The sequence below is a fragment of the Acidobacteriota bacterium genome, from assembly GCA_026707545.1.
Lineage (GTDB): Bacteria > Acidobacteriota > Thermoanaerobaculia > Multivoradales > Multivoraceae > Multivorans.
On sequence record JAPOWR010000002.1, the window covers coordinates 173,014 to 288,356 of the forward strand.

The window sequence follows — 115,343 nt, forward strand, 5'->3', positions numbered from 1 at the left end:
TGGGTCCAGGGCGTGGACGCCGCGACCCGGCGCGAGCGAGTGATGGCTCTGCTGGAACAGGTCGGGCTCAAGGGGATGGAAGACCGGCGGCCCTCGGAGCTCTCGGGCGGGCAGCAGCAGCGGGTCGCGATCGCCCGCGCGATCGCCAGCAACCCGGCCGTGGTGCTTGCCGACGAGCCGACCGCGAATGTGGACTCGGAGACGGCGGAGACGCTGCTCGGCCTGATGGAGGAGTTGAACGGGGAGCAGGGCGTGACCTTCCTCTTCTCGACTCACGATCCGCAGGTCATGGAACGGGCGCGTCGGGTGGTCCGGCTCGTGGATGGACAGATCGCGAACGACGACCGTCGGTGACCTGCTGCGGCTCGCCGCAGTCGGCTGGCTGCTGCTGCTCAGTACCGAGTCGCCGGCCGCCGCGCAGACGGTGGTGGGCGGCGATGTACGCGTCTTTGCCTTCCGGGTCCTGGAGGAGACGGACCTGGCTGGCGACGGCGAGCCGGCGGAAGAGAACGGCGCCGCGGCTGGGGCCGGCGGGGTCGAACTCGGGATCCTGCGGCTCAAGCTCGACTCCCGCTGGCAGGCCTCATCCCGAAATCGCTTCCGTTTCGAAGTGCACGGCCTTGCACAGGCCACGTCGCCGCCCGGAAGCGGCGCCGTCACCTCCATTGCGACCGGCGGTACGCGGAGATTCTTCGACCTGGAACGGGACTCCTTCAGTGGCGGCGATCTGGCCGGAACGACGGAGATCGACCGTCTGAACCTGCGCTGGGACCGGCCCGGGTTCCGGATGGTCCTGGGCCGCCAGGCGATCACCTGGGGGGTGAACTACTTCTGGCCGGTCCTCGACCTGTTCGCGCCGTTCGCGCCGCAGCGCATCGACCGGGACTACAAGCCCGGAGTCGACGCACTCCGCTTCACCGTTCCGGTGGGCGATCTTTCCGAGGTCGAGGTCATCGCCGCCGGCCAGGGAACGCGCACGCCGGACGACCTCAGCTTCGCCTCGCTCGGCCGTTTCCACAGCGAGCTGGGCGAGGGCCCATCGAGCGTCGACTTCGGCTACATGGTGGGCGGCTTCCACCGGGACTTCGTCCTCGGCGGTTTCTTCTCGGCGGATGTCCGCGGCACCGGCCTGCGCGGCGAAGTCTCCTGGACCAGTCCGGGCTGCGATGCGGAGAGCACCCACCCCGTGTTTGGCTGCGGCGATTTCTGGCGCGTCACGGTGGGCGTCGACCGCCTCCTGACGCCGCGACTGACCCTGATCGCCGAGGCGAGCTGGAACGGCTTCGGCGCCGGCGGGGCGGCGGACTATGCGAGGCTGGCCGAGGCGGACCGCGTGCGGCGGGGCGAAGTCGTGTCGCTCGGCCGGCGTTACGCCGGGATCTCCCTGGGATGGCAGGCCCTCCCGCTACTGACCGTCAGCGGTGCCGTGCTCTACAACCGGGAGGATTCCTCGGCCCTGTTCCAGCCCGGCATCACCTGGTCCGTGTCCGACCACGTGTCGTTTGGCGCGGGCTTGATCGCCTCGACGGGACGCGGTGTCCGCGACGGTGTCCTCGGCAGTGAGTACGGGGCGGTGCCGGTGGTGGCCTGGTCGTCCCTGACGGCTTACTTCTAGAGTCGCGGATCTTTACGGGTTGTTCACGAACCGTCGGCTACGCTCCGCGGGCGTGAAGAACCTGACAACGAGACCCGCCTTCGTCCCATGCACCCTGGCTCTCGCGGCCGCCCTGGTTGCCGCCTGCGGCGGCGGTAGCGGCTCCCGCAGCGTGATTCAGAACAAGGGCTCCGACACCCTGGTCAATGTCGCCCAGGCGTGGGCCGAGGAGTACGCCGCCTTGAGGCCCGGTACCGCGGTCGCGGTGACCGGCGGCGGGTCGGGGACCGGTATCGCCGCGATGATCAACGGCACGGTCGACATCGCGAACTCCAGCCGCAAGATGAAGGACTCCGAGCTCGAGTTGGCGCGCGGCAACGGCAACGAGCCGATCGAGTTCGTCGTCGGCTACGACGCACTGGCGATCTTCGTCCATCCCGACAACCCGCTGGACGAGATCTCGCTGGAGCAGTTGGCCGCGCTCTACGGCGAGGGCGGCGACATCGACACCTGGAGCCAGTACGGCGTCGAGGTGCCGGGCTGCGGCAGCGACGAGATCGTCCGCGTCAGCCGGCAGAACAACTCCGGCACCTACGTCTACTTCCGCGAGGCGGTGCTCGGCGACCGGCGCGACTTCCGGCTCGGCTCGCGCGACATGCACGGCTCGAAGGACGTGGTCGACCTGGTCGAGAACACGCCCTGCGCGATCGGTTACAGCGGCCTCGCCTATGCCAATGACCACGTGAAGATGCCCTGCGTCAGGCAAGGCGAGGACGGCGACTGCGTGTCTCCCACGGTCGAGACCGCGATCGACGGTTCCTATCCCATCGCGCGCCCGCTGTTCATGTACACCGCGGGCGAGCCCGAGGGCGCGATCGGCGAGTACATCGACTGGGTGCTCAGCGACGAGGGCCAGTGCATCATCTACGACAAGGGTTACGCGCCGCGCGGCGACGTGGACTGTTCCTGAGCGGGAACAGGCCGGGAATGACGCGGCGCCACTGGTTCCCCGGCGGCCGGCTTGCCTGAACTGGCGCACGCCGCGGACCGGCGGGATGCCGCCTGGTGGGTCGACCGCGCGGTCCAGATTCTCGTGCTGGCCGGTGGGTTGTCGGCGATCGTCTTCATCGCCGGGATCTTCGTGTTCATCACCCGCGAGGGCGCCGGCTTCGTCTTCGATCGCTTCGACTTCCGCGAGTTCTTCGGTTCACCGCGCTGGACGCCGACCTCGAGCCACAACCCGACGTACGGCGCGCTCGCCCTGATCGCGGGCACGGCCTCCGTGACCGGACTCGCCATGGTCGTCTCCGTGCCGTTCTCGCTCGGCGCCGCGATCTACATCGGCGAGTTCGCCACCGGCCGCGTGCGCGAGACGCTGAAGGTGCTCGTGGAGCTCCTGGCCGCGATCCCGTCCGTGGTCTGGGGGTTCATCGGGCTGTCGATCATGAACCCGCTGATCATCCAGGTCTTCGACGTGCCCGTCGGCCTGAACGTGCTGAACTCCGGGGTCATCCTGGGGCTGATGGCGGCTCCGATCATGACGACGATCGCCGAGGATGCGTTGAAGGCGGTGCCCGACACATACCGGGAGGCGGCCGAGGCGATGGGGGCGACCCGCTGGCAGGTGACCTTCAAGGTCGTGCTGCCCGCGGCCCGCAACGGTCTGGTCGCGGCGACGCTGCTCGGCGTCGGACGCGGGTTCGGCGAGACGATGGCGGTGCTGATGGCCAGCGGCCACTCGATCAACCTGCCGACGAGTCCCTTCGACTCGGTGCGGGCGCTGACCGCGACGATCGCCGCCGAACTCGGCGAGACCGCCGCCGGTTCCGATCACTACGGGGCGCTCTTCACGCTCGGCATCTTCCTGTTCCTGGTCACCTTCGCGATCAACTTCGCCGCCGACGTGTTCGTGCGGGGAGGCCAGCGCAAGCACCGCCGCCGGGGCCGCCGGCCGGCCGCGTCGGCGAACCCGTAGCGAGGCGCCATGTTCGAAGCGACGGCACAGAACCGCAACAACCGGAAGGTCGAGGGTCTCTTCCGGCTCCTCTTCCTGTGGATGACGTGCATGCTCATCCTGCCGGTCGCTCTGATCCTCGGCGTGCTCGTCTACCGGGGCGGTCCGGCCATCTCCTGGGAGTTCCTGTTCACCCAGCCGCTCAACAACATGACCGCGGGCGGCATCCTGCCGGCCCTGGTCGGCACGGTGTGGCTGGTCGTCGTCGCCCTGATCGCCTCGGTGCCGGTCGGCGTCGCGGCGGCGCTCTACCTGAGCGAGTACGCGCCGGACAACCGCCTCACCCGGGCGATCAACCTGGCGATCATCAACCTGGCCGGCGTGCCGTCGATCGTCCACGCCCTCTTCGGCCTCGGTGCCTTCGTCATCTTCTTCCGCTTCGGCACGAGCATCCTGGCCGCCAGCCTGACCCTGGCGGTCATGACCCTGCCGGTCGTCATCGTCGCCACTAGGGAGTCGCTCCAGACCGTGCCACTCGCCTTCCGTGAGGCCTGCTGGAACATGGGCGCGACGCGCTGGCAGACGATCCGCAAGATCGTGCTTCCGAACGCGATCAGCGGCATCCTGACCGGCGTCATCCTGGAAGTGTCCCGCACGTCGGGCGAGACGGCTCCGATCATGTTCACTGGCGCCGCGGCCTTCATCCCATTCCTGCCGCAGGGAGTGCTCGACCAGACGATGGCGATGTCGCTGCACCTGTTCGTCATCTCGACCCAGGTGCCGGACGTGCCGGAGCACATGCCCTTCGGCGTCGCCCTGGTCCTGATCTCCATGGTGCTGGCGATGAACGGGATCTCGATCGCCTTCCGCGTCTACCTGCGGGGTCGCAAGAAGTGGTGAGCGTTCCGGTCCAGGCGAGCGAGGCAGCAGGCTACGCGATCGAGGTCGAGGACCTGGCGATCGGCTACCACGGCAAGCCGGCGCTTTCCGGCGTCACGCTCCAGGTGCCGACGCACGAGATCTTCGGCATCATCGGACCGGCGAACAGCGGCAAGACCTCGTTTCTGCGCGCCATCAACCGGATGGACCTGATGACGGCGGGCATGGAGGTGTCCGGCAGCGTGCGGGTCGAGGGTCGGGACGTGCGTAGTTGGCGCAATCCCTACGCCCTGCGGCAGCGGATCGGCGTCGTTTTTCCGCTGCCGGTCGGCCTGCCGCTGACGATCTACGACAACGTCGCGCTGTCGTCCCGGTTGCGGGGCACGCGGAAGAAGGCAGAGCTGGATGTGATCGTCGAACGCTGCCTCCGCCGGGCGGCGCTCTGGGACGAGGTCAAGGACCGGCTCGATTCCCTGGGCAGCCTGCTCTCGGGCGGCCAGCAGCAGCGGCTGACGATCGCCCGCGCGCTGTCGCAGGACCCGTCGATCCTCCTGCTCGACGAGTTCTCGATCGCGGTCGATCCGGTGACGACGATGCGCATCGAAGAGGTGCTGGCGGAGCTCAAGTCCGAGATGACGATCGTGCTGGTCACGAATCTCGTCCAGCAGGCGCGGCGGCTGGCCTCGCGGACCGCCTTCTTCCTGACCGGCGAGCTGGTCGAGGTCACCGAAACGGAGGTGATGTTCGAGGGCGGCGCCCAGGATCCGCGCACGACCGCCTACGTCGAAGGGAAGTTCGGATGAGCGTGGCGGAACCGGCGACCCCGGGCGCCGCCGACGCCTCGGCGGCGATCCTGGTCGAGAAGCTGAACCTCTGGTACGGCGACTTCCAGGCCCTGCTCGACGTGGATCTTCGGGTGCGAGCCGGCGCGATCACCTCCCTGATCGGCCCTTCCGGCTGCGGCAAGACGACGCTGCTGCGGTCGATCAACCGGATTAACGAGCGTCTCGGCTACGTCCGCACGACCGGAAGCATCCGGCTCTGGGGCCTCGATGTGCTCGATCCTTCGGTCGAGCTGGCGCAGCTTCGCAAGCAGGTCGGCATGGTCTTCCAGCGCCCCAATCCGTTGCCGTTGTCCGTGCGGGACAACGTCCTGTTCGGAACCCGTGTCCACCTGCCCGACGGGCGACCGCCGAACAGGGTCGAGAGCGACCGGATCGTGGAGGAGGCGCTGCGCGAGGTGCTGCTTTGGGACGAACTGAAGGACTCGCTCGACCGCCGCGGCACCGAGCTCTCGCTCGAGCAGCAGCAGAAGCTGTGCATCGCCCGCCTGCTGCCGGTCAAGCCGAGACTGCTGCTGATGGACGAACCGTGCTCGGCGCTCGATCCCGCCGGCACCGAGGCCGTCGAGGAGCTGATCTGGAAGCTCCGCGGCGACTACACGATCCTGATCGTCACCCACAACATGGCGCAGGCCCGCCGGGCGAGCGAGGAATGCGTGTTCATGCTGCTCGGCGAGATCATCGAGCACAGCGACACGGCCTCGATGTTCCTGAATCCGGCGGACAGCCAGACCGCGGCCTACATCGAGGGGCGGTACGGCTGAGGACGCCGCGCCGTCGCCAAGGGCGCGGACGATTCCGGCGCCTGGCGCTCAGCTATCGGCGCCTTCGATGCGAGCCTTGAGCGCCTCGAAGTCGGCCTTGGTGCTTTCCTGGACGGGGGCCTTCATCAACTGGGGCAGCCACTTGCCGAGCAGGTTCTTGGGACGGATCTCCAGTCGGATCTCCACCTGCGTCCGGCCTTCGCCCACCGGGGTGAGGGTGTAGATCGAATGCCAGCGCGCTCCGGCGCCGTTGGACATGTACCGGACTCGCCGGTGGGGCTCGTACTCGATGCACGTGACGACGTTCTGGTGCAGCTTGGCGAACTTCGCGAACGCCACCTGGATCGGGGTCCAGTCCCGGATCTCCCGGAACTGCGCGCCGACTCCCATTTTATTGTCGGAAACGAACTCCACGCTCAGCATCTCGGGAATCGCCTCCCCGTGGCGGCCGCCGTGGGCGAGCGTCGCGAACACGGTTTCCTGGTCGGCGTTCCAGGTGTCGATCTCTCTCGCCACGAGGATCGGCTTCGAGTCTCCGACCTCGATCCCCGGGTCCGGCTGCCCCGAACCTGCATTTGAATCAGGCATGTTGCTCCCCTGCTTGGAGGCGGCTCGAGTCCTGCCTCTCGTGAACGTCCGCCGTCCACGGCCCGACGACGCCGACGGCCGTGTCGTTCCGGTTCGGTGGATCGGTGGACCGGGGCTCCAGCCGGAGCCGGTTGACCAGAGACGCCATACCGAACACGAAGATTCGGCGGGCGATGTCCATTCCCTGGCAGAAGTGGGGGCCCAGCCCGAACGGTATGTAGGCATGGGCCGGGCAGTGTGGCGGCGATTCCTCGAGCCAGCGCTCCGGCCGGAAGTCCGACGGCCGATCCCAGTGCTCGGATCCGTGGTGCAGAGCCCTCATCGCCACGTGAACGAGCGTGCCCCTGGGAATCAGGTAGCCGCCCAGCACGCGATCCTCGGTTGCCTCCTTGGGCAGCATGACGGCGGTCGGAGGATCGATCCGGAGCACTTCGTCGAGGACGGCGCCGGTGTACGGCAGCCGGTCGAAGTCGGCGGGCTGGACGCTGCCGCCGTTCAGGACCGCGTCCGCCTCCCGCTCCACCTTCAGACGGACGTCGGGATTCCTGGCCAGGTAGTGGACGCCGAAGGTGAGGGCGCTGGTCGGCGCGTCGATGAAGCCAGTCAGCAGGATGATCAGCTCGTCCCGGATCGCCTGATCGGAGTCCAGACCACCCGCGGCGCCCTCGAGGTCCAGGGCCCGCACGTACTGCGCGACGACGTCCCTGCCGGAGTAGCCGGAGTCACGGGCTCTCCGCATGGCGCCGTAGATCGCGGCGTCGACGAGCCCGACGCTCTTCCTGCCTCGTCGGAGGACCGGCAGCGGCAGGGACTTGAACAGTCTCGGCCCGGGCAGGATGTCCAGCAGCAGGTACGTCTTCTGGAGCGTGAGCGTGTCCTCTCCCAGTTGACGGGGCAGCTCGACGCCGCGGCCGAGCACGATCTCGACGATCGCGTCCCAGGCGAAGCGTTCGAACTCCTTGACGAGGTCGACGCCCTGGCCGGCAGCGAGTCGTTCTCTCAGGATCGTCGCCTGTTCGGCGATGACCTCCGCGTAGGCGCCCTCGGAGTCGCCGGCGAAGACCGATGTCATGAACTCGGCTCTTCGCCGGTGCTCCTCGCCCTGGTGCAGCGAGATCGAGCCGTACTTCCAGTCGTCCGACAGATCGCCCGGGAACCAGGGTCGGAAGTACTGCTGCTGTGTGACCAGGACCTCGCGAACGAGTTCGGCGTCGAAGACGACGCAGCACTTCATGAAGGGAAGCTCGAAGGAGACGACCTCTCCGTAATCGCGACGGAGTTCGTCCGCGAACGCGCCGAAGTTCTCCGTTCGCTGCCGGAGGTTGTGGAGCCGGCGACCTTTCGGCCCGGGGGGGTACTTCACTCTGGGCCGGAGTCTATGCCCTGTGCACCGTTACACTCTGCCCATGAACGACATGCGGCCTCAGCTTCCGCCGGGCCCGCCACGGAAGAAGCTCCAGACGATGCGCCGGCTGGCGGCCGACTACACCGGTTTCTTCCACTGGCTTCACGAACACTGGGGCGACATCGTCTACTTCGAAGTGCCCAACGGTGGGCACTGCGCGGTCTTCGACCCGGATATCGCCGAGGACTTGGTGCGGAAACCCGAGTTGTTCCAGAAGGACACTCCGGCTTTCGCCTTCGAGGTCATTCAGTCCCCCTGCCTGGCCAGGACGCCGTTCGGCGACGAGCACCGACGCCTCACGGACCTCACGGTCACCGCGTTCACCCCCGAGCGGACGGCGGCGTTCAGGCGGATCGCCGTCTTGGAGGCGTCGTCCTTCGCCGAGGAGCTCACGGAGGGAAGCACCGTCGACTTCCGGGCCGAGGTCGAGCGCTACACATGGAACGCGCTGACGACTTCGATGCTCGGCGCCGGGCGTGAACTGGGCCCGGGGCCGGGTCTGGCCATGATGAGAGCGGCCAAGCTCAGTTTCATCGTGTTCGCCATGCCCGGATACAGGCTGATCAGGAAACTGCCCCTGCCGCACGATCTGAAGGCGCGCAAGGCGATCAGACCGCTCGATGCGGCCGTGTACGACTCGATCCGGAAGGCCAGGGATCCCGACAGCCGGGAAACGAGCCTGATCGCGCACTTTGTCCAGGCGACGGAGCGGGGAGAGTCGGACTGGTCATTCAGCAGTGACTCGGAGATTCGCGACGAGGCGTACGCGGCCTTCGTCGGCGCCTGGGATCCGGCGGTCCATGCGATGGCCTACATTCCGCACTACCTGAGCGGCAATCCGGGGGTTCGGGCGCGGCTCGAGGAGGAAGTGGATCGCGTCGCCGGCGACCGGCCGCTGCGTGCTGAGGACCTCGAGCGGCTCCCCTACGCCGAGGCCGTCTTCAACGAGCTGCTTCGTCTTCAGCCTGCAGCCCCGCTACTGGTGCCCCGCAGGGCGGTGCGGGACACGTCGCTGGGCGGCTACTTCATACCGAGGGGCACTCTGGTCGAAGTCGTCACGCACGTGATGCACCGCCGGGTCGACTACTGGCGGGACGCCGAAGAGTTCAGGCCTGAGCGCTGGCTGGAGGGACAGGCATGCCCGCGGGGGGGCTACTTGCCGTTCGGCCTGGAGCCCAGGGGCTGCAGGGGCGTGCCCCTGGCCATGGCCGTCCTCGTGTCCGGACTGGCCGCTCTGGTTCGGAAGTGGCGACTGGAACCTGAGTCCGACGAGTTGCCGGCCGACGGCCTGGAGGTCGGGATCCTGAGCAGCCCCATCCGCACCAGGGTGGTGTCCCGAAAGGCCGCGTAGCGCAGCCGCTGTGGCATCATCGGCGGCTGTTCCCGAACAGCGGTCGAAGGAGACAAGGCATGGGCAGGTACGGTCTGACGGACGAGGTGGTCGAACTCCGCGAGCGGATGCGGGAGTTCATCGACGGTGAGGTGATTCCGGCCGAGCCGGAGCTGGAGTCGGAGTCGGGAGAGGACCGCACGCGCGGCCGGTTGGCCGAGCTCAAGGCGCTGGCCAAGCAGCGGGGCCTTTGGGCGCTGGGCCATCCGGCCGAGATCGGCGGCGGCGGGCTGCCGCTCATGCCCTTCGTCTACCTCAACGAGATCATCGGCCGGTCGCACTACGGGCAGATCGCCGTCGGCTCCGCGTCGATGCAGGACTCGATCATGCTCCACTTGTACGCCAGCGACGAGCAGAGGGAGCGTTGGCTCAAGCCGCTGGTGGCGGGCGACATCTACCCGTCGGTTGGCCTCACCGAGCCGGAGGTGGCGGGCTCCGATCCGACCCTGATGCAGACCCGGGCCGTGCTCGACGGCGACGACTGGGTGATCAACGGGCACAAGTGGTTCACCAGCGGCGCCAGCCGGGCCGCGTTCACGACCTGCTTCGCGCTGACCGAGCCGGAGGCCCAGGGGCACCGCAAGTTCTCATCGATCATCGTGCCGACGGACACGCCCGGCTACGAGATCGTGCGGGCGGTGCCGACGATGGGCACCACGTCCGGCCAGCACTGCGAGGTGCGCTACAACGACGTCCGGGTGCCGAAGGACAACCTGCTCGGCGGCCGCGGCGAGGGTTTCGTCATCGCCCAGAGGCGCTTGGGCCCGGGGCGGATCTTCCACTGCATGAGGTGGCTCGGTCAGGCCCAGCGGGCCTTCGAGCTGATGTGCGACCGCGCCAAGTCGCGCTGGGCGCACGGCTCCTACCTGTCGGAGAAGGGTGAGATCCAGCGCTACGTCGCCGAGTCGGCGGCCGAGATCCAGGCCGCCCGGCTGATGACCCTGGACGCGGCGGAGGCGATGGACCGGGGCGAACAGGCCCGGGTCGAGATTTCGCTGATCAAGTTCTGGGGCGCGCGTATGCTGCACAACGTGATCGACCGCGCGATCCAGGTCCACGGTGCCTTGGGAGTGACGGGCGACACGCCGCTCGAGAAGATGTACCGCGAGGCGCGCTATGCGCGGCTCTACGACGGCCCGGACGAGGTGCATCGGATGGTCGTGGCGCGGCGCATCCTGCGCGATCCGCTGGGCCGGGTGCCGTGGGGCACGATCAACGGTGGCGAGAACTAGCGGAATCCCGGCACTGGGGTCGCAGGCGTTTCTCGCGGCGGTGAGTCTTGCTGCTCTTGGAGCAGGTTGCGTGAATCCGCCGCCCATAGCGGCGCAACTGCACGCCGGCGCCGCCGCGGTCGAGATCACGCCGCCGGCCGGCTCCCTGCTTTACGGCTACGGCGCGCGCGGAACGAACCGGTCGCAGGGAGTTCACGACCCGCTCTACGCGCGGGCGCTCGTGCTCGAGGCGGACGGTGAGACCGTCGCGCTCGTGACGCTCGATCTCGGCTCGATCCGCAAGGAGAACACCTTGCCGATACGGCAGGCGGTCCTGGATGCCGCCGGCTTCGACCACGTCCTGCTGAACGCGTCCCACACGCACTCCGCGCCGCTGTTCGAGGAGGACTTCCCGAGCGCCGGGAGCCCGTGGATCGAGGATCTGGAGCGGAGGATCGCCGGCGTCATCCTTGAAGCCCACGCCGCTCTCCGCCCCGCCGGTGTCGCGGTCGGCTGGGGCCGGGCGAGCGAGGGGCACAACCGGCGCCGGGTTCTTCCGGACGGCAGCGTCGAGATGTTCTGGCGCAACCGCGAGCGCCTGCCGACCGGGCCGCTCGACGAGTCCGTCGGCGTGCTGGCGGTCGACGGCGCCGACGGTGAAGCGATCGCCACGGTGGTCAACTTCGCCGTTCACCCGGTCATCCTCGGGCCCGAGAACATGCTCGTCTCGGCCGACTATCCGGGCGCGATGGCGGCTCTCGTCGCCGAGCGCGGAGGCGGCGTGCCGATGCTCCTGCAAGGCGCCGCCGGCGACATCAACCCGTTCTGGGACAAGACGCCGCCCGCGGAAGGCGGCTTCGAGCAGGTCCGGATGGCGGGGGAGCGGCTGGGGCAGGAAGTCCTCCGCATCCGCGCCGACCTGGCCGCGGCGGAGGCGTTTCACGATCCGGCGACCCTGTCGGTGAAGCGCCACCTGGTGACGCTCGATCCACGCTGGGACCTTGACTCCCCGGTGGTCGAGGAGGGTTTCCGGCGCCACGGTCTGGAGGCGTCGCTTCGGAGGTACCGCGCGCGCTTCCCGCGCGAACGGGAGGCCGAAGTGAACACCGTGGTCCTCGGTACGCGCGGCGCGAGTCAGTTCGCCCTGGCCACGTTCCCGGGCGAGTTCTTCGTCGAGCACCAGCTCCGGCTGCGGGCCGAGGCCCAGGTGCCCCATGTCTTCTTCGCCGGCTACACGAACGGCGAACTCGCCTACTTCCCGACCATCGCGGCCGCCGCCCAGGGCGGCTACGGTGGCAGGGAAGCTACGATCGTCGAGGTCGGCGCCGGCGAGAAGCTGGTCGATCTTGCCGCGATCTCGATCCTCGAACAGGCCGGTTGGCTGCACGACGCGCCTCCTTGAGACCGGCCGCTCCAACCCGAACCGCCCCTCCAGGAGGCTTCGTCATGACATCTCTCGCTCGCCCTGCGGTCCGTGGGCCCCTTATGCGGTGCCGGCTCTCCCTGCCCTTGCCTGCAACGCTCGTCGCGTTCGCCGTCCTCGGCTGCGCCGCCGGCAGCGAGGCGCCCCCGCGCCAGCCGGCGGTCTACAGCGCCGCCGCGTTCCATAACACGACATCCTACGGCGGCGCCTCGTTCTCGGCCGACGAGAGCCGTCTGCTGATCTCGAGCGACATGACCGGCGTCTGGGCCGTCTACAGCCTGCCGGTCGCGGGCGGTGAGCCGAGGCAACTGACCGACAGCGCGGGGCCGGTGTTCGCACAGAGCTACTTCCCGAACGATGACCGCTTCCTCTACACCGGCGACGAAGGCGGCAACGAGTTGAACCACCTGTACGTGGGGTCCGACGGCGCCGGGGACGTCCCCGAAGGCGCAGTGGACCTGACGCCGGGAGCCAACGTACGCGCCTCGTTCGCCGGCTGGCGGAGCGATGGCGGGGCGTTCTTCGTTCAGACGAACGAGCGCACGCCCTTCGCGATGGACCTCTACCGCTACAGCGTGCCGCCGCCGGGAAGCTGGGACTTCGAGCGCGAGCTCGTGTTCGAGAACGACGGCACGTTCAGCCTCGGTGACGTCAGCGACGACGGCCGCTGGCTGGCGCTCGACAAGCTGACCAGCAACTACGACAGCGACGTCTACGCCTACGACCTGATGGCGGGTCACCTGGTGCACGTGACAGAGCACGAGGGCGAGGTCGAGCACTCCTCGGGCGGCTTCACGCCCGACAGCGCGCATCTCTACTACGGAACGAACGAGCACGGCGAGTTCCGCCAGGTGTGGTCCTACGACCTCGCCGGCGGCTCGCGTGAGCTCGTGCTCGCCGCCGACTGGGATGTCTTCGGCGTGTCCTTCTCCGATACGGGGCGGTACCGCGTCTCGGCGATCAACGAGGACGCTTCGACGGCGGTCGAGGTGTTCGACACGAAGACGGGCGCCCCGGTCGAGCTTCCGGATCTTCCCGCCGGCGACATCGCGCAGGTCGGCTTCTCAGCCAGCGACCGGCTGATGGCGTTCTACCTGAGCAGCGACCAGTCGCCGTCGGATCTCTACGTCTACGACCTGGAGCAGGGCGGCGAGGCGCTTCGGCTGACGCAAAGCCTGAACCCCGAGATCAACCCGGACGATCTCGTGACCACCGAGGTGATTCGGTACCCGAGCTTCGACGGGCTGGAGATCCCGGCCATCCTGTGGCGGCCGCACGGGGCGTCGGCCGACAACCCGGCGCCGGCGATGGTCTGGGTGCACGGCGGACCGGGCGGCCAGACCCGGCGCACCTACCGCGCCGACATCCAGCACCTGGTGAACCAGGGCTACGTCGTCCTGGGCGTGAACAACCGTGGTTCGTCGGGTTACGGCAAGACCTTCTTCCACATGGACGACAGGAAGCACGGCGAGGTCGACCTGCAGGACTGCGTGTGGGCCCGCACCTGGCTCGAGTCCCAGGACTGGGTGGACGGTTCGCGCGTAGGCATCATCGGCGGCAGCTATGGCGGCTACATGGTGGCGGCCGCGCTGGCCTTCGAGCCGGAGGTCTTCGACGTCGGCGTCAACATCTTCGGGGTGACGAACTGGATCCGGACACTCGAGAGCACGCCGCCCTGGTGGCAGGCGCAGAAGGTGGCCCTGCTGGGCGAGCTGGGCGATCCGGCGACCGAGCGCGAGCGCCTGGAGCGCATCTCACCGCTCTTCCATGCCTCGAACGTCGTCAAGCCGCTGCTCGTCGTCCAGGGCGCGAACGACCCCCGGGTGCTCCAGGTGGAGAGCGACGAGCTGGTGGAGGCGGTGCGCGCCAACGGCGTTCCGGTCGAGTACGTCCTGTTCCCGGACGAGGGCCACGGCTTCCGCAACCGGGTGAACCGGATCGAGGCGTCGGAGCGCTACGCGACGTTTCTCGCCGAGCACCTGGGTTCGTAGGCACCGAAGACAGGTCCCGCACGGTCCGCCGGTGTGGCGCCAGTGCCGCGCCTCAGAAGTCGAAGTGCATGAACAGGCCGACGTGCTCGACCGATCCGGCGCCGGCCGGGTCGGTCGACACGTAGTTCGCGAGCACCCGCAGGTTGTCGCGGAGGTACCAGTTGAGGGCCACGGAGAGGCTCTGCTGGCTTCCGCCGAGAACGGAACCGCCGCTCAGATCAATACGGTCCCAGCGCGCGGCGAGTTCCCAGGCGCCCCTGCCTTCGGGCACGGGCGCTTTCGGCCGCAGACGGGTGAAGGTGCGGGAGCTGCGGCTGTAGGGCTTTCTTTCTCCGGTGAGGAACCAGCCCGCCTCGACGTACTGGGCGTCGAACCGGGCGCTCCGGCCATCCGCCAGCAGGTCCACCTGGGCGGACATCAGCTCGCCCTGGAGCCAGAACGAACTTCGGGCAAGCACGAACTCGGCGCCAATCAGCCGCATGCCGTCGGCGGGCAGCCATCCAGTGTTCACCGTGCGCGGCGCGAGCCTGACGCCGGCGCGGCCGCGCAGACGCACGGCGTCCGCGGTGGGCTGACGGTGTGAGACGGCCACGCCGAGATGGAGCAGGAGATCGCTTCCTTCGTCTCCGTCCAGCGCGAGGCCGGTGAGGCGTCCACTCAGGCTCCAGTCCGCCCCGGGGCGTATGTCGTAGCCATCGCTGTCGCGGAAGGCGCCCACCGCCCAGGCGACGCGGTCGCCAACAAGTCGATCGTGCACCATGAAGCCGAGGTTGCGGCCCGGCGCCAGGGCGGTGACCGCGGCCGGGCGCGCGATGAAGGAGTGGTTGTTCGACGACTGCTGGATCGAGAGGCTGAACGGCTCCTTGAAGTGACCCGCGCGAAGGGTGGCCGCGCCGTCGGTGGCCGTGGCCTCGATGAAGACGTCCGTGGGCACGATGTCGCCGCTCGCGAAGTCGTGCTCGATCTTGAAGGTGAACCGGTCGAGAAACTCGCCGTTCAGCACGACGCGGGCGCGCCGCCAGTCGACGCCGTCCTCGAACTCGAACCGTTCTTCCAGGGCCGGGTCGGGAGAGGAGGTGCTGGCCTCGACGTGGACTCGCCCGCCGACGGAGATGTCGAAGGCTCCCTCTTCGGCCTGTGTTGTCGTGGCCGCGCTGACCAGAACCAGCGCAGCAGGAGCCAGGGAACGGAACATGCGCACTCCTCGCAGGGTCGGTATGGGTCCCGGTGGTCTTGGCGACAGCGGCCAGCCCGGCGGCCGTTCGCGTTTGCTACGTTCATAGCAAGGCGTGAAGAGTCCGTGAAGATGAGCCTTATCGCCCGTTCACGAAAGTCTGGCCAGCCTAGGAGCTTGCGCCGCAGAACGCTACGTGTGAGTTCGTGGCGCAAGCTCCTAGGCGAGGACGGGATGGGCCGAAACACCGAGCCTGCGAGGGGTTTTGGGGCGCTAGGCGCAGGTCGAACCGTGCTGAAGGCCCCGGACATTCCATGAGTGCCACCAAGGTCGTCGTCATCGAGGACGAACCGGACATCCTCGAGTTGATCGAGTACAACCTCCGGCGCGAGGGCTTCGAGGTCGTGACCGCGACCAGCGGTCGCAGCGGCCTGTCGGCGATAGGACGCGAGAATCCGGACATCGTGCTGCTCGACCTGCTGCTGCCGGGACTGGACGGTCTGGATGTCTGCCGGCGCCTTCGTTCCGTCGACTCGACCCGTGATCTGCCGATCATCATGGTGACGGCGCGCGGCGAGGAAAGCGACGTGGTGCTGGGCCTCGGGCTCGGCGCGGACGACTACATTCACAAACCGTTCAGTCCGCGCGAGCTGGTCGCGCGGGTGCGGGCGGTGCTCCGGCGCGGCCGCGTGCGAGAGCGCGACCCAGAGCGCAAGGTCGTTCGGGGCCCGCTCGCGATCAACCCGGTCAAGCACCGGATCAAGGTCGATGGCCGGCGGTTGGAGTTCACGCCCACCGAGTTCCGCCTCCTCCACTTCCTGGCCTCGCATCCGGGCCGCGTCTTCACCCGTGGCCAACTCCTGGATCGGGCGATCGGCGACCGGGCGGTCGTCATCGACCGGAACATCGATGTTCATGTCCGCGCCGTGCGCAAGAAACTCGGATCGCACCGCGGGCTGATCGAGACGGTACGCGGCATCGGCTACTGCTTCCGCACCGAAGAGGACCAGGAGGTGTAGGTTGTGGATACCCGGCGCGGCCGGTTGCCGGCCGCCGGGGAGTTCCATGGTTGGCTCACCTCTCTTCTGGCGCCTCTTTCTCGGCGGGATCGCGCTACTGGCTTCGGGCCTGTTGCTTGGTGGCGCGGTTGCCTCGGACCGGGTTCACGCGGTCCTCGTCGGGGCGCTGGCCTTTCTCGGAGCCGTTGGTGTGGGTCTTGCCGCCAGACGGTTGGCGGGGCGGGCGCGGAGGCTTCTGGTCAAGGCCGCGGCGTTGGGTTCGCACGTGCCGCCGCGAGACGTCGGCCGCGGCGACGAGTTCGCTCGTCTGGAGGACTGTCTCGAGGAGAACGAAGCGCGCTTCGTGGAACAGGTCGAACAGCTCAGGGTGGAGCGCAACCAGTTGACGGCGGTTCTCGGCGGCATGGTCGAGGGAGTGGTGGCGATTGACCTCGACCGGCGCGTGCTGCATCTGAACGCGGTGGCCGCGAAGTGGTTCAGACGCCCGGCGCCGGAGTCGGCGGTTGGACGTCCGATCTACGAACTGTCGCGCCAGCCGGAAATCTCGGGTGCCCTGATCGAGGCGATGGAAGGGCGCCGGCAGGTGAGTCGCACCTTCACCCTGGCGCGGTTTGCCGGTCAGGTGGACGGCCCGGGCAGGTTCGAGTTGAACGCGTCTCCCCTGGTCTCGTCCCGCCGGGACGACGAAGTGGTCGAAGGGGCGGTGGCCGTGATCCACGACATCACGGAGCTGGAGCGGCTGGAGAGCGTGCGGCGGGACTTCGTGTCGAACGTCTCGCACGAGCTGAAGACGCCGCTTACCGCGATTCACGGCTACGTGGAAACCCTGCTGGAGGCCGATCCGATCGATGGCCCGACACGCGGCCGCTTCCTGCGCAAGATCCGCCGGCAGAGCAACCGTCTGAGCGCGCTGGTTTCCGATCTGCTCACGCTGTCGCGGATCGAGTCCTCGACCGAGCCTCCGGAGAAGATCCTCGATCTACGGTCAGCGGCCGGCGAAGTGTTGAATCTGCTCGCTCCGGCGAGCGAAGAGCGCGGTCTCGAACTGGTCGCCGAGTTCCCGGAGGCGGCCGTGGAGGTCCTGGGTGAAGAGGAGGCGATCCGGCAGGCCCTGTCGAATCTGGTCGACAACGCGGTCAAGTACTCCTCGGCAGGCGGTCGTGTGATCGTGCGCCTGCAGGCGCAGAACGGGCGGGCGGTGCTCGAGGTCGAAGACGAGGGACCGGGCATCGCCAGCGAACACCTGGACCGGATCTTCGAGCGCTTCTACCGGGTCGACCGCGCCCGCTCCAGGGAACTCGGCGGTACCGGCCTGGGCCTGGCGATCGTCAAGAATGTCGCCAGACGCCACGGAGGGGGAGTGGAGGTCGAGAGCGAACGGGACCAGGGATCGACCTTCCGCCTCTGGTTGCCTGCGGCAGAATGAAGAGGCGGCTTCACGCCTTCTTCACACGGCTACGCGACATTCTCGGGGAGGATCAAGGGTTTGGGAATCCATCTGCAGCGAGACCTGGACGAAGTGACGCGGTCGCTCCTCGAGGTGGCGGCGATGGTCGAGGAGATGATCGCCAAGTCGTTGCAGGCGCTTCGGCAGCGGAGCGTCGATCTGGCCCACGAGGTCCAGCGGCAGGACCGTGTCATTGACGCCCGGGAGATCGAGGTCGAAGAGGAGTGCCTCAAGATCCTGGCCCTGCACTCGCCGGTGGCCTCGGACCTGCGAATGGTCGTGACCTACCTCAAGGTGAACAACGACCTGGAACGCGCCGGCGATCTGGCCCGGAACCTCGCCGAAAGGGCGGAGAGCCTCGCCGTGGCGGAGCCGGTCGAGGTTCCTCGGGAGATCTGGACGATGGCCGAGCGCATCCCGAAGATGCTGCGGGCGGCCCTGGACGCGGTCGTGAACGGTGACACGGAACTCGCCCGTTCGGTGATCGCGGAGGATGAGGTCGTCGACCGCAGCCACGAGGCGATGTACGGCGTGGTTCGGGCGATGATCGAGGAACGGCCCGAGAGCGCCGGCACCAGCATCCAGTTCCTGTCCATCTCGCGCTACCTCGAGCGGATGGCCGATCTGGCGACAAACATCGCGGAGGATGTCGTCTTCCTGGTCGATGGGGAGGTCGTGCGCCACCAGGCACTCTAGGGGGGTTTACGGCTGCCGCAGAAGCGGCTAGACTCCGCCCCTTCCCCGCGATGCACCGCGGAGCTTGGCTCCGGGGGCGGGTCCCATTGCGTGTCGAGGGTCGCCTTGGCTAGGGGAGATGAGGGTGTCCCGGAACACGGTTCAGAGACTTGGAGATGGGGAATCCTGAGACGGCTGCCCACGTGGCTCAGGGGTAGAGCACTTCCTTGGTAAGGAAGGGGTCACCGGTTCAAATCCGGTCGTGGGCTCCAGACGGGCGTCAAACGACAAAGCACGAAACAGTTGATCCGCTGAAGCGGGAGAGGCAACGAGTGTCATGGCGAAGGAGAAGTTCGAGCGTACGAAGCCGCACGTGAACGTGGGGACGATCGGTCACGTGGATCACGGCAAGACGACGCTGACGGCAGCGATCACGAACATTCTGGCGAAGGCCGGAGGTGCGGAGTACGTGCCGTTCGACGAGATCGACAAGGCCCCTGAGGAGCGGGAGCGCGGGATCACGATCGCGACGGCTCACGTGGAGTACGAGACGGAGAACCGTCACTACGCTCACGTGGACTGTCCTGGTCACGCGGACTACGTGAAGAACATGATCACGGGCGCCGCCCAGATGGACGGTGCGATCCTGGTGGTGTCGGCGGCAGACGGTCCGATGCCCCAGACGCGCGAGCACGTGCTGCTGGCTCGTCAGGTTGGCGTGCCGTACATCGTGGTGTTCATGAACAAGTGCGACATGGTGGACGACGAGGAGCTGTTGGACCTGGTGGAGCTGGAGCTTCAGGACCTGTTGTCGTCGTTCGAGTTTCCTGGCGACGAGATTCCGATCATTCGCGGTTCGGCGCTGGAGGCGCTGGAGAGCGGGGAACCGGGCAGCGAGTGGGGTTCGAAGGTGGTGGAGCTTCTGGAGGCTGTGGATTCGTACATACCGACTCCCGAGCGCGCGGTGGACCAGGACTTTCTGATGCCGATCGAGGACATTTTCACGATTTCTGGTCGCGGCACGGTGGTGACGGGGCGCGTGGAGCGCGGCCGGGTGACGGTCGGCGACACGGTGGAGATCGTGGGCATTCGGGAGACGAAGTCGACGGTGGTGACGGGCGTGGAGATGTTCCGGAAGCTGCTGGACTCTGGCGAGGCCGGGGACAACATCGGCGTGTTGCTTCGTGGCACGAAGAAGGACGAGGTGGAGCGTGGTCAGGTGCTTGCGGTGCCGAAGTCGATCACTCCTCACACGAAGTTCAAGGGCGAGGTGTACGTGTTGAACAAGGACGAGGGCGGTCGTCACACGCCGTTCTTCGACGGTTACCGTCCTCAGTTCTACTTCCGGACGACGGACGTGACGGGTGTGGCGAACCTGCCGGCGGGCACGGAGATGGTGATGCCGGGCGACAACGTGGCGCTGGACGTGGAGCTGATCGCTCCGATCGCGATGGAGAAGGGCGTGCGCTTCGCCATTCGCGAGGGCGGCCGTACGGTCGGCGCCGGCACCGTCACCGACATCGTCGAGTAGGAGATTGGTTTCTTTGACTGGACTCGAGGACTCAGGCCAGTAGCTCAATTGGTAGAGCATCGGTCTCCAAAACCGAAGGTTGGGGGTTCGAGACCCTCCTGGCCTGCCACCGAAAGGGGCAGGGTGAGATAGATGGCGGCAGTCGGCAGGCTCGGGGCGTTCCTTGGCGAGGTGCGCACGGAGATGAAGAAGGTCACGTTTCCTTCGCGGGAGGAGGTCGTGGGCACGACCGGCGTCGTGCTGGTGACGAGTGTGATCTTCGCCATCTTCCTGTGGATCGCCGATCTCGTCATCCAGCGTCTCTACCAGGGCCTTATTGACGCTTTCCTGCGACCGGTGGCATGAGCGGCGAGAGGAGAAAGCGATGAGCGAAGTCGAAACGGCAGCCGTGAGCGGCGTCGACACCGCGGCGGACGGCGGCGAGGACGCCTCCGCGCCGCAGCGGCAGTGGTACATCGTCCATACCTACTCGGGCTACGAGGAGCGTGTCCGGGAGACCTTGCGGCAGCGCGCCGAGGCCCACGGTCTTGGCGAGGCCTTCGGCGAAGTGCGCATCCCGACCGAGACGATCGTCGAACTCAAGGGCGGTAAGAAGCGGGAGACGCAGCGCAAGTTCTTCCCTGGCTACATCCTCGTCGAGATCGAGTGCCAGCGCCGCGGCGACGGACGGCTGAAGATTTCGGACGAGGCGTGGCACGTGGTCAAGAACACTCCGAAGGTGACCGGATTCGTCGGTACCGGGAAGGAGCCGACGCCTCTCGATCAGGGCGAAGTCGACGCGATCATCGAGAAGGTGGTCACGGCGAAGGAGAAGCCGAAGCCGAAGTACCTGTTCGAGAAGGGCGAGCTGGTCAAGATCGTCGACGGGCCCTTCAACAACTTCACCGGCACCGTGGAAGAGATCAACCTGGACCGGAGCACGTTGAAGGTGATGGTCACGATCTTCGGCCGCCAGACGCCGGTCGAACTCGAGTTTCTTCAGGTGCAGAAGACCTGAGGATCGGGTCCGACTCCAGGCGAAGAGAAAACAGGGGACCGCTTTCAGGCGGAAGCCAGGTAGGGAACGATGGCAAAGAGAACGACGGGAAAGAGAGTGGTCGGGCAGATCAAGTTGCAGATCCCCGCCGGCGCGGCGACGCCCGCGCCTCCGGTCGGTCCCGCCCTGGGGCAGGCCGGCCTGAACATCATGGACTTCTGCAAGGCGTTCAACGCCAGGACGCAGGGCGATGGGGGGTTGATCATCCCGGTCGTGATCACGGTCTACGCGGACCGGAGCTACTCGTTCATCACGAAGACGCCGCCGGCCGCCGTGCTGCTGCGCATAGCCGCCGCCGTGGACAAGGGATCTGCCGAGCCCAACCGCGAGAAGGTGGGCGTGGTGACACGCGCCCAGGTCGAGGAGATCGCACGAACCAAGATGCCCGACCTGAACGCGGTCGACCTCGATGGCGCGTGCCGGATCATCGCCGGCACCGCCCGGTCGATGGGTTTGGAGGTCGAGGCCTGATCGGGCCTGAGGGTCGAGGAACACAGGCTTCAGGGAACCAGAGGGCAAGGAGACAGCGCGTGGCGAAGGCAGGCAGGAAGTACAGGGAGGCGAAGGCCGGCATAGATGACCGTCCGCACGGGCTCGACGAGGCCCTGGAGCAGGTCAAGAACGGCAGCTTCGCGAAGTTCGACGAGACGGTTGAGATCGCGATTCGTCTGGGAGTGAACCCCAGGCACGCCGATCAGATGGTGCGCGGCACCGTCGTGCTGCCGCACGGCACCGGCCGAACCGTTCGGGTGCTGGTGTTCGCTTCCGGCGAGAAGCTCCAGGAGGCTGAGGCCGCCGGTGCCGACGAGGTCGGGGGCGAAGAGCTGGCGGCGCGAATCCAGGGCGGCTGGCTGGACTTCGACGCGGTGGTCGCGACGCCGGACATGATGCGGGTCGCCGGCCGGCTGGGTCGCATCCTTGGTCCCCGCGGCCTGATGCCCAACCCGAAGACCGGCACCGTCACGATGGACGTGGCGAAAGCGATCGAGGAGATCAAGGCGGGCAAGGTCAACTTCCGCGTCGACAAGGCCGGGGTTGTCCACGCGCCCCTGGGAAAGGTCTCGTTCGACAAGGAGCGGCTAAAGGAGAACGCCACGGCCTTCCTGGCCGAGGTGGTTCGGGCGCGGCCCAGCGCCGCCAAGGGCACGTACGTGCGCTCGGTCAACCTGAGTTCAACCATGGGCCCTGGCGTGCGCGTCGATGTGGCCGAAGCCTCCGCGGTGGAAGCGCCGTAGCGCGCGCGAAGGTCTGGAGGAGTCGAAATGGCACTGACACGGGAAACGAAGGCCGAGCTTCTGGCCAGCTACCAGAGCGACCTGGCCGGTGTGCCGCATGCCTTCCTGGTTGGTTTCTCCGGAATCACGGTAGGGCAGGTCGACGATCTGCGGCGCCGCGTGCGCACAGCCGGCGGCAGCTACTCGGTGATCAAGAACCGGATCGCCAAGCTCGCGTTCGAAGACAGCGACCTTGACGCTCTGTCGGAGCATCTGGCCGGACCGACCGCGATCGCCTACAGCGAGGACGATCCGGTGGGGTTGGCCAGGACGCTGACCGAGTTCGCGAAGGACGTACCGGTGCTCGAGTTCAAGGCCGGCCTCGTGGACGGCCAGGCCGTTTCGGCCGATGCGATCCAGGAGATCGCGAACCTGCCGAGCCGGGAGGTTCTGGTGGCGAAGCTCCTGTTCCTGCTCCAGTCGCCGATTGCGCGGTTCGTGCGGGGGTTGGGCGACGTGACGCCACAGTTCCTGCGCACCCTGAACGAAGTTGCAAGACAGAAGGAAGAGGGCTGACAGCGGCCCGCGTTAACGATGTTTGGAACCGCGGTGCCGGACGGTGCCGCTCATGAGGAAGGGGATCCAAGGAAATGGCAGTAGCAGCAGCGGATCTGATCAAGCAGATCGACGAGATGACCGTGCTGGAGCTCAACACGCTGGTCAAGGAGCTCGAGGAGCACTACGGCGTGTCGGCGGCGGCGGCGGCAGTTCCCGTGGCCGCGGCCGCGGGCGGCGGCGAGGCCGAAGAGGCCGAGGAACAGACCGAGTTCGACGTGCAGTTGACGTCGTTCGGCGACAAGAAGATCGCCGTGATCAAGGTCGTGCGCGAAGTCACGAGCCTCGGTTTGAAGGAGGCCAAGGACCTGGTCGAGTCGGCGCCGGTCGCCGTCAAGGAGGGTGTCTCGAAGGACGAGGCCGACGAGGTCAAGTCGAAGATCGAGGAGGCCGGCGGCCAGGCCGAGGTCAAATAGCCATTCCGGCTGGCGATCTTCCCGTGGGTCGGCGTAGAATCACGTCGGCCAACCTCGACCCGGCTCCCGGCGCCGGGGTGGCATTCGTGTGGTTGCCACGACGCTCCAGCGCTCTTACGTTCCCCGTACGCTCCGCCGCCGCGCGGCGGACCCCTCCAGCCTGTCGCCCAGGCTACAGCACCTTCCTTGCTCCCGGCTCGCGCAGAGGACCTGAAGTAGGAGAGATCGAAGCATGACGGACCACAGCAACGGCAACGGCAACGGTCGGATGGACTTCTCGACCATCGAGACGACCCTGGCGATTCCGAACCTGATCGGCGTTCAGCGCCGTTCCTACGACCGGTTCCTGCAGATGGACCAGTTGCCCGAGGAGCGGGCCAATCACGGCCTGCAGGCCGTCTTCACGGGCATCTTCCCGTTCTGGGACTTCCGGGAGACCTGCTCGCTCGACTTCGTCAGCTACTCCATCGGTGACTGGCACTGCCGCTGCGGCGAGCTGAAGGGACTCGAGTATCTGCGGATGTCCTGCACGAACTGCGGCGAGAAGATCGTGACCGACCACCCGCTCGAGGACAGCGTCGGCTGCCCGAGCTGCGGCGCGGTGAACGCGAACCGGGTGACCAAGTGCGACACCTGCGGCGGACCCGTGGAACTGCAGCACAAGTACTCGATCGCCGAGTGCCGGGAACGCGGCATGACCTACGCGGTGCCACTCAAGGTCACGTTCCGTCTCTTCGTCTACGACAAGGACCCGGAGACGGGAACGCGGATGATGCGCGATGCGAAGGAAGAGGAGGTCTACTTCGGCGAGATCCCGCTGATGACCGACACCGGCACCTTCATCATCAACGGGACCGAGCGGGTGATCGTCAGCCAGCTCCACCGCAGCCCGGGCGTGTTCTTCACCCGCGACAAGCGGGTCTACCTGGCGAAGATCATCCCCTACCGGGGCTCCTGGGTCGAGTTCGAGTACGACCAGAAGGACATCCTGTCGGTCCGGATCGATCGCAAGCGGAAGTTCTACGGCACCGTGTTCCTGCGTGCCCTCGGCCTGGAGACGAACGAGCTGATCCTGCGGCAGTTCTACACGGCGATGCCCCTTTCGCTGGTGGGAGGCGGCGTCTACCGTCTGGGTATCGGCCCGGAAGTGCTCGAGCGTGAGCGACTGCGCGACCGCTCCAGCCGGGGTATCCGGCATCGCTACAGCGTCTTCGCCGGTCTGACCCTGGACGAAACCGCGATCGAGCGTCTGGACGCAGGCGACAACATCGAAGCCGAGGTCGGTCCACAGGAACTGGAGCGCGCCTTCCTGATCGCCGACGTGATCGACGAGGACACGGGCGAAGTGCTGCTGGAGGCCAACGAGCCGATTCCGGAGGATCTCGACGAGCGGCTTGACGGACGCAACCACAGCGAGCTGGAGGTCTTTTTCCCGGATTGGGAACTCTGCGGCGCGACGATTTCGAACACCCTGGCCAAGGACACGACCAGGGACACGAAGGAGGCGCAGATCGAGATCTACCGGCGGATGCGTCCCGGCGACCCGCCGACGCACGAGAGTGCGCGTTCACTGTTCTACGGCATGTTCTTCGACTCCAAGCGCTACGACTTCTCGCGCGTCGGCCGGTTCAAGTTCAACATCAAGCTCGAGACCCAGGTGCCGGTCGACCGGAAGACTCTCTCGGCCGAGGACTTCTACCGGGTGATCGAGTACCTCCTGCAGCTGCAGAAGGACGTCGGCCGCGTCGACGACATCGACAACCTCGGGAACCGCCGCGTGCGCGCGGTTGGCGAGCTGCTCGAGAACCAGTTCCGGATCGGTCTTGTGCGCATGGAGAGGGCGATCAAGGAGAAGATGTCCGTGCATCAGGACATCGACTCGGCGATGCCGCACGACCTGATCAACTCGAAGCCGGTGATCGCGGCGATCAAGGAGTTCTTCGGTTCGTCGCAGCTCTCCCAGTTCATGGACCAGACGAACCCGTTGTCCGAGGTCACCCACAAGCGGCGGCTGTCGGCACTAGGTCCGGGCGGCCTGTCTCGGGAGCGCGCGGGCTTCGAAGTGAGAGACGTCCACGCTTCGCACTATGGCCGCATCTGCCCGATCGAGACCCCGGAGGGACCGAACATCGGCCTGATCTCCTCGCTCGCGACCTATGCGCGGATCAACGACTACGGCTTCATCCAGAGTCCGTACAAGAAGGTGGAGGGCGGCCGGGTCATCGACCACTTCAAGGTGATCAAGCCGGGCGACGGGACGTTCGCCCTGGGCCAGATCGTCGCCGGCGACGATCTGGCGGCGGAGAACCGGCGCCTCAAGCGGAACAAGAAGCGGCAGGTGCAGGCCGAGCCGCACGCCTTCTACCTGACCGCCTGGGAGGAGGAGAAGTACATCATCGCCCAGGCAAACGCCAAGATCGACGACCGGGGCTTCCTCGAGAACGAACGTCCGGTGGCGCGTGCCCGGGGGGACTTCGTCACGGTCGATCGCGAACGGGTCGACTACATGGACATCAGTCCGAAGCAGCTCGTCAGCGTGGCCGCGGCGCTGATTCCGTTCCTGGAGAACGACGACGCGAACCGGGCCCTGATGGGGTCGAACATGCAGCGGCAGGCGGTGCCTCTGCTGCGCTCCGATTCGCCGATCGTCGGCACGGGTCTCGAGGGGATCGTGGCCCGCAACTCGGGTGCGGTGGTGCTCTGCCAGCGGGCCGGGGTCGTCGACTCGGTGGACGCGGATCGGGTGATCGTCCGGGTAGAGGGCGCGGATCCGGAAACGGGTGCGGCGCGCGAGTTCGGGGCCGACATCTACCAGTTGACCAAGTTCCGCCGGTCGAACCAGAACACCTGCGTGCACCAGAAGCCGGTCGTCCGCGAGGGTCAGCGTGTGGTGCGTGGCGAGGTCCTGGCCGACGGAGCTTCCACCGAGTTGGGTGAGCTGGCGTTGGGCCGGAACGTGCTCGTCGCCTTCATGCCGTGGCGCGGCTACAACTTCGAGGACGCGATTCTGGTCTCGGAGCGCCTGGTGCGCGACGACTCCTACACCTCGATTCACATCGAAGAGTTCGAGATCGAGGCGCGGGACACCAAGCTGGGGCCCGAGGAGATCACGCGCGACATTCCCAATGTCGCCGAGGCGGCGCTCGCCGATCTCGACGACAGCGGCATCATTCGCATCGGCGCTTCGGTCAAGGCCGGTGACATCCTGGTGGGCAAGGTCACGCCGAAGGGCGAAACCCAGCTCACACCGGAGGAGAAGCTGCTGCGGGCCATCTTCGGCGAGAAGGCCGGAGACGTTCGCGACGCCAGCCTCAAGGCGCCTCCGGGAATCGACGGCACGGTCGTCGAAGTGAAGATCTTCTCCCGCAAGGGAGTCGACAAGGACGAGCGGGCACTGGAAATCGAGGAGCAGGAAGTCAGCCGGCTGGAGAAGAACATCCGTGATCAGGCGCGGATCATGCACGAGGAGCGGAACAAGAAGATCGCCGATCTTCTGGTAGGTCTGAAGCCGACCGCCCAGGTGCAGGACCGGGAGGGCAAGCGGCTCCTGAAGGCGAAGGAGGCCATCAAGTACCGGCATCTCGAGCAGTTGACGCGACAGGAAATCCTGGCCCTGCCGCTGGAGCAGGAAGACCTGCTGAAGGAAGTGGGCGTGATCTACGAGCGCACCGACTCCCATATCGAGGTCATGCACCGCGTCAACGAAGAGAAGATCAAGCTGCTGCAGAAGGGCGACGAGCTCCCTCCGGGCGTGATCAAGCTGGTCAAGGTCTTCGTGGCGATGAAGCGCAAGCTGCAGGTGGGCGACAAGATGGCCGGCCGCCACGGCAACAAGGGCGTCATTTCGCGCATTCTGCCCGAGGAGGACATGCCGTATCTGCCGGACGGCACACCGGTCGAGATCGTGCTGAATCCGCTCGGCGTGCCGAGCCGGATGAACGTCGGCCAGATTCTCGAGACCCACCTGGGATGGGCGGGGCGATCGCTCGGGATCAAGTTCGCGACACCGGTCTTCGACGGCATCCGGGAGTCGCGGCTCAAGGAACTGCTGACCGAGGCGGGACTTCCGACTTCGGGTAAGACCACCCTCCACGACGGGGTCACCGGCGAGCCCTTCGAGCAGAAGGTCACGGTCGGCTACATCTACATGCTGAAGCTGTCTCACCTGGTCGACGACAAGATCCACGCACGGTCGATCGGTCCGTACTCGCTGATCACCCAGCAGCCGCTGGGCGGCAAGGCCCAGTTCGGCGGCCAGCGTTTCGGCGAGATGGAGGTGTGGGCACTGCAGGCATACGGCGCCGCCTACACGCTGCAGGAGCTGTTGACCGTCAAGAGCGACGATGTCGAGGGTCGGAGCCGGGCCTACGAAGCTCTGGTCAAGAGCGACGTGCCTGAGGACCCCGGACTGCCGGAGTCGTTCAACGTGCTGGTGCGCGAGTTGCAGAGTCTGTGTCTGGACGTCGAGTTGATGAAGGTCTAGGGGAGGTCGCCTGGTGCAACCACTTTCGAGTTTCGAGAAGACGCAGTCGGTCAGGGACTTCAACGCGATCAAGATCGCGCTGGCTTCGCCGGAGAAGATCCGGTCCTGGAGCTACGGCGAAGTCACCAAGGCCGAGACGATCAACTACCGGACCTTCAAGCCGGAGCGGGACGGCCTGTTCTGCGCCAAGATCTTCGGGCCGATGACGGACTGGGAATGTCTGTGCGGCAAGTACAAGCGGATGAAGCACCGCGGCGTCGTATGCGACAAGTGCGGCGTCGAGGTCACGCGCTCCCGTGTGCGCCGCGAGCGGATGGGCCACATCGAGCTCGCCAGTCCGGCAAGCCACGTCTGGTTCTTCAAAGGCCTGCCCAGCCGCATCGGTCACCTGCTCGACCTCTCGCTGCGCAACCTGGAGCGCATCCTGTACTTCGAGAGCTACGTCGTCATCGATCCCGGTGACGCCGATCTCGAAGAGAACGAGCTGGTCTCCGAGGAGCGCTACCGCGAACTGCGGGACGAGTTCGGCCCGGATGGCTTCGATGCGCGGATGGGCGCCGAGGCGATCAAGGAACTTCTGGCCCGGATCGACATCGATGAGCTGGCCGAGGAACTCCGGATCGTGATGCGCACCGACACGAGCCAGATCCGCCGCCTGAAGGCGGCGAAGCGGCTGAAGGTGGTCAACGCCTTCCGGCGCAGCGGTCACCGGCCGGAGTGGATGATCCTGGACGTGATCCCGGTGATTCCGCCGGAGTTGCGGCCCCTGGTGCCGCTCGACGGCGGCCGGTTCGCGACCAGCGACCTGAACGATCTGTATCGCCGGGTCATCAACCGGAACAACCGGTTGAAGAAGCTGCTCGAACTGCGAGCGCCCGAGGTCATCGTCCGCAACGAGAAGCGCATGCTCCAGGAGGCGGTGGACGCCCTGTTCGACAACGGCCGGCGCGGCCGGGTCCTGAAGGGTTCGAACAACCGCCCGCTCAAGTCGCTCTCCGACACCCTGAAGGGCAAGCAGGGGCGGTTCCGCCAGAACCTGCTGGGCAAGCGCGTCGACTACTCGGGGCGTTCGGTGATCGTGGTTGGCCCCGATCTGAGGCTGAACGAGTGCGGTCTGCCGAAGAAGATGGCGCTCGAGCTGTTCAAGCCGTTCATCTACAGCTGGCTCGAGGAGCGTGAGTACGTCGGCACGATCAAGGCGGCCAAGGAAATGGTCGAGCGGGAGGAGGAGGTCGTCTGGGATGCGCTGGACGAGGTCATCCGTGATCATCCGGTGCTGCTGAACCGGGCGCCCACCCTGCACCGACTCGGCATCCAGGCGTTTCAGCCAGTGCTGATCGAGGGCAAGGCGATCCAGATCCATCCGCTGGTCTGCGCCGCTTTCAACGCGGACTTCGACGGGGACCAGATGGCGGTCCACGTGCCGCTGTCGCCCAAGGCCCAGATCGAAAGCCACGTGCTGATGCAGGCTTCGAACAACATCCTCAGCCCGGCGCACGGTCGGCCACTGGCCGTGCCCAGCCAGGATCTCGTGCTGGGCGGCTACTACCTGACCATGCCGCGCCAGGGCGCAAAGGGCGAGGGTCGGACCTTCGCCAGCACGGACGAGGTCTTCTTCGCGCTCGAGACCGGCCTTGTCGAAACCCAGACGCCGATCCGGCTGCGGCTGTTCGGCAACTACGTGGACCTGGACGTCCAGCACGACAGCCAGGACATCGTGCACGCCGAGGTTCAGGATCTCGACGGCGAAGTGGTTGAGACCACCGTCGGCCGCGTCATCCTGAACGAGCATCTCCCGAACGAACTGCCGTTCATCAACGGTCTGCTGCGCAAGCGCGGTCTACAGGATCTGGTGGGCTACTGCTACATCCGACACGGCAGCGACCTGGCGGTCAGGATGCTCGACGAGATCAAGGAGATCACCTTCCAGTACGCCACACGGGCCGGAATCTCCTTCGGCGTAGATGACATGGTCGTGCCGGAGGCGAAGGAGCAACTGATCGAGGAGGCGCGCGGCGAGGTCCTCGAGATCGAGAAGCAGCGCAGCGCCGGCGTGATCACCGCCGGTGAGCGCAAGAACAAGATCATCGACATCTGGCACCGCGTCACCGAGAACGTCTCTGCCGAGATGTTCCGCGAGATGAAGAAGGTGGAAGCCGAGCGCGGCGAGTTCAACCCGATCAACCTGATGGCGGATTCAGGCGCGCGGGGTTCCCGCGAGCAGGTGCGGCAGTTGGCGGGTATGCGAGGGCTGATGTCCAAGCCCTCGGGCGAGGTCATCGAGACGCCGATCCATGCGAACTTCCGCGAAGGGTTGAGCGTGTTGCAGTACTTCATCTCCACGCACGGCGCCCGCAAGGGTCTGGCCGACACGGCGCTCAAGACGGCCGATTCCGGCTACCTGACGCGCCGGCTCGTCGACGTGGCCCAGGACGTGATCGTCACCGAGCATGATTGCGGAACGATCGACGGCATCGTCGTCGGCGCGATCATGGAGGGCGGCGACATCCTGGAGCCGCTGCGGGACCGGCTGGTCGGGCGGGTCAGCCAGGAGGACATCTTCGACCCGATGACCGGCGACCAGCTCCTGACGGTCGGGGACTCGATCACCGAGAAGATGGCGAACGGCATCCAGGCCGCGGGTATCGAGCGGGTTCGCATCCGCTCCGTCCTGACCTGCGAGACGCGCCGCGGCGTCTGCGCGTCATGCTACGGACGGAACCTGGCGACCGGCCGCGCCGTCGACCTCGGTGAGGCGGTCGGTGTCATCGCGGCTCAGTCGATCGGTGAGCCGGGAACCCAGTTGACCATGCGCACCTTCCACTTCGGCGGCACCGCCAGCCGGGTTTCGGAGCAGTCCCGGCACGCGTCGAGGAACATCGGTTGGGTCAAGTTCATCAACGTCGCCACGGTCGACAGCCGCGAGGGCGATCTCGTCGTGGTCAACCGGAACGGTAAGCTCGTCCTGGTGGACGAGGCCGGGCGCGAGCTGGAGCGCCACCCGCTGACCTACGGTTCCCACCTGCTGGTGCACGAGAACCAGGAGGTCGAGCCGGGCACCGACCTGGTCGAGTGGGATCCCTTCACCTCCGCCATCCTCTCCGAGGTCGCGGGCCGGGTCGAGTTCCACGACATCGTGGAGGGCGAGAACGTCCGCGAGGAGACAGACAAGGTCACCGGCCGAGCAAGCCGCATCATCGTCGAGGCTTCCCAGAACGAGAAGCGGGCTCCGGCAGTCGTCGTGGTCGGCGCGGAGGACAAGCGGTACCTGCTGCCCAGCGGTTCCCACCTCTGGGTCAACGACGGCGACGATGTCCATCCCGGCGACACGCTGGCCAAGATCCCGCGCGAGACGACGAAGACCAAGGACATCACCGGCGGTCTGCCGCGCGTTCAGGAGCTGTTCGAGGCCCGGAGCCCGCGCGAGCCGGCCGTGATCACGGAGATCGACGGCACCGTCCGCCTCGGCAAGGAGATCGTCAAGGGCAACCGCGAGATCACGGTCGAGAACGAAGCCGGCGAGAGCCTGAGCTACCAGATTCCTCGTCACATCCACGTCAACGTGCAGGACGGCGAGTACGTCACGGCGGGCGACCCGCTGATCGGCGAGGCGATGAACATCAACCCGCACGACATCCTCCAGGTCAAGGGTGAGAAGGAACTCCAGCGCTACCTCGTGGACAAGATCCAGGAGGTCTACCGCTCGCAGAGCGTGGCGATCAACGACAAGCACATTGAAGTGATCGTCCGTCAGATGATGCGCTCGGTGAAGATCGAGGAAGTCGGCGACACGGACTTCCTGATCGACGAGCAGGTCGACCGATGGCGGTTCAAGGAGGAGAACGAGCGGGTCACGGCGGCTGGAGGCACTCCCGCCATCGGCCGGCCCCTGTTGCTGGGCATCACCAAGGCGTCACTCTCGACGGAGAGCTTCATCTCGGCAGCCAGCTTCCAGGAGACGACCCGGGTGCTCACCGAAGCCGCGATCAGCGGCAAGGTGGATCACCTCCGCGGCCTGAAGGAGAACGTGATCGTCGGTCGGGTGATCCCGGCCGGAACCGGCATGGACTACTACCACGACTTCCATATCGAGGACGTGACCTACCCGACGCCGGATCTGGTGGCCGACGATCTGTACAACTACGACTACCCGGAGGAGTTCATCCGCACGATGCCGCAGGTGCTCAGCGACGGCGAAAACTGAGTTGCCCCGGCTCTCGGGTTTCTGCTAGTGTTCGCGCCCTTGTGCGGCTCGCGCCGAGCGGGCCATAGAGACAGTCCATCACCACGTCTGCGCGCCAGGCCTTGAACCGGGAATCAACCCGGTGCTGCACGCAGCGTCAAGCGCTGCGCGTGGTCAGCTAGGTCGGTCGCTTCCGGCTTCGGGCTTCGCCCGGTGGCTGGTTCTTGCGCCGCTCTCGCGAGCCGATCGCTCCGCGATCGCTCGGTTCAGCGGCGCGAGTTGCGGAAAGCCGGGTTTTCGCAACGAAGTGTCGAGTTCGTTCGAGCAGGAGGTTCAATGCCCACCATTCGCCAACTGGTCCGCAAGGGCCGTCAGCGCCAGGTCGTCAAGACCAAGAGCCCGGCACTCCAGGGTTCGCCCCAGCGGCGCGGCGTGTGCGTGCGCGTGTACACGCAGACCCCGAAGAAGCCGAACTCGGCATTGCGCAAGGTGGCGCGGGTCCGGCTGACCAATGGGATCGAGGTCACGACCTACATTCCCGGGGTCGGGCACAACCTGCAGGAGCACTCGATCGTGCTGATCCGCGGAGGCCGGGTGAAGGACCTGCCCGGCGTCCGTTACCACGTGATTCGCGGCACGCTGGACGCTGTCGGCGTCGACGATCGTCGTCGGGGGCGCTCCAAGTACGGCGCCAAGCGCCCCAAGAGCTGAGTCGGAGGAAGCCTGAGATGCCCCGACGCCGCGAAGTCCCGAAGCGCCAGATCCTGCCCGACCCGCTGTATCACTCGCAGTTGGTCAGCAAGTTCGTCAACGTCCTGATGAAGGACGGCAAGAAGTCCGTCGCCGAACGCATCCTCTACGACGCTCTGAACACGATCAAGGAGCGAACCGGAGAGGAGGATCCGGTGGCCGTCTTCCAGAAGGCGATCGACAACGTGAAGCCCGCGGTGGAGGTCAAGTCGAGGCGTGTTGGCGGCTCGACCTACCAGGTACCGATCGAGGTGCGGCCCGCGCGCAAGCTGGCTCTGGCGATGCGATGGCTGATTCAGGCGGCGAAGGGCCGCGGCGAGAAGACGATGAGACTGCGGTTGGCCGGCGAGTTGCTCGACGCGGCCGAGAACCGCGGAGTTGCGATCAAGAGGAAAGAGGACACCCACCGGATGGCAGAAGCGAACAGGGCTTTCTCCCACTACCGCTGGTAGCGAACGGTCTCGGGGCCGCTTCGGCGGCGCTCTCGTCGTTCCCGGCCGCCGGTTGTCCACTGCCCGTCCCGTCACATCGCCGCCTTGCTGCAAGGCGGCGGTGCCCACGTTGAACCCGCCTCTTCAGAACCCCCCGAAACAGCGACGCACCGAACACCCAACGACCTCCCGATTCCGCACCATGTCCACCGCCACCTCCAGTTCCAGAAACGTCCCACTCGAGAAGACCCGGAACATCGGGATCATGGCGCACATCGACGCGGGCAAGACGACCACGACCGAGCGTGTCCTCTACTACACCGGCGTGAACTACAAGATCGGCGAGGTGCACGAAGGCACCGCGACGATGGACTGGATGGAGCAGGAGCAGGAGCGCGGCATCACGATCACGTCGGCGGCCACGAGTTGCACCTGGAAGGACCACCGGATCAACATCATCGACACGCCGGGACACGTCGACTTCACCGCCGAGGTCGAACGGTCCCTGCGCGTTCTCGATGGCACCGTGGCCCTGTTCGACGCGGTTGCCGGGGTCGAGCCCCAGAGCGAGACCGTGTGGCGGCAGGCGGATCGGTACGGGGTGCCGCGGATCGCGTTCGTCAACAAGATGGACCGGGTCGGGGCGGACTTCGAGCGCTGTGTGCGCATGATGCGGGAGCGGCTCGGCGCTTCACCGGTCGTGCTGCAGTTGCCCTTGGGGCGCGAGGACGCGTTCGCCGGTGTGATCGACCTGGTCGAGATGTCGGCCTACATCTACGAGGACGAGAGCCTTGGGGCGCAGTTCCGGGAGCTGGGAATCCCCGAGGAGTACGCGGACCTGGCCCTCGCCGCCCGCGAAGAGATGGTCGAGGCGGTTGCCGAGACGGACGAGGAGCTCCTGGAGAAGTACCTTTCCGGGGCGGAGGTCACGAACGACGAGCTGCGGGCGGCCCTGCGCCGGGCGACGGTTTCGAACAGCCTGCAACCGGTCTTCTGCGGTTCGGCCTTCCGCAACAAGGGCGTCCAGCCTCTGCTCGACGCGGTGCTCGAGTACCTGCCGTCGCCGCTCGACGTGCCGCCGATCGAGGGCCTGGTGGCCGGCGACGAGAAGGCGGTGCGCGAGCCGACGGACGACGCGCCGTTCAGCGCCCTGGTGTTCAAGATCATGACCGATCCGTTCGTCGGTCAACTCGCCTACCTGCGGGTCTACTCGGGCCGGCTCGAGACCGGACAATCGGTCCTGAACGCGAACCGCGGCGGCAAGGAGCGGATCGGACGGCTGCTCAAGATGCACGCCAACAAGCGCGAAGAGATCAAGCGGGTCTGGTGTGGCGACATCGCCGCGGCCGTCGGTCTGAGGAACGTGACCACGGGCGACACGATCTGCGATCCACGGGCGGCGATCGTCCTGGAGGCGATGGACTTCCCGGAGCCGGTTCTTTCCGTGTCGATCGAGCCGAAGACGAAGGCGGACCAGGAGAAGCTGGGTCTCGCGCTCGAGAAACTGATGCGCGAGGACCCGACGTTCAGGGTCCATACGGACCCGGATACGGCCCAGACGCTGATCTCGGGCATGGGCGAACTCCACCTCGACATCATCACGGACCGCCTGGTGCGCGAGTTCAGGGTCGGTGCCAGCGTCGGACGGCCTCAGGTGGCGTATCGAGAGACGATCACCGCCGAAGCCTCGGGCGAAGGCCGGTTCGTGCGTCAGTCGGGCGGCCGCGGACAGTACGGCCACTGCCGGGTACGGGTGCGGCCGGCCGAGGGTGACGGCTTCGAGTTCGAGGACTCCACGAAGGGTGGCGTGATCCCGAGGGAGTTCATCAAGTCGATCGGCCAGGGCATCGGCGAGGCACTGGAAGCGGGCCCCCTGGCGGGCTATCCGGTGACCGGCGTCGCCGTTGAGGTCTACGACGGCAGCTCCCACGAGGTCGATTCCTCCGAGATCGCGTTCAAGATCGCCGGCTCGATGGCCTGGCGCGATGCGGCCAAGGACGCGGAGCCGGTGCTGCTGGAGCCGGTCATGGCCGTCGAGGTGGTGACCCCCGAGGAGTACATGGGCGAGGTGATGGGCGATCTCAGCTCGCGACGGGGCAAGGTGCAGGGCATGGAGATGCGCCAGAAGATCCAGGTGGTCAATGTCCGCGTCCCGCTGGCGGAGATGTTCGGCTACGCCACCGATCTGCGCTCGGCGACCCAGGGTCGGGCGACCTACTCGATGCAGTTCGAGTCCTACGAACCGGCGCCGAGGAATGTGAGCGAGGAGGTCGTGGCCAAGGCCACAGGCTGAGCCCCTGAGCGGGCGCGTCCGGCAACCGTTACGGAAAACCGTTTCAGAAACACGATCAAGCACACAAAAGAGTCAGCAGGAGCACCGCAATGGCGAAGGAGAAGTTCGAGCGTACGAAGCCGCACGTGAACGTGGGGACGATCGGTCACGTGGATCACGGCAAGACGACGCTGACGGCAGCGATCACGAACATTCTGGCGAAGGCCGGAGGTGCGGAGTACGTGCCGTTCGACGAGATCGACAAGGCCCCTGAGGAGCGGGAGCGCGGGATCACGATCGCGACGGCTCACGTGGAGTACGAGACGGAGAACCGTCACTACGCTCACGTGGACTGTCCTGGTCACGCGGACTACGTGAAGAACATGATCACGGGCGCCGCCCAGATGGACGGTGCGATCCTGGTGGTGTCGGCGGCAGACGGTCCGATGCCCCAGACGCGCGAGCACGTGCTGCTGGCTCGTCAGGTTGGCGTGCCGTACATCGTGGTGTTCATGAACAAGTGCGACATGGTGGACGACGAGGAGCTGTTGGACCTGGTGGAGCTGGAGCTTCAGGACCTGTTGTCGTCGTTCGAGTTTCCTGGCGACGAGATTCCGATCATTCGCGGTTCGGCGCTGGAGGCGCTGGAGAGCGGGGAACCGGGCAGCGAGTGGGGTTCGAAGGTGGTGGAGCTTCTGGAGGCTGTGGATTCGTACATACCGACTCCCGAGCGCGCGGTGGACCAGGACTTTCTGATGCCGATCGAGGACATTTTCACGATTTCTGGTCGCGGCACGGTGGTGACGGGGCGCGTGGAGCGCGGCCGGGTGACGGTCGGCGACACGGTGGAGATCGTGGGCATTCGGGAGACGAAGTCGACGGTGGTGACGGGCGTGGAGATGTTCCGGAAGCTGCTGGACTCTGGCGAGGCCGGGGACAACATCGGCGTGTTGCTTCGTGGCACGAAGAAGGACGAGGTGGAGCGTGGTCAGGTGCTTGCGGTGCCGAAGTCGATCACTCCTCACACGAAGTTCAAGGGCGAGGTGTACGTGTTGAACAAGGACGAGGGCGGTCGTCACACGCCGTTCTTCGACGGTTACCGTCCTCAGTTCTACTTCCGGACGACGGACGTGACGGGTGTGGCGAACCTGCCGGCGGGCACGGAGATGGTGATGCCGGGCGACAACGTGGCGCTGGACGTGGAGCTGATCGCTCCGATCGCGATGGAGAAGGGCGTGCGCTTCGCCATTCGCGAGGGCGGCCGTACGGTCGGCGCCGGCACCGTCACCGACATCGTCGAGTAGGAAGCGTCGAGTGAGAAGCAAGGTGCGGTACGCATTCGAGGAAGGTTGGGAGCAGGCAGCATGGTGAACGAGAAGATCCGTATCCGGCTCAAGGCCTTCGACTACCGCATCCTGGATACGTCGACGCACGAGATCGTCGACACCGCGCGGCGTAGTGGCGCGCGCGTCGTCGGACCGATTCCGTTGCCGACCCACATCGCGCGCTACACGGTGAACCGTTCGCCGCATGTGGACAAGAAGTCGCGGGAGCAGTTCGAGATCCGCACCCACAAGCGGTTGCTGGACATCTTCGAACCGACCAGTCAGACGGTCGATGCGCTGATGAAGCTGGAACTTCCGGCGGGCGTCGATGTCGAGATCAAGGCCTTCGGCGGTTGAGTTGGTGTGAGCGAGGGAGATGAGGGCGGTGAGCGATAGCAAGGGTCATGCGAAGGGACTGCTCGGGCGCAAGATCGGCATGACGCAGATCTACGCCGAAGATGGCGCCGTCGTACCGGTCACCGTGCTGGAGCTCGGGCCGTGCCGGGTCGTGCAACGAAAGACGGCGGCGACCGACGGCTACGAGGCGGTGCAGATCGGCCTGGTCGAGAAGCGGCCACCGAAGCGGATCACCGAGGCCCGGAGGGGCCACTTCAAGAAGGCGGGCGTCGAAGCCATGCGTCACCTGGCCGAGGTGCGGGTCGACGCGGCGAACGAGTCGCAGCCCGGTGACGAGATCGCGGTTTCCGTCTTCGAGGTCGGTTCCCGCGTGGACGTGATCGGCACCGGCAAGGGGAAGGGGTTCCAGGGCGTCATGCGCCGCCACGGCTTCGGTGGCGGCCGGGCCAGCCACGGCTCGATGTTCCATCGGGCTCCGGGTTCGGTCGGACAGTCGGCGAGCCCCTCGCGTGTCTTTCCGGGAATGAGGTTCCCGGGCCGGATGGGCGGCAAGCGGGTGACGACGAAGAAGCTCGTGGTGGTGAAAGTGGATGAGGAGAACCGCCTTCTCTATGTGCGCGGCGCCGTTCCCGGCGGCCGCAACGGTCTGGTCATGGTTCGGAGTTCGGTCTGATGCCAAAGGTCGCGATCAGGAGCCTCGACAACGAGGCGGTCGGCAGCCTCGAGCTACCGGAAGAGGTCTTCACGTATCCGTACAACGAGCACCTGATCCACCTGGCGGTGGTGTCGGTCCGCGCTGCCCAGCGGGCGGGCACGCACAGCGTCAAGGGCAGGCACCAGGTACGCGGCGGCGGGGCAAAGCCGTATCGGCAGAAGGGCACCGGTCGAGCTCGCGCAGGCAGCATCCGCTCGCCGCTCCGGCGCGGCGGCGGCGTCGTCCACGGGCCACATCCCCGCAGCCACCGCAACAAGCTGTCGCGCAACGAGAAGCGGAACGCGCTGAAGTCGGCGCTCTCGCGCAAGCTGGCCGACGAGCGGATCGTCGTGATCGACTCGCTTGAGCTCGACAGCCACAAGACGGCCGCCCTGGCCGCCCGCCTGCAGGGCCTGGGGATCGACGGGAAGGCGCTGATCGTCGACGACCGGGGCAACCGGAACCTGATCCTGGCTTCCCGCAACCACCCGAAACTCAAGACGGTCGATGCGCTGGGTGTCGACGTCTACGATGTCGTCGATCGCGGCTACCTGCTGTTCAGCGAGAGTGCGATCGGCCGCCTGTCCGCCGTGCTGAAGAAGCGGGAGAAGAACGGGGGCCCATCATGAGGGTGCAGGAGGTGTTGCGCCGGCCGCTGATCACCGAGAAGTCGACCGAGCTCCGTGACGAGCGGAACATCATCGCCTTCGTCGTCGACTCCCGGGCCAACAAGATCGAGGTGCGGCGCGCGGTGGAGGCCCAGTTCCAGGGCGTCAAGGTGGCGGAAGTCCGGATCGTGAACATGCACGGCAAGGTCCGCCGCCAGGGCCGCTTCGTCGGCCGCCGCCCCGACTGGAAGAAGGCATACGTACGACTGGCCGAAGGCCAGATCGAACTCTTCGACAACGTGTAGCGAGAGCCAGGAACATGGCGATCAAGAAACTCAAACCGACCAATCCGGCCAGCCGGTTCCAGGAGTACGCGCAGCGTCTGGAAGTCACGACCGACAAGCCGCACAAGGCCCTCGTCGAGGGCAAGAAGCGGATCAGCGGCCGCGGCAACAAGGGACGGCAGACGCTCCGGTTCCGGGGCGGCGGGCACAAGCGCCGCTACCGGCGGATCGACTTCCGGCGCGACAAGATCGGCGTGCCCGCGAAGGTGGCCACGATCGAGTACGACCCGAACCGGAGCGCGCTGATCTCCCTTCTGCACTACGCGGACGGGGAGAAGCGGTACATCCTCCATCCCCAGGGCCTGAAGGTGGGCGCGGTGGTCCAGTCGGGCGAAGGCTCCGAGATCGACGTCGGCAACTGTCTGCCGATCCGGTTCATTCCTCTGGGCACGATGATCCACAACATCGAGCTGAAGATCGGCGGCGGCGGGCAGATGGTGCGCAGCGCCGGAACGGGCGCCCAGTTGATGGCCAAGGAGGGCGTCTACGCTCAGATCCGCCTGCCCTCGGGCGAGGTTCGCCGGGTTCACATCGACTGTTCCGCCACGATCGGCCAGGTCAGCAACTCGGAACACTCCAACATTGCTCTCGGCAAGGCCGGCCGCAAGCGTTGGCTGGGTCGCCGGCCGCACAACCGCGGTGTGTCGATGAATCCGGTCGACCATCCGATGGGCGGCGGCGAGGGCAAGGCCTCCGGCGGACGGCATCCGACCACGCCCTGGGGCAAACCGACGAAGGGCTACAAGACGCGGAGAAACAAGCGCACGACCGGCATGATCGTACGGCGGCGGGGACGTCGGAAGTAGGACCGGCGAAAGCACGAAACAGAGGTCAACATGGGACGTTCACTCAAGAAGGGGTTCTTCATCGACAACCACCTGTACAACAAGGTGACGGCGATGAATACGAGCCACGACCGGAGGGTCATCAAGACCTGGTCGCGCCGCTCCACGATCATTCCGGACATGGTCGGTCACACGATTGCCGTTCACAACGGCATGAAGTTCATCCCGGTCTTCGTCAGCGAGAACATGGTCGGGCACAAGCTCGGTGAGTTCGCCCAGACCAGGACGTTCCGCGGTCATGCGGGCGGCAAGAGGGAGCGCCGAGCGCGCCCCCGGTAGTTGGAGAGAGATAGAACGATGGAAGCAATTGCCCGACTCAGGTACCTGCAGGCGTCGCCGCAGAAGGTGCGCCTGGTGGCGGACCTGATCCGCGGCCGGGATGTCGAGGAGGCCTCGACGCTGCTGCAGCTTTCCACCAAGGCGGCCGCGCGGCCCCTCGCCAAGCTGCTGCGGTCCGCCGTCGCCAACGCGGAGAACCGCGACGCGGCGGTCGACGTCGGGCAGCTCTACGTCAAGGAGATCTTCGTGGACGGCGGTCCGACGCTGAAGCGTCTGCGGCCCCAGCCCATGGGCCGGGCGTTCCGCATCCTGAAGCGGCAGAGCCACGTCACGATCAAGCTCGATTCCCGCGGCGCCGCGGCAGAGCCAAGCTAGGAGCGTTTATGGGTCAGAAGACACATCCGTACGGCTTTCGACTGGTCTACAACCAGGGCTGGCATTCGCGCTGGTACGCGGAACGCGACTACGCGCAGACTCTCCAGTCGGACATCGAGCTGCGCACCGGTCTGAAGAAGCGCTTGATGCATGCCGGCGTCAGCCAGATCGACATCGAGCGAGCCGCGGACAAGCTGCGCGTCACGATCTACACGTCGCGGCCCGGCATCATCATCGGCCGCAAGGGCGCCGAGGTCGACAAGCTGCGAGACGATCTGAGCCGGCAGATGGGGCGCGAGGTCCACATCAACATCCAGGAGATCCAGCGTCCGGAGCTCGACGCCCAACTCGTGGCCGAGGCGATCACGGGGCAGCTTCTTCGCCGTGTCGCCTTCCGCCGGGCGATGAAGAAGGCGATGGAGTCGGCCTTCCGGTTCGGCGCCAAGGGTGTCAAGATCATGGTTTCGGGTCGGCTCGGCGGCAACGAGATCGCCCGTACCGAGTGGTACCAGGAAGGGCGGTTGCCGCTGCACACCCTGAAGGCCGACATCGACTACGGCTTCGCCGAGGCCTACACGACCTACGGCGTGATCGGAGTCAAGGTCTGGGTCTATCGCGGCGATCTTTCGCGGGAGCGCGGTCGGCGGGCGGTGGCGTAGACGTCACGAGGCTCAAGGGGAATCGAGGGAGTATCGAACGATGTTGATGCCGAAGAAGGTCAAGTTCCGCAAGCATCACCGCGGCCGCCGCCGGGGTCTGGCCAAGGGCGGCAACACGGTGACCTTTGGCGAGTACGGCCTGCAGGCCCAGGAAGCGGGGTGGGTAACCGCCCGTCAGATCGAGGCCGCGCGGATCGCGATCACGCGCCACATCAAGCGGAGCGGCAAGGTCTGGATCCGGATCTTCCCGGACAAACCGATCACCAAGAAGCCTCTGGAAACGCGGATGGGCAAGGGCAAGGGCAACCCGGAGGAGTGGGTCGCGGTCGTCCGTCCGGCCCGCATCCTCTACGAGATCGAGGGCGTGTCGCCCGAGTTGGCCAGGTCGGCGATGAGGCTGGCTTCCCACAAGCTCGGCATCAAGACCCGCTTCGTCGGGCGCCACGGCGTCCAGGTTTGAGGGTGGAAGACGATGAAGGCAAGCGAACTCAGGGAGTTGACCGAAGACGAACTGCTGCAGAAGGAGGAGGAACTGGCTGATCAGTTGTTCGCTCTGCGGCTGCAGAAGTCGATTGGCCAACTGGAAAAGCCGAGCAGGATCAGGAAGGCCCGGGTCGAGTTGGCGCGGGTGCTGACGGTCCGGCGCGAGAGAGCGACAGGAACGACATGAGCGCGGAAGAACAACAAGTGCGGGGCCGCCGCCAGGTTCGAGTGGGCCAGGTGGTCAGCGCCAAGATGGACAAGACAGTCGTCGTGACGGTCGAGAAGACGGTCATGCACCGGCTCTACCACCGTCTGATGAAGAAGTCGTCGCGGTTCGTCGCGCACGACGAGTCGAACAGTTGCCGTGAGGGAGATCTCGTTTCCCTGATTTCGACCCGACCGATGTCGCGCCGTAAGCGATGGCGCGTACAGCGGATCGTCAAGCGCGCGGAAGGATAGGTGCGGCGATGATCCAGATGGGAACGGTGCTCGACGTCGCCGACAACTCAGGGGCCAAGCGGATCGCCTGCATTCAACTGCGGGGCGGTTCCACCGGCCAGTACGGCGTGCTCGGGGACGTGATCACGGCCTCGGTCAAGGAGGCGGTGCCCGAAGGCACCGTCAAGAAGGGACAGGTGGTGCGCGCGGTGATCGTGCGAACCCGCAAGGAGCGGCGGCGCCGCGACGGGAGCTACATCCGCTTCGACAACAATGCCGCGGTCCTGATCAACGAGGCGCGGGAACCGATCGGAACCCGCGTCTTTGGCCCGGTCGCCCGCGAGCTGCGCGAGCGGCGGTTCATGCGCATCGTTTCGTTGGCGCCGGAGGTGATCTGACATGCCGAAGGTGAGAATCAAGAAGGGTGACGAGGTGCTGGTCATTGCCGGCCGGAACCGGGGCGTGCGCAGCAAGGTGCTGCGGGTGCTTCCAGCCGAGAATCGCGCCATCGTCGAACGCGTGAATCTGGTCAAGAAGCACGAGCGGCCGAACCCGCAGCGCCAGGTTCAGGGCGGCATCCTGGAGCGGGAGGCGCCCATCCATATCTCGAATCTGAAGGTGATCTGCCCGGACACCGGCAAGCCGACCCGCGTCGGCAAGCGGCGCCTCGAGGACGGCAAGTCCACGCGCTACGCCAAGGTGAGCGGGGCGGTCCTGAGTTGAGAAAGTAGTCATGGTTCCCCGACTGAAAACACTGTACGAGGAGGAGGTGAAGGCCTCCCTGCAGCAGGAATTCGGCATCTCCAACCCGATGGCCGTGCCGCGGCTGGAGAAGATCGTTCTCAACATGGGGATCGGTGAAGCGATCCAGAACATCAAGATCCTCGAGAACGCCGTGCCCGAACTGGCCCTGATCGCGGGGCAGCGGCCGGTGATCACCCGTGCCCGCAAGTCGATCGCCGCGTTCAAATTGCGCGAGGGCATGCCGATCGGTTGCCGGGTCACGCTGCGCCGCAGCCGGATGTGGTACTTCCTCGATCGTCTGGTGACCGTCGCGCTGCCGCGGGTCCGCGACTTCCGCGGCATCTCGGACCGGAGCTTCGACGGCCGGGGCAGCTACACCCTGGGCATCCGGGACCACCTGATCTTCCCGGAGGTCGACTACTCGAAGAGCGATGGTTCCAAGGGCATCAACGTCACCCTCGTTACGTCGGCGGAGTCCGACGCGCAGGCGCTCCATCTTCTGCGCGGTCTCGGCATGCCGTTCGCGGCCTGAGATCAAAGGCCCGGTACGAACTTCTCCCACCAAGGATTGCCAAGATGACCATGACCGACCCGATCGCGGATCTGCTGACCACGATTCGCAATGCCCTGATCGTCAAGCACGATCAGACCGAGGCGCCGGCTTCAAAGCAGAAGATCGCGCTGTGCCGCGTGCTGCGGGACCAGGGCTACATCAGGCACTACGAGGTCTATGACTCGCCGCCTGGTCGAACGCTGCGGATCTTCCTGGCCTACAACGACCAGGGCGTGCCGGCCATCACGAAGGTGCGCAAGATCAGCAAGCCCGGGCGCAGGGTGTACCGGGGCGCCGATGATCTCAAGCCGATTCTGAACGGTTTGGGCGTTGCGATCGTCTCGACTTCGGAGGGGTTGCTCACGGACGCCCAGGCGCGACGCCAGCGGGTCGGCGGCGAAGTCCTCTGTGAAGTGTATTGAACCGCACGAGGTGGAATGAGATGTCACGCATAGGCAAGGCGCCGATCAAGCTGCCGGAACAGACGAAGGTGGCGACGAACGGCGGTACAGTGACCATCGAGGGTCCGAAGGGAAAGCTGGAGCAGCCGCTTCAGCCGGGCATCGAGGTCCGTGTCGAAGACGGCGTCGTCACGCTGCACCGCTCCGGTTCGAGCGGGCCGGAACGGGCCCTGCACGGGCTGGCGCGGGCGTTGCTCGCGAACGCCGTCGTGGGCGTCACGGAGGGTTTCCGGCGCGAGCTGGAGATTGTCGGCGTGGGTTACCGGGGAGAGGTCAAGGGGCGTGAAGTTCACCTGGCGCTGGGGTACTCCCACCCCGTGGTCTATCCGATCCCGGAAGGGATCGATGTCAAGGTAGACGACCGGGCGAACCGGATCGCCGTCTCGGGCATCGACAAGCAGCAGGTGGGGCAGGTAGCGGCTGACCTCCGCAGCCTGCGCAAGCCGGACGTATACAAGGGCAAGGGGATCCGCTACCGCGACGAGATCGTCCGGCTGAAGGTCGGCAAGGCGGCGGCGACCGTCTAGACCGTTCAGGACGAGTTTGGAAACAGGGACATCGAGGCCATGAGCGACCTGCGAAGAAAGAGAACGTTGGATCGGAGCCGCCGCCGGCGCCGCGCGCGCTACCGCGTGCGGAAGAAGCTCCGCGGCTCCCAGGAGAGGCCGCGGCTGGCGGTCCACAAGAGCCGCCGTCACATCTACGCTCAACTGATCGATGATCGGGCGGGGCACACGATGGCGTTCGCGAGTTCGCTCGAGTCGGAACTCTCGGACGACCTCCAGGGCTCGACCGGCAGCTGCAGTGCGGCGAAGGCAGTCGGCGCGGCGCTCGCCGCGCGCGCCGCGGAGCAGGGCGTGCGGTCGGTCATCTTCGACCGTGGCGGTTTCCTGTACCACGGCCGCATCCAGGCGTTGGCGGACAGCGCGCGCGAAGGAGGTCTGAAGTTCTGATGCCTCGGAGCAACGAAGGAGACAGAAGTGGCTAGGGACATCGATCTCGACAGCGAGTTTTTCGAGCAGGTTGTCGACATCAACCGCGTGACGAAGGTCGTCAAGGGCGGGAAGAACTTCTCCTTTACCGCCCTGGTCGTGATCGGCGACGGCGCCGGGCGGGTTGGCTACGGCTCGGGCAAGGCGAAGGAGGTTCCTGCCGCGATTCGCAAGGGGATTCAGATCGCGAAGCGCAACCTCGTGCGGGTGCCGCTCGCCGGGACGACGATTCCGCACGAGACGGTGGGCGTTTTCAGCGCTGGCCGGGTGATGCTCAAGCCGGCCTCGGAGGGAACCGGGGTCATCGCCGGCGGCGCGGTGCGCGCGGTGGTCGAGGGCGCCGGCATCCAGGACATCCTGACCAAGTCGCTGGGGACGACGAACCCGCAGAACGTGGTCAAGGCGACGTTCGCCGGACTCATGTCCCTGCGCAGCGAGGAGCAGGTCAGGGTACTGCGCGGCCTGGATTCGCTGGACGGCGCGGCGACGAACGCCGATCAGGAAGGAGCCGAGAGTGCCTGACGGGACGATACGGATACAGCAGGTGCGTAGCGCGATCGGCCGGCCGAGACCGCAGCGCGAGGTTCTGCGCGGTCTGGGCTTGAGGCGCATTCGCCACATCGTCGAGCGGGAGGACTCCCAGGCGGTGCGCGGCATGGTGCGAAAGATCCCGCACCTCGTTCGTGTGCTGGAGGACTGACATGAAACTGCATGAACTCAAGCCCGCAAAGGCCAGCCGCCGTCCCCGCAAGCGGGTCGGCCGTGGGCCGGGATCCGGTACGGGAAAGACCGCCGGGCGAGGCCACAAGGGCCAGCGCTCGCGCGCCGGCTTCTCGCGCCGCGCCGGTTTCGAGGGCGGTCAGATGCCCCTGATCCGGCGGGTTCCGAAGCGCGGGTTCACGAACATCTTCCGCACCGAGTACACGGTGATCAACGTCGGCGACCTCGAGGGTCTCGGCGATACGGTCGATGTCGAACTCCTCGTTTCCCGCGGGCGCGTGCGCCGGGGCATGAAGCTGAAGGTGCTCGGCGAGGGCGATGCGCCGGCCGGGTTGACCGTGCGCGCGCACCGTTTCAGCGCGTCCGCGCGCGCCAAGATCGAAGCCGCTGGCGGCGCCTGCGAAGAGATCGCCTGAGGGAGCTGGCACGTGGGCGTCGAGAGCTTCCGCAACATCTTCGCGATTCCGGACCTCCGGAATCGGGTGTTGTTCATGTTCGGCCTGCTGGCGGTCTACCGGATCGGCTGCATCATTCCGACGCCGGGGATCGATCCCCAGGCCCTGCTCGAGTTCATGAATCAGATGCAGGGCACCGTGCTGGGCTTCGTCAACACGTTCACCGGCGGCAGTCTGGGCCGGGTGGCCATCTTCGCTCTCGGCATCATGCCGTACATCTCGGCGTCCATCATCCTGCAGCTGCTGACCGTCGTCTCGCCCCATCTCGAGAAGCTCTCGAAGGAAGGCGAGATGGGCCGGCGGAAGATCACCCAGTACACCCGTTACGGCACCGTGGTCATCTCGATCATCCAGGGCACGAGCATCGCCTTCTTCCTGGAGAACCTGACCTCGCCGGGAGGCGCGCCACTGGTTCTTGACCCCGGCCTCGGGTTCAAGTTCATGACGGTACTTACCTTGACCACGGGCTGCGCCTTCGTGATGTGGCTGGGCGAGCAGATCAGCGAGCGCGGCATCGGCAACGGCATCTCGCTGATCATCTTCGCCGGCATCGTGGTGGGGCTTCCGGGCGCCGTGCTCAACCTCTTCAGCCAGCTTCAGAGCGGCGCGATGTCCCTGCTCAAGATCCTCTTCCTCTCAGGGTTCATGCTGGTGGTCGTCGCCTTCATCGTCTACATGGAGCGAGCGCAGCGTCGCATTCCGGTGCAGTACGCGAAGCGGATCGTCGGCCGGCGCCAGTATGGCGGGCAGAGCACCTACCTGCCGCTCCGGGTGAACACCGGCGGCGTGATCCCGGTCATCTTCGCCAGTTCCGTCGTCACCGTGCCGGCCACGGTTGCGCAGATGATCCAGTACGAGCCGGTGCAGCGCATCGCCGCCGCGCTGCAGTGGGGCCAGCCGATCTACTACCTGCTCTACGTGGCGGCGATCATCTTCTTCTGCTACTTCTACGTGTCGATCATCTTCAATCCGAACGATCTCGCCGAGAACATGCGGAAGTACGGCGGGTTCATTCCGGGCATCCGGTCCGGCAGGCGCACGTCGGAGTACATCGACCGCGTGCTAACCCGCCTGACCCTGGTCGGCTCGCTGTACCTGGCCGGCGTCTCCGTGCTTCCCGAGTTCCTGATTGCCGGCTTCAAGGTCGGGGGGCTCCCCTTCATCGGCTCCACCCTGGACAACTACGCGCCCCTGTGGCTGACCGAGGGCATGGGGATCAACTTCTACTTCGGCGGCACATCGCTCCTGATCGTCGTCAGCGTGGCGATGGACACGCTGCAGCAGATCGAGAGCCAGCTCGTCATGCGCAACTACGAGGGCTTCATGAAGCGGGGCCGGATCAAGGGACGTCGTGGCTGACTCCCTTCGCATCGTGATGCTCGGAGCTCCAGGTTGCGGCAAGGGCACGCAGGCGGAGCGCTTGCAGGCGTCGCTCGGCGTGCCCGCGATCTCGACCGGAGACATGCTGCGGGCGGCGGTCGCGGCGGGGAGCGAACTCGGCCGGCGGGTCGAAGGGGTGATGGCGTCGGGTGCCCTGGTCGACGACGATCTGATGGCCGACGTGGTGCGTGACCGGCTGAGCCAGGAGGATGCCCGGGGCGGCTTCCTGCTGGACGGCTACCCCCGCACGGCGTCGCAGGCCGAGACGCTTGGTGATATTCTCGACGGCTACGAGCTCGACCACGTGGTGACGATCGACGTTCCGGACGAAGTCCTCATCGAACGGATCGTGCTGCGAGGCCGGGGCGCGGACGACCGCGAAGACGTGGTTCGCGAACGGCTGCAAGTCTACGCCGCGCAGACGGAGCCGCTGATCGCGCACTACGAGGCGCTGGGGCTGCTGCGCCGGGTCCAGGGCAACTTTCCCATCGAACAGGTGACGGCCGCGATCGAAGCGGCGCTTGCCGAAGCGGAAGAGGGCAACGGAACGAAGGGAACGCTGTGAAGAAGGAAGAGGCGATCGAGGTCGAGGCAACCGTGGTGGAGACGCTGCCGAATGCAGTCTTCAAGGTCGAACTGGACAACAAGCACCAGGCCCTGGCGCACATCTCGGGAAAGATGCGCAAGCACTTCATCCGCATTCTTCCGGGAGATCGCGTTCTGGTCGAACTCTCGCCCTACGACCCCGGCCGTGGCCGGATCGTGTACAGGCTGCGGACCTGACGGTCGATCGGGCACTCGAGGAGAGCGAGAATGAAGGTACGAGCATCAGTGAAGAGGATGTGCGTGAAGTGCAAGGTCGTCCGCCGCCGCGGAGTGATCCGCGTCATCTGTGAGAACCCCAAGCACAAGCAGCGGCAGGGCTGAGAAGGACGGGAGAGACTGGTATGGCGAGAATCGCGGGAATCGATCTACCGCAGAACAAGCAGGTCGGCATCGGCCTCACCTACATCTATGGCATCGGCCGCTCACGCGCGCTGACGCTGCTCGATGAGGCGGGTGTCGGTGCCGAGATCAAGGTCAGGGATCTGACCGAGGACGAAACCGGACGCATCCGCCGGGTCGTTCAGGAAGCGGGATCGGTCGAGGGGGACCTGCGCAAGGAAGTGACCCAGAGCATCAAGCGCCTGATGGAGATCGGCAGTTACCGCGGCGTCAGGCACCGCAAGAGCCTGCCCGTCAGGGGTCAGCGCACGCACACCAACGCCCGAACCCGCAAGGGACCGCGGCGTGCCACCGTGGCCGGCAAGAAAAAGGTCGGAAAGTAGGCGAGAAAGGGCTACCCAGATGGCAAAGGCGAGGAAGAAGGAAAAGCGCGTCGTGCCCCACGCCGTGGCGCACGTCAACGCGACCTTCAACAACACACTGGTCTGCATCAGCGATCCGGACGGCAACGTCCTGACGTGGTCGTCGTCGGGCCGAAACGGTTTCAAGGGATCGCGGAAGGGAACGCCGTTCGCGGCCCAGGTCGCCGCGCAGGCGGTCGGCTATCAGGCCAAGGACCTCGGCGTCCGGTCGGTCGACGTGCTGGTCAAGGGTCCGGGAGGCGGCCGCGAATCGGCCGTCAGGGCGCTTCAGGCCACGGGCATCAGCATCCGATCGATCCGCGACGTGACGCCGATTCCACACAACGGCTGCCGCCCCCGCAAGCGGCGTCGAGTGTAGCCCCGGCGACGTTTCGCCGGTACCGAACCGAGACATCAACGATTCAACCTGGAAAGCAATCGAGATTGTAGGAGTGAACATGCTCTGGAAGGGATTCCAACGCCCGAAGCGGGTCGAAATCGATACCGAGACCCTGACCGATACCTACGGCAAGTTCTCGGCCCAGCCGTTCGAACGCGGCTTCGGCGCCACGGTCGGCAACGCGCTGCGTCGCAGCCTCCTCGCGGCAATCGAGGGCGCGGCGATCACCGCGGTGCGGATCGATGGTGCGCTGCACGAGTTCTCTTCACTCGAAGGGGTGGTGGAGGACACGACGGACATCATTCTGAACCTGAAGCAGGTGCCGCTGCGCGCGTTCGACGACACGACGCGGGTCATCACACTCGACGTGACGGGCCCGCGGGAAGTGACGGCGGGTGATTTCAACGGCGACCCGAACGTCGAGATTCGCGACCCGAACAGCAGGGTGGCGACGCTGAACGAACGGGGCCGGCTCCGCCTCGAGGCGCAGGTCAAGAACGGACGCGGCTACGTCGGCGCGGACCGCAACCTCGACGAGTCGATGGGCATCGGCTGGATCCCGCTCGACTCCGTTCACAGCCCGGTGAAGCGCGTGAACTATCGCGTGGAGGCGGCGCGACTTGGCCGGACCACCGACTTCGAGCGGTTGATTTTCGAGGTCTGGACGGACGGAACAGTGACGCCGGAAGAGGCGGTCTCCCGTGCCGGCGCCCTGCTGCGCGACCACCTGACGATCTTCATCGAAGCCGAGGAGAGTCTGGTCGTCGAGGTGGTGGCCGAGGAGGAAGTCGATGGCGCCGATATCGGCGCCTTGCTCCAGAAGGAGATCGACGATCTGAACCTGAGCGTTCGCTCGGCGAACTGTCTGAGGAACGCGAACATCAACACGGTAGGCGACCTCGTCGTGCGGAGCGAGAAGGAGATGCTGGAGACGAAGAACTTCGGCCGCAAGTCGCTCGAAGAGATCCAGAAGGTGCTCGACCGGATGGGACTGTCTTTCGGCATGGAGCTTCCGGAGAGCGCGGATAGCGGCGTCCAGGCCTGACGGCCGCTGGACCGCCTTCGAGCTTCCCCGCAAAGGAGCGAAGATGCGTCACGGAATTGGCTACAAGAAACTGGGCCGGACGACGGCCCACCGGCGGGCGATGTTCCGCAACCAGCTCGCCTCCCTGGTGGAGCACGGCAGGATCCACACGACCCTGGCCAAGGCCAAGGCCCTGCGCCCGGTCGCCGAGAAGGTGATCACCCGAAGCCGCGATGACTCCGTCCACGCCCGGCGCCTGGGGCGCCGCTGGCTCCCGAATCGCGACCACGTCAAGAAGCTCTTCGACGAGATCGCCCCCCGCTACGCCGACCGCCCCGGCGGCTACCTCCGCATCACCAAGCTCGGCCCCCGCCGAGGCGACGCCGCCGAACGCGCCGTCATCGAGTTCGTCGACACCGACGAGTAGCGGAGCCGGCCTTCGGCCGGCGCGTGTTTCTGGCCGCCTTCGGCGGCAGCGTGGCGGCGGCGCGCACGGTGCTGCGTAACCGCGCCTCCGGAGACTCGGGCTAGTCCTCTTCTTCGGCCCGCTTCGCTTCGGCGATGATCTTTTCCTGGATCTGGCGGGGGACTTCTTCGTAGTGGGAGAAGGCCATCGTGAAGCTGGAGCGGCCCTGGGTCATGGAGCGGAGGGCGGGGGCGTAGGTGAGCATTTCGGCCATCGGGACGGTGGCCTTGACGATCTGGGCGTTGCCCTTGGCTTCCATGCCCTGGGGGCGGCCGCGGCGTGAGGACAGGTCGCTCATGATGTCGCCCATGAAGTCTTCGGACGTGTTGATGTCGACCTGCATGATCGGTTCGAGCAGTGTAGGAGCGGCTTTAGCCATGGCGTCCTTGAAGGCGAGGGAGCCGGCGACCTTGAAGGCCATCTCGGACGAGTCGACGTCGTGGTACTTGCCGTCCTGGAGGCGAACGCGGAAGTTCCCGACCGGGTAGCCGGCGACGTAGCCGCGGCCGGCTGCTTCGAGGAGGCCCTTCTCGACCGCCGGGCGGTAGTTCTGGGGGATGGAGCCGCCGAAGATCTCGTCGATGAACTCGTAGTCGTCCGCGGTGGCGACCGGTTCCATCGTGATCGTGCAGTCGGCGAACTGTCCCCGGCCGCCGCTCTGTTTCTTGTGCCGGCCGTGACCGACCGCGGTCCTTCTGATCGTCTCGCGGTAGGGGACCTTGGGCGGGTGCAGGATGACCTCGACCTTCGAACGGCTCTTCAGCTTGGAGACGGCGATCTCGACGTGGAGCTGGCCGGCGCCCGAGAGCAGGAACTCGCCGGTCTGGGGGTCGCGGCCGGCGCGAAGGCTCGGGTCCTCCTCGACCAGCCGGTTCACGGCTTCGCCGATCTTCTCCTCGTCGCCCTTCGTCTTCGGCTCGATGGCGAACGAGATCGCGGCGACCGGCGGGTCGGGGAAGTCGATTCTCAGCGGACGTTCGCGGCTCGTGATCGAGTCGCCGGTGACGCTGCTCTTCAGCTTCGCGACACCGCCGATGTCGCCCTCGAGGAGTCGCGGGACGTCACGACCGGTCTTGCCCTGCATGTGCATCAGGTGGCCGACGCGTTCCGCGTCTTCGCGTCGAGGGTTCCAGTAGCCGGTGTCGGAGCTCATGCAACCCGAGGCGACACGGAGCAGGGAGATGCGGCCTGTGAACGGGTCGTTCATCGTCTTGAAGACGATCGCGCTGACCGGCGCGCCGTCCCCGCGGTCGAGTTCAACGGACTCGCCGCCGAGATCGGCGGCCGGCATCGACCGGGCACCGACCGGCGACGGCAACACCTTGACGACCGTGTCGAGCAGGGCGGAGTTGCCGATCCCGTGGCCGGCCGAGGACATGGTGACCGGAAACAGGGCCCGGTTCCTGATCGCGTTCTTCAGCCCCTCGACCAACTGGTCCTGATCGAGATCGCCCTGGTCGAAGTAGGCCTCCATCAGGTCGTCGTCACTCTCGGCGACGGCCTCGGTGAGCTGGCCGCGCCACTCGTCGATCTGGTCCTGCAGGTCGGCCGGCGGGTCGGACGCCTCGCTGCGGCCGTTGCCGTCCCGGTCGTAGACGTGCGCTTTGCGGCTCAGCAGATCGACCACGCCGGTGAAGTCCTTGCCGGCTCCGATGGGGATCTGAAGCGGCAACGCCATGCGGTGGAAGTTCTGCTGCAGTTCGGCGATGCAGCCTTCGAAGTCGATGTTGTCCCGGTCCATCTTCGTCAGGTGCAGCATCACGGGCTGCTCAAGGGCCTCGGCGATCTCCCACGCCTTCTCGGCCATGACTTGGGTCGGGGACGCGGCGTTCAGGCACAGCAATGCGGCGTCGGCCGCTCGCATGCCCGAACTGCTCTCGTGGACGAAGATGCCAGAACCGGGACAGTCGATCAAATTGACCTTGTGCTCACCGGAACCGTCCGACCAGGGCGTGTAGCAGACGGCGAGGCCGATCGAGATACCGCGACGGATCTCCTCGTCGTCGAAGTCGGTCACGGTGTTGCCGTCCTCGACCCGGTTCTGCCGGTTGAACACCCCGCCTGTGTAGAGCAGACCCGCGAGCAGAGTCGTCTTGCCGGTGTCGTTGTGTCCGACGACGGCGAGGTTGCGTATCAGTTCCGAACTTTCGAGTTGCATCGAGGCTCCCGTTCCTAGCGTTTCGGGTCGCGAAAGATACCACGCACCCCCGACCGTTCAGAGGTCTTCGAGCTGCGGTTCGAGCTCGGAAGCGGGGCCGACCGCGGTGATCGTCAACCGGTCAGGGAAGAGGTGTCGGCGGCAGACCTCGCGGACCTGTTCGCGGGTGGTGGCCCGGATCCGTTCGGGCCAGCGCTCGTACTCGTCGTGGTCCAGGTCGAACGTGGCGAGCGCCTTCAGCCGGGAAGAGAGATTCTGGATCGTCTGCATCGTGTACGGGAAGACGCCGACCAGATAGTTGCGGGCGTCGTCGAGTTCGGCTGCGCTCGGCGGTTCAGAGCAGAGACGCTCGAGTTCGGCGACGATCTCCCGGCAGGCAGCGCCGGCCACTTCGTTGGCCACCGCCGTCCCGACCACGAACGGGCCTGGCCCCCGGCGGGAACTGAACCTGCTGGAGACGCCGTAGGTGTAACCGTGCCGTTCCCTGAGATTGAGATTGAGGCGGCTCATGAACTTGCCGCCGAGGATCGAGTTCGCCACCTGGATGGGAACGCGGTCGGGATGTGAGCGGGGTACTCCGACGTGGCCGATGCGCAACTCGGTCTGCGCCGCGCCGGGACGGTCGACGATCACGATCTGGCGCGTCGGTCTTTCCGGCTGGTCCGGTTCGAGGCGGGCCGGTTCGTCCTTGAACTCTCTGGCGTGGGACCTGAGGGGCCGCTCGATCTTGTCCTCGATCGCTCGCCGCAGGCGGTCGGGACCCAGCTCGCCGACCGCGATCAGGTGGCAGGAACGCGCGGCGAGGGCCCGGTCGTGGAACGCGGCGATGTCGCTCCTGGTGATTGCCTGGGTGGACTCGCGATCGCCGATCGTCTGGTTGCCGTAGGGCGTTTCGTCGTAGACGGCGCGCGCGAAGGCTGCTCCGGCGAGACTCGCGGGATCGCTGCGCCTTCGTTCGATCTCGGCCAGTCGCCGCCGGCGCGCACGTTCGATCTCGTCCGCCTCGAACAGGGGTTCCAGCGCGGCTTCCGCGACGAGTTCCAGCCCGGCGGTGACGTCTTCGGAGCGCATCGTGGTGCCGACCCCCGCGATGTCCCAGGAGCAGGACGACGAGACAGCCGTCCCCAGGTCTTCAGCCGCGGCCGCGAACTCGAGTGCGGTCCGGTGCGTTGTGCCCTTGCCGCGGAGTCCAGCGGTGAACGAAGCGAGCCCGGCCAGATGCGGTGGGTCGAGTTCGCTGCCGCCGGGCACGAGGAGGGTCACGGTGACGAGATTGCGGTCGGGAACGTCGAGCGTCCACAGACTGGCGCCGGACTCGAGGCGCTCGTGCCTGAAGCGGGGAAAGGCGCAGGGCCGGCTCGGCGCCGCGGCCGGCGGCCGGCTGCGGTCGAGTGCGGGGGCGGTTGCGTCCTTCACGGTCCGGGCACGACCACGACGGCCGCCCGCCGCTCCTGGCCGAGTGCTCGCTCGGCCAGACCACGAATCTGTTCGCCGTCGACCTGGACCAGGCGATCCGGTTCGGTCCAGGCCCGGCCCGGATCGCCCAGGAACGTCGCTGCCGCCGACAGCCGGTCGGCGCACAGAGCCAGGTCCTGCTCACTGTCGCGGTAGTCGAGCAGCAGAATCCGCCGCGCCCGCTCGAGTTCGGACTCGGTGGGACCCTTCGCGCGGATCGCTTCGACGTGCTCGAGCACCGCCTGCTCGAGGATCTCGGCGTTGCCGAGAGAGTCGGGCTCGCGGCTCTGGCAGGTGGCGACGACGGCGAACGTCGCGCAGAGCTCCGTGGGGAGGATGAGCGCTGACACCGACTGCGCGATCTGGCGCTCGTAGACCAGGTCGCGGTGGAGCCGGCTCATCATTCCGGAGGAGAGAATGGTCGCCAGCATCGCGCCCGCGTACCAGTCGTCGCTGCCGTATCCGTCGAGGCACCAGGCGGAGTAGGAGCGGGGCAGCTCGATCGCGTCCTCGAGCACTTCCCGCGCCGCTCCGCGCGGACCGATCTCGGCGACCGCGTCGACTTGCGGCACCTCCGGCAGTGATCCGGGCGGGATGTCCTCGAAGTAGCGCCTGATCTGGTCGAGAGCCCGGGGACTGTCGAACTCGCCGGCCAGGGTCAACACCGCGTTGTTCGGCCGGTACCAGGTGCGGAAGAAGTCCCGGACTCCGTCGAGCGTGGCTGCTTCGAGATCCTCCATGTAGCCGATCACCGGCCACGCGTAGGGATGGCTCCTCCCGTCGCGCTGGCGGTACAGCAATTCGCTGAGGCGCTCGATCGCCTGACCGTAGGGTTGGTTGTCGACCCGTTGCAGGCGTTCGTTCATGACGACGGAGAGTTGGTTCTCGAACTTCTCCTGGGTCAGGGCCTCGAGCAGAAAGCCGAGACGGTCGGACTCGAGCCACAGGCCGAGTTCGAGATGGTTGGACGGAAGGGTCTCGTAGTAGTTCGTGCGGTCGTACCAGGTCGAGCCGTTGGCGACGCCGCCGACGCTCTGGATGTGCTCGAAGTGCCCGTTCTCGGAAACGTGGGCGGAGCCCTGGAACAGCATGTGCTCGAACAGATGCGCCAGCCCGGTACGGCCCGTCTCCTCGTTCCGCGAACCGACGTGGTACCAGATGTTCAGCGACGCCAGGGGCAGGCGCCGGTTCTCGTGGAGCACGACGCGCAGACCGTTCGCGAGTTCGTGCTGCTCCAGGTGCTGTCGGGGCATCGGTCGCGTAGTGTATGCGGCCGGCTGGGCTGGGCCAGCGCGGCTTGTCTTACGCTCGGTTTGCGTCTAGTATCCGGGGCCGTGGACGACTTCCTGACCGAGCGCCAGAAACAGATTCTCGACTTCGTGTGCGACTTCGTGTCCGTGCGGGGCGTGGCGCCCACCCATCTGGAGATTCGACGCCGGTTCGGCTACCGCTCCTACGGCACCGTCCACAAGCACCTGAAGCTCCTTAGGCAGAAGGGTTACCTGCGGGGCGGCTGGAATCAGAAGCGGGGGCTCGAGCTGACCGAGAAGACCCTCCGTTCTCGCAGGCCGGCGCCCTTCGCCGTGCCCTTCCACGGCCGGATCGCGGCCGGTCAGCCGATCGAGGCGGTGGCGGGCGTCGACGACCTCGCCGTGCCGGAGCACCTGCTGGCAGGCGGCTCCGCCGGCCGCCACTACGTTCTCGAGGTGGAAGGTGACTCGATGGTCGACGACGGCATCTGCGACGGCGACCTGGTCGTGGTCGCGCAGCGGGAGGAGGCCCGTTCTGGCGAGATGATCGTCGCCCTGGTCGGCGACGAGGCGACGCTCAAGCGCTTCTACCCCGAGGGCGATACGGTTCGCCTGCAGCCGGCCAACCGGCAGATGGAGCCGATCTACGTTCCCGCGGACCAGTTGCGCGTTCAGGGTGTCGTGGTCGGCCTGATGCGCCGCTACTGAGTGCAAGTGTGGGTCTGGTGCGCCAGGGTCAACTGCCTCCGGCGGTGACGGCGCGGTGCGCGCCGCCCTGGGGAACGCCGTAGTACGACAGGATCCCGTCAACGATGGCCTCGGCGACCCGCTGCCGGTAGGCGCGCGTCTTCATCAAGCGGCGGTCCTGCTCGTTGGCGAGGTTGCCGACCTCGAGCAGGATCTTGGCCGGCACGCGGTTCCATCGGATCTGTGCGGGTACGTAGGCCCTCCGGCGGCGGACGATCCGATCGCGGATGGGCGCGTTGTGGTGAACCGCCAGGTCGAACTTCCGGAAGCTGGCCAGCATGTGCTCCGCCAGATCGCGGGACAGCCCCTTGCTGGTGGTCCGTTCGCTGCGCGTGAAGGACACCCGGGGATCCGCTCTGACTTCACGGCGCGAGGAGTACGGCGCACCGGTCTTGCCGTAGTTGTTCGTGATGCCGACGAGGCCCGGGATGTAGACCATCGCTCCGCGCAGCGAGGGGTGCAGCGAGTCGGCGTGGATCGAGATGAAGATCACCTGGCCGGCGTCGGCGCCCGCCTTCCGCCGTTGCTGGTAGATCCAGTTCGCGAGATACCAGCGGAAGTTCGTCGCCACGGCGGCGTCCTCGATCCGGTATGGAGGACTCGTGAGCACCGTGTGCCCCCGCGACTTCGGCAGCACGTCCCTGTCGTCGATCCGGAACGTCGAGCCCTCGCGGGTCGTCGGTACGACGGTTGCGGCGGTGCGGCTCTCCAGCACCTTCTTGGTGCGCAGCATGATGTCGTAGACGTAGTTGCTCTCCCAGATGCCACCGACCGGCGCGCCGGTGTCGCGGCCTCCGTGGCCCGCGTCGAGTACGACGGTCACGCCGTCGAGGTCCAGCGCCAGCACTTCGTTCTCGATGCCCCCGCCGGCGGCGCGCTGCGCCTCCCACTCCACGCGGCGCGGATCGTCCGCCGGCAGGTAGCGTGCGGAGAGCAGGTCGAGCGGGATCTTGACTTCGTAGCCGACGGGCAGGTCCCGGACATTGCCGATGCGGTTGCGTTCCTTGATCTCCTCGACCAGTTCGTTCACATCGGAGGCGAACAGACGGCCCGTGAACCGCATCACGACGCTCGAGTAGAGCGCCTCACCCGCCTTCAGGCGGTAGCTCGCGTACTCCCCCTTCTCGTCCGATCCGTAGCGGACGAAGGCCGTCGGTTCAGTGGTGGATCGGACGGCCGCCGTCCGGAGTGGCGGAGCGGGCAGCATGCCCGCGAAGGGTTCGACGAGAAGGCGGCGCGGGACGAGGATCGTCTGTCCCGGCCGGATGACGTTGCTGGTCAGGCGGTTCGCCTGCCTCAGGGCGCGGTGGTTCTCGCCGTCGCCGGTGAACCACTCGGCGATGATCCACAGGCTTTCCGCCTTGCGGCCGCGCGCGGAAGACGCGACGCGATGCTGCCAGCCGTCGGCGGTCGCCTGGTCCCTCGGCAGCAGGGCGCGAATCGCGGCCTCCTGGCTGCTCCTGGGGAGCAGATCGAAGGGAACCTTGTAGCGAACCCCGCGCTTCAGGCGCCGTAGGCCGCCGTTCGCCCGGCTGACCGCGGACGAGTGTCTCGAGTCCCCGCAGAGGCGCTCGGCGAAAGCTAGCAGGCCTTCGTTTGCGCGCGGCTTTGCCTCGATGTGGATCGTGCCGCTCCCGGTCATCACGGCGACCGGTGTCGGCGATCCGATCTCCGGCACGGCGACCCGCTTCGTCACCGCCAGCGTGGCCGCCGGCAGGAGAAGGGCCAGCGCCGCGGCGCAGACGATGGCGCCCCTGCACCTCATGGAGTCGCCTCCGGGCTGCACTCGAAGCCGATCGCGAGCTCAACCGCCCTTGCCGCCCGCAGGGCGATGGCGTCGGCGAACGGCGGGGCCAGGATCTGGAGACCGAGGGGAAGCCCGCGGCTGTCCAGACCGCACGGCACGGACACTCCGGGGATTCCGACCAGGCTGGGTGGTGTCGTGAACACGTCCGACAGGTACATGGAGAGCGGATCGTCGACCCGTTCACCGCGGGCGAAGGCGCCGGAAGGACACGTTGGAGTCACCAGGAGATCGACGGCCTCGAAGGCGCTGGCGAACTGGCGCCGCATGGCTTCGGCAATGTGCGCGGCACGGCCGTAGTAGGCGTCGTAGTAGCCGGAGGACAGCGCGAAGGTGCCGAGGATGATCCGGCGCTTGACCTCGCTGCCGAAGCCCTCGCTTCGGCTGTCCGTGTACATCCTCTGGAGCGAGCGGGCGTCGGCGGCGCGATGTCCGTAGCGGCTGCCGTCGAAGCGGGCTAGATTCGCGCTCGCCTCGCTGTTGGCGAGCACGTAGTAGGTGGCGACCGCGGCCTCGACCAGGGGAACGCTCACCTCGACCAGTTCGGCGCCCGCCGCCTCGAGGGCATGGAGGGCCCACCGATAGCCTTCTGCCGCGTCCTCGTCGAGCGCTGAGGTTCTGACTTCGCGAATCGTGCCGACCTTCAGGCCTTCGATGCCGTCTTCGATCGATTCGAGGTAGTTCTCGACCGGCAGGTCGCTGCAGGTCGTATCACGGGGATCGGATCCGGCGATCGAGCCGAGCGCCAGTGCGGCGTCGCGGACGGTTCGGGTGAGCGGTCCGATCTGGTCGAGCGACGAGGCGAAGGCGACGAGGCCGTAGCGGGAAACGCGGCCGTAGGTCGGCTTGACGCCGACGACGCCGCAGAAGGCGGCCGGCTGCCGGATGGAGCCACCGGTATCGGAGCCCAGAGCCAACGGCACCTCGGTGGCCGCGACCGCCGCGGCCGAGCCGCCGCTCGAACCCCCGGGCGCCATCTCGAGATTCCACGGATTGCGGGTGACGGCCAGCGCCGAGTTCTCGCACGAGGAACCCATCGCGAACTCGTCCATATTCACGCGGCCGACCGGTACCGCGTCTGCTGCCAGCAGTCGTTCGACTGCCCCGGCCGTATAGGGGGCGCGGTAGCCGGACAGGATCTTCGAGCCGCAGTTGAGTTCGTGTCCTGCCAGGGACAGGTTGTCCTTGAGCGCCGTGGGTACGCCGGCCAAGGGCCCCAGGGTTTCGCCGGAATCCCTGCGCCGATCGATCTCGGATGCGCGCTCGATCCCTTCGTCCCGCCAGAGTTCGAGGAAGGCTCCGACCGAAGCGTCGACTTCCTCGATGCGGGTGAACGCCTGCGCCACGGTGTCGACTGCCGTTCGTTCGCCCGAACGAACGGCGGCCGCCAGTGCTTCGACAGTCACGGTCGGCCTCACTCCGCGCCGCCGGGCGTCGCCTTGACCTGGGGCACGAGAAGGAAGCGGTCGAGAGATGCCGGTGCGTTGTCCAGGAAATCGTCGAGGAGCGGACGGCTTCCAGCCGGCACATCGTTGGCCGCCGCCTCCCGTTCCGGTTCGGCTCCACCCGATAGCGCGACTCCTGCGTCGAATGCGCGGAGCTGGTCGATGTAGTCGACGATCTCCGAAAGCTGGGACGCGAACGTCGCTTCCTCACCGGCGGAGAGCCGCAGTCTCGCCAGTTCGGCAATCCGCCGAACCTCCTCGACATCCAGAGACACTTCGCTATAAGTCTAGCAGTGCCCGCATTTGCGCACCCTTGGCGAAGCGCGCTACGGGTGCGCCAGACTGCCGGCTTCCAGGTTCTCGATCGCCTGCAGGGTGAAGGTCTCGCCGTCCATCTCGACCTCGGCGCCCGGCTCGGAGCCGAGCAGCCGGACAGCAAGGTCGGACTCGTACGAGATGATCCCGCGCTCGGGTGCGCTTTCCCATGGGCCGAGGATGGCCAGACTGCGTTGTTCGCCGCTCTTCGACTGGAAGATCGCCCGGTTGCCGATCCGGAGCTTGTCGCAGGCCGCGCTGGCGAGGTCGATCGGCGTCGAACGCTGCAGGTCCTGCTGCAGTTCGGTGGCTAGCGAAGTCAGATACTCGTGGCGCTGGCGCGCGGACTTGTATTCGAAGTTCTCGCGCAGGTCGCCAAGGGCACGCGCTTCCTCGATCGCCCTGCGATTGGCCGGCAACTCCTCCTCGACGAGCTCACGCAGCCTGTCCCGCTTCGCTGCAATCGAAGCCGGCAAGGCGTAGAGATCGTCGTCAGCGGCATCCTGGTCGGACAGAAGATCAGGGAACTTCAAGTGGAGGGCCGCCAGCAGAGGTTCGCGCCGGTAGTCCTCGAGCGCGGCGTGACGGATCGAGACCTCGGCCTGACGGGCCTCTTCGAGGGTCAGTTCGGGCAACAGCTTCGGCACAGTACCACCCGAGTCGAAGAGGGCCTTCAGGCGGGGCCTGAAGGGGGCGAAGGCGTCCTGTCGGAGCGCCTGGATCAAGAGATTCAGCAGGCGGTTCTGCCGCCCCGCCCGAAGTGCCGGCTCGGCTGCGGCCTGCTCCGCGAGCCAGGTGAAGGCCGCCGGTGTGCGATGTGGTTGCACCCCCGCGCGAGCGGCGCAGCGGCGAAGCAGCTCCTCGTCGACGATGTCGGCGATCGTGCCGATCGCCTTCGTGTCGGTCTCCAGGAGAAAGCGCTTCTCGAGCACCTCGCGCCAGTCGCTGCGACTCGCGGGCAGGAGGAGGTATGCCTGCTCCCGTGGACCGCGCTGCTCAATCGACGAGAAGAAGACCAGCGGATCCTCGAGGTCGGCCAGGAGTTCGCCGGCCGGCCACGAGGGTTCGGCGCCGAAGCGCTCCAGCGCGCAGCGAATCTCGAATGCGAGCGCGGGCTGCCGGCTTGCAAGCCGCTGGCTCAACTCGTCCAGGGCGGCCGCCATCCGATCCCGCAGGTCCTGGGACTGGTTCACGGCGCGCCTTAGAAGCGCGATCTTGGCCCGGTCCGGAGCCTGGTCGAACTCCTGCCAGAGGGAACTCTCGGCGTCCGACGCCGCGACCCAGCGATAGGTCTGCCGGGATCCGCCCGACGATAGAACCTGCGCCTGCTTCCGGGCGCTGGTCCACCAGCTCGACCAACGTCGTTCGGGGATGATGCCGACCACGACGGCCCGCACCTCGGCCCCGGTCAGCGGGCGGTCGTAACTCTTGAGGGTCAACTCGAGCAGCTCCGCCGGCTTCATTTTTGCCAGTTGCTCCCGTTCTTCCAGCTTCCGGCGCAGTACATGCTCCGGGGGCAGCAGGGAGAGCATCTTGCCGGCGGCTCGGAAACCGACCGCTACTCCCTTCACCTGCTCGAGGTCGACCTTGAACGTCTGGAGCGGCATGTTGACCTGGGCGATGCGGCCGACTCCGCGACCGGCCATCTCGACGATGTCGCCGCACTGGAATGCCATCAGATTGCGGAGCCGGTCGACCTTGTCCCAGAGCTTGACCGTCTCCTGCCGTCCCCTGTCCAGGCCCAGTTCGCGCAGTAGCTCGCCCAGGTCCGACTCGCGGTCGCGGTAGAGGTCGTGCAGGGTGTCGAGAACGGTCTCGTAGATCTGGCCGCTTCGCAGGTATCTGCTGCCGGCGCCGCGGATGAGATCGAGGCGTTCCGCCCACAGGCGGCGCTCCTGCAGTTCGTCGTCGAGCAGTTCGAGCAGGGTGCCTACACGCTCTGCCTCACCCAGTCGAACCAGCCCTCTGGTGATGGCCAGGAATGTATCGACCGCGATCTCTCCCTCGACCGCGGCCAGCCACTCTGCCTCAACTGCGTCGATGTCACCGCTGGCGAGGCTGTTTTGTATGCGTGGCGGGATCCTCATGCGGCGGCGGGCGCGCCCGGTCGGGGTCGCGGCTGAGCCGGGGGCGCGTGTGCGGGCCGATCATCGTATCAGCCCCAGGGTTGTGTTGGGGACCGCCTCGTAGCGCGTTGAGACTAGAATATGCCCAGCCGAAGTGGGTGACGTGGGTCCTGAGAAACCCGATGGAGAGATGACCGAAGAGCGTCAGGTCGTACCGTCTCCGGGCGAGGGGGAGTCGTTCGGCTCCTGGCTACGCAGCCAGCGCGAAGTTCGCCAGGTCGAGCTGGAGACGATCACGCAGTCGAGCAAGATCAACATCCGGTATCTGGAGGCGCTCGAGCGTGATCGGTTCGACCTGCTGCCGGCGACCATCTTCGTGAGGGGTTTCCTCCGCGAGTACGCGCGGATCGTCGGTCTCGATCCGGACGAGGTGCTCAACTTCTATCTCGCCGCTTCGGCCCGAGACGACCTCGAGGGTGGAATCGAAGACCTGTCGAGGCGTCCCGCGACATGGCCGATCGGACGGACGGTTGCGGTTGGAGTGGTCGTCGTGGCGATCCTCCTGTTCCTCGTGTGGCGCCTCTTCGCCAGTGGGAGTCCCGACGCGGCCGAGGACATGGAGACGATGGCACCGCCGATTGTCGAGGAAGCGCCGCCGCCGCCGCCGCCGGAACCGCTGCCCGAGCAGGCGCTGCGGGTCACGCTGGAGTTCCGGGCGACGAGCTGGGTTGACGTCCACAGCGACGGCGAGCGTACGGTCAGCGAACTGAGGGTTCAGGGCGAGTCCCTCACTGTTGCCGCGGACGAGGAGATCCGGCTCAGGCTCCGGAACGTCGGCGCGGCGACGATCGAAGTGAATGGCGAACCGTTCGAGCACGCGGCGGGCGACGACGAGGAGATCGTGATTTCGGCTCCCGGCACCGCCGGCGCGGCCTGACGCTGGCTCCCGGGGAAGGCTGGACTTCCTGACTGGGTGGCCGTATTCTGCGGCGTGCCATCCGTGCGCCCGATGACGGACGCGCGGACTGGTTCGCGAACGGCGCGGACCGCGCCATTCGGGTACCGGTGCTGCGGGGCGTAGCTCAGCCTGGTAGAGCGCACGGTTCGGGACCGTGAGGCCGGAGGTTCAAATCCTCTCGCCCCGACCATTCCGCCGGTCATGGGCGGCCCTTCGTCAAGTAGACTGTTCGTGATGCGCAGCTCGCCGAAGCTGACACGACCGGGAAGTGTCCCGCGGCCGGTGCTGGCCCTTCTTCTGGCCCTGGCGCCGTTGGTCCTGCTCGCGAACGAACCCGAATCGGAGGCCGCCCCGGAGGTGATCGTCGCCTCGGTGGACTCCGTGATCCAGGTCGTCGTGGCCGAGTTCATCGAAGAGGTGATGGCGGAGGCTGACCGCGTGCGCGCGGAGGCCCTGATCGTCGAGCTGTCGACGCCGGGCGGCGAGATGCAGGCGATGCGAAAGGTCTTCACGACCTTCCTGGAGGCCGCAACACCGGTCGTCGTCTACGTTTCCCCGAGCGGCTCCCAGGCCGCGTCGGCGGGCTTCTTCATCCTGCTGGGCGCCGACCTCGCCGCGATGGCGCCGGGAACGAACACCGGCGCGGCTCACCCGGTCGCCGGTGGCGGCGAGGACATCCCCGGCGCGATGGGCGAGAAGGTGACTCAGGATGCAGCGGCGACGATCCGTTCGCTCGCGGCCCGTCGCGGTCGGGATGAGAAGCTGGCGGAGTCGGCGGTGCTCGAGAGCAAGTCGTTCACGGCTCAGGAGGCGCTCGAGCTGGGTTTGGTCGATCTGGTCGCGCCAAGCCTTCAGTCGCTTCTCGTCGATCTCGACGGCCGCGTCGTCGAGAAGGGAGGGCGGGAACTGACGCTCTCGACCCGCGAGGCGACGGTGCGCCGCATGGAGATGTCAGCCTTTCAGCGGGTGCGGTCGATCATCGCGCACCCGAACGTCGCGCTTCTCCTGATGTCGCTGGGGTCGATCGGGCTGATCTTCGAGATCACGCATCCCGGATCGATCTTTCCGGGGGTCGTCGGGGCCCTCTGCCTGATCCTCGGCTTGTGGGCGATGTCCGTCCTGCCGGTCAACTACGCGGGTCTGGCCCTGCTCTTTCTGGCGGTCGTCCTCTGGGTGCTGGAGGTCAAGATTCCCAGCTTCGGCATGTTGACGCTGGGCGGCGCGATCTCCTTCTGTCTCGGGGCGATGATGCTGCTCAAGGACGCCGACCCCGCGCTTCGTGCGAGCCTGAACCTGATCATCGCGGTCGGCATCACGATCGCGCTCGTAGCGCTCGCTCTCGCCCGCCTGGCGCTCAAGGCGCAGCGTGGCCGCGTGGCGACCGGGCACGAAGGTCTGCTGAACGAACTGGCGCTGGTGAGCGCCGCGATCGAAGCCGGATCGCCCGGGAAGGTCCGGCTGCACGGCGAGATCTGGAACGCCGAATCCGACGTGGAAGTCGGGGTCGGCGACCGCGTGAGGGTCCTGCGGGTCGACGGCATGACCCTGCGCGTGGAACCGGCCGGAGACGGCTGAGAGCGGGTGGTGGGAGTCGGTGTCGAGGGCGGCGCGACGTGGCGGCCGCGAACTGCCGGGCATACAGAAGAAAGGACCTGAATCGGTATGAGTTCTCTTCCCTTTATTGGCTTCCTGATCGTCCTGGGTCTGTTCCTGCTCACCCGGTGGATCAACATCATGGCGGAGTACGAGCGCGCCGTCGTGTTTCGGCTGGGTCGCATCCTGGAGCGGCCGAAGGGTCCAGGTCTGGTCCTGATCCTCTGGCCCATCGACCGCATGGTCAAGGTCTCGCTGCGCACCGTGGTGCTCGACGTGCCGTCGCAGGACATCATCACGCGCGACAACGTGTCCGTGAAGGTCAACGCGGTCGTCTACTTCCGGGTGCTCGAGCCGACCAGGGCGATCGTCGAGGTCGAGAACTTCCTGTTCGCCACCAGCCAACTGGCCCAGACCACGCTGCGTTCGATCCTGGGCCAGATCGACCTGGACCAACTGCTGAGCGAGCGCGAGCAGTTGAACGATCGCCTGCAGACGGTGATCGATCAGCAGACCGACCCCTGGGGCATCAAGGTCTCCATGGTGGAGGTGAAACACGTCGATCTGCCGCAGGAAATGCAGCGAGCGATGGCCAAGCAGGCCGAGGCGGAGCGGGAGAAGCGGGCCAAGGTGATCCACGCCAGCGGTGAGCTGCAGGCCTCCGAATCCCTTGCCGCGGCGGCGAACACGATCAGCGCCAACCCGGTCACGCTGCAACTGCGGTACCTGCAGACCCTCTCGGACATCGCGACCGAGCGGAACTCGACCATTCTCTTCCCGCTGCCGCTTGAGCTCTTCAGGGCGTTCGCGGCACTCAAACCGCCCGAAGAGTGAAGGGCGACGCCTACGAGCCGTACGAGGTCGCGGTCAGCAACAGTCAGATCGCCGCCTTCGTAGCTCTGCTGGCGCTGGCCCTCGTGGGAGCGTTCGCCGCCGGCGTCTGGTGGGGCCGATCGAACGACCTCGAACCTGCCGTGACCGAGGCGGCCGTCACGCCACCTGAAGTGACGCTTCCGCAGACGGTCGCGAGGCCGCCGGCTCCGGTTGCGGCTGATGTGGAGAGTGAAGAAGCGCCGGCAGAGGTCGTGCGGTTCTTCGGCGCCGGCGAAGACGGTGCCGGCCCGGTCGAGACCGCGCGCCCGGTTTCGACCCCGGGACCGGCCGCCTCGGGCCTGGTCGTCCAGGTCTTCTCCAGCGCGGATGCCCGCCAGGCGGCCTCGGTGGAGCAGAAGCTGCGCGCGGACGGACACCGTGCCTTCCTGTCGCCCCAGACGCTGGACGGCCAGGTGATGCAACGGGTGCGGGTGGGGCCGTTCGAGGACCAGGATTCGGCGGCAGCGGCTGCCGAGCTGCTCACGAAACAGTACGGGCTCGAGACCTGGATCACGCCGAACAACTGAGCACTCGGCCACGATCGTCGTCGTCGTTCGTTTCGTCGATCTGGTTCCAGGTCGGTGTGGCCTTGGTGGGTGGGGTCTGGTGGGCGTTCTGTTTCGACGAGCGTCCCGGGTTTCTGATTCCGCTGGCCGCCGCCGTCCCGCTGTGTCTGATCGCGGGTGCTCCCCTTGGGCCGTGGCGCAGGCTGTGGCTCGGCTGGCTTCACGGAGCGGTCGCGTGGCTGATCGCCGTGCCGTGGCTGTCAACGATGCTGACCGTCTATGGCGGCTTGCCGAGCTGGTTGGCGGCGTGCCTCTTGTCCGTGCTTGCCCTCTACCTGGGGGCCTATCATGGCTTGTTCTGCTGGCTGGCCGGGCCGGTGCTGGGCCGTCGCGACGTTCTGTCCCTCGTGGTGGCGCCGTCGATCTGGGTCACCCTGGAACTGGTTCGGGGCGCGGGTCTTTCGGGATTCCCGTGGAATCTGCTCGCGTACGCGTGGGTCGATGTCCCCGGCGCCCTCGACACGACACGCTGGATCGGCAGCCTGGGCCTGTCGGGGGTGGTCATGGCGTTCGGCCTGGGCGTGTTACGGCTTGCGGACCCCAGGACCCGCCGCCAGGCGGCAACGGTTCTGGTCGGTGCCGCGGTAGTCCTCCTGGTCGCCCGCTGGACGAATCTCGACCGGAGGGCTCCCGCCGGGCCGGCGCTCGATGTCCACGTCGTCCAGCCGAACATCGGCATGATGACGGACGAGGAGCTTCGAGACGGCCTGGACTCCGAGTCGATTCGCGCCAACTACAGTCGGCTCTTCGAGTTGAGCCACGAGGCCTGCGTCCCCGGCGCGCTCGTCGTATGGCCCGAGAGCGCAGGCTGGCCGTACGAGCTGGAACGCGACGCGGGGTTCGCCCGCGACATCGAGGCTCTGGTCGGTCGAGGCTGCTCTCTGCTGTTCAACAGTGCGCGCCGCTTCCGTTCGGGCGAGGAGGAGGGTGCGTTCAACTCGGCCTACCTGCTGACGCCTGGCGATACGCGGGCCCTGCGCCAGATCTACGACAAGATGCACCTGGTTCCGTTCGGCGAGTACGTCCCCTTCGCTCGCTTCCTGCCGGGCGTGCGCCAGTTGGCCCGGAACACGGGGAGCTTCTCGACCGGGGACGAGGTGGCGCTGCTCGATGCCGGCGACGCTCGCCTGGGCATCTCGATCTGCTTCGAGATCGTCTTCCCGACGCAGGTCGCAGCCCGTGTCCGGCGGGGGGCCTCCGTTCTCGTCACGATGGCGAACGACTCCTGGTACGGCGCCACGTGGGCGCCTCATCAGCACTTGCGACCGGCCCGTTTCCGCGCCGCCGAGAATGGACGGCCGGTCGTGCGGGCCGCGATCACCGGCATCTCCGCGCTGATCGACCGCCGGGGCGCGATTCTGGCGACGGTCGACATCGATCAGGCGGCCGTGCTGCGGATGCCGGTCACCGCGGTCGATGGGTTCACGCCGTTCACACGCGCGCCCCTGCTGGTGCCCCTGCTTTGCCTCGCACTGGCTGCCTTTGCCATACTGCGGCGATGATCGCCGCCGACGCGAACCGCTCGCTGACCGAACTCAGGACCCGTCTGGACGGTCTGCGGAGGTATCTTTGACCCGGCCGAAGTCCGGGAGCAACTAGCCGCGCTCGATCATGAGATGGAGCAGCCGGGGTTCTGGGACGATCCCAGAAAGAGCGCGCCTCTGCTGCGCCGCCGCCGGACGCTGGAGCGGCGTCAGAAGACCGTCGACCGGCTGAACGAGGACAGCGACGAGGTCGAGGCCTGGCTCGAGCTGCTCGCGGAGAGCGCTGAGGCGGTCGAGGGCGAGGCGGAACTCGCCGAGTTCATCGCGCGGGTTCAGCGCGAGACCGAGGCGCTCGATCTGGAGTTGAAGCTCTCGGGCGAAGACGACGACCGGAGCGCCCTGCTCGCGATCCACCCCGGTGAGGGCGGCACGGACTCCCAGGACTGGGCCGAGATCCTGCTGCGGATGTACCTGCGGTGGGCCGAGCAGAGCGGGTTCGACGTCACGCTGCTCGAGCGGCTCGACGGCGACGAAGCGGGCCTCAAGAGCGCGACCGTTGCGGTGCGCGGCGACTACGCGTTCGGTCGCCTGCGCGGCGAGAGCGGCGTTCACCGGCTGGTCCGGATCTCGCCGTTCGATGCGGCGAAGAGGCGCCACACCTCCTTCGCCTCGGTCTACGCCTACCCCGAGATCGATGACGACATCGACGTCGAGATCGAGGACAAGGACATCCGCATCGACACCTTCCGGTCGTCCGGCGCCGGCGGTCAGCACGTGAACGTGACGGACTCGGCGGTGCGGATCACCCACCATCCCTCCGGGATCGTCGTCAGTTGCCAGAACGAGCGCAGCCAGATCAAGAACCGGGCGATGGCGATGAAGATCCTCAAGGCGCGGCTCTACGACCGGGAACTGCAGAAGCGGCGCGAGGAGCAGGCCGAGCGCGAGGGGCAGAAGATGGAGATCGGCTTCGGATCACAGATCCGGAGCTACGTGCTGCACCCGTATCGCATGGTCAAGGACCACCGGACGAAGCTCGAGGTCTCGGCTGTCGAGCGCGTCCTCGACGGCGAGATCGACCCGTTCATCGACGCCTGGCTCGGGCAGCAGCTCGAGACCGCCTAGGGCAGGTTCTTCGTGGCTGGCCCGGCGGTCGACTACGTTTCGCCGCTGCCTCCGGTGCGGTCGGGGATCGCCGACTACAGCGTCGACCTGCTGGAGGAACTCGCGCCTCTGTGCGACCTGCGCCTGGTACGCCTGCCCGGTCATCGAGTGGCGTCCGGCGTGCGCCGCTGCTACGAGGTCGTCGAACCCGCGGCGCTCGATCCGGCGCGGCGCCTTCCCTTCTACCAGTTGGGCAACAACGTGTATCACGAGGGTGTGCGGCGGCTCGCCCTGCGGTCTCCCGGCGTCGTGACCGTTCATGACCTGCGCCTGCATCACCTTCTGGTCGAGGCCACGCTCGCCAGCGGCGATCTGGACGCCTACGTGGCGGCCCTCGGCGATGAGCACGGTTGGGAGGGGGCAGCAGCGGCGATTCCCACCCGATGGGGTGCGCACGGCCGGGCGCGGCTGTTCGAGATGGCGGCCCACGGCTCGCTTCTGGTTCGCCAGCGTGGCCTGCTGGTTCACAGCGAATGGGGCCGGCGTTTTCTCGAGGACGAACTGGCGGAGCGGGCGTCCGGCCACCCCCTGCCGGAGATCCGGTGCGTGCCGATGCCAATGCCGGCACCCGATCCACCGAGCCGGCCGGCCGCCGCGGCCTGGCGGCAGCAGTTGGGCGTTCCCTCTTCGGCGGTCCTTCTCGGCTCCTTCGGCTTTCAGACGCCGATCAAGCGGACGGACGTGCTGCTGCGGGCGCTGGCGCAGCCGGGCATGGTGGATGTCCATGCGGTGGTTTCTGGGGAAGTGGCGCCGCAACTCGATCTGGCGACATTGATTCGGGATCTGGGAGTCCAGGACCGGGTCACGTTGACCGGTTATCTCGACGAGGCCACCTTCCCGGTCGCGATTGCCGGCTGCGACCTGTGCCTCAATCTGCGCTATCCCAGCGCGGGGGAGACCTCGGCGTCGCTGCTTCGAATCCTGGCTCTCGGACGGCCCGCGGTGGTCTCGAACTACGGCCAGTTCACCGACCTGCCGGACGACGTGGTGGTCAAGGCGCCGCTTGCCGACGAACCTGAAGCGGAGGCGGAGGCGCTCGCCGCTCTACTGCGCCGGCTGCTGGCGACGCCCGACCGGCTGGGGGGAATGGGTGATGCAGCCCGTTCCTTCATCGAGCGCGAGCACCGGCCGGCGAAGGCGGCAGAAGTGGTTGCGGAGGCCCTCACGGAGTGGTCGGGCGCGCCAGACGACACGGCCTCCGCGCCTCGGCCGCCGCATCCGTCGCCACCGACGTCGTTGACGTGGGGCTGGTTGCCGGGTCGAATCGAAGTCGAAGGCTGTGAACGACCCTGGGCGGAGGGTGAACGGCGCGAGGTGGAGATCGTGGTCACGAACACCGGTTTCGCTACCTGGCTGTCGGGCCGCCGCGCCGATGGCGGCGTCGTGCTCGAACCCCAGCTCATCAGCGGCGGCCGCGACCTGTTCAGGGGCAGGCCGTGGATTCCCCTGCCGCGCGATCTCGCCCCGGGCGAAGCGTGCCGGATCGGCCTGAGGCTCCGCCGGCCGATCGGTCCGGCGCGGCTTCGCCTGGAGCCCCACCTGTTCGGCGGTGGCTCCATGATCCACTGCGGCGCCGAGGTCTTCGATCGCGAGCTTTGAACTCTCAGCGGGCGCTGCGACGGTGATGAATCCTGGGGATAGTGTCGGCGCCAGTGAGTTGGATTCTCGAAGTCCGGCGGATGCTGGATCAGTCGAAACGGCTGCCGGCCGGCGGAGGAAGCGGCACCCAGGTGGTCCTGGTCGTACCGCTTTACGTCGAGGCGGCGGAACTCTGGACCCTGCTGCGGGAGGAACCGCAGGAGACACCGCCGCTGAGCTTCCCTGCCACGCCCTTCGAGGGTGATGACCCGTGGCCGACGGTTGCGCGGCTCGTCAGCGTCGGACTCGGTGTCGAACCGTCAAGGGTTCTCCGGCTGGGCGAACTGGACGAGCTCGGCGGGTCCGAAGGGTTCCGGCTGAGGGCCTGTGTGGTCGCCGTGCCGTCTCCCGAGGACGACGACAGCAACGTGGAAGCGCCGGCAGTGCGGTTGCCGCTGTCGGCTCTGAGGCATCCGCGGCTGATCGAGGAGCGCACCTTCGACATCGAGGGGCAGAACGTGCCGCTCGCCGTGTACCACGTGGGACGTCACCGTCTCTGGGGGCCTCCGCTCGATGTGCTGCTCCGCCTGCTCGAACGACTGGAGCAGAGTGAATCCGGCCCCGAATTCCCGGCCGGCAGCCTGAACTGACCGGCGGCGCGGAGCCGCCTCCAGCAGCGCTACAATCGCGCCGAGCCTGCCCCCACCGACACCCTTGCTGAGGAGGACCCAAGAGCACCCATGGCCGATATCGCGCGCATCGAACAGCTTCTAGGCAGTGAGGCGGAGAGCCTCCTCGGACACGTCTGCACAGGGATCCCGAAGGAGCTGCTGACGGTGCCGGGTCCGGACACCGTGGACCGGGCCTTCGGCCCTTCGGACCGGAACAACCGCACTCTGGCCAGCCTTCAGAGGCTGCTCGGGCACGGACGGCTCGCGGGCACCGGCTACGTCTCGATCCTGCCCGTGGATCAGGGAATCGAGCACTCCGGTGCGGCCTCGTTCGCGCCGAACCCGATCTACTTCGATCCGGAGAACATCATCCGGCTGGCGATCGAGGGCGGCTGCAACGGAGTCGCCTCGACCCTGGGCGTGCTGGGCAGCATCGGCCGGCGCTACGCCCACAAGATTCCGTTCATCGTCAAGATCAACCACAACGAGAGCCTGACCCATCCGCACACGTACCACCAGGTCCTGTTCTCGCAGGTGGAGCAGGCATGGGATCTGGGCGCCACTGCGGTGGGCGCCACGGTGTACTTCGGCGCCGACGTCTGCCGCGAGGAACTGATGGAGATCGCCGAGTGCTTCCAGCAGGCCCACGAACTCGGCATGGCCTGCATTCTCTGGTGCTACCTCCGCAATAGCGCCTTCGTCGTGGACGGCGTCGACTACCACGACTCGGCGGACCTGACCGGTCAGGCGAACCACATCGGCGTGACGATCGAGGCGGACATCGTCAAGCAGAAGCAGGCGACGAAGAACGGCGGCTACCCGGCGGTCGGCTTCGGCAAGACCCACGACCTCGTGTACAGCGAGCTGGTGTCCGACCACCCCGTCGACCTGGTCCGCTGGCAGGTCGCGAACTGCTACATGGGCCGCGTCGGGCTGATCAACTCCGGCGGTTCCTCCGGCGGCGCCGGCGACCTGGCGGCCGCGGTGCGCACGGCCGTGATCAATCGCCGCGCCGGCGGCCAGGGACTGATCTCCGGCCGCAAGGCGTTCCAGCGGCCGATGGTGGAGGGGGTGGAACTCCTGAACCACATTCAGGACGTCTACCTCTGCGACGACATCACGATCGCGTAGCAGCCCCACCCAGCAGGGCCGCGATCTCGCCGTGGCGCGCCTCCGCATCCCTTTCTCCCACCTCGATCAGGGCCCGGATGTAGTCGGGCTGGAACATCAGGAGACTGAGCAGGTCCGGGCTCTTCGTGTCGCGGGTGCCGAGACCGCGGGTCATGAAGCGGAACGCCTTCGGCAAGCGGGGCTCGAATCGGCTCGCGAGCCGGCCGAGATCCTCGGAGGGCCGCAGCAGGACCAGGTCGACGAGGCGGAGCGGACCTCGTTCCGACTCCGGCATTCGGGCCAGCAGGCCGTTGACGAGTTCCATGCGATTCGCGTCCTGGTCGAGCTGATCCAGAAAGACGGCGTTCAGGAGCACGCCCGCGAACTGGGCCGGCGGCGGGTAGGCGGCTGCTGCTGCCCTCGGCGCCAGAGGCTCGTGGCGCGTGGACACCGCGATCAGGCGATCGCAGCCCAGGTGCAGGGCCGGCGACAGCGGCGAGGTCAAGCGGACGCCGCCATCGCCATGCCAGGCATCGCCGATCCGCACCGCCGGGAAGATCAGCGGCAGCGAGGCGGAGGCGAGGACGTGGTCGAGCGTCAACAGCGCTCGCTCCGAGCGACGCTTGGGCCGCTCCCAGGTCTCGATGTCGCGGCCCTGAACCCAGGTCACGGTCTGTCCCGTCGACCACTCGACGGTGGTCACGGCGACCGCGTCCAGCCGGCCGCGGTCCAGGTTCTTCGCGATCCCCGGCAGGACGCGGCCGTTCGCCGCCTCGACGCCGAGGACGTCCTCGAGGTGATTGCCGAGTGGTGAGGTGTCGACCAGGCCGCGGACCTGAGGCCGGTAGCGCAAGCCGCCCGAAGCCAGGTTCAGCAGCCAGCGCAAGACCATCTTCCCCAACGACCAGCCGTCGTCGCGGAACACGTGATCGGGCGTCAGATCGAGCCAGGTGCTCATGAGTTCCTCCGTCGCCTCCGCGGCGCTCCCCGTGTGCGAGGCGAGGAAGGAAGCGTTGATCGCGCCGGCCGAAACGCCGGTCAGTACGTCGAAGTGGAACTCCGGAAGCCGCTTCGCCAAATGCCGGACCAGCCCGACCTGGTAGGCCGCTCGCGCCCCGCCGCCGGTGAGGACGAGGCCGATTCGGGGCCCGTTCGACATCTCTGGAACACTAGTTTCATGTACAGGACACCGCAACGTGGGCGAGAATGACCCGTGGTGGAAGTCACGCGGCGTATGAGGACGCAGCGTATGGAACTGGGCAACGGTGCAACGATCCGCTCGGCCTACTTGGGCCGGGTAGGCTACGAAGCCGGTGTCGAGCTGCAGCACCGGCTCCGGCGGCAACTTCTGGACGGCGAGCCCGATGCATCGGATACGTTGCTGCTGCTCGAGCATCCGCCCACCTATACGGTCGGCCGGAACTGCGACCGGAGTGATGTCGTGGCGGACTCCGACTGGTTGGGGCAGCGGGGAATCGCGGTCGCTGAGTGCGACCGTGGCGGGCGTGCGACGTACCACGGACCGGGTCAACTGGTGGGCTACCCCGTCATCGATCTGAGGGCGGATCGCCGGAACGTCCGCGGCTATGTCCGGGACCTGCAGGAGGTGCTGGTCCGCACGTTGGCGACGTTCGGCGTCGCCGCCGAGGGCGGCGAAGAGCGGGAGCGAATCGGCGTGTGGGTTGGTCGCCGGAAGATCGCCTCGATCGGCATCCACCTCCGGCGCTGGGTCACCACCCATGGCTTTGCGCTCAATGTCAGCACCGACCTGGACGACTTCGCCGGCATCCTCTCCTGCGGCTTCGATGCCGGTGTGATGACTTCGATCGAGGAGCTCACCGGCAGCCGGCCCGGTCTGGAGGACGTGGCCGGGTGCTGCGCGGAGAACTTCGCGCACGTTTTCCAGCGTCGTCTGGTCCCCGTAGAACCCGCCGAGTTCGGCTTCGGTGTGCAGCCCCACGGCGCTAGGATCCGAGACGACGCGCGGCCGCTCGAGCGTCGGTCGCCTCTGTCGTAACCCAATGGACGAACTCGTTTCCATCGGCGCTCCGCCGCCCGGCGGCGGCGTGTCGCGCCTGTCGCGGCCGGACTGGCTGCGCATCCGGCTCAGCACTCCGGAGCCCTATCACCGCGTCCGGCGGCTGATGGAAGGGCTGAACCTGAACACGGTGTGCGAGGAGGCGCGCTGCCCGAACATCTACGAGTGCTGGGGCGAGCATGGCACGGCCACGTTCATGATCCTCGGCGACACCTGCACGCGCCGCTGCGGGTTCTGCGCGGTCCACACGGGCCGGCCCGCGCCCGGCGTCGACGCGGACGAGCCGGCCAGAGTAGCGGAAGCCGCGACGGCCATGGGCCTGCGCCATGTGGTGGTCACCTCGGTGGACCGGGACGACCTTCCGGACGGCGGCGCCGGGCACTTCGCCGACACGGTCCGTGCGATCCGGGACCGGCTTCCGGAGACCGCGGTCGAGGTGTTGACTCCGGACTTCCGGGGCGTGGAGGATGCGCTCGACATCGTGCTTGCCGAGTGCCCGGAAGTGTTCTCGCACAACATGGAGACAGTTCCCCGGCTGTACCGGCAGGCCCGTCCGGGCAGCAGCTACCAGCGAAGCCTGGCGCTGCTGGCGGACGCGGCGGTCAGGCGCGACACCGGCGGCTACGAGGGCAGGGTGAAGACGGGTCTGATGGTGGGCCTGGGCGAGACGACGGTGGAACTCGAAGCGACGATCGCGGACATCCGCGCCGCGGGCACCGAGATCCTCACGATCGGCCAGTACCTGCAGCCGACCCGCGACCACCTGCCGGTCGACCGCTACGTGCACCCGGATGAGTTCGCGCGGCTGCGCGGGTTCGCTCTCGGACTGGGCTTCAGCCACTGCGAATCCGGTCCGCTCGTGCGCAGCAGCTATCACGCCCACGAACACGTCGCTCGCTCCTGATGGAGACCCAGTGACGGTCTTCTCACGGTTGGTCGGCTGGTCCCTGCCGCTGATGCCGCCGCCGCTGGTGCGCTGGGCGGCGGCGCCCTACGTGGCGGGCGACGAGCCGGCCGACGCCCTCGACTGCGCCGCCAAGCTCAACCGCCGCGGGCTTGCCGGGACGCTGGCGCTGCTAGGCGAGGAGATCGACAGCCCTGAACTCGCCGCCGAAGGGACAGGGCTCTATCTCGACCTCGTCGATGCGCTCGCCGACCGCGGTCTCGACTGCAACGTGTCGGTCAAGCTTACGTTGCTGGGCCTCAAGGTCTCGCGCGCCCTCTGCCGCGAGCACCTCTTTGAGCTCGTTCAGCGGGCGGAGGCCCGCGGCAACTTCGTGCGGATCGACATGGAGGACCACACCTGCACCACGGCCACCCTGGACCTCTACCGTGAGGCCGTGGCCGCCTCGCGAACGCGTGCCGCGGTCGGAGGACCGACAGGTTCCGGCGCCGGTGGCGACGCGGTCGGCGTCGTGCTCCAGGCCTACCTGCGCCGCACGCTCGCCGACATCGCGGCGCTGCCCGAGCGCGCCAACGTGCGCCTATGCAAGGGCATCTACGTCGAGCCGCCAAGCGTGGCGATCCAGGACTACGGCAAGGTGCGCCGGAACTTCCTGGCGACCCTCGAGGCTCTGTTCGACCGCGGCGCCTACGTCGGCATCGCAACCCACGACGACTACCTGCTGCGCGAATCGGCGGCGATGATCGAGCGCCGCGACCTGGCGGGCGACCGCTACGAGTTCCAGATGCTGCTGGGGGTGACCGAGGAGCGTCGCGACCGGCTGGCGAGGGCCGGGCACCGCGTGCGCATCTACGTGCCTTACGGCCGGCAGTGGTATGCCTACTCGACGCGACGTCTGCGTGAGAACCCGCAGATAGCCGGCCACGTGGCGCGGGCGTTCTTCCTCCGCGTGCTGCGGGGATAGCCGCGGAACCGGGGACTGGGGCAGAATCAGCGCCTTCCGCGAGCGTGCGAGTTCGCAGGTCGTCCCAGGGAGATCAGAAGGTGACCAGCAAGGCAAGGCAGGAAGCGGCTCCCTGCGGTGATCGCCGGGTATCGGTGATCGGCGCGGGCGAAATGGGCCGGACATTGATCGGAGGGTGGATCGAGACGGGGGTCGTCGATCCGGCGTCCATCTTCGCGACCGCCGCCCACGAGCCGCGCATCGCGCGGGTTTCGGAGAGCTTCGGCGTCGAGGGCGCGGTGGACAACCGCCGCGCGGCCGAGTTCGGCGACACCGTTCTCCTGGCGGTCAAACCGCAGACGGCGGACCACGTGCTTTCCGAGATCGGCGATGTCCTCGGGCCGAACCAGGTACTGGTCTCGATTCTGGCCTCGGTGAGTACCGCCTACATCGAGAGGCGTTTGCCCGAAGGGATTCCGGTCGTGCGCGCGATGCCCAACACGCCCAGCCGCGTAGCCGCCGGCATGACCGCTCTGTGTGCCGGCCGCTTCGCTTCCTCAGAACACGTGGAGCTGGCGGAGCAGCTCTTTCGGCCGCTCGGGCGCACCGTGGTTGCCGACGAGAAGCACATGGACGCGATCACAGGGCTCTCCGCCTCGGGCCCGGCGTTCCTCTACATCGTGATCGAGGCACTGGCGGAGGGCGGCGTGAAGGCGGGGCTTCCGCGCAAGATGGCGATCGAACTCGCGGCCCAGAGCTGCCTGGGCGCCGGCAAGATGGTGATCGACACGGAGCGTCACCCCGCTCTGCTCAAGGACGAAGTGACCACGCCGGCGGGATGCACCGTCGACGGCATTCTGCGCCTGGAGGAGGGTGGCCTCCGGGTGACGCTGATCAAGGCGATCATCGAGGCGGCCGCGCGCGCTGCCGAACTCGTGCCCGACGAGTAAGGGACCGCTCTTCGTGCTGCGCTCGCTGTACGTGCAGAACCTGGCCGTGATCGAGCGGGCGGAGCTTCAGTTCGGGCCGGGTCTGAACGTGGTCACGGGGGAGACGGGCGCGGGCAAGTCCCTGATCACGGGTTCGCTGTCCCTGCTTGCCGGGGGGCGCGCCAGTTCGGACACGATCCGCACGGGCGCCGACACACTGGTGATCAGCGGCGTCTTCGAGCCCTCAGCCAGCGACTGGCGGCGGCTGCTCGAAGAAGCCGGCGTGCCGGCGGAAGGGGACGAACTCCTGGTCCGCCGCGAGGTCACCCGCGCGGGCCGCAACCGGGTGTTCGTCAACGACCACCCGGTGACGCTGCGCCTTCTCTCCGCCGTGACCCGGCGTCTGATCCGGATCTTCGGGCAGCGCGACGAACTCGGCATGCTGTCGCCGGAACTCCAGCGGGCCTGGCTCGACCGGTCGGGCTGCGATCCGGTTGCGGCACTCGTCTCGTCCTGCGGCAGTGCCTACGAGGCCTACCGCGAGGCGGCCGACCGGCTCGAGCGCCTGAGCGGTGACGATCAGCTTCGCCTGGAGCGGATCGACCTGTTGAAGTTCCAGACTTCGGAGATCGACGCCGCGCATCTGCTGGCCGGCGAGGACGAAGATCTGCGGGCCGAACGGGAAGTGCTGCGCCACGCGGAGGCGATCGCGAGCGCCCTGCACCAGGCGCTCGCCCTGCTCAGCGAGGACGAACAGGCCGTCGACAGCCGACTCGCTCAGGCCCGAAGGGCGCTTCAGGACATCGCGCGCTGGCAAACCGAAGCCGGAGACTGGGCTGACACTGTGGCCGAAGCGGCCACGCTGGTGAATGACGTGACGGCCGAACTGCGCAGCCGGGCGGCCGGTTCCGATTCCGATCCCAGGCGTCTGGACCGGGTCGAGGAGCGCCTGAGCGTGATCGAGCGGCTGACCCGGAAGTACGGCGGGGGCAGTGGCGACGTGCTGGAGCACGGCCGCCGCCTTGCCGAGGAACTGCTCGAACTGGAGACCGCGGACGTTCGCCGGGACGAAGTAGAGCGGCTGGCCGCCGCCTGTCTCGCGGAGTATCGCGCGCGTGCCAAAACCCTGTCCCGCACGCGCCGCGAACTCGGCGCCGCCCTCAGGAGGGACGTCCTACGGCACCTCCGGGATCTGGCGCTCGAGCGGGCCGCGTTCGACGTCGAGATTGGCTGCGCGTCGCACCCCGATAGCCCGCTGGAGATCGGCGGCGAGCGGGTGGCTTTCGGCCGTCGTGGTTTCGACCAGGTGATCTACCGCTTCAGTGCCAACCCGGGGGAAGAGCTTCGTCCGCTGTCGAGGGTCGCCTCGGGCGGCGAGTTGGCGCGCCTGTTCCTGGCGCTTCAGACTGCCGTTCGCGGAAGCGGCCCGGCGGCGGGATCGACGCTCGTCTTCGACGAGGTCGACGCGGGCCTGGGCGGCGCCGAGGCGGCGATCGTCGGTGGCAAGCTCAAGGGCCTCGCCCGCGGCGGCCAGATCCTGGCCGTGACCCACCTGCCGCAGGTGGCGAGCCGAGGCGACCGGCACCTCGAAGTCAGAAAGGAAGTGCGAGCCGGTCGGACGCGGGTCGATGTCCGTCGCCTCGACGACGAACGCCGCGTGGAGGAAGTGGCCCGCATGCTCGCCGGCGAGGAGATCACCGAAACCGCCCGCTCCGCGGCCGAGGAGCTGCTGGCCGGCGCGTCCGTCGACTAGGCGGCGGCTCGGACCACCGGCTTGCGTCCCATGTTTGAGCTCTGGCCTTGGGACGGCGAGCTGGAGGTGGTGAAACGAGCGCTGGCCGAAGGTCGCGTACTCGCCGTTCCCACGGAGTCGTCTTACGGTCTTGCGGTGGATCCGCGTTCCGCGGTGGGTGTCGAAGCGATCTATCGGATCAAGGAGCGGGAGCGGGGCAAGCCGCTGCCGGTGGTGGCTGCGGATCTGATGCAGGCGCTTGAATTGGGCGTTGAGTCGAACGAGGCGGTGGGCAGGGCGGCGGTCCACTGGCCGGCGCCCTTGACCGTGGTGGCTCCGCTTCGGCCCGGTGTGTCCGTGCCGGCGGCAGCGGGCGGCGGGACTCTGGCGGTGCGGGTACCGGCGCACGAGCGGCTCCGGGGGCTGCTCCGGGCGCTGGGCCATCCGCTCACGGCGACGAGCGCGAACCGGAGCGGGGAGCCGGCGATCTGCGAGAGGGTGGCGCTCGAAGTGATTCTCAGGGGCACGCACGCCCTCATCGTCGGCGGGGAAACGACGCCCGGAGGGCCGCCATCCACCGTGGTATCTTGGAGTTCCGCCGGCTTGCGGGTGTTGCGCCGCGGGCGCTTCGATCTCTGACACCGGTTGCCGGCTCTGGTTGCCGACTTCCGAAGCGAACCCTGACTGTGACCCGTTCCGGCGCTCTCGTTCCCGGTCTTCTGGCTGCCTGCGTCCTGCTGTCGGCGGTCCCGGTTGGGGCGCAGGAAACGGTTGCGGCGGCCCGTGCCGAGTCCGCTCCGCCGGTCGATCTGAACGGTGGCGAGATCGGGGTCGATGAGGTTGCGCGCGGGCAGACCGGTTACGGCCTGTCCGTGTTCGCCGGTAGCGAACCGGACCGTTTCGGGGTCGAGATCGTCGGCGTGATCCGCGACATGGATCCGGGGACGAGCTACATCGTGGCTCGCTTGAGCGGTAATGGGCTGGAGGAATCTGGCGTCATTGCCGGGATGAGCGGCAGTCCTGTCTACATCGACGACCGCCTCGCGGGTGCGGTTGCGTACTCCTGGTCCTTCACGAGCGAGGCGCTGGCCCTGATCACGCCGATCGCCGCGATGCGGGAGTTGAGCGAACTGGAAGCCGGAGAAGCTGCCGGGGAATCGGTGGGACTCACCGCGCCCGGTGCGCCGGGGACGTTCGATCAGGCGGTGCGGCAGATGCTCGAGCCGCCCGCCGACGTTGCCGCGGCGCTTCGCGAGACGGTCGCGGATCAGCTCGGCGCGCTCGTCGCGCCGGCGGATTGGGGAGGTCGCGGGGGCGCCCAGATCGCCACGCTGGGCTTCGGCGAACCGGTGCGGCGGATGCTCGCCGCCGCCCCGGCGGGACGGGCCGACACCGTAGAGATGCCGGATCTTCACGCCGGCAGCGCGGTCGCGGGCGTTCTGATCGATGGCGACCTGAAGGTGACCGTGGGCGGTACGGTGACCCGGGTCGAGGACGGCGAAGTTCTGGCCATGGGGCACCCGTACCTCGGCGTGGGGCCGCTGCGCGTGCCGATGGCGACCGTCGAGGTGGTCGGAGTCGTGCCGCGGGTGAACAGTTCGATGCGGCTCAGCAACATCGGTTCGGTGGTCGGCGCCTTCGACCAGGATCGCTTCGCCGGCCTGAGAGGGCGCCTCGGCGCCGAGGCGCGCACGATTCCGATGACGATCCAGGTCGAGGCCCCGGACGGTAACGCCCGCCGCTTCGATCTCCGGTTGGCGGACCTGCCCAGGATGTTGCCTTCGCTGGTGGGCATTCCGACGATGCAGGCTCTGGATTCCGCTTCGTACGGCGCCGGCGAAAGCGGCCTGGACATGACCGGCACGCTGCGCCTGCGAGGGCACGAGAATGTGCCGCTCCACCAGACGTTCGACGGTTCGGGCCCCGGCACGAGCGCCGCCTTCTATCTCGTTGCCCTGATCGGGGCGCTGGTCAACTCGGACTACGAAGACGTCGAGATCGAGGGCATCGATCTCACACTGAGCCAGACGCACGGCGTGCGCACGGTCGAGATCGAGCGCGCCCAGGCCTCTTCGAGGAGGGTTCACGCGGGCGACACCGTGAACGTCGTGTTCGATCTTCGCCGGCATCGGGGCGACCGTTACCAGGAAATCCTGCAGGTGACGATCCCGGAGGACCGTCGGCCGGGCCGCTACTACCTGTTCGCCGGCGACGGCGTGAGCATCGACGCGGCGCGGTTGCAGCTTCAACCGGCCAAGGCTTCGTCGTTGACGGAAGAACTCGACATGCTGCGCTCGTTCCAGCCCAAGAGCCGGCTCGCGGCGCTCGGCGTCGTACCGGCCCGGGGGCTGATCGTCGAGGGGCGGCCGATGCCACAGCTTCCGGCCACGGTGCGCTCGATCTGGCAGGCATCCCCTCTACAGGGAGAACCGCGGGCGCTGAACCTGGCGATCGTGAGCGAAGAGGGACGCGATACAGGCATCCCGCTCGACGGCCTGTTCCGGCTCGACCTCGAGATCCTGCCCGGTACCGCGCGTTGAGGGATCGCGCGCGGGCGGCAGCGGCGTTCGCGGCCGCGACCCTGATGCTGCTCTCAGGCGGCGCCGTTACCGTCGCTTCGGAAGTCCAGATCTGGCGCGCCGACAGCCAGGCCGCGTTCCTGGCGGGCGAACTCGTCGACGTGAGCGTCGACCGGCTTGGGGTGCTGCGTCTGGCCCAGCGGGCCGAGCAGCTCGCCACCGTGGCGGAGCCCTTCCTGTTCTCCTTCGTCGGAGCGGAGGGCCGGTTTGCGGTGGGCACCGGCAACTCGGGCAAGGTGCTCGCAGTCGAGATCGACGGGGATGCCGGCACGGTCACCGAGCTCTTCGCCACGGAGGAACCCGAAGTGTTCGCGGTCTGGGTTGACGGCGAAGGCGTCGTCTACGCCGGCTCGTCGCCGGACGGCAAGGTCTACCGGAAGCGGCCGGAGGGCGAAGTCGAAGAGCTGTTCGACCCTGAGGCGAAGTACATCTGGGCGCTCCTCGGCACGGGCGACGGCGGCCTGCTGGTGGCGACCGGTCCGGAGGGCAAGCTCCATCGGGTGGACCTTGGAAGCGGCGAGTCGAAGCTGCTCTACGACAGTACGGACGTCCACATCCGCTCGCTCGCGCTGCGCCCAGACGGCACGGTTCTCGCCGGTACGGCGGGCGAGGGGCTGCTGCTTGAGATCGACGCGGAGGGCCGGGCTCGCACGCTCTACGATGCCGCCGGGCCCGAGGTACTGGCGATCGTGCCGGCCGACGACGGCGCGTTCTATGCCGCCGCGCTGGCGTCCGAGGCGAGCTTCGTCGACCTCAGCAGCGCGCGCGGTTCGTCGAGCGGCAGTTCGTCGGGAAACCGATCGGCCGGGACCGCCGCAGCGACCGGCACCAGCTCCTCGAGTTCGAACGGTCAGCAGAACGAAGTCACGGTCCAGACCGGCGCCATCTCGGCGGGGAGCCGTTCCGCATCGTTCAAGGGCCCGCGTTCCGAAGTGCTCCGGATCGACGCGACCGGGGCGGTCGACTCGATCTGGAAGTTCGAGATGGAGACGGTGTACGCCCTGAGCCACCAGCAGGGCCGGCTTTGGGTCGCCACCGGTCAGGAGGGCAAGCTGTTCAGCTTCCAGAACGAGCAGATGGTCCTCGAGAAGGACGTTGACCAGAGCCAGATCGTCGGCCTGGCCGCCGGTACGGAGGGACCCGTCTTCGCGAGCGTCAACGCGGCGGCCGTGTACGGCTTCGTCGGCGGCGGTAGCGGCGGTCTGGCCCGGCAGGGGACGGTGACGGCCAAGCCGCTCGACGCGTCATCCGTCGCGAGCTTCGGTTCGATCCGCTGGCGCGGCCGGGCGGGCGACGGCGTCGAGGTCGCGCTGTCCGCGCGCAGCGGGATGAGTTCGGACCCGGACGAGACCTGGTCGGACTGGACCGAGGCGACCGTTGCGCGGGAGGCGGCACTCTCGGACCTGCCGCCTGGCCGCTACCTCCAGTGGCGCGCCGAACTCCGCGGCGCCGGCGACCGCACTCCCGAGATCGTGGCCGTCGAAGTCACCTACCGGCAGCACAACCGCAAGCCGGAGATCAAGAAGCTCGACGTGCTGCCGGCGGGCACGATCCTGGTACCGACGAACTTCAATCCCTCGAACCAGGCGTACGAGCCGGCACACCCGAACCGGGACCGCATCTTCACCACCGTCGGCGACCCGGCGCAGACGCAGCAGGGCGCGACGAAGAGCCTGTGGAAGCTCGGCTATCGGACCCTTCGCTGGGAGGCCGAGGATCCGAACAAGGACCGACTGCGCTACCGGCTCTCGTTTGCCCGCGAGGCGGCGCTGGCGGCAGCCGCCGACGGGGCGGGCGACGCGGACGGGCTGTGGCTCGAAGTGGCGGACGACCTGAAGGCGACCTTCTTCAGCTTCGATGCCACGGTGCTGCCGGACGGCCTCTATCGCTTCCGCGTGGAAGCCAGCGACCGGCTCGACAACACGGTCGGGGAGGCACTCGAGGCGGAGCGGGTATCGGCCGCGGTGGTGGTCGATCACAGCCCGGCGCGCCTCGTGGAGGCTTCCCGTGACGGTGGTCGGGTGAGCGCGGTGGTCGAGGACGCCTGGAGCCCGCTGCGCGAGGCGCTGGTCAGTGTCGACGCGGGCGAATGGCGCGCCGCCAGCGTCGAGGACGGTTTGCTCGACAGCCAGCGCGAGACCCTCTCGATCGACGCCTCCGAGGGCGCCCGGCTGTTGCTGCTGCGCCTGACCGATGCCGCCCACAACGTGACGACGATCGATCTCTCGGATCAGCTAGGGAGCGGAGAATGAGCCAGCGGATCGGCGTCTTTCCGGGTTCCTTCGACCCCGTGCACAACGGCCACCTCGACCTGATCGAGCGCGCGAGGCGGCTGTTCGACGTGCTCTACATCGCCGTGCTCTACAACGAGCAGAAGCAGGCCCTGTTCTCCGTCAAGGAACGCATCGGCTTCCTGCAGGTGCTCCTCGCCGGATCGGACGATTGCCGCGTCGAGAGCTTCAGCGGTCTGCTCGTCGACTACGCGCGGGAAAAGAACGCGACCGCGGTCGTCCGCGGCCTCCGTTCCGGCGCGGACTTCGACTACGAACTGCCGATGACCCTGATGAACCGCCGCCTGGCGCCCGGCATCGACACGATCTTCCTCCTCCCCGCGCCGGAGTGGATCTTCCTCTCCAGCCGGCTGACGAAGGAAGTTGGCAGCCTGGAGGGCGACCTGACAGGCGTCGTGCCGCCGCTGGTGATGGAGGCGTTGAGCCGGAAACTCGGCTGAGAAGGTCGCCTAGCGCCGCGTCCTACCTTGGACTGATCTCCCTGCTCGCCGACAGGGTGGTTCCCGTCAAGGGGTCGCGCACCGTGACCAGGACCGTGTGTTCCCGGCGGCGCAACTGCAGGTCCGTCTCGTAGTAGAAGATCTGGCCCGGCTGCGGTTGCTCCGGGCCGACGACCGGGACCCTCTCGAGCGACACCTCCGCCCGGTTGCCGCTTTCGTCCATCACCGCGACCCTCACTTCCAGCACGCTCTGTGACTGGTCGCCCGCGGGAAGGAACTCCATTTCGTCGAGTGGGATGGTCACTTCCATGGGGACCGAAATCCTGCCGCGCCCAACACGAACCGGCGCCCCGAGCCGCACGTCGAGCGGCAACGCGTCGGGCAGATCGCCGAACAGCAGAGCGCCTTCGGCGGTCATGGCGATCTCCCGGTCGCGCGACATGTCCACGTAGCCCTCGCGCGTCCGCACTTCGAGGTCCGAGCGGCCGACCGCCCGTACGACGATCTCGTGGAAGGCGTCGTCCTCGTGCCGTTGCGGCTCGAAGCCGAGCCAGTAGTACGAGCGGGTGTCTTCGACGACTCGGGACAGCGCCGTGTCCCGCTGCGCGGCGAGCATCGGCACGCCACCGGTCCGGGCCGCCAGTTGCTGTAGGGTGCTCCGCAGTTGGTACTGGCGTTCCCTGCCTTTCAGTGGGTTTCTCCGTCCCGCTGCCGCGGCCGGCACGTCCACCGGATAGAGCGCGAAGCCGATCAGGTTGGCTGTCGAAACGAGGGGGCCGTACAGTTCGTCCTCACTCGCCACCCTGGAGTCGATCGCTTCGGTGTCATCTACGGGCGGTCGCCCGAGCGCGTAGACCTTGACCGATCTTGGCCAGCCGCCGGCGAGCAGCAGCATCACCTTGCGGCCGCGCTGGTTGGCGAATCGGCGCATCGTGGCCACGGCCGCCAGCACCGAGCGCTCCAACTGTTCGGCCAGCTTCTCCTGGTAGTAGATCTCCGCCCTGGACGCGAGTGAACTCAAGCCGCGTGAGATCGTCAGGCTCCTCTCGAACTGCTCTACGGAATTGCGGTCGCTGTCGACCATCCGCAGTTCGCTTCGGCGCTCCAGGCCGTGGGCAGGCCGCCCGCGCGCCCGGTCGAGCGCTTCCCCTAGCTGGCCCGGCGAGTTCGTCCAGGCGGTGAGGGTCTCCACGCTGCTGCCGTCGAACGCGACGGCGGCCACCCGGTCCGCCGGACCGAGCTCCCCAAGGTCCTCTTCCAGGCGGTCGAGCACCCGGTTCCGGTCGCGTTCGATGGAGAAGAAGTCGTCGACGTAGATCAGGAAGTTGGTGGCGACGGGCGTGTCCGGGTCCAGACTCGGCACGGCGGCCACGTCTCCTTCGCCCGGTTCCAGAGCGAAGCCGTCCCTGATCTCCGTGAAGTAGTCGATCGGCGTCGGCTCGCCATCCACCAGGAGTTCGAACTCCGAGGCCTGCAGGCTGTGGACGCGGTTCCCCTTCCTGTCCGTGACGACGACCTCGATGTTCACGACCCGGACGTCGACGACCTCCGAGAACACCTCCGGCAGGTCTTGCTGCTGGCCCGACGCGGCGGCGGCAAGCAGCATGGTCACCGCGAGAATCCGGGAGATCCTCAAGAGTCGGTGGCGCCGTTGCATGGCCGGTGGCCGTTCGCTTCTCGTCACCAGGGGGAGCCTAGTTCGGACTGATCTCCCCGGTCGCGGTCAGGCTCGTTCCCGTCAGGGGGTCGTACACGGCGACCACATAGGTGTGCTCGCGCCGGCGGAGTTGCAGGTCGGTCTGGTAGTAGAAGACTTGGCCGGGTTGCGGTTCGCTCGGTCCGGCGATCGGAACCTTGTCGACCGACACGTCGGCTCGGTTGCCTTCCTGATCCATGGCCGTCACGCGCACCTCCAGCTCGTTCTGCCACACGCCGGCCACCGGAAGAAGTTGGATTTCGTCGAGAGGAATCGCCACTTCAAGGGGCACCGACATCCTGCGGCGCGCTGCCCGAACCGGTTCACCGATCCGTACGTCGAGGGGTGTGGCGCCCGGTGGATCACCGAACATCAGCGCGGCTTCAACCGCCATCTCGATCTCGCGGTCGCGGGACCGGTCCACGTAGCCCTCGCGCGTGCGGACCGTAAGGTCTGTTCGGCTGACCGGCCGCACCACGATCTCGTGGAATGCCTCGTCGTCGCGCCGTTGCGGTTCGAAGCCGAGCCAGTAGTAGGAGCGTGTGTCCGCGACCGCCGCGGCCAGCGCCGCGTCCCGCTCGGCGTTGATCATCGGCACGCCTCCCGTCGAGCGAGCTAGCAGGTGCAGTGTGCTGTGGAGGCTGTCTTCCCTTTCCAGCGAACCCGGTGTCGCGCGAACGTCGCCGTCCCGGGGGTCAGGGCCCAAACCTGTCGACGCGTCGCCCCTGAAGTCCCTCGCGGGGCCCGGCAGGTCCACTGGATAGAGTGAGAAGCCGATCAGGTTCGCGGTCGACACCAGGGGGCCGTAGAGCCTGTCCTCGCTCATCACCCGGCGATCGGTCGGCGCACGGTCGCGGGACAGCGATTGCTGCGCGTAGATCGCCACGGATCTAGGCCATCCGCCGGCGAGCAGCAGCATCACCTTGCGGCCGGGCTGGTCGGCGAATTGGGGCATGGTTGCAACCGCCGCCAGCACGGAGCGCTCCATCTGGTCGCTCAGGGTTTCTCCGTAGGAGACTTCCGCGTTGGACGCAAGCGAACTCACGTCGCGCGGGATCGTCAGGCTCCTCTCGAACTGGTCTACCGATTCCCGGTCGCTGTCGACGATCCCCAGTTCGCTTCTCCGCGCCAGGCCCTCGGCGGGCCGTCCGCGCGCCCGGTCGAGCGCCTCCTTCAACTGGCTCGCCGAGTTCGTCCAGTTCGTCAGGGTCTCCACGCTGCGTCCGTCGAACGCGACGGCGGCCACGCGGTCCGTCGGACCGAGTTCGCCAAGGTCTTGTTCCAAGCGGTCGAGGACCCTGTTGCGGTCGCGTTCGATGGAGAAGAGGTCGTCGATGAAGATCAGGAAGTTCGTGCCGACCGGCGCGTTGGGGCCAAGGCCCGGCACTCCGGCTACGTCGCCGTCCGTCGAGTCCAGGGCGAGGCCCTCCTCGATCTCCGTGAAGTAGTCGATCGGAGTCGGTTCGCCGTCGACGAGGAGTTCGAAGTCCGAGGCCTCCAGACCGTGGACGCGGTTGCCCTGTCCGTCGGTGACGACGACTTCGACGTTCACGACCCGGACGTCGATCACCTCCGAGAAGACCGCTGGCAGGTCTTCCTGCTGGCCCAGCGCGGGGCCTGCCAGCAGTAGCAGTGCGGTGAGCGGCCTGAGGATGGTCAGTTTGCGCCGCGGTGGACGGTGCCGCCCGCGTCCACGGTCCAGGTGTCCGTGCCGTGGATCAACTGGTCGAGCGTCTGCGGCCGCGTCGTGGAGATCTGGTCGATCTGGTCGATGACGCCGGCGTCGTAGGTCGGCGCATCGATGGCGCGCAGCACGCCGAGGGGCACCGGGTAGTCGCCCAGGCCGTCGCCGGTCGAGAGGCTGGCCATCTGGAACGCGAGGGACGGGTTGTCGTGCTTTTCGTCCCAGACCAGACAATCGTCCGCGGTCGTGCCGTTGCCGAGCTGGACGACCTCGAAGTCGGTGCCGGTGAAGCGCAGGCCCTTGTCCTTGTTGTCGCCGAAGACGAGAGGTTTGCCGTGCTCCAGGTAGAGGCCGTTCTGCTGCCTGCCCGTCTTGTCGGTCAGGGCGGCGAACGCCTTGTCGTTGTAGATGTTGCAGTTCTGCATCACCTCGACGAAGGCGGAGCCCTTGTGCGCGGCCGCCCGCTTCAGCACGGCCTTGAGATGCGGGATGAAGACGTCCACGCTGCGTGCGACGAAGGTGGCGCCGCTGCCGATCGCGACGTTCAACGGGTTGAAGGGGAAGTCGACCGAGCCGTGAGGCGTCGATTTCGTGCGCTTGCCGAGTTCGCTGGTCGGCGAGTACTGGCCCTTGGTCAGGCCGTAAACCCGGTTGTTGAACAGCAGGATCTTGATGTTCACGTTCCGGCGCAGGGTGTGGATCAGGTGGTTGCCGCCGATCGAGAGGGCGTCGCCGTCTCCGGTCACCACCCAGACGTCGAGGTCCGGACGGGTCATCTTCAGTCCCGTGGCGACGGCCGGGGCGCGGCCGTGGATCGAGTGGAAGCCGTACGTGTTCATGTAGTACGGGAAGCGGCTGGAGCAGCCGATCCCGGACACGATGACGAACTTCTCGCGTGGGATCCCCAGATCCGGGAACACCTGCTGGACGGCGGCGAGAATGGCGTAGTCGCCGCAGCCTGGACACCAGCGGACCTCCTGGTCGCTCTGGAAGTCCTTCCTGGTCAGCGCCGGGGCTTCGGTGGTAGGCATCTCTAGCTCGGTCCTCCGGCCATGTCCTCGATTCGATGGAGGATCTCGTCCCGGGTGAAGGGTTTGCCCTCGACCTTGGAGTAGGTCTCGATGTCCTTCAGGTAGCGGGCCCGCAGCAGCAGGGCCAGCTGGCCGAGGTTCATCTCCGGCACCAAGACGCGCTCGAAGCGGTCGAGCACATCGCCCAGGTTGCGGGGGAAGGGGTTGATGTGCCACAGGTGGGCTCGGCTGACCGTGAGGCCATCGGCCCGGGCCTGGTTCACGGCGCCCGTGATCGCGCCCAGGGTGCTGCCCCAGCCGAGCACGAGTAGCTTGCCGCTCGCCGGCCCGTCCACCTCGATGTCGGGGATGTCGTTCACGATCCGGGCCACCTTCTCGGCGCGCAGGCGCACCATGTGGTCGTGGTTCTCCGGCTCGTAGTTCACGTTGCCGGTTACGTCCTCCTTCTCGAGTCCGCCGATGCGGTGCTCGAGGCCGGGCGTGCCGGGGATGGCCCACGGCCGGGCGAGGGTCCGCTCGTCACGCATGTAGGGCATGAAGCCTTCGGCGTTCTGGTGGAAGTCGATCCGGAGATCGGGCAGCTCCTCGACCTGGGGGATGCGCCACGGTTCGGCACCGTTCGCGATGTAGCCGTCGGAGAGGAGGATGACGGGCGTCATGTAGGTCGTCGCCATCCGAACCGCCTCGAGCGCGGTGTCGAAACAGTTGGCGGGCGAGGACGCGGCGATCACCGGTACCGGCGACTCGTTGTTGCGTCCGAACATCACCTGCAGCAGATCCGCCTGCTCGGTCTTCGTGGGCAGGCCGGTCGACGGTCCGCCGCGCTGGATGTCGCAGATGAGGAGCGGCAGCTCGACCATGACCGCCAGGTTGATCCCCTCCGCCTTGAGGGCGATCCCGGGACCGCTCGAACAACTGACGCCCAGGCTGCCGCCGAACGAGGCGCCGATGGCGGCGCAGACCGCGGCGATCTCGTCCTCCGCCTGGTAGGTGGTGACGCCGAAGTGCTTGTAGGTGGCCAGTTCGTGGAGCACGTCGCTGGCGGGGGTGATCGGGTAGGCCCCGAGAAACAGGGGCAACCCGCTGCGGCGGCTCGCGGCGACCAGGCCGATGGCGAGCGCCGAGTTGCCGTGGATGCTGCGGTAGATCCCGGGCTCCAGCTGGGCCGGCTCCACGTCGTACCGCACCTGGAAGGCGTCGGTGATGTCGCAGAAGTTCCAGCCCGCCTTCATCACCTTGACGTTCGCCTCGGCGATCTCGGGGCGTCGCTTGAACTTGACCCGCAGCCAGTCGATCGTCGACTCGAGGGGCCGGCTGAACAGCCAGTAGACCATCCCCAGTGCCAGGAAGTTCTTACAGCGGTCCTTCGAGCGGACGTCGAGCGGACTCTCCTCCAGGGCGCGCCGGGTCATCGTCGTCAGGGCGACCTGGTACAGCCGGAACGCGTTCAGGCTGTCGTCCTCGAGCGGATTCGACTCGTAGCCGGCGCGTTTCAGGTTGCGCGGCGTGAACTCGTCCGTGTTCACGATGATCACGCCGTTGTCGCGCAGGTCGCGCAGGTTCGCCTTCAGTGCGGCCGGGTTCATCGCCACCAGCACGTCCGGTGCGTCGCCGGGCGTGTGGATGTCGTGATCGGCGATGCGGACCTGGAAGGCGGATACCCCCGGCAGCGTTCCCGCCGGCGCCCGGATCTCGGCCGGGAAGTCGGGCAGCGTCGAGAGGTCGTTGCCGATCAGCGCCGACGTGTTCGTGAACTGCGTGCCCGTGAGCTGCATACCGTCGCCGGAATCGCCGGCGAAACGAATGACGACATCGGAGACGGTTGCTTCGGCGGCTTTGCCAGCAGCCGTCTGCCCTGCGATCGGGAGGGTCATGTTCGTCTCTTGCGATGTCGACGCGAGGCGCTCTTGATCGGCTTCCGAGGCGGAACCCTACCCCGCCGCCAGATCCGCGGGCGATCAGGGCTCCGTCCGCGAGGGGGGGTTGGCGGCAGATAGTACCATGACGCTGCCCCGCGCGTCGGCGAGAGATTCAGTGCCCAGTCGCGAGAAAAAACCCGGCCGAACCAGGCGCTGGCGGCGAGCCGCCGGGCTGTTGACGTGTGTCCTGGCGCTGGCGCTGTCCATCGTCGCGTTGAGGCTGGATTCGCCCCTGGCCGTAAACGTGCTGGCCTGGCTCGTCGGCAGCATGTCCGCCGTCGTCATCCTGTGGGCCGGCGTCGTTTGGGTGCAACGCCGGCTGCTGTGGCGGGTCGGACGCCGCCTGGCCTTCAGCTACGTGCTCTTCGGTCTGCTGCCCTTCCTGCTCAGCCTGGTGCTGGTGATCGTCGCCGCCTACCTCCTGTCCGGGTTCTTCCTCGGCCACCTCTACCGGGATGCCGCCATCGGTCTTCAGGAGGAACTCGAAGCGGTTTCGGCGTTCCTCATTCAGCCGCTCGAAATGGGGCTGCTCGACCCCTCCGGTCTGCCGACGGAGTTGGGAGGGGCAGCACTGGCGTACTACCGGGACGGCGTCCGCGCGGGTGGAGATTCGAGGGCGCCCGGCGGCTTCCCCGCGTGGCTGGAGACGGACGGCGAGGTCGACGGTCAGCGGCGGCGAAGCCGCGTGCCGCCGTTGGTCGCGCTTCCCGACGGTTCGGCGACCCAGGCCGCGGCCTTTCGCCGCGGAAGCTCGGCGGTTGTGGCGTTCTACGACCCCGTCGCCGTGGGCCTGCTGGAGCGGGAACTGAGCCGCCGCAGCGACGTCTGGACGCGGCTCCGGCGGCAGGGCGAGACCAATGGCGCCGGATGGACGGTCCAGGTCTTCGGCACGGAGTGGGTGCTGCAGCCGCTGGCGCGAACCCAGGGCGGAGCGGAGCGCGAGGCGTTCTTCGAGTCGCTCGGCGCCAGCTCCCCGTTCAGCATCCTGGGCGTCGAAATGCTGGGGCCGCTCCACGCCTTCGCCAGTGGCGAGGCGGTCTCGCCGCCGGTCTCGGCATCGCTCGCGGCGACGCAGCGGATCGTCTTTCGGCATCTGTTCTCGTCGTCGGGCCAGGTGGACACCCTGGGCTGGATCGCCTTCATTATTCCCACCTTCCTGCTCCTCGACGTATTCGTCGCGGCGATGGTCATGGCCCTGTTCATGATCCTGGGGCTGAGCCGCGCGGTGAACCGGCTGAGCGCGGCGACCGGGGCCGTGCAGGCGGGCGACTTCTCGGCCCGCATCCCGGTTCGGCGCAAGGACCAGATCGGTGCGCTGCAGCGATCGTTCAACGAGATGGCCGGCGGTCTGGAGCGCCTGATCGCCGAGCGCACGGCCCGGCGGGCGCTGGAGCAGGAGCTCGAGTTCGCCCGGGAAGTCCAGAAGAACCTGATCCCGGGCCAGGGCCTTCAGGTGGAAGGAGTCGAGTTCGCCACCTTCTTCGAGCCGTCGGCCGCGATCGGTGGCGACTACTTCGACATCCTCGAGCTTCCGGCCGAGCGCGAGGGCGACAGCGGACGCCTGGGCGTGGTCATCGCGGACGTCGCCGGGCACGGCCTTTCGGCCGGCCTGCGCATGGCGATGCTCAAGGCGGGGCTCCTGACCCTGGTGGAGGAGGGCAAGCCGGCGCGGCAACTTCTTCCTGCCCTGGACAGCCTGGTGCGGAAGGAAAGCGACCGCGTCTTCGTGACCGCGAGTCTCTCCCTGATCGACCTCTCGAGCGGAGTCGTCGAGATGACGAACGCCGGCCATCCTCCCGCCTACCTGTTACGGGATGGCGAGATCGAGGAGATCCTGCTTTCCGGGTCTCCACTTGGCGCCCTCGGCGAGGACTACGGCTTTCGGCGGTTCGAGCTCGAGCCCGGCGACGTCATGGTCTGGCTGTCGGACGGTTTCATCGAGGCGGCTGCCGCCGATGGAGAAGTGTTCGGTTACGAGCGGACGATGGAGTCCCTCAAGGGTTCGGCGGACAGCGCCAGAGAGGTGCGCGACCGAATCCTCGATGAGATCCACCGGTACACCGAAGGAGTCGGCGCGGACGACGACCTCACCCTGGTCGTGATGCGCTACCAGCCGCAGGCGGCGACCGTCGCGAAGCCCGTTGACCACGAACTGCTGCGGGCGGCCGGCGGCTGAGGGCGGAGAAGCCGGGCTTGAGGCGCGCTTCGCGGGTCACCACGGCGACCACGATCCTGCTGGTCGCCGCGTCGTCGGCCGGTGCCGAACTCGCTGTGCTGACCAACGGCTATCGCTACAAGGTGACTGCCTGGGAGCTCCTGGCGGAGCGTGGCTCCGTGGAGGCGGAGCGTATTCGGCTGATCCTGGAGAACGGCTCTTCGGTCACCCTGCCGCTCTTGCGGATCGAGCGCATCGTCGACGACGAGATCACCGATGAGCCGACTCCCGAAGCGCAGCCCGAGGCTGGCTTCTCGCTCGACTACCGGCCCGGCCAGACGGCGCCGGCCGTTCCCTACGGCGAGCTCTTCCTCCGGATCGGCCGCGAGCACGAACTGAACCCCGATCTGCTGGCTGCGCTCGCGCGCGCGGAGTCCGCCTACGATCCCGGCGCCGTGTCGTCGAAGGGGGCCCGCGGCCTGCTCCAACTGATGCCGGCCACCGCCGAGCGCTTCGGCGTCGCGGCGCGCGAGCTCTACGACCCGGCCCGCAACGTGCTCGCGGCAGCCCGCTACCTGACCTGGTTGCGCCGCCGCTTCGAGGACGACCTGCCCCGCGTGCTGGCTGGCTACAACGCCGGCGAGGGCGCCGTCGACGCTCACGACGGGGTGCCGCCCTATCGCGAGACAGTGACCTTCATCGGTCGCGTCTACGGCTACCTCGGCCTGTAGTCACCGCGCCCGCGGATGGAATCGGTCATACAACGTCCGCAGCCGGTGCTCGTGGATGTGGGTGTAGATCTGGGTCGTCGTGATGTTCGCGTGGCCGAGCATTGCCTGAACCGCGCGCAGGTCGGCACCGTGCTCGAGGAGGTGGGTGGCGAAGCTGTGGCGTAGCACGTGGGGGGACAGATCGGGGATGCCGGCGCCGAGGCCGTAGTTCCTGAGCAGCTTCCAGAATCCCTGCCGGGTCAAGCCGCCGCCCCGGTAGCTGACGAACACCACGTCGTGGCGGCCCTTCGCCATCACCGGCCGCACCTCCCTCAGGTAGCGGTTGAGCCACGTTTCGGCCGATTCGCCCACGGGTACCACCCGCTCCTTCGCCCCCTTGCCGAACGCGATCAGAAAGCCCGCGTCGAGCTGGAGCTGTCGGCGTGTAAGACCGACCATCTCGCTGACGCGGAGCCCCGTGGCGTAGAGCAGTTCGATCATCGCGCGGTCCCGCACGCCGGGAGGCTGGCTGGTGTCCGGAGCGCGAAGCAGGGCCTCGACCTGTGCTTCGCGCAGCACCTTCGGCAGCCGTCGCGGTAGCCGCGGCGGGTAGAGGTTGACCGCCGGGTTGTCGTCGCGATCGCCCTCGTTGACGAGGAAGGCGTAGAACCGGCGCATGGAGACCAGGGCGCGACTGACCGATCGCGGTGACAGTCCGTCGAGGCGCAGCCGCCGCAGATGCCCGCCGAGTTCGCCCGTGGTTGCGGTCAGCAGATCGCCGTCCGCGTCCTCCAGATTGCCGGCCAGCCGCCGCAGATCGCGCCGGTAGGCGTCCACCGTGTGCTGGGACAGGCCCCGCTCCACCAGCAGGCCGTCCAGATAACGGTCCAGTGTCCGCTCGCTTTCGGACACCGCGGCCGGCCGGCTCAGGGTTCTCGCGGGCATTCGTATAGCCAGGAATCTATCAGTCGGCCAAACACTGGGTGCGCCTAGACACTGGGTGCGCCGGCCTCCTGGCCGGCATCAGCGCGAAGCGGCGAGCCCGATTCGCGCCGCGCTACGATCTGTCCATGACCACCCGAACTACCGCGCTTGCGTTCTCGCTCGTTCTCTTCCTCCTCGCCGCCTGCGGACAGCCGGCTCCCGATACCGCGACCCAGCTCGCCACCTGGATCGCCGACCTCTCCGACGACGCGATGGAGGGCCGCGGTCCCGGCACCGCGGGCGACGTGATGGCGCGCCAGTACATCGCCGAAGTGATGGCGGACATGGGGATCGAACCGGCGGCCGCGGACGGTAGCTGGGAGCAGGCTTTCGACATCGTTGGCATCGACGCCACGGTGCCCGAGACCTGGTCCTTCGAGTCGAGCGGCGGGGGCAGCGTCGAGTTCGCCTTCTGGGACGAGTTCATCGCCCACAGCGGCGTGCAGTCGGAGCAGGCCGCGATCGAGGACGCCGAACTGGTCTTCGTCGGTTACGGCATCCAGGCGCCGGAGTACGGTTGGGACGACTACAGCGACGCGGACCTCGCCGGCAAGGTGCTCGTCATGCTGAACAACGACCCGGACTGGGACCCGGACCTGTTCGAAGGCGACCGCCGCCTCTACTACGGCCGCTGGACCTACAAGTACGAGAGCGCCGCGGCCCAGGGCGCGGCGGGCGCGATCATCATTCACACCACACCCTCGGCCGGGTATCCGTTCCAGGTGGTGCAGACGTCCTGGACCGGGCCTCAGTTCGAGTTGCCGGACGAGGGCGAGCCGCGCACGCAGATCAACGCCTGGCTGACCGAGGAGGCGTCCCGGCGCCTGTTCGAGTTCGCCGGCGTCGACTACGACGCGACCCTCGAGTCGGCCCGCAGCGCGGACTTCGCGCCGATGCCGCTCGGCGTGTCGACCAGTCTGTCGCTCACGAACACCGTGACGCGCGAGCAGACCGCCAACGTGCTCGGCGCCCTGCCGGGCAGCGATCCGGAGCTGGCCGACGAGTGGATCGTCTTCACTGCCCATCACGACCACCTCGGGGTTTCGCCGGACGAGAGTCTGGAAGACCGCATCTACAACGGTGCCCTGGACAACGCGGCCGGCGTCGCCCAGGTGCTGGCGATCGCGGGCGAGCTGGCGGCCCAGAGGCCTGGACCCAGTCGCTCCATGCTGTTCCTCCTCGTCGGCGCCGAGGAGCAGGGACTGCTCGGCTCCGAGTACTACGCGGCTCACCCCACCGTGCCGCCCGGCAAGATGGCCGCGAACATCAACTACGACGGCGGCAACCAGTGGGGCTCGACCCGTGACGTGACCTACATCGGCTACGGCAAGTCGAGCCTGGACGCCGTCGTCGAATCGGCGGCCGCCGAGCAGAGCCGCACGGTGCTGCCCGACCAGTTCCCGGACCGCGGCTACTTCTACCGGTCGGACCAGTTGAACTTCGCCCGCATCGGCGTGCCGGCGATCTACCTCGACAACGGCACCGACTTCATCGACCGGCCGGCGGGTTGGGGCAAGGAGCAACTCGACGCCTGGACGGCGAACATCTACCACCAGGTGTCGGATGAGTACCAGCCGCCGACCGAAGACGGCGGGGGCTGGAACTTCGACGGGATGGTCGACGACGTCGAACTCGGCCTGGCCTGCGCCCGCGCCATCTCCGAGAACCCCGAACTTCCGGCCTGGAACCCCGGCGACGAGTTCGAGGCCGCCCGGCTGGCGGCGCTCGCCGCCGTCGCTGGCGAGTAGCACGTTCGTCCAACGTGGAAAGGGAGGATCAGGAATGACCGAAGCCCGAATCGCGGCCCGAGTCCCCGCCAAGATCGAACTGGAAGCCGGCACCTACTGGTGGTGCCGGTGTGGCCGGTCGGAGAACCAGCCGTTCTGCGACGGCTCCCACCGCGGCACGGAGTTCGAGCCGATGCGCCTCACGTTGGAGGCCGATCGGCGGGTCGCGCTCTGTCAGTGCAAGCGCAGCGACAGAATGCCGCACTGCGACGGCAGTCACCGGTTCGTGGACTGACTGGCTCAGCCGGGCACGATGTGCGCGTCATGCGCACACCACACCAGGCCTGACACCAGCTTCGGCAGGAATCGGGTCGATTTCGGCGGTAGCAGGTCGCCGTCTTCGGTCGCGCGGGCGAACTGCCTGGGGGTCATCGGAGGCAGGAAGACGCCGGCCGTGATCTCGGCCCGCTCGAGCTGGGCGACGATGTCGTCGGGATCCGCCTCGTAGGCGATGCTGCCGTCGGTGGCGGCTTCGAGGGGCACGCCGGCGCTCCGGAGCAGGTGGTGGTGGAGGAGGGAGGCGGGGAGATCGGCCTTGCGGCCGGGCATGTCCGTCGGCGCGGCTGCCGCGTCGAGGGTCCAGAGTTCGGGCGCCGCGTCGCCCCGGAACCAGACGGCAAGGGCCGGTTGGCCGGCGGCGGCGACGCGGGCGGCGATGGCCGCGCCGCGGGTTTCGGCCAACGTGTCGCGGCGGAGCGGCAGCGAACTCATCGCGTCGCGGTCGACCGGTACGCGGATACCGCGGTGGACCGGGTCGATCCTGAGGTTCGCGGAGGCCAGGCTGGTCAGCACGACCATCTTGCACGCCGCGGCGGTGCCGCTCGCAGCACCCGCTTCGGCGGCGTAGGTCTGGGCCACCTGGGTGCGGTGGTGGCCGTCCGCGATCGCGGCGCGGGCGCCGGCGAGGGCGGCGGCATAGGCGCGGATCCGTTCGGGGTCGGTGATCCGGAAGAGCGTGTGGACGTCGCCGGTCCACGGATCCGTGTGGCTGACCAGGGCAACACCGGCGGCGCCGTTGCAGTCCTCGCCGAGCAGGCGTTCCAGCGTGCCGTCGTCCTCGGCCAGGTAGAAGACGGGTTCGATGTCGATCCGGGAGAGCCGCAGCAGGTCCAGGCGCTCGGCGATCGACTTGGCGACCGTCTGTTCGTGGGGCCAGAGGTCTCCCTCGCGTCCCGGCTCGACGCCGACCAGGGCGCACAGACCCAGCCGGCGCGAGCCGTCGGGCTGGGTGATCGCGTAGGGGTAGATCGACGGGGTCTCGTCCCGCACCACGACTCGGTTCTCGATCCACTCGCGGTGGAGCGCGACGGAGTCCTCGTGCGGCGTCCGGCCATCCCGCCCGACCGGTTTCGTGACGCGCGCGAACTGGTGCGGTGACTGTGCGTGCAGGCGGTCGCGCAGGGACTCGTCGATCTGGTCGAAGGGCGGCGCCGCCTGGGCGGCGGCGTCGACCCTGGCGGAGTTGTAGCGATAGCCCTGGAAGGCGTAGAGCTTCATTGCGGCTCCTGGTCTGTGTGTGGAGTCGGCCTGATTCTGAGGTTGCGGCGGGGTTGGAGGCGTGAACGGTGTGTCAGGCAGCGCGGTTGTCGTCGCTCCTGGCGTCGGCGTCGGCGGTCGCCGGCTCGCTGCGAATCGCGAGACGTCCGCCGTCGACATCGATGACGACGCGGTCCCCCGGGCCGATGTCGCCGCCGACCAGGGCGCGCCCGATCCGCGTCTCGACCTCGCGCTGCAGGTAGCGCTTGAGCGGCCGGGCGCCGTAGACCGGGTCGTAGCCGGCCCGGGCCGTGAATTCGCGGGCGGCCGGCGTCAGTTCGAGGCCGATCTCCTGCTCCCCGAGCCGCTTCTCGAGCTCGCTCGTGAGCAGGCCGACGATCTGCTCGATCTCGGCAACCGTGAGCGGCGAGAACAGGACGACCTCGTCGATCCGGTTCAGGAACTCGGGTCGCATCGACCGGCGTAGCTCGGCCATCACGGCGTTGCGCGCGGCGTCCGTGATCTCGCCGGCCGGCGTCACTCCCTCCAGCAGGTGGGGCGAGCCGAGGTTCGACGTCATGATGACGACGGCGTTCTTGAAGTCGACGGTCCGGCCCTGGGAATCGGTGATCCGCCCGTCGTCCAGAACCTGGAGCAGCACGCTCCAGACGTCGCGGTGCGCCTTCTCGATCTCGTCGAAGAGGACCACCGCGTAGGGCGTGCGCCGCACCGCTTCGGTCAACTGGCCGCCGTCCTCGTGGCCGATGTACCCGGGCGGGGCGCCGACCAGGCGGGAAACCGTGTGCCGCTCCATGTACTCGCTCATGTCGATGCGGACGATGTTCTCCTCCGTATCGAAGAGCGCTTCGGCCAGGGTCTTGGCGAGCTCCGTCTTGCCGACTCCGGTGGGGCCGAGGAACAGGAAGGAGCCGATCGGGCGCCGGGGGTCCTTGATGCCCGAGCGGGCGCGGATCACCGCGTCCGCCACGAGCTGGACCGCCTCGTCCTGGCCGATCACCCGGCGATGCAGGATCTCGTCGAGGCGCAGCAGCTTCTCGCGCTCCCCTTCGACCAGCCGGGTGACGGGCACGCCGGTCCACTTCGAGACGATCTCGGCGATCTCGTTGTCGGTTACCTCTTCGCGCAGTAGCCGCCCTCCTGCGTCGCCCTCGCCGGCGGCCTGCTCTTCGCTCTGGAGCTTCTCCAACAGCCCGGGCAGCACCCCGTGGCGCAGTTCGGCGGCCCGGTTCAGGTCGTACTGGCGCTCGGCGACCTCGATCTCGTGCCGAACCTGCTCGACCTGTTCGCGCACCTTGCGTTCGTCGTCGATCGCCGCCTTCTCGCTCTCCCACTGGCTGCGCATCGCGGCAGCCCGGGTGCGCAGGTCGGCGAGTTCGCGGCGCAGGGTCTGGAGGCGCTTCCGACTCGACTCGTCGGTTTCCTTGTTGAGAGCGGCCTCCTCGATCTCGAGCCGCATGACCCGCCGGGTCGCTTCGTCGAGCTCGGCCGGGAGGGAATCGATCTCGGTGCGGATGAGGGCGCAGGCCTCGTCGACGAGGTCGATCGCCTTGTCGGGCAGGAACCGGTCCGAGACGTAGCGGTCCGAGAGCGTGGCGGCGGCCACCAGGGCGTTGTCCTGGATGCGGACGCCGTGGTGGACCTCGAAGCGCTCGCGCAGCCCGCGCAGGATGGACACCGTGTCCTCGACCGAGGGCGCATCGACCAGGATCGGCTGGAAGCGCCGTTCCAGAGCCGCGTCCTTCTCGACGTACCGGCGGTACTCGTCGAGGGTCGTGGCGCCGATGCAGTGGAGTTCGCCTCGCGCGAGCATCGGCTTGAGCAGGTTGCCGGCGTCGGTGGAGCCCTCCGTGCGGCCGGCGCCGACGATGTTGTGGACTTCGTCGATGAACAGCAGGATGCGTCCCTCGCTCTGGGCGATCTCGGTCAGCACCGCCTTCAAGCGCTCCTCGAACTCGCCGCGGTACTTGGCGCCGGCGAGCAGCGCGCCGAGGTCGAGCGAGAACACGCTGCGGTCCTTGAGCCACTCGGGGACGTCGCCGCGGACGATGCGCTGGGCCAGTCCCTCGACGATCGCCGTCTTGCCGACCCCGGGTTCGCCGATCAGGACCGGGTTGTTCTTCGTCTTGCGGGACAGGATGCGGATCGCCCGGCGGATCTCCGAGTCGCGGCCGATCACGGGGTCCATCTTGCCTGCGCGGGCCTGCGCGACCAGGTCGACGCCGTACTTCTCGAGCGCCTCGTAGGCCGTCTCCGGGTTGTTGCTCGTCACACGCTGCGCCCCGCGCAGCGTCTTCAGCGCATCCAGGAGCGGCTGCCGCGAGAGGCCAGCTTCGGCGAGCGCCCTGGCGGCGCCGTCCTCACCTTCCGCTGCTGCCAGCAGCAGGTGCTCGACCGAGACGTAGTCGTCGCCGAGTCCCCTGGCTTCGTCCTCGGCCCGAAGCAGGAGCTGCTCGAGCGCATTCGTGACGTAGATCTTGCCGACTTCGGTGGCGCCGCCGGTGACCTTCGGCTTACGGTCGAGGTCTCGCTTGATGTGGGCGTGAAGCTCGGCCGGGTCGATGTCGAGGCGCCGGAGCAGCCGGGGCGCCAGGCCGTCCTGCTGATCGAGCAGGGCGAGCAGCAGATGTTCCGTGTCGACCTGCTGGTGGCCGAAGCGCCGCGCCCGGTCCTGGGCGCCGGTCAGGGCTTCCTGGGACTTGATCGTCAGCTTGTTCGGGTCCATATCGTTCAAGTTCTCCTATTTGCGTACGTTGTCAGCGGTCGTTCCCGGCGGCTCGGGGGACCTCTCCGGACGGCTCGAAGCCGGATGTTTCCCGGAGCTGCTCGAACAACGTCTGTTCCTCGGCGGTGAGCCGCTTCGGCACGACGACCTGAATCTCGGCCAGCAGGTCGCCGTCCGGACCCTTGGGATTGGGTAGTCCGCGACCGCGCAGGCGCATCTTCCGGCCGGTCGACGAACCCGGCGGAAGCGTCGCCTCCGCGTAGCCGCCGAGGGTGGGAATCCGCACCTTGCCGCCCAGGGCAGCGGTCCAGGGAGCCACGGGCACGTCGCAGTGAAGGTCGCGCCCGCGGCGGCGGAAGACCGGGTGCGGCAGGGCCTCGACCTTGAGCAGCAGATCACCGTCGGGTGCGCCCATGCCCTTGCCGCCCTGGCCGCCGAGCCGGATCGACTGGCCTGGCAGCACGCCCCTGGGAATCTGCACCTCGAGGTTCTTCGTGCGGCCGGTCGAACGATCTAGAAACTCGATGGGCCGGGGACCGCCCTCGGCCAGGTTCTCGAGGCTGAGCGGCAACGCCACCTCGTGGTTCCGGCCGCGGCGGGGCCGGGTCCAGCTCCCGGGGCGGCCACCCCCGGGGAAGCCCTGCGGCCCCGCGCCCCCGAACAACATGTCGAAAAAGGAACTGAAACCGGAGGCGCTGCCGGAAGCCCGGGCGCCGCCGAAGTCGAAGCGCTGGTCGCCGCCGAAGTTGAAATGGAAGCCCTCCCAGCCGGGCGGGGGAGCGCCCCCGGTCTGCACCCGTTGCCAGGCAGCGCCGTACTGGTCGTACCTGCTGCGCTTCTCCTCGTCCTTGAGGACTTCGTAGGCTTCGCCGATGTCCTTGAAACGAGCCTCGGCGCCCGGGTCCTTGTTCACGTCCGGGTGGAACTGGCGGGCCAGCTTGCGGTAGGCGCGCTGGATGTCCGCCGCGGAGGCATCCTTCGCCACCCCCAGCGTCTTGTAGTAGTCCTTGTATTCCACCGGTTCTCCATTCCGAGGGTCTGCGTGGTCTGAGCACGAACGACCCAAGTACGGCTCATAGTTTAGTCCATCACACTCAACTTTGCCACCGCAGACACGAAGGGCGCGACTCGCGTCGCGCCCCAGGAATCTCTTGCCGCCGTTGCCGGCTCAGTTCACGGCGGGTCGAAGCCGAACGCCGTGTAGTTCAGCGCGATGTACTTCTCCTGGCCCTCGGGAACCTCCTCCAGGGGCAGGATCGCCTGCACCGGGCAGGCATCGACGCACAGGCCGCAGTCGATGCACTCCTCGGGGTGAATCAAGAGCAGTTCCCAGTCGTCATCGTCGTAGATGCAGTCGACAGGGCAGACATCGACGCACGACGTGTCCTTCACGCCGATGCATGGTTCAAAGATGATGTGGGTCATCGGACTCTTTCCTCGCGCGGGACAACCAGTGCCGGCCTTCGAGTTCGGGCGGATGCGGAGAGCCGGGAGAGTAGCAGAGTCAGCGGGCGTACGGACCAAAGCGTTCGGGCCGCATCGCGGCCGGGACCGGCGCGACCGGGTTCGCGGGTCGGCCGAGGACCATCGGCGCGATCATCCGGGCGGTGAGCGGGGCCAGCAGGATGCCGTTGCGGAAATGTCCGGCGGCGATGTGGAGGCGATCGCTCAGCTGACCGACCAGCGGCCAGCCGTCGGGCGTTCCCGGGCGAAGCCCGGCCCAGTGCTCCACTGGTTGCCGGTCGCGCAGCGTGGGTAGCAGGTCTGCGGCCGCGCTGGCCAGTCCGTTGCCGACATCGTCGGTGAGGCTCAGGTCGAAGCCGGTGTGTTCGACCGAGGCGCCGATCAGGAGGCGGTTGCCGGCACGGCGCACGGCGTAGAAGGACGGGGTTCGGATGGCGCCCGTAAAGGTCCAGTCGATGGCGTCGAACGCGATCATCTGGCCCTTGACGGGACGGATCGGCAGCGTCGGCAGACCCTGGATCGCGGGCGTCCATGCGCCGCCACAGATCACGACGGCGCCGGCGTCGCGCGCGAAGCCGGTACCGGCGGCCGAGACACCGCCGGATGCCTCGGTCACCCGCTCGACCGTGGCCCGGTGAAGGGTCACGCCCCGGCGTTCCAGTGCCGCTGCTGCCGCTGACGCGGCTAGCCGGTTGTCGACGCGGTGTTCGCCGGGCAGCAGCAATCCCGCCTCGATCCCGGGTCGAAGATCCGGCACCAGGCGGAGCAGGTCGTTTCGGTCGAGCTCGGAGGTCGGCTCGCCGAGGTCGGTGGCCTGCTGCCGGATCCGGGCCAGAACCTTGCGACCGGGTTCGTCGAGGACCGGCAGGATGGAGCCCGCGTCGTCGTAGTCGATCGAGATCGCGCTCTCGCGCTCGAGGGCCGGGGCCAGCCTGGTCCAGAGATCGCGCGACCTGATGGCCATCCTGGCGAATGCAGCATCGGCGCTGCTCTCGGCGATCGGCGCGATCATCCCCGCCGCGTTGGGCGAGGCGGCGCCGGCGCGGCGGTCGTCGACGACCTCGACCCGGGCGCCGGCGCGAATCAGCTCGCGGGCGATCAGCAGGCCGATCAGGCCTCCACCGACCACCAAAACGTCGGGCCGCGGCCCGGACATGGGCATCAGTTGTCCGCCAGGGCGTCGGCGTGCAGGCGCGCCCGGGGCGCGACCCTCGGCCCGCCGTCGGAGACGAGGCGCCCGCGCTCAGCGGACGCAAGGGCTTCGAAGACCGCCCGAGCGCGAGCCCGGTACTCGCTCCGACCCTCGTCGGCGAGGTCCTGCAGGGCGAGGCCGACGGTGTACTCGACCGCCTCGCGGCCCAGTCCGCTACGGCCGGGAGCATCGATCGTCCGCAGGCGGCGGATGGCCTCGGGAGCGTCGCCTTCCGCGAGGAGCAGGTTGGCGAGGTTGAACTCGAGCAGCCAGCGCGGGATGTCGCCGCTTCGATCCAGCTCCTGGAGCAGCCGCGCGGCCGCAGCGGACGGCAGCAGGTCGGGGTCCCGGACGTCGAGCTGGGTCCACCCCCACCGCGGCTCGACGGTCAGGCTGGTCACGTTGTTCCGGTCCTGGACCTCGAGTTCGATCACGCCGCCGGGCTCCAGGTCTTCCAGCGCCGCGGTCAGTTGCAGGGTCGAGGAAGCTGCCGTGCCGTCGATGGCGAGGACTTCCATGCCGGGCCGGAGCCCCGCCGCCTCGGCAGGGCCGCCGGGTTCCACCGTGGCCACGATGGGCACGCCCGCCGTCAGCGAGTCGATCAGGACGGCGCCGAACCGCGGCGTCTGGCGGCCCAGGTCGGGGGCGAGAGCGCCGGCGAGCCGCGTGAGCGGTCCGTCTTCGAGCCTCCCGCCCTCGATTCGCACCGTCCTCACGTCGGGTCCCGGGGGACCGGGGACCGCCGGCCACCACCACAGGTCGACCGCGTCGGCGACCAGGTCGTCGTTCAGTACGGCGGCGAAGTAGAGCGCCGCCGGCAGGTTGGCCTCGACCTGCTCCTGGATCGCGTTCCAGTCCAGTTCCCGGCGGGCGGTCTCCCGGTCGCGCAGCGTTTCCGCGTCGACCCCCAGGTCGGCGAGTGTGGCGACGCCCTCCGCGGCACGTCCGAGGACGGTGTAGACGCCGGAACCGCGGAACGACTCGAGCGCCGCCTCCATCGCGCGAACGCCGGCCGGATCGTCACCCAGCACTCCGAGGTAGACAAGCGCGGGCCGGAGTTCGACCTCGATGTCGATCCGCCGCCGGTCCGCGGCGACCACGGAGGTCTCGAAGTAGCCCAGCGTGCCGTGGGTCACCGATAAGTCGTACGCGCCGGGAGGAAGCCGCACCTGGGGCGGCGACTTGGACCAATCGGGGCGGAGAATCCGGCCGTTGCCAAGGACGGTCGCACCTTCGCTCAGGCCGGCCAGACCGATCACTGCCTCCTCCCGCTCGAGCACGATCGGCCGCAGGTCGTAGTCGCGCAGGTCGGGCAGTTGCAGGCTGGTCCGGACGCTTCGAAAGCCGTCCTTCTCGACCTCGATCCGGTAGCGGCCGGGCGGCAGATCCTCGATCCAGAGTTCCTCCGAGAAGTCCTCGGGCGGATGCGCCGAGACGGGGCCCTCGGGCCGGAACCAGGGTTCCGCCTGGCCGGCGGTTCGCCCGCGTTCGATGCCGTCGACGAGCACGGTGGCCCCGGTCGGCGCGGTCCGCAGCCGGACGACCGCGCTGTCGCGCTCCAGCTCGACTTCGACTTCGAGGTCCCGGTCGCCGACGATCGTGAACGCGGCGGTGGTTGGCAGGAAGCCCGGGCGGACCACCGAGGCCAGGTAGTCGCCGACCAGCAGGGGAGTCGGCTCCGGAGGTTCGAACGGTTCCACGTCTGGCTCGGCCTCGGCCTCGGGATCGGAAGCGGTGGAGTCGTCGCCGTCATCGGCTGGAACCTCCTGTTCGCCTTCGTCTTCCGCTTCCGCGCCGGCCTCCGCCGCCGGCGGCGCCTCCGGCGGCCTGTTGTTCTCGAACTCCAGGTCGCCGACCAGGATGCGGGCGTCCCGGGGGAGGACGAGAAAGGAGACGCGTCCCACGAGCTCCTCCCTTCGGCTCTCCAGGCGCTCGGTCAACTGCCTGCCTGCCGTGTCGGCGTCCAGCTCGAACAGCGGATCGAGGCGGACGATCCGGTCGAGCGCCTCGTCGGCGGCATCCCGGTCGTCGAGCGTCCAATGGGCGGCGGCAAGGTAGAGCCACGTGGTTTGCAGGGTCTCGAACAGGCGTGGGTCGTCGGCCGCGAGCGTCCGGGCGTCACCGGTTGCCGCGGCGAGCGGCTCAAGCGTTGCGATCACGGTCTCGAGGACCGGGATGGCTCCTTCGGAGTCGCCTTCCGCGTAGAGATCGCCGGCTTCGGCGAGAGCGGCCGTCGCCTGCGGCGGCAGTCGGCTCGAGCGTTCGATCTCCAGATCGCTGCGGCCGATCTCCTGGACGCCGAGACGCTGGGCCGCCACGGACCCGCAAAGAGCGAAGAGCGCCGTCAGAACCCCCGCGGCTGCCGCGAGCACGGGTCGCGTCGACGTGCGGTTCCGCGGCATGCCTACTCCACCACCAGGACCGCGCCGAGCCGGCTGTCGGCGATGAAGATGCGGCCCCTGGCGTCGACCGCGATGTCCTCTGGAGCCCGCAGCTCCTGAGCGCTCGGAAGGATGGGGCCGATCGTGGCGATGGGCACGGCGTGGGGATCGTAGACCAGAACCTGAAGGGACGAGGCGTCCAGCACGTAGCGGTTGCCGAACGGGTCGACGTCGACCGCCGTGGGCCGGTTCCAGTCGGCGCGGAACGACTCCTCGAAGTCGCCGTTCCTGCCGAAGCGATGCACTGTGGCCGGTTGCGAGCGGGAGCCGGCATCCAGGACGTGGATGGTGCCGTCCTCGCCCACGGCGAGATCGATGGGCTGGTTTATCGCGCCGAGACGGAGGGTTTCGAGCGGGCGGCCGTCCGGGTCGTAGCGAAGCACTTCGGCGGTGCGGCGGGAGAGGAGGGTCCAGTTGCCGAACCCGTCCTGGTGGGCGGCGACGATCCGGTCGAGCGTGCCGCCCTGGGGCCGGCCAAAGGAGACCGTCACGAGATCCTGGAGCCGGGTCACACCGTCGGCCGTGATCACGGCGCCGCCACCGCCGGCACCCTGGCTGGGCCGGACGATTCCGCGCAGGTCCCGGGCCGAGGAGGGGCTCCCGTTGGGGTCGAGGATCGCGGCCCGGTTCGGTTCGGTGACGAGGAGTTCGCCGTTCGCTCCGGCGGCGACGCCGCGGGGTCTCTCGATTCCCGCCTGCTCGGGCAGGTAGGGCCTGGACCGGCTCCAGGGCTCCCTACCTGTGAGAGGCCGCAGGATCAGGCGGTGAATCAGGGTCATCCGGTCGAGGGCGGCGTCGGCGAGCCCGCTCGCTGGTTCCGCTCCGGCGGCTTGTCGGAGCCAGCCCTCCCGCGCCAGCCTCAGATGGTCGACTGCCCCCTGCCAGTCCCCGCGCGCAAGCAGTAGTTCGCCGAGTTCGTAGTGGGCCCGGGGCGTCCACTCGTTCTCGGCTTCGCGCTCCAGGACCCGAAGCAGTTCGCCGGCGGCTTTCGCTACGTCGCCGGTGCGCCGTCCCAGTGCGGAGGCCTCGACCAGGGCCCGGCTGCGAACTGCCGCTTGGGGATGTTCGCTCGCGGGGAGACGCCTACTGAGCGCCAGCAATTCCCCGCGCGCCCGCGCCAGGTCACCTGCGCTACGCGCGGTCCCGACGTTCACGAGAACGGCGTCGACGGCCGCGGCGACTTCGCGCTCGACGGCCTCCCGCTGGGCCGGCAGCGCCGCGGCGACGAAGACCAGGGCGAGGCCGAACCAGAGGCTACGCGTCGACCTGATCGTTGAGCCTCTCGTCACTGATCCGTTGGGCGCTTGGCGAGTGAGGGGCATGGGTGAGGATCAGGTTGGCTCGCGCAATCGCCTTCGCCGCGTCGCCGAGTTCCTGGTACGTGAGCATCTCCTTGTACAGCACGTCCGCCAGTCTGTTCAACCGCTCCTCGACCTCGCCTGCGTAAGGGCCGTTCGGGAAGCGCTCGAGATACTCGGAACCGCTCGTGATGTCGTCATAGCTGCCGACCAGTTTGCCCAGCCGGTCCTCGGCGCGCTGGCCGAGTTCGGGGTCGCGTTTCTGGGACGCGAGGTGCTGGAGGGAACCAAGACGTGTGAGCACGGGCGCCAGGTTGCGCAATCCTCGCTGAGCGTCGGCCGCGGGACTGTCGCCGTCTTCGGTTATCGCACCGGCCGGCTCCGACTCCCAGGCTTTGAGAAAGTGCTCCACCGCGTCCGTCTCGCGGCCGAGCCGGCTGTAGGAGATCCCGAGCAGCAGCGCCACCTTGGGTGCCCGCGGAGAGTCCGGATAGTTGGAGAGGAAGGCCTCGAGGAAGGGTGTCTCGAACACCCCCCGGTCGAGGATCCTGATCGACTGGCCGTAGAGCTCTTCCGACTGGCGGCGCAGGTCGGCCATTTCGTTGCTGAGCACCGCCAGGAAGGGCGTCTCGGGGGTCAGGGAGCGGACGCTCTCCATCTGCTGACGGTAGGCGGCGGTGATCCGGCCGTAGTCGCGGGACGTGGCCAGCCGTTCGAGTTCCGCGTCGCGCAGCCTGTGCAGGTTCTCGAGCCGAAGCGATTCTGCGGCGGTGCCCGAGGGCCACGCACCGAGGGCCATTGCCTTCAGCAGATCGAGTTCCGGCGATGACGGAGGTCGTCCCTGCCGGCGGCCCTGAGGCTGCTCCTTCGTACCCCGTTCCGCGTACTCGAGCAGTACGGTCTGCGTGGCGGTGCGGTACGCATCGACGTCTTCGGACGGTTCCGGCTGCAGCGTCGCCAGGTAGCGGGCGCGGGCCTCGGCGGCAACGACGCGCGAGTCGAAGAACGGGTGGGTCTGCCAGTAGCCGAGGACCTTCGCCTGGGAGATGCGTTCGCCCATTCTGGTCATCAACTGAGCCAGTCCGTTCGGATCGAAGCCTGCGGCGGCGGCGTAGCGCTGTCCCTCCTCGTCGCTCTGGTCCTCGTGCTCGCGGGAGTAGCTGCGCATAAGCAGTTCGGTGAACACCATGCCCCCTGTAAGGGCCGCTTGGGCGGCTGCCGCGGTCGACCCCTGGTCGCGGGTGTAGCCGTAGGGACCGACGTAGCCGTCGTTCCGATCGGACGCGGCTGCCGCGATCAGGCCGACGGAGAGCAGGGAACTCGCCACGTTGAGCAAGGTCGCGCGCTTCTTCTGCTTCAGGAAGTGCTCGGAGGTCACGTGCGCGATCTCGTGGCCGAGGAGCGCCGCCAGCATGTCATCCGAGAGCCCCAGGTCGAGCATGCCCTTGGTCACGAAGATCTGCCCGGCGGGCAGAGCGAAGGCGTTGGGCAGGGGCGTGTCGACGACGGCGAAGGTGAAGGGGTATTCGTCGAAGTCCGCGTGGTAGGCGACCTGGTAGCCGATCCGGTTGACCCGTTCCTGAGCCGCCGGGTCGTCGAGCAGCCCGTACTGCCTGACCGCCTGAGCCGCGGCGGCGAGGCTCTTCTGGAACAGTGCCGGATTGGAGATCTCCAGTCCCGACGAAGAGCTGGCGGTGCCAAGGAAGAAGGCCAGGGTGACGGCGGTCACGGTCCGTGTTGAAGACGCTTGTCGGGTGCGAATCATGGGTGGACCAACGGTCGCGGGACCGTACGAGATTCCATCCGAGCGTCCGGTGACGGGCGCTACGACTGGTTCGCGTGTGGCGCGAAACGCGCCACACGGGTTCCGCAACGTCCTAGGATAACCCCGTAACGCGGTTGCTGGTGATGCCGGATGCGGTCGTGATGTCTCGCCGGTGTCGCTTTCACCGTTCGGCTAGCGCGTCTGCACGCAGTCGGGCGCGGGGCGCGACCTCGGGTCCTTCGTCCGCATACAGCCGGCCATGCTCGGTCAACGCGAGCGATTCGAAGACGCGCCGGGCGCGTTGCCGTACCTCGTCGTGGCCTCGGTCAGCCAGGTCGGACAGTGCGACTCCGAAGGTGTACTGAACCGTTTCCGCCCCCAACCCGGCGCGGTCGGGGGCCTCGATCTCCTCGAGGAGCTGAATCGCGCTCTCGGGATCGCCAGCGGCGAGCGCCAGCGCGGCGAGGTCCAGTTCAAGGAGCCAGCGAGGCGTGTCGGCCGAGCTGTCGAACTCCCGGATCAGCCCGGCGGCCGCGGCGGCCAGGTACAGATTCGGAGCGAGAACATCAAGCTGAGTCCACCCCCACGCTGGATGGATGACCGTGGCGGTGGCTTCCTTTCCGTCTCCTCCGACTGCGAATTCGATTCCGCCCCCGGGTTGGAGCCGGTCCAGGGCTGTCGTCAACTGGTCCGCCGAGGCGGGTTCACCGTCGATCTCCCTGACCTCGATCCCAGGTTGCAGGCCAGCGGCTGCGGCCGGTCCACCCGGATCAACCGTGGCGACGATGAGACCGTCGCTCTTCAGCGACTCGATCAGGCCGACGCCGAGATCGGGCGTCTGGATTCCAACTTCAAGTACCGGATTCAGCGAACGAGCAAGCCGTCTCAGGGCGCTGCCCTCGAATCTTCCGCTCCTGAGATCGATGGACAGCACGTCGGGTCGGGCGGGACCGGGCGCAGCCGACCACCACCACAAGTCGACAGAGTCGGCCGCCAGGTCGTCGCTCAGCACAGCGGCGAAGTACAGTGCCGCCGGAGTTTCCCGTTGGATCTGCGCTCGGATGGCGTTCCATGGGAGCTCGGTCTTCGCGGTTGTCCAGTCGCGCAGGACCTGTGAGTCGATACCTAGGTCGGCGAAGACGGCGCGGCCCTGTTCGCTACGGTCGAGCACGATATGGACCCCGTCGTCCTTCAGGAACTCGATCGCGGAGGCTACGGCGCGCAGTCCGGCCGCATCCTCGCCGAAGGTTCCGAGGAAGGCCAGAGCCGGCTTCATCTCGACGCGAACTTCCAGCCAAGCGCCATGCTCTACGACGACCGATGTCTCGAAGACGTCCTGTCTGCCGCGAGTGACGACCAGATCGAGCTGGCCTGGCAGCACGGCCACTTCCGGCTTGAGCTTCGATCGGTCCGGCTGCATCTCGCGGCCGTTGCCGTAGACCTTCGCGTCCTCCGGCAGCCCCTCGAGCAGGAGCATGGCGTACTCCTGCTCGAGCACGACGGGAGGTAGTTCGTAGTCGAGCAGGGCGGGGATGTCGAGCGTTTGGCTGAACGTGCGGAAACCCTCTCTCCTTATCTCGAGCCGATGCGAACCGACGGGCAGGTCGGCGAGCCACAGTTCGGCTGAGAAGCTCCTTCCGGGAGTAAACGCCGCTGGCCCTTCCGGAGTGAAATCTGGCCTGGCGTGTCCCTCGGTGCGACCGCGTACGAAACCGTCGATCAGTACGGTCGCGTTGCTCGGCGCGGTTCGCAGCCGGAGCGTCGCACTGGCGCGCTCCATGGTGACCACGACGTCCATCTCCTCGCCGGCGGCGACGCTGAAGCCGACGAGCGTCGGCAGGTAGCCCGGCCGTGTGATCTCGGCCACGTAGTCGCTGGCGGGAAGCGCGAGGCGTCCCGGTGCGCGAAGTACCCGGCGTCCGACTTCGATTCGAGCGTCCGGCGGCTCCGCTACGAAGGTCGCGCCTCCAAGGGCCTCCGGTTGGGGCCACTCCTGCGCGGCCACCGGGCCTTCACGTCCGGTTCCTGAGAGAAACAGGACCATGATCCACGCGGCTTGGAGCACCGCGCCTGGGGCCGACAGAGGCGTTCTCCGGTTGCCGGTGTGGCCAATGCAGATCATGGGTAGTAGCCGCTGATCGTGCGGGCGCGGCGTCCGTCCGTGACCCGAACTTCGACCTGCCGGAAGTCGTCGTTCGCGGACTGCTGGTTCGAGTTGTAGGCCAGCAGGTACTGTGAGCGGAGTTCCCTGTCGATCTGTCGATACACCGGCTGTAGTTCCCTGGCCGCCGAGATGAAGAACGCCCGCCCGCCGGTCACCGCGGCGATCTCCTGGAGTTTCGACCGCAGCAGCGGTTCGTTGTCGCCAATGCCCAGCCCGATCGTGTAGATGACGACCTCCGAGTGCTTGGCGTACTCCAGGACGTCGGGATAGGTGGCGGAACTCGACGTATCCTCGCCGTCCGACAGGAGGACGAGCGCGCGCCGTCCCCGGATGCCGCGGAAGTAGTAGAGGCCTGTCATCAGGGCATCGTGGAGCGCCGTCTGGCCGCTCGCGCGAAGCGCGCGGACCGTGTCCACGACCGCTTCCACGTCGGATGTCTGTCCCATGAGCAGATGGGGACGGGACGCGAACGCCACTGCGAACGAACTGTCACTCGGGTTGAGCAGGTTGGTCAGGAACTGCGCGGCGGCCTTCCTGGTCTCCTCCATGACCGGGTCCATCGACGCGGACGTGTCGATCGCGACCCCAAGGGTCAGAGGTAGGTTCTCGACGAGTTCAAAGGTGGAGATCTGCTGTGTGACGCCGTCCTCCAGCACGGTGAAGTCGGCCTCCCGGAGCCCGACGATCGGGCGGTTGCCCCTGTCGGTCACGGCCGTGTAGAGCTCGACCATGTCGACATCGATGCTGTCGGAAAGGGCCGACGCGCTGAGAAAGCGGACGTCCTCGGCGCCGCTGCCGTCGTCCAGCGTCGCTGTGACCGTGAGGTAGACCGGTTCGGCCTCGTTGCGGGCCCTGGGCACGCTGATCTCGGCCCGCCAGGGTGGTCTCTGGAGTTCGACCTGGACTTCGTCCCCTACGCGAAACTCCACGGCGCTGACTTCGCGTCCTTTTGGTACGACGATGGCCGCCCTCGCTGGCGTCGTGCCGACGACATCGACGCCGCGGGCCGGCTCCTCGATGTTCACTCGCAGGTCGCCGCGCTGCTGGTTCAGGACCAATTCGTTCGCCGCGACGACATGGCCATCGGCGTCGAGCCCTTCGACGGTGAGCACTTGTTGCGTCGGATACTTGGCCAAGCGGAGCATGGTCCAGGCCTTGGACCTGGGCTCGGTCGCCTGGTGCCTGCCATCGACCAGGAAACGGACGGCGACGATGTCGCTGCCGCTCACCCGCACCTCGGCGCGATACTCGCCGACGACGATCTCGGTATCTGGCGGCACAAGAGCCAGAGAAGTCTTCGCGTGCAAACGAGATCGGGCGGCGATCGAAGGCCCCCGGTCGCTGCCGAGCCGGCTGTTCTCGGCGGCCTCCAGATCCCTGAAGAGGGCGACCGCCTGATTCCCGTACTCCGCGTCCACCTGGTCTGCTAGTTCGGAAAGGGCCAGCCCGATCATGTACTCGACGGTCTCTCCGCCGAGGCCGCCTCGCCCCGGCGCTTCGATCCTCCTGAGCAGACGAACCGCGCTTTCGGCTTCACCTTGCGCGAAGAGGATGGACGCGAGTTCAAGTTCGAGCAGCCATGCCGGGACGTCTCCGGGACTCTTGAGTTTCTGAATCAGGTGTGCCGCAGCCGTGGCCGGCAGCAACTCGGGAGCGAACGGGTCGAGCATCGACCAACCCCATTCTGGCTCGATCGTGTGGACTGCCGGCTCGCCCCGAGCACCGGCGATCCGGACTTCCAGAACCTCGCCTGGTCTGAGAGCCGACGTTGCGTCGATCCAGTCCTGCGCTCCCTTGAGCTGCGAGCCGTTCAGGGAAGCAAGCTCCATGGCGGGCTCGATGCCGGCCCTGTAGGCCGGCGACGCCAAGGCAACGTCGGCCACCACGAGTGGGTTGTTCACCTCGGATTCGACGAGGGTGACGCCGACCCACGGAACGCGCCGTTCGGGTTCAGGCTTCAGTGCCGCGGTCAGCCGGGCCATGTCGTCGTCGTCCGGCCGCCCGCCGGGAACGCGGAGCGCCAGAACATCCGGCGTCGCGGGGCCGGGAGCGGCCGATAGCCACCAGAGGTTGATCCGGTCCGCTTCCCGATCCTCGTCGAGGACCGCGAGGAGGTACAGGGCTGCCGGCGCCTCGCTTTCGAGCTGGGCGCGAATCGATATCCAGTCCAGCTCCCGTCTCGCCGCTTCCGCGTTTCCGCTCAGCGTGCCGTCGTTGACTCCGAGGTCCGCCAGAAGCGCCTCGCCCGTTGGCTCGAACACGATGCTGTAGGAGGTCTGGCCGGCGAGATGGTCGGCGATCGACCGTAGGGCTTGCTCCGCGAGCGGGTCGGAGCCGAGAATGCCGAGGACGGCAAGGAGCGGTCGGAGTCCGACATCGACGGTCAGCCGACTCCGGTCTCTGAGAGAAACGGAACTCTCGAAGGAGCCAGACGCACCGTGAACAACCGTCAGTTCGTACTCGCCGGGCACGATCGTGACCTCCGGCGGCGTTGTGCGGCGGTCCACGGCCAGGGTCTTCCCGTTCGCCGTGACGACGGCATCAGCGGGGAGACCACGAAACCCGATCACTGCCTCCTGCGGCTCGAGTTCGATCCGAGGCAACTCGTAGTCACGCAGGTCAGGAAGAACGAGCGTGGCTCCGTACGTGCGAAACCCGGCCCGCTTCACCTCCAGGTCGAACCGGCCCGTTGCCAGTCCGTCGATCCAGCACACGGGGACGCACTGACTTGCGGCGGCGGACGTGGCGGAAACTACGCCGCTCCGGGGTGCCTGCTCAACGCCGTCGATCAGGATGGTGACGTCCGCGGGTGTCGTGCGCAGTCGGATGCTGGCGGTAGCTTCGCGGGCGCTGGAGTCGGAGTCCGTCGTCTCCTGTGTGAAGCCGGGTCCGGCCAGTGCGGCGAGAGACAGCACCAGGACCAGGAGTGCTCGCAGCCTGTTCAGGGAGAGGCTGCACGAGTTCGTCATCCGAAGAGTCACGGTGCTCGCTCGCTACTCGAGGGCGAGCACTGTCTCCAGTCGCCCTGCCGCGATGAAGATCCTGCCCATGCCGTCGACCGCGATGTCGTTGGGCGCACGCAGCTCGATGCCGCCGGGGAGTAGCGGGCCGAGGGCCGCCATCATGTTCCCGTCCGGGTCGTAGACGAGTACTTGCTTCGCGCGCCCCTCAAGCACGTAGGCGTTGCCGAAGGCGTCCACGTCGAGAGCGATGGGGCGCCGCCAATCGGCGCTGAACGTGTTCTCGAGTTCCCCGTCGGGGGCCAGGGTCAGCAGCGCGGCGCGGGCGTCTCCCTTGCCGGCGTCAAGGACGTAGGTCCGGCCGTTCGGGCCAGGTGCCATGTCCACCGGTTGCGCCAGTCTCGTCTGGCCGAAGTCGAGCAGGTTGCCCTGCGGGTCGTAGCGCAACACGACGTCGACTTGGCGAGAAAGCACGGTCCAGCTGCCGTACGGTCCGCGATAGGCAGTGATGATCTGTTCGAGTCTGCCCCCCGAGGGGCGTTCGAACCGGATCGGGTTGGGGTCTTCAAGCCGAACCACTGTGCTGGAGACGGACACGACCGCGGTCGTGCCGCCAAGCGGTCCGACCGGGCCGAAGCTCGGCCGGGCCTGGCCCAGCCCTCGCAACTCACGACTCGCCACGAGGTTTCTTTCCCGGTCGAACTCCACTACCCGGCTGTCGTCCGCGACGAGCAGTTCCCCGCGCGGACCGGCCGCGACGGAGCGCGGCTTCTTGAGCTTCTGCTTCTCTGGCAGGTAGTCGCGGGGCAGGTAGGGGCGTATCCTGGTCCACGGGTCCTTTCCCGCAAGTCGCCGCAGCACGAGGCGGTCGATGCGCGTCATCCGCTCGAGGGCGATGCCCGGAACGTCGACGGCGCCGCCATCCCGATCGTTGCCCGCCGGCGCGCGCGGAGAGCCCTGGCGCGCCTGCCAGTAATGATTGGCCGCAAGTTGCCAGTCGCCGTTCGTCAGGACAAGATCGGCCAGTTCCAGGTGCGCCCTGGCCGTCCACTCGCTTGGGGGCTCCCGTTCCAGCACCTGCAGCAGCTCTCCCGCCGCCGCGTTGCCCACGCCGAGGCGGCGACCTATGGAAGCCGCCTCCACCAGCGCCCGACTACGGCCCGGGAACCTCGGATAGAGATGTCGGGGATAGCGCCGGCTCAGCTCCAGGAGTTCGGCGCGGGCCGCTTGGACTTCCGCCGGGTCGCGCGCGGATTTGGCTCGGTCGATCGCCGCGTCAGCCTCGACGTCGATCGAGGGTTCTTGTCCCGCGGCGAGGCCCGTCCAGGATAGGGACATGACGAGGACCGCAACGATCGTCGAAGGGAGGGCGGCAAAGCCGTGCTGGGGCCATCGGGGCATGTGTTGGGACACCGGTCGAGGCGACTGGTCACAGGCTGCTTCGGCGAACCTGGCGTTCGGACCGCGTAGGATAGCCGAGTGGCAGCGTCACAGGCGCGGGAGGCGCTGGCGGCCGCGGCGCGGAGCAGCCGCGGGCATGAGCCGTGGGTGTTCTACCCCCGTGACGGCCGCTGGCGATGGTGGTCGTTCGCGCGCGGTTGGAGCGAAGTCGAACGCTGGCAGGCGGCGCTCGATCGTGGTGAACGGCCATCCGTCGACCAGGCTCCTGCTCCACAGTCCTCGCCGCAGGCGCTGTGTTGCCACCTCGCGGCGGCCTCCGCGGAGACTGTTTCCGGGGGCATCTTCGACCGACTCCTGGTGCCGAGGGGGCCGGCACGGGAGATCGTCGTCGTCACGCCGCCGCCATCCGGACCCCCGACGGGTGTGGACCGCCTGGCCCTGCCCTGGCTGCATTGGTGCTGCGCGAATCTGGCGGCACTGGTGCTCGAACCGAGCCGCGAGGCATTGATCGGTTCGGTGTTGTGGTGCCGGCCGACAGTGCTGCTGGCCAGCATGGCGGAGGAGCGTGCGCTCGCCGCGGCCGTTCGGGAGCGGAGCCGCGACCGCGAACGCCGGGCGGCCGCGCTGCTGGACCGGCTCCGTGTGCTTCTGGTCGTGGTGGAGGATCAGGAGAGTCTCGACGAAGCGGTGGAACCGGCCGCCTTCTGGCTTGCCTGGGGCGTCGAGCGGCGGCTCGTTTGTCTAGAGGACCCGGATCGCCGTTGATACAGTGCAGGCAGCATGAGAAGGGCCGCATTCCTCCGGTTGTCGCCCCTGCTGGCTGCGCTCCTGGTTGCGACGATCGCCGGCGGGCCGGCCGGCGCTGCAGACTTCACGGTCAAGATGGCGACCCTCTCGCCGGACGGTTCGCCCTGGGACGGGTTCTTCGAGAGCATGGGCCGGGAGTGGGAGGCCGGCACCGACGGCAGGGTCAGCCTCACGATCTACCCTGGCGGCGTTGCTGGCGACGAGCCGGACATCCTGCGCAAGATGAAGATCGGCCAGTACCACGCGGCCGCCCTGTCGGTCAGCGGACTGGCGGACATCTCGAAGGACTTCACGGTCTTCGAGATCCCCCTGTTCTTCCGCTCGGAGCGGGAGATGTA

The 115,343-nt window shown here is 67.6% G+C and carries 107 protein-coding genes and 3 tRNA genes (2 of these 110 only partly in view); 83 read left to right on the plus strand and 27 right to left on the minus strand.

Features of this window, described 5'->3' with window-relative positions:
* The 7 genes in view from OXG83_12905 to OXG83_12935 are tightly spaced (at most 52 nt apart) and all read left to right on the plus strand, a layout consistent with a single transcriptional unit that may run on beyond the window.
* Positions 1–354 carry the 3' portion of an ABC transporter ATP-binding protein gene (locus OXG83_12905; GenBank protein MCY3965928.1) on the plus strand. It extends 339 nt beyond the left edge of the window, so the window shows 354 of its 693 coding nt (coding positions 340–693); its start codon lies off the left edge, out of view; its stop codon occupies positions 352–354.
* On the plus strand, positions 323–1,615 hold the full coding sequence (locus OXG83_12910) for a hypothetical protein (protein MCY3965929.1): 1,293 nt from the start codon (positions 323–325) through the stop codon (positions 1,613–1,615). The genes OXG83_12905 and OXG83_12910 overlap by 32 nt, the downstream gene beginning before the upstream one ends.
* 52 nt (positions 1,616–1,667) lie before the next feature.
* A complete protein-coding gene (locus tag OXG83_12915) occupies positions 1,668–2,564 on the plus strand; it encodes a phosphate ABC transporter substrate-binding protein (GenBank protein MCY3965930.1) in 897 nt (298 codons plus the stop codon).
* A 51-nt stretch (positions 2,565–2,615) separates the two neighbouring features.
* Positions 2,616–3,569 (plus strand): phosphate ABC transporter permease subunit PstC, encoded by a 954-nt coding sequence (gene pstC / locus OXG83_12920; protein ID MCY3965931.1) that lies wholly within the window; start codon positions 2,616–2,618, stop codon positions 3,567–3,569.
* Between the two features lie 9 nt (positions 3,570–3,578).
* Positions 3,579–4,448, plus strand: coding sequence for a phosphate ABC transporter permease PstA (pstA, locus tag OXG83_12925; GenBank protein ID MCY3965932.1), 870 nt, complete (start codon positions 3,579–3,581; stop codon positions 4,446–4,448).
* Positions 4,445–5,230, plus strand: a complete 786-nt coding sequence (locus OXG83_12930) for an ATP-binding cassette domain-containing protein (protein MCY3965933.1) — start codon at positions 4,445–4,447, stop codon at positions 5,228–5,230. Before pstA ends, OXG83_12930 begins: the two co-directional genes overlap by 4 nt.
* Positions 5,227–6,033 carry a phosphate ABC transporter ATP-binding protein gene (locus OXG83_12935; protein MCY3965934.1) on the plus strand — a complete coding sequence of 269 codons (807 nt, stop codon included), beginning with the start codon at positions 5,227–5,229 and terminating at the stop codon, positions 6,031–6,033. The genes OXG83_12930 and OXG83_12935 overlap by 4 nt, the downstream gene beginning before the upstream one ends.
* A 48-nt stretch (positions 6,034–6,081) precedes the next feature.
* Here the strand turns inward: OXG83_12935 and OXG83_12940 are convergent, their stop codons facing one another.
* On the minus strand, positions 6,082–6,621 hold the full coding sequence (locus OXG83_12940; protein ID MCY3965935.1) for an SRPBCC family protein: 540 nt from the start codon (positions 6,619–6,621) through the stop codon (positions 6,082–6,084).
* The gene (locus OXG83_12945) at positions 6,614–7,984 is read right to left on the minus strand and encodes a cytochrome P450 (protein ID MCY3965936.1); all 1,371 of its coding nucleotides are present in this window, start codon (positions 7,982–7,984) and stop codon (positions 6,614–6,616) included. The genes OXG83_12940 and OXG83_12945 overlap by 8 nt, the downstream gene beginning before the upstream one ends.
* A gap of 43 nt (positions 7,985–8,027) precedes the next feature.
* Between OXG83_12945 and OXG83_12950 the strand changes: the two genes are divergently transcribed.
* The 4 genes from OXG83_12950 (at position 8,028) to OXG83_12965 (ending at position 14,041) form a co-directional block, all read left to right on the plus strand.
* The gene (locus OXG83_12950; protein MCY3965937.1) at positions 8,028–9,377 is read left to right on the plus strand and encodes a cytochrome P450; all 1,350 of its coding nucleotides are present in this window, start codon (positions 8,028–8,030) and stop codon (positions 9,375–9,377) included.
* A 59-nt stretch (positions 9,378–9,436) separates the two neighbouring features.
* Positions 9,437–10,648 carry an acyl-CoA dehydrogenase family protein gene (locus tag OXG83_12955; protein MCY3965938.1) on the plus strand — a complete coding sequence of 404 codons (1,212 nt, stop codon included), beginning with the start codon at positions 9,437–9,439 and terminating at the stop codon, positions 10,646–10,648.
* Positions 10,649–10,718: 70 nt separating this feature from the next.
* Positions 10,719–12,029: a neutral/alkaline non-lysosomal ceramidase N-terminal domain-containing protein gene (locus OXG83_12960; GenBank protein ID MCY3965939.1), complete on the plus strand. Its 1,311-nt coding sequence runs from the start codon at positions 10,719–10,721 to the stop codon at positions 12,027–12,029.
* A 107-nt stretch (positions 12,030–12,136) separates the two neighbouring features.
* Positions 12,137–14,041: a S9 family peptidase gene (locus OXG83_12965; GenBank protein MCY3965940.1), complete on the plus strand. Its 1,905-nt coding sequence runs from the start codon at positions 12,137–12,139 to the stop codon at positions 14,039–14,041.
* Positions 14,042–14,093: 52 nt separating this feature from the next.
* On the opposite strand, the gene OXG83_12970 is transcribed toward OXG83_12965, so the two are convergent.
* On the minus strand, positions 14,094–15,236 hold the full coding sequence (locus tag OXG83_12970; protein MCY3965941.1) for a porin: 1,143 nt from the start codon (positions 15,234–15,236) through the stop codon (positions 14,094–14,096).
* Between the two features lie 293 nt (positions 15,237–15,529).
* On the opposite strand from OXG83_12970, the gene OXG83_12975 reads away from it, so the two are divergent.
* From OXG83_12975 to rplQ, 46 genes are all read left to right on the plus strand, one after another.
* Positions 15,530–16,234 carry a response regulator gene (locus OXG83_12975; GenBank protein MCY3965942.1) on the plus strand — a complete coding sequence of 235 codons (705 nt, stop codon included), beginning with the start codon at positions 15,530–15,532 and terminating at the stop codon, positions 16,232–16,234.
* Between the two features lie 46 nt (positions 16,235–16,280).
* Positions 16,281–17,660 carry an ATP-binding protein gene (locus OXG83_12980; protein ID MCY3965943.1) on the plus strand — a complete coding sequence of 460 codons (1,380 nt, stop codon included), beginning with the start codon at positions 16,281–16,283 and terminating at the stop codon, positions 17,658–17,660.
* 60 nt (positions 17,661–17,720) lie between these two features.
* The gene (gene phoU, locus OXG83_12985) at positions 17,721–18,377 is read left to right on the plus strand and encodes a phosphate signaling complex protein PhoU (protein ID MCY3965944.1); all 657 of its coding nucleotides are present in this window, start codon (positions 17,721–17,723) and stop codon (positions 18,375–18,377) included.
* Positions 18,378–18,553: 176 nt separating this feature from the next.
* A tRNA-Thr gene (locus OXG83_12990) sits at positions 18,554–18,628 on the plus strand.
* A 65-nt stretch (positions 18,629–18,693) separates the two neighbouring features.
* Positions 18,694–19,887: an elongation factor Tu gene (gene tuf / locus OXG83_12995; GenBank protein ID MCY3965945.1), complete on the plus strand. Its 1,194-nt coding sequence runs from the start codon at positions 18,694–18,696 to the stop codon at positions 19,885–19,887.
* A 33-nt stretch (positions 19,888–19,920) separates the two neighbouring features.
* Positions 19,921–19,996: transfer RNA gene (locus OXG83_13000), tRNA-Trp, on the plus strand.
* Between the two features lie 23 nt (positions 19,997–20,019).
* Positions 20,020–20,232, plus strand: a complete 213-nt coding sequence (gene secE, locus OXG83_13005; protein MCY3965946.1) for a preprotein translocase subunit SecE — start codon at positions 20,020–20,022, stop codon at positions 20,230–20,232.
* Between the two features lie 19 nt (positions 20,233–20,251).
* Positions 20,252–20,884 carry a transcription termination/antitermination protein NusG gene (nusG, locus tag OXG83_13010; GenBank protein ID MCY3965947.1) on the plus strand — a complete coding sequence of 211 codons (633 nt, stop codon included), beginning with the start codon at positions 20,252–20,254 and terminating at the stop codon, positions 20,882–20,884.
* 69 nt (positions 20,885–20,953) lie between these two features.
* Positions 20,954–21,394, plus strand: coding sequence for a 50S ribosomal protein L11 (rplK, locus tag OXG83_13015; protein MCY3965948.1), 441 nt, complete (start codon positions 20,954–20,956; stop codon positions 21,392–21,394).
* Positions 21,395–21,453: 59 nt separating this feature from the next.
* Entirely contained in the window at positions 21,454–22,158 is a 705-nt protein-coding gene (gene rplA / locus OXG83_13020) for a 50S ribosomal protein L1 (GenBank protein MCY3965949.1), read from the plus strand.
* Positions 22,159–22,185: 27 nt separating this feature from the next.
* Positions 22,186–22,713, plus strand: a complete 528-nt coding sequence (rplJ, locus tag OXG83_13025; GenBank protein MCY3965950.1) for a 50S ribosomal protein L10 — start codon at positions 22,186–22,188, stop codon at positions 22,711–22,713.
* Between the two features lie 74 nt (positions 22,714–22,787).
* A complete protein-coding gene (gene rplL, locus OXG83_13030; protein ID MCY3965951.1) occupies positions 22,788–23,168 on the plus strand; it encodes a 50S ribosomal protein L7/L12 in 381 nt (126 codons plus the stop codon).
* A gap of 232 nt (positions 23,169–23,400) precedes the next feature.
* Complete coding sequence (rpoB, locus tag OXG83_13035) at positions 23,401–27,651, plus strand: DNA-directed RNA polymerase subunit beta (protein MCY3965952.1); 4,251 nt, start codon at positions 23,401–23,403, stop codon at positions 27,649–27,651.
* A 13-nt stretch (positions 27,652–27,664) separates the two neighbouring features.
* Complete coding sequence (rpoC, locus tag OXG83_13040; GenBank protein MCY3965953.1) at positions 27,665–31,855, plus strand: DNA-directed RNA polymerase subunit beta'; 4,191 nt, start codon at positions 27,665–27,667, stop codon at positions 31,853–31,855.
* A gap of 315 nt (positions 31,856–32,170) precedes the next feature.
* Positions 32,171–32,545, plus strand: a complete 375-nt coding sequence (gene rpsL / locus OXG83_13045) for a 30S ribosomal protein S12 (protein MCY3965954.1) — start codon at positions 32,171–32,173, stop codon at positions 32,543–32,545.
* A gap of 17 nt (positions 32,546–32,562) precedes the next feature.
* Positions 32,563–33,036 (plus strand): 30S ribosomal protein S7, encoded by a 474-nt coding sequence (rpsG, locus tag OXG83_13050; GenBank protein MCY3965955.1) that lies wholly within the window; start codon positions 32,563–32,565, stop codon positions 33,034–33,036.
* Positions 33,037–33,217: 181 nt separating this feature from the next.
* A complete protein-coding gene (gene fusA, locus OXG83_13055; GenBank protein MCY3965956.1) occupies positions 33,218–35,308 on the plus strand; it encodes an elongation factor G in 2,091 nt (696 codons plus the stop codon).
* 89 nt (positions 35,309–35,397) lie between these two features.
* Positions 35,398–36,591, plus strand: a complete 1,194-nt coding sequence (gene tuf / locus OXG83_13060; GenBank protein MCY3965957.1) for an elongation factor Tu — start codon at positions 35,398–35,400, stop codon at positions 36,589–36,591.
* Between the two features lie 60 nt (positions 36,592–36,651).
* Entirely contained in the window at positions 36,652–36,969 is a 318-nt protein-coding gene (rpsJ, locus tag OXG83_13065) for a 30S ribosomal protein S10 (protein MCY3965958.1), read from the plus strand.
* 28 nt (positions 36,970–36,997) lie between these two features.
* Positions 36,998–37,642, plus strand: a complete 645-nt coding sequence (gene rplC / locus OXG83_13070) for a 50S ribosomal protein L3 (protein ID MCY3965959.1) — start codon at positions 36,998–37,000, stop codon at positions 37,640–37,642.
* The gene (gene rplD, locus OXG83_13075) at positions 37,642–38,292 is read left to right on the plus strand and encodes a 50S ribosomal protein L4 (GenBank protein MCY3965960.1); all 651 of its coding nucleotides are present in this window, start codon (positions 37,642–37,644) and stop codon (positions 38,290–38,292) included. Before rplC ends, rplD begins: the two co-directional genes overlap by 1 nt.
* Positions 38,289–38,576: a 50S ribosomal protein L23 gene (locus OXG83_13080; protein ID MCY3965961.1), complete on the plus strand. Its 288-nt coding sequence runs from the start codon at positions 38,289–38,291 to the stop codon at positions 38,574–38,576. Before rplD ends, OXG83_13080 begins: the two co-directional genes overlap by 4 nt.
* A 14-nt stretch (positions 38,577–38,590) precedes the next feature.
* Entirely contained in the window at positions 38,591–39,421 is an 831-nt protein-coding gene (gene rplB / locus OXG83_13085; GenBank protein MCY3965962.1) for a 50S ribosomal protein L2, read from the plus strand.
* Positions 39,422–39,451: 30 nt separating this feature from the next.
* A complete protein-coding gene (gene rpsS, locus OXG83_13090; protein ID MCY3965963.1) occupies positions 39,452–39,739 on the plus strand; it encodes a 30S ribosomal protein S19 in 288 nt (95 codons plus the stop codon).
* Between the two features lie 18 nt (positions 39,740–39,757).
* Entirely contained in the window at positions 39,758–40,114 is a 357-nt protein-coding gene (gene rplV / locus OXG83_13095; protein MCY3965964.1) for a 50S ribosomal protein L22, read from the plus strand.
* A gap of 8 nt (positions 40,115–40,122) precedes the next feature.
* Positions 40,123–40,773: a 30S ribosomal protein S3 gene (rpsC, locus tag OXG83_13100; GenBank protein MCY3965965.1), complete on the plus strand. Its 651-nt coding sequence runs from the start codon at positions 40,123–40,125 to the stop codon at positions 40,771–40,773.
* Positions 40,774–40,813: 40 nt separating this feature from the next.
* A complete protein-coding gene (gene rplP, locus OXG83_13105; protein MCY3965966.1) occupies positions 40,814–41,233 on the plus strand; it encodes a 50S ribosomal protein L16 in 420 nt (139 codons plus the stop codon).
* Positions 41,234–41,245: 12 nt separating this feature from the next.
* Complete coding sequence (rpmC, locus tag OXG83_13110; GenBank protein MCY3965967.1) at positions 41,246–41,443, plus strand: 50S ribosomal protein L29; 198 nt, start codon at positions 41,246–41,248, stop codon at positions 41,441–41,443.
* On the plus strand, positions 41,440–41,715 hold the full coding sequence (gene rpsQ / locus OXG83_13115) for a 30S ribosomal protein S17 (GenBank protein ID MCY3965968.1): 276 nt from the start codon (positions 41,440–41,442) through the stop codon (positions 41,713–41,715). Before rpmC ends, rpsQ begins: the two co-directional genes overlap by 4 nt.
* Before the next feature lie 8 nt (positions 41,716–41,723).
* Positions 41,724–42,092, plus strand: coding sequence for a 50S ribosomal protein L14 (gene rplN / locus OXG83_13120; protein MCY3965969.1), 369 nt, complete (start codon positions 41,724–41,726; stop codon positions 42,090–42,092).
* Between the two features lies 1 nt (position 42,093).
* Positions 42,094–42,417, plus strand: a complete 324-nt coding sequence (gene rplX / locus OXG83_13125; GenBank protein MCY3965970.1) for a 50S ribosomal protein L24 — start codon at positions 42,094–42,096, stop codon at positions 42,415–42,417.
* Between the two features lie 10 nt (positions 42,418–42,427).
* On the plus strand, positions 42,428–42,970 hold the full coding sequence (rplE, locus tag OXG83_13130; protein MCY3965971.1) for a 50S ribosomal protein L5: 543 nt from the start codon (positions 42,428–42,430) through the stop codon (positions 42,968–42,970).
* 44 nt (positions 42,971–43,014) lie between these two features.
* Positions 43,015–43,413: a 30S ribosomal protein S8 gene (gene rpsH / locus OXG83_13135; protein MCY3965972.1), complete on the plus strand. Its 399-nt coding sequence runs from the start codon at positions 43,015–43,017 to the stop codon at positions 43,411–43,413.
* A gap of 20 nt (positions 43,414–43,433) precedes the next feature.
* Entirely contained in the window at positions 43,434–43,979 is a 546-nt protein-coding gene (gene rplF, locus OXG83_13140; protein ID MCY3965973.1) for a 50S ribosomal protein L6, read from the plus strand.
* Positions 43,980–44,018: 39 nt separating this feature from the next.
* The gene (gene rplR, locus OXG83_13145; GenBank protein ID MCY3965974.1) at positions 44,019–44,405 is read left to right on the plus strand and encodes a 50S ribosomal protein L18; all 387 of its coding nucleotides are present in this window, start codon (positions 44,019–44,021) and stop codon (positions 44,403–44,405) included.
* A gap of 27 nt (positions 44,406–44,432) precedes the next feature.
* Positions 44,433–44,966, plus strand: coding sequence for a 30S ribosomal protein S5 (gene rpsE / locus OXG83_13150; protein ID MCY3965975.1), 534 nt, complete (start codon positions 44,433–44,435; stop codon positions 44,964–44,966).
* Entirely contained in the window at positions 44,959–45,144 is a 186-nt protein-coding gene (gene rpmD / locus OXG83_13155) for a 50S ribosomal protein L30 (GenBank protein ID MCY3965976.1), read from the plus strand. Before rpsE ends, rpmD begins: the two co-directional genes overlap by 8 nt.
* Position 45,145: 1 nt before the next feature.
* Positions 45,146–45,580: a 50S ribosomal protein L15 gene (gene rplO / locus OXG83_13160; protein MCY3965977.1), complete on the plus strand. Its 435-nt coding sequence runs from the start codon at positions 45,146–45,148 to the stop codon at positions 45,578–45,580.
* Between the two features lie 12 nt (positions 45,581–45,592).
* Entirely contained in the window at positions 45,593–46,978 is a 1,386-nt protein-coding gene (secY, locus tag OXG83_13165; GenBank protein MCY3965978.1) for a preprotein translocase subunit SecY, read from the plus strand.
* Complete coding sequence (locus OXG83_13170) at positions 46,971–47,564, plus strand: adenylate kinase (protein ID MCY3965979.1); 594 nt, start codon at positions 46,971–46,973, stop codon at positions 47,562–47,564. Before secY ends, OXG83_13170 begins: the two co-directional genes overlap by 8 nt.
* A complete protein-coding gene (infA, locus tag OXG83_13175; GenBank protein ID MCY3965980.1) occupies positions 47,561–47,782 on the plus strand; it encodes a translation initiation factor IF-1 in 222 nt (73 codons plus the stop codon). Before OXG83_13170 ends, infA begins: the two co-directional genes overlap by 4 nt.
* A gap of 30 nt (positions 47,783–47,812) precedes the next feature.
* Positions 47,813–47,926, plus strand: a complete 114-nt coding sequence (gene rpmJ, locus OXG83_13180; protein ID MCY3965981.1) for a 50S ribosomal protein L36 — start codon at positions 47,813–47,815, stop codon at positions 47,924–47,926.
* A gap of 20 nt (positions 47,927–47,946) precedes the next feature.
* Complete coding sequence (rpsM, locus tag OXG83_13185) at positions 47,947–48,327, plus strand: 30S ribosomal protein S13 (GenBank protein ID MCY3965982.1); 381 nt, start codon at positions 47,947–47,949, stop codon at positions 48,325–48,327.
* A 19-nt stretch (positions 48,328–48,346) separates the two neighbouring features.
* A complete protein-coding gene (gene rpsK / locus OXG83_13190) occupies positions 48,347–48,724 on the plus strand; it encodes a 30S ribosomal protein S11 (protein MCY3965983.1) in 378 nt (125 codons plus the stop codon).
* 79 nt (positions 48,725–48,803) lie between these two features.
* Entirely contained in the window at positions 48,804–49,790 is a 987-nt protein-coding gene (locus OXG83_13195) for a DNA-directed RNA polymerase subunit alpha (GenBank protein MCY3965984.1), read from the plus strand.
* 43 nt (positions 49,791–49,833) lie between these two features.
* Positions 49,834–50,196 (plus strand): 50S ribosomal protein L17, encoded by a 363-nt coding sequence (gene rplQ, locus OXG83_13200; protein ID MCY3965985.1) that lies wholly within the window; start codon positions 49,834–49,836, stop codon positions 50,194–50,196.
* A 100-nt stretch (positions 50,197–50,296) separates the two neighbouring features.
* Here the strand turns inward: rplQ and OXG83_13205 are convergent, their stop codons facing one another.
* The 3 genes from OXG83_13205 to OXG83_13215 are packed head-to-tail and all read right to left on the minus strand — an operon-like array spanning position 50,297 to position 55,101.
* Entirely contained in the window at positions 50,297–52,393 is a 2,097-nt protein-coding gene (locus tag OXG83_13205; GenBank protein MCY3965986.1) for an elongation factor G, read from the minus strand.
* 57 nt (positions 52,394–52,450) lie between these two features.
* Positions 52,451–53,809, minus strand: a complete 1,359-nt coding sequence (locus OXG83_13210; GenBank protein ID MCY3965987.1) for a pitrilysin family protein — start codon at positions 53,807–53,809, stop codon at positions 52,451–52,453.
* Complete coding sequence (locus tag OXG83_13215; protein MCY3965988.1) at positions 53,806–55,101, minus strand: pitrilysin family protein; 1,296 nt, start codon at positions 55,099–55,101, stop codon at positions 53,806–53,808. Before OXG83_13215 ends, OXG83_13210 begins: the two co-directional genes overlap by 4 nt.
* 81 nt (positions 55,102–55,182) lie before the next feature.
* Here OXG83_13215 and lexA point away from each other — a divergent pair, with 81 nt between their 5' ends.
* Positions 55,183–55,806, plus strand: a complete 624-nt coding sequence (lexA, locus tag OXG83_13220) for a transcriptional repressor LexA (protein MCY3965989.1) — start codon at positions 55,183–55,185, stop codon at positions 55,804–55,806.
* A gap of 28 nt (positions 55,807–55,834) precedes the next feature.
* Here the strand turns inward: lexA and OXG83_13225 are convergent, their stop codons facing one another.
* From OXG83_13225 to OXG83_13240, 4 genes are read right to left on the minus strand one after another with little or no spacing between them, the layout of a single operon-like run.
* The gene (locus OXG83_13225) at positions 55,835–57,610 is read right to left on the minus strand and encodes an N-acetylmuramoyl-L-alanine amidase (protein MCY3965990.1); all 1,776 of its coding nucleotides are present in this window, start codon (positions 57,608–57,610) and stop codon (positions 55,835–55,837) included.
* A complete protein-coding gene (gatA, locus tag OXG83_13230) occupies positions 57,607–59,055 on the minus strand; it encodes an Asp-tRNA(Asn)/Glu-tRNA(Gln) amidotransferase subunit GatA (protein ID MCY3965991.1) in 1,449 nt (482 codons plus the stop codon). Before gatA ends, OXG83_13225 begins: the two co-directional genes overlap by 4 nt.
* 8 nt (positions 59,056–59,063) lie before the next feature.
* Positions 59,064–59,369, minus strand: coding sequence for an Asp-tRNA(Asn)/Glu-tRNA(Gln) amidotransferase subunit GatC (gene gatC / locus OXG83_13235; GenBank protein MCY3965992.1), 306 nt, complete (start codon positions 59,367–59,369; stop codon positions 59,064–59,066).
* Between the two features lie 51 nt (positions 59,370–59,420).
* Positions 59,421–61,496, minus strand: coding sequence for a GreA/GreB family elongation factor (locus OXG83_13240; GenBank protein MCY3965993.1), 2,076 nt, complete (start codon positions 61,494–61,496; stop codon positions 59,421–59,423).
* Positions 61,497–61,665: 169 nt separating this feature from the next.
* On the opposite strand from OXG83_13240, the gene OXG83_13245 reads away from it, so the two are divergent.
* The 10 genes from OXG83_13245 (at position 61,666) to OXG83_13290 (ending at position 71,493) form a co-directional block, all read left to right on the plus strand.
* Positions 61,666–62,412: a helix-turn-helix domain-containing protein gene (locus OXG83_13245; protein MCY3965994.1), complete on the plus strand. Its 747-nt coding sequence runs from the start codon at positions 61,666–61,668 to the stop codon at positions 62,410–62,412.
* A gap of 134 nt (positions 62,413–62,546) precedes the next feature.
* Positions 62,547–62,623: transfer RNA gene (locus OXG83_13250), tRNA-Pro, on the plus strand.
* Between the two features lie 44 nt (positions 62,624–62,667).
* Positions 62,668–64,008 (plus strand): nodulation protein NfeD, encoded by a 1,341-nt coding sequence (locus OXG83_13255; protein MCY3965995.1) that lies wholly within the window; start codon positions 62,668–62,670, stop codon positions 64,006–64,008.
* Positions 64,009–64,095: 87 nt separating this feature from the next.
* Positions 64,096–64,860 (plus strand): slipin family protein, encoded by a 765-nt coding sequence (locus OXG83_13260; protein MCY3965996.1) that lies wholly within the window; start codon positions 64,096–64,098, stop codon positions 64,858–64,860.
* A complete protein-coding gene (locus OXG83_13265; GenBank protein MCY3965997.1) occupies positions 64,857–65,426 on the plus strand; it encodes an SPOR domain-containing protein in 570 nt (189 codons plus the stop codon). Before OXG83_13260 ends, OXG83_13265 begins: the two co-directional genes overlap by 4 nt.
* 65 nt (positions 65,427–65,491) lie before the next feature.
* Positions 65,492–66,967: an apolipoprotein N-acyltransferase gene (lnt, locus tag OXG83_13270; protein ID MCY3965998.1), complete on the plus strand. Its 1,476-nt coding sequence runs from the start codon at positions 65,492–65,494 to the stop codon at positions 66,965–66,967.
* A protein-coding gene (gene prfB, locus OXG83_13275) for a peptide chain release factor 2 (protein ID MCY3965999.1) occupies positions 66,964–68,074 on the plus strand; the annotation gives its coding sequence in 2 pieces (ribosomal slippage) (positions 66,964–67,026 and positions 67,028–68,074; 1,110 coding nt in all). The genes lnt and prfB overlap by 4 nt, the downstream gene beginning before the upstream one ends.
* A 12-nt stretch (positions 68,075–68,086) precedes the next feature.
* Entirely contained in the window at positions 68,087–69,712 is a 1,626-nt protein-coding gene (locus OXG83_13280; GenBank protein MCY3966000.1) for a glycosyltransferase, read from the plus strand.
* A gap of 53 nt (positions 69,713–69,765) precedes the next feature.
* Positions 69,766–70,341, plus strand: a complete 576-nt coding sequence (locus OXG83_13285; GenBank protein MCY3966001.1) for a hypothetical protein — start codon at positions 69,766–69,768, stop codon at positions 70,339–70,341.
* A gap of 90 nt (positions 70,342–70,431) precedes the next feature.
* Positions 70,432–71,493 (plus strand): class I fructose-bisphosphate aldolase, encoded by a 1,062-nt coding sequence (locus OXG83_13290; GenBank protein ID MCY3966002.1) that lies wholly within the window; start codon positions 70,432–70,434, stop codon positions 71,491–71,493.
* Here OXG83_13290 and OXG83_13295 read toward each other — a convergent pair.
* Positions 71,480–72,631 carry a patatin-like phospholipase family protein gene (locus tag OXG83_13295; GenBank protein MCY3966003.1) on the minus strand — a complete coding sequence of 384 codons (1,152 nt, stop codon included), beginning with the start codon at positions 72,629–72,631 and terminating at the stop codon, positions 71,480–71,482. The two genes, OXG83_13290 and OXG83_13295, sit on opposite strands and share 14 nt — an antisense overlap.
* 75 nt (positions 72,632–72,706) lie before the next feature.
* Between OXG83_13295 and lipB the strand changes: the two genes are divergently transcribed.
* From lipB to coaD, 9 genes are all read left to right on the plus strand, one after another.
* Positions 72,707–73,489: a lipoyl(octanoyl) transferase LipB gene (gene lipB / locus OXG83_13300; protein MCY3966004.1), complete on the plus strand. Its 783-nt coding sequence runs from the start codon at positions 72,707–72,709 to the stop codon at positions 73,487–73,489.
* 4 nt (positions 73,490–73,493) lie between these two features.
* Positions 73,494–74,414: a lipoyl synthase gene (gene lipA, locus OXG83_13305; protein ID MCY3966005.1), complete on the plus strand. Its 921-nt coding sequence runs from the start codon at positions 73,494–73,496 to the stop codon at positions 74,412–74,414.
* A gap of 10 nt (positions 74,415–74,424) precedes the next feature.
* Positions 74,425–75,378 carry a proline dehydrogenase family protein gene (locus OXG83_13310; protein MCY3966006.1) on the plus strand — a complete coding sequence of 318 codons (954 nt, stop codon included), beginning with the start codon at positions 74,425–74,427 and terminating at the stop codon, positions 75,376–75,378.
* Between the two features lie 80 nt (positions 75,379–75,458).
* A complete protein-coding gene (gene proC / locus OXG83_13315) occupies positions 75,459–76,307 on the plus strand; it encodes a pyrroline-5-carboxylate reductase (GenBank protein ID MCY3966007.1) in 849 nt (282 codons plus the stop codon).
* Positions 76,308–76,320: 13 nt separating this feature from the next.
* Positions 76,321–78,039 (plus strand): DNA repair protein RecN, encoded by a 1,719-nt coding sequence (recN, locus tag OXG83_13320; protein MCY3966008.1) that lies wholly within the window; start codon positions 76,321–76,323, stop codon positions 78,037–78,039.
* Positions 78,040–78,105: 66 nt separating this feature from the next.
* Positions 78,106–78,657 (plus strand): L-threonylcarbamoyladenylate synthase, encoded by a 552-nt coding sequence (locus tag OXG83_13325; protein ID MCY3966009.1) that lies wholly within the window; start codon positions 78,106–78,108, stop codon positions 78,655–78,657.
* 47 nt (positions 78,658–78,704) lie between these two features.
* The gene (locus OXG83_13330) at positions 78,705–80,558 is read left to right on the plus strand and encodes a hypothetical protein (GenBank protein MCY3966010.1); all 1,854 of its coding nucleotides are present in this window, start codon (positions 78,705–78,707) and stop codon (positions 80,556–80,558) included.
* A complete protein-coding gene (locus tag OXG83_13335; protein MCY3966011.1) occupies positions 80,555–82,849 on the plus strand; it encodes a hypothetical protein in 2,295 nt (764 codons plus the stop codon). The genes OXG83_13330 and OXG83_13335 overlap by 4 nt, the downstream gene beginning before the upstream one ends.
* A complete protein-coding gene (gene coaD, locus OXG83_13340; GenBank protein ID MCY3966012.1) occupies positions 82,846–83,328 on the plus strand; it encodes a pantetheine-phosphate adenylyltransferase in 483 nt (160 codons plus the stop codon). Before OXG83_13335 ends, coaD begins: the two co-directional genes overlap by 4 nt.
* Positions 83,329–83,350: 22 nt before the next feature.
* Here the strand turns inward: coaD and OXG83_13345 are convergent, their stop codons facing one another.
* From OXG83_13345 to OXG83_13360, 4 genes are all read right to left on the minus strand, one after another.
* Positions 83,351–85,012 carry a VWA domain-containing protein gene (locus OXG83_13345; GenBank protein ID MCY3966013.1) on the minus strand — a complete coding sequence of 554 codons (1,662 nt, stop codon included), beginning with the start codon at positions 85,010–85,012 and terminating at the stop codon, positions 83,351–83,353.
* Positions 85,013–85,022: 10 nt separating this feature from the next.
* Entirely contained in the window at positions 85,023–86,594 is a 1,572-nt protein-coding gene (locus OXG83_13350; protein MCY3966014.1) for a VWA domain-containing protein, read from the minus strand.
* 86 nt (positions 86,595–86,680) lie between these two features.
* On the minus strand, positions 86,681–87,739 hold the full coding sequence (locus tag OXG83_13355) for a 2-oxoacid:ferredoxin oxidoreductase subunit beta (GenBank protein ID MCY3966015.1): 1,059 nt from the start codon (positions 87,737–87,739) through the stop codon (positions 86,681–86,683).
* A 2-nt stretch (positions 87,740–87,741) separates the two neighbouring features.
* A complete protein-coding gene (locus OXG83_13360; protein ID MCY3966016.1) occupies positions 87,742–89,613 on the minus strand; it encodes a 2-oxoacid:acceptor oxidoreductase subunit alpha in 1,872 nt (623 codons plus the stop codon).
* Between the two features lie 220 nt (positions 89,614–89,833).
* Here OXG83_13360 and OXG83_13365 point away from each other — a divergent pair, with 220 nt between their 5' ends.
* On the plus strand, positions 89,834–91,834 hold the full coding sequence (locus OXG83_13365; GenBank protein ID MCY3966017.1) for a SpoIIE family protein phosphatase: 2,001 nt from the start codon (positions 89,834–89,836) through the stop codon (positions 91,832–91,834).
* Between the two features lie 17 nt (positions 91,835–91,851).
* Complete coding sequence (locus OXG83_13370) at positions 91,852–92,544, plus strand: lytic transglycosylase domain-containing protein (protein MCY3966018.1); 693 nt, start codon at positions 91,852–91,854, stop codon at positions 92,542–92,544.
* On the opposite strand, the gene xerD is transcribed toward OXG83_13370, so the two are convergent.
* Positions 92,545–93,468: a site-specific tyrosine recombinase XerD gene (xerD, locus tag OXG83_13375; protein MCY3966019.1), complete on the minus strand. Its 924-nt coding sequence runs from the start codon at positions 93,466–93,468 to the stop codon at positions 92,545–92,547. It lies immediately after the preceding gene.
* A gap of 125 nt (positions 93,469–93,593) precedes the next feature.
* On the opposite strand from xerD, the gene OXG83_13380 reads away from it, so the two are divergent.
* The gene (locus OXG83_13380) at positions 93,594–95,255 is read left to right on the plus strand and encodes a M28 family peptidase (GenBank protein MCY3966020.1); all 1,662 of its coding nucleotides are present in this window, start codon (positions 93,594–93,596) and stop codon (positions 95,253–95,255) included.
* Positions 95,256–95,289: 34 nt separating this feature from the next.
* Positions 95,290–95,529 carry a CDGSH iron-sulfur domain-containing protein gene (locus OXG83_13385; protein ID MCY3966021.1) on the plus strand — a complete coding sequence of 80 codons (240 nt, stop codon included), beginning with the start codon at positions 95,290–95,292 and terminating at the stop codon, positions 95,527–95,529.
* Positions 95,530–95,534: 5 nt separating this feature from the next.
* On the opposite strand, the gene OXG83_13390 is transcribed toward OXG83_13385, so the two are convergent.
* From OXG83_13390 to OXG83_13440, 11 genes are all read right to left on the minus strand, one after another.
* Complete coding sequence (locus OXG83_13390) at positions 95,535–96,791, minus strand: DUF1015 family protein (GenBank protein MCY3966022.1); 1,257 nt, start codon at positions 96,789–96,791, stop codon at positions 95,535–95,537.
* 73 nt (positions 96,792–96,864) lie between these two features.
* The gene (clpB, locus tag OXG83_13395) at positions 96,865–99,513 is read right to left on the minus strand and encodes an ATP-dependent chaperone ClpB (GenBank protein ID MCY3966023.1); all 2,649 of its coding nucleotides are present in this window, start codon (positions 99,511–99,513) and stop codon (positions 96,865–96,867) included.
* 31 nt (positions 99,514–99,544) lie between these two features.
* Positions 99,545–100,531: a DnaJ domain-containing protein gene (locus tag OXG83_13400; GenBank protein ID MCY3966024.1), complete on the minus strand. Its 987-nt coding sequence runs from the start codon at positions 100,529–100,531 to the stop codon at positions 99,545–99,547.
* 155 nt (positions 100,532–100,686) lie between these two features.
* On the minus strand, positions 100,687–100,938 hold the full coding sequence (locus OXG83_13405; GenBank protein MCY3966025.1) for a ferredoxin family protein: 252 nt from the start codon (positions 100,936–100,938) through the stop codon (positions 100,687–100,689).
* A gap of 79 nt (positions 100,939–101,017) precedes the next feature.
* A complete protein-coding gene (gene thiO / locus OXG83_13410; GenBank protein MCY3966026.1) occupies positions 101,018–102,133 on the minus strand; it encodes a glycine oxidase ThiO in 1,116 nt (371 codons plus the stop codon).
* A 5-nt stretch (positions 102,134–102,138) separates the two neighbouring features.
* Complete coding sequence (locus OXG83_13415; protein MCY3966027.1) at positions 102,139–104,571, minus strand: PDZ domain-containing protein; 2,433 nt, start codon at positions 104,569–104,571, stop codon at positions 102,139–102,141.
* A 2-nt stretch (positions 104,572–104,573) separates the two neighbouring features.
* Positions 104,574–105,899: a hypothetical protein gene (locus OXG83_13420; protein ID MCY3966028.1), complete on the minus strand. Its 1,326-nt coding sequence runs from the start codon at positions 105,897–105,899 to the stop codon at positions 104,574–104,576.
* Positions 105,865–107,637 (minus strand): M48 family metalloprotease, encoded by a 1,773-nt coding sequence (locus tag OXG83_13425; GenBank protein MCY3966029.1) that lies wholly within the window; start codon positions 107,635–107,637, stop codon positions 105,865–105,867. The genes OXG83_13420 and OXG83_13425 overlap by 35 nt, the downstream gene beginning before the upstream one ends.
* 217 nt (positions 107,638–107,854) lie before the next feature.
* Entirely contained in the window at positions 107,855–109,795 is a 1,941-nt protein-coding gene (locus OXG83_13430) for a PDZ domain-containing protein (GenBank protein ID MCY3966030.1), read from the minus strand.
* A complete protein-coding gene (locus OXG83_13435; GenBank protein MCY3966031.1) occupies positions 109,792–112,818 on the minus strand; it encodes a VWA domain-containing protein in 3,027 nt (1,008 codons plus the stop codon). Before OXG83_13435 ends, OXG83_13430 begins: the two co-directional genes overlap by 4 nt.
* A 12-nt stretch (positions 112,819–112,830) precedes the next feature.
* Entirely contained in the window at positions 112,831–114,135 is a 1,305-nt protein-coding gene (locus OXG83_13440; GenBank protein ID MCY3966032.1) for a hypothetical protein, read from the minus strand.
* Positions 114,136–114,276: 141 nt separating this feature from the next.
* Here OXG83_13440 and OXG83_13445 point away from each other — a divergent pair, with 141 nt between their 5' ends.
* Together OXG83_13445 and dctP are read left to right on the plus strand one after the other, a co-directional pair.
* Positions 114,277–114,963, plus strand: coding sequence for a hypothetical protein (locus OXG83_13445; protein MCY3966033.1), 687 nt, complete (start codon positions 114,277–114,279; stop codon positions 114,961–114,963).
* Positions 114,964–114,978: 15 nt separating this feature from the next.
* A protein-coding gene (gene dctP / locus OXG83_13450) for a TRAP transporter substrate-binding protein DctP (protein ID MCY3966034.1) crosses the window boundary here: on the plus strand, positions 114,979–115,343 show its 5' end (the start). 700 nt of this gene lie beyond the right edge of the window; 365 of the gene's 1,065 nt are visible here — the first part of the coding sequence; the start codon lies at positions 114,979–114,981; its stop codon lies beyond the right edge, outside the window.

Coding starts and splice junctions, on each gene's coding strand:
- coaD (MCY3966012.1), top strand. CDS start 82,846: ATGAGCCAGCGGATCGGCGTCTTTCCGGGTTCCTTCGACCCCGTGCAC.
- OXG83_13245 (MCY3965994.1), top strand. CDS start 61,666: ATGACCGAAGAGCGTCAGGTCGTACCGTCTCCGGGCGAGGGGGAGTCG.
- rpmC (MCY3965967.1), top strand. CDS start 41,246: ATGAAGGCAAGCGAACTCAGGGAGTTGACCGAAGACGAACTGCTGCAG.
- rplB (MCY3965962.1), top strand. CDS start 38,591: ATGGCGATCAAGAAACTCAAACCGACCAATCCGGCCAGCCGGTTCCAG.
- rplQ (MCY3965985.1), top strand. CDS start 49,834: ATGCGTCACGGAATTGGCTACAAGAAACTGGGCCGGACGACGGCCCAC.
- rplJ (MCY3965950.1), top strand. CDS start 22,186: ATGGCACTGACACGGGAAACGAAGGCCGAGCTTCTGGCCAGCTACCAG.
- OXG83_13255 (MCY3965995.1), top strand. CDS start 62,668: ATGCGCAGCTCGCCGAAGCTGACACGACCGGGAAGTGTCCCGCGGCCG.
- OXG83_13260 (MCY3965996.1), top strand. CDS start 64,096: ATGAGTTCTCTTCCCTTTATTGGCTTCCTGATCGTCCTGGGTCTGTTC.
- tuf (MCY3965957.1), top strand. CDS start 35,398: ATGGCGAAGGAGAAGTTCGAGCGTACGAAGCCGCACGTGAACGTGGGG.
- thiO (MCY3966026.1), bottom strand. CDS start 102,133: ATGTCCGGGCCGCGGCCCGACGTTTTGGTGGTCGGTGGAGGCCTGATC.
- rpsS (MCY3965963.1), top strand. CDS start 39,452: ATGGGACGTTCACTCAAGAAGGGGTTCTTCATCGACAACCACCTGTAC.
- xerD (MCY3966019.1), bottom strand. CDS start 93,468: ATGCCCGCGAGAACCCTGAGCCGGCCGGCCGCGGTGTCCGAAAGCGAG.
- OXG83_13360 (MCY3966016.1), bottom strand. CDS start 89,613: ATGACCCTCCCGATCGCAGGGCAGACGGCTGCTGGCAAAGCCGCCGAA.
- pstA (MCY3965932.1), top strand. CDS start 3,579: ATGTTCGAAGCGACGGCACAGAACCGCAACAACCGGAAGGTCGAGGGT.
- fusA (MCY3965956.1), top strand. CDS start 33,218: ATGTCCACCGCCACCTCCAGTTCCAGAAACGTCCCACTCGAGAAGACC.
- lipA (MCY3966005.1), top strand. CDS start 73,494: ATGGACGAACTCGTTTCCATCGGCGCTCCGCCGCCCGGCGGCGGCGTG.
- rpoB (MCY3965952.1), top strand. CDS start 23,401: ATGACGGACCACAGCAACGGCAACGGCAACGGTCGGATGGACTTCTCG.
- rplR (MCY3965974.1), top strand. CDS start 44,019: ATGAGCGACCTGCGAAGAAAGAGAACGTTGGATCGGAGCCGCCGCCGG.
- rplV (MCY3965964.1), top strand. CDS start 39,758: ATGGAAGCAATTGCCCGACTCAGGTACCTGCAGGCGTCGCCGCAGAAG.
- rplO (MCY3965977.1), top strand. CDS start 45,146: ATGAAACTGCATGAACTCAAGCCCGCAAAGGCCAGCCGCCGTCCCCGC.
- rplF (MCY3965973.1), top strand. CDS start 43,434: ATGTCACGCATAGGCAAGGCGCCGATCAAGCTGCCGGAACAGACGAAG.
- OXG83_13205 (MCY3965986.1), bottom strand. CDS start 52,393: ATGCAACTCGAAAGTTCGGAACTGATACGCAACCTCGCCGTCGTCGGA.
- OXG83_12980 (MCY3965943.1), top strand. CDS start 16,281: ATGGTTGGCTCACCTCTCTTCTGGCGCCTCTTTCTCGGCGGGATCGCG.
- rplE (MCY3965971.1), top strand. CDS start 42,428: ATGGTTCCCCGACTGAAAACACTGTACGAGGAGGAGGTGAAGGCCTCC.
- rpsC (MCY3965965.1), top strand. CDS start 40,123: ATGGGTCAGAAGACACATCCGTACGGCTTTCGACTGGTCTACAACCAG.
- nusG (MCY3965947.1), top strand. CDS start 20,252: ATGAGCGAAGTCGAAACGGCAGCCGTGAGCGGCGTCGACACCGCGGCG.
- lipB (MCY3966004.1), top strand. CDS start 72,707: ATGAGGACGCAGCGTATGGAACTGGGCAACGGTGCAACGATCCGCTCG.
- OXG83_13380 (MCY3966020.1), top strand. CDS start 93,594: ATGACCACCCGAACTACCGCGCTTGCGTTCTCGCTCGTTCTCTTCCTC.
- OXG83_13405 (MCY3966025.1), bottom strand. CDS start 100,938: ATGACCCACATCATCTTTGAACCATGCATCGGCGTGAAGGACACGTCG.
- rplK (MCY3965948.1), top strand. CDS start 20,954: ATGGCAAAGAGAACGACGGGAAAGAGAGTGGTCGGGCAGATCAAGTTG.
- rpmJ (MCY3965981.1), top strand. CDS start 47,813: ATGAAGGTACGAGCATCAGTGAAGAGGATGTGCGTGAAGTGCAAGGTC.
- tuf (MCY3965945.1), top strand. CDS start 18,694: ATGGCGAAGGAGAAGTTCGAGCGTACGAAGCCGCACGTGAACGTGGGG.
- rpsJ (MCY3965958.1), top strand. CDS start 36,652: ATGGTGAACGAGAAGATCCGTATCCGGCTCAAGGCCTTCGACTACCGC.
- OXG83_13290 (MCY3966002.1), top strand. CDS start 70,432: ATGGCCGATATCGCGCGCATCGAACAGCTTCTAGGCAGTGAGGCGGAG.
- rpsL (MCY3965954.1), top strand. CDS start 32,171: ATGCCCACCATTCGCCAACTGGTCCGCAAGGGCCGTCAGCGCCAGGTC.
- rpsM (MCY3965982.1), top strand. CDS start 47,947: ATGGCGAGAATCGCGGGAATCGATCTACCGCAGAACAAGCAGGTCGGC.
- rplD (MCY3965960.1), top strand. CDS start 37,642: ATGCCAAAGGTCGCGATCAGGAGCCTCGACAACGAGGCGGTCGGCAGC.
- OXG83_13295 (MCY3966003.1), bottom strand. CDS start 72,631: ATGTCGAACGGGCCCCGAATCGGCCTCGTCCTCACCGGCGGCGGGGCG.
- OXG83_12970 (MCY3965941.1), bottom strand. CDS start 15,236: ATGTTCCGTTCCCTGGCTCCTGCTGCGCTGGTTCTGGTCAGCGCGGCC.
- OXG83_13215 (MCY3965988.1), bottom strand. CDS start 55,101: ATGCCCCGACAGCACCTGGAGCAGCACGAACTCGCGAACGGTCTGCGC.
- OXG83_13355 (MCY3966015.1), bottom strand. CDS start 87,739: ATGCCTACCACCGAAGCCCCGGCGCTGACCAGGAAGGACTTCCAGAGC.
- OXG83_12940 (MCY3965935.1), bottom strand. CDS start 6,621: ATGCCTGATTCAAATGCAGGTTCGGGGCAGCCGGACCCGGGGATCGAG.
- rpsQ (MCY3965968.1), top strand. CDS start 41,440: ATGAGCGCGGAAGAACAACAAGTGCGGGGCCGCCGCCAGGTTCGAGTG.
- rpsG (MCY3965955.1), top strand. CDS start 32,563: ATGCCCCGACGCCGCGAAGTCCCGAAGCGCCAGATCCTGCCCGACCCG.
- rpsK (MCY3965983.1), top strand. CDS start 48,347: ATGGCAAAGGCGAGGAAGAAGGAAAAGCGCGTCGTGCCCCACGCCGTG.
- OXG83_12955 (MCY3965938.1), top strand. CDS start 9,437: ATGGGCAGGTACGGTCTGACGGACGAGGTGGTCGAACTCCGCGAGCGG.
- clpB (MCY3966023.1), bottom strand. CDS start 99,513: ATGGACCCGAACAAGCTGACGATCAAGTCCCAGGAAGCCCTGACCGGC.
- OXG83_13415 (MCY3966027.1), bottom strand. CDS start 104,571: ATGCCGCGGAACCGCACGTCGACGCGACCCGTGCTCGCGGCAGCCGCG.
- secE (MCY3965946.1), top strand. CDS start 20,020: ATGGCGGCAGTCGGCAGGCTCGGGGCGTTCCTTGGCGAGGTGCGCACG.
- OXG83_13225 (MCY3965990.1), bottom strand. CDS start 57,610: ATGAGGTGCAGGGGCGCCATCGTCTGCGCCGCGGCGCTGGCCCTTCTC.
- rplN (MCY3965969.1), top strand. CDS start 41,724: ATGATCCAGATGGGAACGGTGCTCGACGTCGCCGACAACTCAGGGGCC.
- OXG83_13240 (MCY3965993.1), bottom strand. CDS start 61,496: ATGAGGATCCCGCCACGCATACAAAACAGCCTCGCCAGCGGTGACATC.
- OXG83_13430 (MCY3966030.1), bottom strand. CDS start 109,795: ATGATCTGCATTGGCCACACCGGCAACCGGAGAACGCCTCTGTCGGCC.
- OXG83_13080 (MCY3965961.1), top strand. CDS start 38,289: ATGAGGGTGCAGGAGGTGTTGCGCCGGCCGCTGATCACCGAGAAGTCG.
- OXG83_12975 (MCY3965942.1), top strand. CDS start 15,530: ATGAGTGCCACCAAGGTCGTCGTCATCGAGGACGAACCGGACATCCTC.
- rpsH (MCY3965972.1), top strand. CDS start 43,015: ATGACCATGACCGACCCGATCGCGGATCTGCTGACCACGATTCGCAAT.
- OXG83_13385 (MCY3966021.1), top strand. CDS start 95,290: ATGACCGAAGCCCGAATCGCGGCCCGAGTCCCCGCCAAGATCGAACTG.
- OXG83_13390 (MCY3966022.1), bottom strand. CDS start 96,791: ATGAAGCTCTACGCCTTCCAGGGCTATCGCTACAACTCCGCCAGGGTC.
- rplX (MCY3965970.1), top strand. CDS start 42,094: ATGCCGAAGGTGAGAATCAAGAAGGGTGACGAGGTGCTGGTCATTGCC.
- rplP (MCY3965966.1), top strand. CDS start 40,814: ATGTTGATGCCGAAGAAGGTCAAGTTCCGCAAGCATCACCGCGGCCGC.
- OXG83_12950 (MCY3965937.1), top strand. CDS start 8,028: ATGAACGACATGCGGCCTCAGCTTCCGCCGGGCCCGCCACGGAAGAAG.
- OXG83_13195 (MCY3965984.1), top strand. CDS start 48,804: ATGCTCTGGAAGGGATTCCAACGCCCGAAGCGGGTCGAAATCGATACC.
- rplL (MCY3965951.1), top strand. CDS start 22,788: ATGGCAGTAGCAGCAGCGGATCTGATCAAGCAGATCGACGAGATGACC.
- OXG83_12935 (MCY3965934.1), top strand. CDS start 5,227: ATGAGCGTGGCGGAACCGGCGACCCCGGGCGCCGCCGACGCCTCGGCG.
- OXG83_12910 (MCY3965929.1), top strand. CDS start 323: ATGGACAGATCGCGAACGACGACCGTCGGTGACCTGCTGCGGCTCGCC.
- OXG83_13440 (MCY3966032.1), bottom strand. CDS start 114,135: ATGTCCCTATCCTGGACGGGCCTCGCCGCGGGACAAGAACCCTCGATC.